Genomic DNA, 115,343 nt, shown 5'->3' on the forward strand with positions numbered 1-115,343 from the left:
CAGCGACAAAAATTAGCAGGGATTCGTTGTTTTTCGGGGCAGATATTGACCGTACTTGTGCGATGGTACGTGTGATAAACCTTAGTTTAAACGGTCTTTGGGGCGAAGTCTGCTGGATAGATACATTGATGAATCGTTTTTATACGGGTTGGCAAATCGAACTGCACCCGTAACGTGGGGTTCCTTACATCAGGGAGATTTCAGAGACAGAAAGTTTCGTGGTTTTGAAACTACTTGAGGAGAAGCAAGAAATCATTTCCAAACAGCAGCTTATAACTGGAGCATCTCAGCATTTGTTGTTTGAACTCTAGGGGTAGTGCCCCTTTTTTGTTCGTTTCAGTATTTTGAAAGGTAAAACCTGGTCAGTGCATAGACATGGCCGAATAGTTTAAGAAAAGTTTCACCCCTAAACCTCCCTCAGATCCATATCCGAAAATCAGGACAGACTGTAAACCTCTCAATCCATACGGCTCTTATCATGCAGTCAATTTTTCAGGTTGACTGACAACCTAAACCCCAGCGATAAAATTTTAGATGTCTTTTCCACACTCACTTCAACCATGGAACAGTTTTTACTTTGCTTCGGCTGAAATGTTTGTACTTGTAGAATATCCATTTTATCATTCAATGGGGGCAGGTGGTATAAGAAGGAGTCCAAACATAAGAGCATTTTTTTTTGAAAGTTTGTAACATTCGGTACAACCTAAGCGCAACGACTCCCGTATTTTTAACCAATAAACTATAATAAAAAAAACGAAGTCAGCTATGATCCGAAACCTTCACCCTCCGAAGATCTGGAGAATCCCTGTTATCATAGTCCTGGGAATATTTGCCGGTCTTTTTGTCCTGTCCGTTTACCTATCAAAAGCGCATTCCTATCTGTCCGACGATTCCAAAACCTGTGTCAACTGTCACATCATGGCGCCTCAGTATGCCACCTGGAATCACAGTTCGCACCGCGAAGTAACCAATTGCAATAGTTGCCATGTTCCACACGACAACTTTTTCAACACGTATTATTTCAAGGCGAAAGATGGGTTACGCCACGCCACGGTTTTCACCTTGCGAAACGAGCCCCAGGTTATTTTCATTAAGGAAGAAGGCGCCGAAGTGGTGCACCAAAACTGCGTTCGCTGCCACGAAAATCAACTGATGGATGCGCAGCATAGCAGCTACATTGCCAACTACGAAGCGCACCGGACTGACAGAAAGTGCTGGGAGTGTCATCGCGAAGTTCCGCACGGACGGGTTAATAGCTTATCGAGCACACCCTATGCTCGTGTTCCGCTGCCAGAAAGCCCTGTACCCGACTGGATTAAAAATTTAAATAACAACGATTAAAAAACCATATCACATGAAACCATTGAAGACGACCATTGAAAAAAAACCGATTTTAGGCTGGCTACTTTTTTTCGCCACCTTACTTGTTGTTTTTGTTTTGGGGCTGCTGGCCTCATCCATTATGGAACGCAGGGCCGAAGCCAGCTTTGTAAATGTTCCGAAAGTCAAGTTATCGGAGTTTGAACCGCGCAACGAAGTGTGGGGCGAAAACTTTCCCCGCGAGTTTCAGTCGTATTACCAAACCGCCGACAGCAATTTCCAAAGTAAATACAACGGTAACGCCATGATCGACATGCTGGAGGTTGACCCGCGCATGGTCGTGCTGTGGGCCGGCTACGGATTTTCGAAAGATTATAACCAAGGGCGCGGCCACTACTACGCCATTGAAGATATTCATAACACCTTGCGAACAGGAGCCCCAACCAACGAAAACGAAGGTCCCATGCCATCCACCTGCTGGACCTGTAAAAGCCCCGATGTTCCGCGCGTGATGCAGGAAGAAGGGGTTGCCGAGTTTTATAAAGGGAAATGGGCCAGGCTGGGTGCTGAGGTAGTCAACCCCATTGGCTGCGCCGATTGCCACGATCCAGAAACCATGAACCTAAGAGTAACCCGACCTGCCTTGGTGGAAGCCTTCGAAAACATGGGTAAGGATGTGAACAAAGCTTCGCACCAGGAAATGCGGTCGCTGGTTTGCGCCCAGTGCCATGTGGAATATTATTTCGACAAGGACAAAGTGGAAGGCGCACAATACCTGACCTTTCCCTGGCACAATGGGATGACTGTTGAAGGAGCCGAAGAATATTACGATGCCATCGACTTTAGCGACTGGACCCATTCAATAAGCAAAGCGCCCATGTTGAAAGCCCAACACCCGGGGTACGAAATCTACATGCAGGGCATCCATGCCGAACGCGGTGTATCATGTGCCGATTGCCACATGCCTTACAAGTCTGAAGGCGGACAGAAATTCACTGATCATCACATCCAATCGCCGTTAAACAATGTGGCCAACTCCTGCCAGGTTTGTCACCGCGAAGAAACAGCAAGCTTGATCAAAAACGTGTTTGACCGTCAGGATAAAGTCATTGAAAATCGCGACAAGCTGGAAGAACTGCTGGTCCGCGCTCACCTGGAAGCCCAAAAGGCTTGGCAACTGGGAGCTACAGAAGATGAAATGAAGGAAGTGCTGATGGGCATCCGTCATGCGCAATGGCGCTGGGATTATGCGGCGGCCAGCCACGGCGGCTCGTTCCACGCTCCGCTCGAAACCAGCCGGATCATTTCAACAGGAATCGACATTGCGCAGGAAACACGCATCAAGCTGTCGCGCATCCTGGCTTCGAAAGGATTCATCGAGGAACTGCCCTACCCCGACATTTCAACAAAAGCCAAAGCACAGGCATTTATTGGCCTCGACATGGCTACCTTAAACCAGGAGAAGGAAGAATTTCTGGAAACCGTTGTTCCCGAATGGCTCAAAAAAGCACAGGAACGTGAAGAGTCGTGGGATGTTGTTCGTCAATAAAAGCAGAACAAAATGAAGATACGTTTAACCGGCAGCTTGCTGCTACTTTTTATGTTGTCCACTACCTTAAGCTATGCCCAATTTTCGCTGAGCGGAGAATTCAGGCCACGCACCGAACTGAGCCACGGCTACAAAAGCCTGGCCGGAAGCGATCAGGATGCCTCCTTGTTTACGGCACAGCGCACCCGGCTCAATGCCTTGTATCAAACCGAGAAGGTCATCACCTTCTTATCGTTGCAGGATGTACGGACGTGGGGAAGCCAAGCCCAGTTGGTGGGCAATGAAGATTTTGCCACTTCGGTTCACCAGGCTTGGGCCGAAGTGTTCTTCTCACCCGAGTTCTCCTTAAAAGCCGGACGACAAGAGCTGGTGTACGACGACCACCGGATTTTTGGGAACGTTGGCTGGGCCCACCAGGCACGTTCGCACGATTTGGCTATTCTAAAATACCAAAGCGACGTCGACCTGCATGTTGGAATCGCCCACAACGAAAACAGCAATCCCGCTAACAACCTTTTTGATGGAGCCGATGCCTACAAAGACCTGCAATACGCCTGGTTTAGCAAACAATGGGACAAAGGCAGCTTGAGCTTACTGGTCCTTAACAATGGCATTCCTGAAAACACGCCTGACGGACAAGAGGTGAACTACAGTCAGACCATAGGCGGTCATGCCACCTATCCGCTGGGAAACTTCAAGCTGGCAGCCAACGCTTACCTGCAAACCGGAAAAACAGCCACCGGCGGCGACTTGAGCGCTTACAACCTGCTGCTGGAAGCCACCTGTCCGCGCGGCATTACCTGGGGTTACGAACGTCTGTCGGGAACAGGTTACGACGACGCGAAAAACAAATCGTTTAACCCGTTGTATGGCACCAACCACAAGTTTAACGGTTTCATGGATTATTTCTATGTGGGCAATCATTTCAACTCGGTTGGGTTGAACGACATCTACGCGAAATACAACTATTCCAAAGATAAACTGAGTTTGAATGCCCATTTGCATTACTTTTCTGCCGCGGCTGAAATTAACGCTGACGCATCCAACTACCTGGGAACGGAACTGGACTTGGGAGCCGGATGGAAAATCAGCCCCGAAGCGCAGATCAGCTGTGGTTTGTCGTGGCTTTTTGCAGGCGAAAGTATGGAAATCATCAAAGGAGGAGACCAATCGGCAAGCCACTACTGGAGTTGGCTCATGCTGAGCGTAACACCTAATTTTATTAAATGATTTCCACCTGTGTCCTATTGAGTCCGTCAATATTTGTCATTCATGGTCATTAGTTAATCATGAAGTTGTTTTGAACCGATCGTTGACAATAAAATGACCATGAATGACTTTTTAATGACATGACGTAAACTTGAAAATATTCAATATTTAATCACTGTTCTATGGAAAGAAATACCTGGCAAACGCCATGGTCGTATCGCGAGGGATGGATTATAGTTGGGGGATTGGCCATTTTAGGTGTCGTTTGGCAGGCGTTTCTGCCTGCGCTTGAAGCGCAAGTCCCACGCTGGCCCGGCAATCTGATCCTGGGCCTTGTTTTTATCATACTGCTGTTGGCCCTGCACTTCTTCTCTGCAAAGTCACTGATCAGTAAATGGTTGACATCGGTTCCTGCGGCGGTCACTTCGGCTGCCTTTTACTGTGGACTTGCCATCCTGATGGGCATCATACCTCAGGGACAAACGGGCGACTCAGCGCTCATCAACCTGCTGGGCTTGAACCGGCTGACGACATCCTGGATTTTTGTATTGGCCAATGTTTATTTTTTAAGCAGCCTGGGCTTGGCAACGCTAAAACGTTTGATTCCTTTCAAACTAAAAAACATGGGCTACATCCTGAACCACCTTGGACTTTGGATCGCACTGACATCAGCCGCCTTGGGAAGCAGCGACCTGCAACGTTTGTATATAAACTGCTATGAGGGACAGCCCGAGTGGCGCGCCACCAACCAGGCTGGACAGGTGGTTGAATTGCCGATAGCCATTGAGCTGACAGATTTCAAAATTGAAGAATATCCGCCCAAGCTCACCCTGATTGATAACACAACGGGCCGGGTGGTTGCCAAGGGGAAGAAAAACCAATATTTTTCGGTTGAAGATTCGCCGATCCAGTTGCTGGATTATCAGATTGACGTGGAGAAACTGCTCCAGTCGGCCGGGCTGATTGGCGAACGTTTTGAGCCGGTCAATGAGATGGGCTCGCCACCTGCCGCGAAAGTTATGGTGACGCATACACAATCCGGCGAGACGCAAACCGGCTGGGTGAGTTCGGGAAGTTTCATGCACCAGCCCTATGCCTTCAAACTGAACGAGCACTATTCGCTGGTTATGCTGCCCCCCGAACCTCAGAAGTTTCAATCCGACATCCGCATTGTGACTGAAGAAGGCCAGCAGATGCAAACCACCTTAGAGGTGAATCAACCCTTCAAATTAGGTGGCTGGAAACTTTATCAGCTGAGCTACGACAGCGAAAAAGGAAGATGGTCAACACTAAGTGTGATTGAACTGGTACGCGATCCCTGGATTCCGGTGGTTTACATGGGAATTTTCATGCTGCTGGCCGGCAGCCTGTTTTTATTTCGCGATGGGACAAACAAAAAGAAAGCACAACATGATGGGATGGATTAATTTCGAAATATTTGCGGCAATCAGCCTGCTTTGCTGGTTGGCCGGTGGCGGTTTTCTATTGCTGAAAACCACCAATCCGGCATTCAGAACTGTTGCTCCCACGATACTTGCACTGAGCGGCTTCATCAGCTTGCTGCTGTTTATCGTGTTGCTTTGGCTTAAAATTGACCGCCCACCCATGCGTACACTGGGTGAAACCCGCCTATGGTATGCTGCCTTGCTGGCATTGATTGGCATGGTCAGCTTCGTCCGATGGAAATACAAATGGTTGCTGGCTTACAGCCTATTTATGGGCGGCTTGTTTTTGGTGATCAACCTGCTTCACCCCGAAACCTACGACAAAAGCCTGATGCCTGCGCTGCAGAGTGTTTGGTTCATTCCGCACGTCATTGTTTACCTGTTTGCCTACGCCTTGCTGGCCGCCTCAAGCCTGGTCGCCATCAAAGCCATATACCAGGATCACCACGGTAGAAACTGGCAACATCTTCCTGATTTGGCCGACAACTTTGTTTACCTTGGCTTTTCATTTTTAACCATGGGACTGCTGTTTGGCGCGCTATGGGCCAAGGAAGCCTGGGGGCACTATTGGACCTGGGACCCGAAAGAAACCTGGGCGTTCATTAGCTGGACGGCTTATTTAATCTACATTCACTACCGGTACAAACACCTGAAAAAACACAAACCGGCTATGTGGATTTTAATTGTGGCTTTTGGCTTGTTGCTGATCTGCTGGTTCGGTGTCAACTACTTGCCAACCGCCCAAAACAGCGTGCATACGTATTCGGGCTAGATGGAAAATTGTCATTGGTTTATTGGCTATAGATCATTGGTGGTCATTTAATTGTCACTCATCCCCAGTGGTTGGACAACTTGAAATTTGAATATTGAAACTGGATGCTTGATAACTTTTGGCTGGCTTCTTGGGCTCGTAGCTTAGGGTTCGATTCCGGATACCAAATATTCGAAATTGAAGAGCTCTTTGAATGAATTAAAATTCATAACGACCATAATAGGCACATAGAACCTTTAGATTAGCAAAATAAAAGATGTCGATCAATGTTGGTTCCCTGTCTGCAGGGACTACGACTGAACACTTCTTCAGCCAGTAGTTGGACAACTTGGAATTTGAAATTTGGAATTTCCTTTTTGCAATTTGTAACATCCGGTACAACTTAAAAAGCCAGCTTTATTATCTTCGCAGTTTATAAAATCAGAATCAGATGCAAAACTCTGTATTGTTCCGTTTGCATCATTTTCAATACGCTGTTTCATGAAGAAAAAAAATAAATCCCTCAAAATCTTTCGGAAACTACACAAATGGCCCGGAATTGTGATTGCCTTTTTGGCCATTCTTTTTGCCTTGTCGGGAATTGTCATGAATCACCGCCCACTGTTTTCGACAGTGGATGTCAGCCGGAAACTGTTACCTTCGGACTATCACTATAAAAACTGGAACCTGGCAGCTGTTCGCGGTGGGTTGCCAATCGACTCAACCCACTTCCTCTTTTTTGGGAACATTGGCGTTTGGCAGAAAAATGGTGATGAGATCCGCGATTTCAACCAGGGGTTTCCAAAAGGGGTTGACCAGCGTAAGATCTACCAGATCCGCTCTTTTCAGAACAAACTGTATGCCGCCACTCATTTCGGCTTATACGAGCGGGAGCAAACCAACGGACAATGGCAGAAAGTGCCAATCCCGCTAAAAGAAGAACGCCTGACCGACCTGTTCATCAAACAGGACAGCTTGATGGTTTTGAGCCGCCACTACCTTCTAAAATCGGGTGATGGAAATCAATTTGAGGTCATTCAACTTCCAAAACCCGTGAACTATGAACGCAAAACGAGCCTGTTCACCACCCTCTGGCAGTTACACAGCGGTGAACTTTTTGGCTTGCCCGGCAAATTGTTTGTCGATTTACTCGGGCTGGTGACCATCCTGCTTTCGGTAACCGGCTTGCTGCATTTTTTCTTTCCAAAAATTGCCAAACGACGGCGGAAAAAGAAAAAGGACAACAGCAAACTGACGGCTACCCGGCGCCTCAACCTGCGCTGGCACAACGTCGTTGGTTATGTATTTATCCTTTTTTTGCTGATCAATACCACCGCCGGTATGTTTTTGCGTCCACCATTGTTGATCCCAATCGCCAATTCGAAAGTAGGGTTGATCCCGGGAACACACCTCGACAACCCGAATCCATGGTTCGACAAGCTGCGGCGCGCCACTTGGGACAACAACTTAAACAGCTACATCTTTTCAACATCCGATGGATTTTTCCTGGCTGATGAAAAGCTGGAAGAGCAGCTCATCCCGATGCCTGTTCAGCCACCGGTCAGTGTGATGGGCTGCAATGTGCTGGAACCAATTGGCCAGGGACAATACCTGGTTGGCTCTTTCAACGGGCTGTTCATTTGGGATATCCAGAAGCAAATTGTCTTGGACGCTTTTAGCCAACAACCTCCGCAAGCCAATAGCGGACGCCCCATTTCGGATCATATGGTGGCCGGCTATTTTGAGCTGAATAAGCAAGAGCACTACTGGTTCGACTACAGCCGGGGGATGCTCAACTTTGAAGGAAAGGCAAGCTGGACCATGCCACAGGAAGTCTTGGAGAAATCACCCCTGTCGCTTTGGAACACCGCTTTGGAAATACACACGGGGCGAATTTTTGAACACTTGCTTGGCCCATTCTACATTTTATACGTTCCCCTTTCGGGTTTATGTTTGATCATGGTACTGGTCAGCGGCTTCCTGATTTGGTGGAAAGCTTATCGCAAAACGAAAATGCAAAAAACAAGCTCCTAAGAAGCAGATCGCTCGGCCGACAAAACCAGGGGCAAATGATGCCCGCCAAAGGGCTTTTTATCAAAATTGGCATAGTACTTTATGCGTTCGAAGCCAAAATGCTGCAGGAGTGTATGCAAATCGTTTTTGCGTAAAGGCAATAGTCGTGAAGCATGAAAAAGTGATTCGCGGGTGCTTTTAATAACCAATTCAGTATTGAAAATAATCTTTTCGCCTTCAGATTCCGGTAAGTCATACTTCCGGATAAAACTAATTTTTGGCCCGTCAATCAACGGAAGTTCATCAATTTCCTGATCCAAAATATGATCATAGTTCAGGATTTGAACTAATAACTTGCCGCCAGGTTTCAGCACTTTAGCAACCACCTTAAAGAAACGGCCAATTTCATCAATCGAATCAAGATGAACCAGCGTATTCCCGAAGCACAAAACGGCATCCAACGAGGATTGATCACAATACGAATCGGCTTCGAGCATGTTGCCGGCAATAAACTGAAGATCCGGAAAATGATTTTCCTTTTGAGCCAAGGCAATCATCTTTTCATTTAAATCGAGTCCGGTCACCTGGCTTCCAAGCCCAGCCAGCTTTTTCGCCAATTGCCCGGTTGAACATCCAATATCCAGAATTTTCTTGCCATCCAACGCAGCCAGGCTGGACTGCACAAACTCAAGCTGCTTCTCATTCAATGGAAATATCTGGTTGTAATATTTGGCGATGGATGAGTAAAAAATTTCCTGATCAATTTTCATAGCGGACGGATTAATTTTATGATTCGCCTGTTCCTGATTCCAAGCGTTTGAAAATCTAAATATAGGCGTTTTTTCGCTCCGATCATGTTGCACGAAACTTTTAAATGGAATGGAACAACCGTCAATTTACTTATTTACCAGCCGGGCTTTTATCCCGGATTTCCCAAACAATTCTATTCAGAAGCCCCTGGCAAGCATCTTCCAAAATATCCAACACCAACTCAAAGCCGTCAGCTCCACCGTAATAAGGATCGGGAACCGACTGGTAACTTTTGGATTTTGCAAAGTCGGTCATTTTATGGATTTTCTTCAGATCATCGAGGTTACGCGCCATTTTCTTTAAATCCCATACATTGTTGTCATCCATGCCGACGATGTAATCAAAACGATCAAAATCAACCACCGGATCTACCGGACGCGAAACTGACGTCAGGCGATAGCCTCTTCGAATCGCATGGCTCTGCATACGGGCATCTGCAGGTTCTCCTTCGTGATACGCCGCGGTTCCAGCTGAGTCGCATTCAACCGCGCTTTCTAAGCCCTGATTTTCAAGCAGACTGTTGAAAACCGCCTCGGCGCTGGGTGACCGGCAAATATTTCCTAAACAAACAAAGAGTACCTTTTCTTTCATATCAAACCGCGTTTATCTACAAAATTAATCCATTCTGAAAATCATAAAAGTGAAGCGCGCAAAAAGTGTCCAATGTTATATTTTTTTAACAATGTACTGCGAAATCGACATTCGGCGGTGAAATCCCATCCAACAAACACGGATCGCGCTATTTAATCGGCATCTGCAACAATCATAAAAAACTTATTTTCAATATATTAAGAACAATGCAAGATATCAACAATTTTGAAATCAAAATTAAAATACTCAGATTTGCATTCTGTTTTTTAGAACATGAAAGATTTTACCGTCGGCAGTGAAGCAAAAATTATCCTGAACTTTTCGGTCCCATTGGTTATTGGCAATTTATTTCAGAACCTTTATAATATTGTTGACAGCATAATTGTAGGAAATTACCTGGGTAAAGAAGCCCTGGGAGCTGTCGGCGCCTCATTTCCCATTATTTTCACGCTCATCTCATTGGTTATTGGTGTTGGTTCGGGCGCATCGACTGTTGTTTCGCAATACTTTGGTGCCAAGCAAATGCACAATGTTGCCAAGACTATCGACACCATTTTCATCTTCTTTCTGGTCTCGTCGCTGATTGTTTCGGCACTCGGAATATATTACAGTGAGGAGATTTTCAAGCTTTTACAACTCCCCGACGAGATGATGCCTGAAGCCGTCAGCTACATGAATGTTTACCTTTTGGGTATGTTCTTCTTTTTCGGATTTAATGGCATTACTTCGATTCTTCGCGGGATGGGTGACGCAAAAACACCCCTTTATTTTATGGTGATCTCCACCTTCAACAACATTGTGCTGGACATTCTCTTCGTAGTGGTTTTTAAGTGGGGTATCGAAGGCGCCGCCTTTGCGACGGTTGTGGCCCAGGCCATAGCATTTTTTGCCGCGACTTGGTACCTCAACAAAAAACATCCGGTGATTAAGTTGACCCTTCGGAAATATGTTTTCGACCGGAACATTTTTAAAAGTTGCCTGCGCATTGGCTTGCCCACCGGCTTTCAGCAATCGTTCGTCGCTTTTGGTATGATGGCGATTATGGCTATCGTCAATGGTTTTGGAACCAACGCAGTGGCCGCCTATACCGCAGCCATCCGTATTGACTCGTTTGCCAAAATGCCGGCCATCACTTTTTCCTCGGCCTTGTCGAGCTTTACCGGGCAAAACCTGGGGGCATTGCGCGAGGACAGGGCCAAAAACGGACTGAAAATCACGCTTTATTTTTCGCTGATCTACTCGATCTTCATCTCCATCATTATTATCGTTTTCGGAAAGTACCTGATCAAGATGTTCACGCCCGACCCTGCTGTAATAGCAATCGGGCAGGATTACCTGGTGATTGTTTCTTCGTTTTACCTGCTGTTGTCTGTTATGTTTACGCTTACCGGATTTCTGCGGGGCGCCGGTGCAACCTTTATCCCGATGCTGACCACCTTGACTGCTCTTTATGCCATCCGGATTCCCTTGGCCTATTTCCTTTCCGATCATCTGGGGGTCAATGGAATTTGGTGGGCCGAACCCGCCGCCTGGCTTGCCGGAACCATTATCTTGGCGGTGTATTATTTCAGTGGGAAGTGGAAGGGCAAGGATGTTTTTCAGCGATCGAAAAAGCAGAACACCCTGTAAATCCCTCTTACTGTCCAGTATCTTTTAGACTTAAATCATCAAATTATAAGTTACTTCTTTAGAATGCCTACAAATTAAAGGCAATAACCACTTCTGACTTCCATTTTTTATTTTTCAGCTTATCTTTGTTAGCTTCAAAACTGAATCTGGCTGACTGTCATACAACATTAGGGTATCCAGCTCAGCCAACAACAATATTTATTATTTTCACGCCTGTTTTTAGGTAATAAAAAATCACTAACCGCAACATCGTTGCACTTAATTTTATAGCTTATGAGTAATGTTTTCCTTATTGTTCCAATAGCATCCATACTTGCATTGGTCTTTGCCTGGTTCTTCTTTAAATCGATGATGAAGAACTCCGAAGGCACTGACCGGATGAAAGAAATTGCACAATATGTCAGGGAAGGTGCAATGGCCTATTTAAGGAGGCAGTACAAAGTGGTGGCTATCGTTTTTGCCATTCTTTTCGTCCTGCTTACCGTCATGGCTTATTTTGGAGTTCAAAACCCATTTGTTCCCATCGCGTTCTTAACTGGAGGGTTCTTCTCTGGTTTGTGCGGCTTTTTGGGAATGAAAACTGCAACTTTTGCTTCGGCGCGTACTGCCCACGGAGCATCACAGTCGTTAAACAAAGGACTGCAGATTGCTTTCAGAAGTGGTGCTGTAATGGGTCTGGTTGTCGTTGGTTTTGCCCTGCTTGATATTGCAGCCTGGTACTGGTTATTGAGTGAGGTTATTTTTACGCCGGAACACCTGGCAAACGGCCTTGAATTCCTTGGGCTCCATTTCGTTCATGGAAGTGCTGATTATGTGGCTAATGGTATTATTACCGAGGCCGGCCAACGTGTTAAATTGATTGAAATTACCGTCACTATGCTTACCTTCGGAATGGGAGCTTCTACCCAAGCCTTATTTGCACGTGTAGGCGGTGGCATTTATACTAAAGCAGCCGATGTGGGTGCCGACCTGGTTGGTAAAGTTGAAGCTGGTATTCCTGAAGACGACCCGCGTAACCCGGCAACCATTGCCGACAACGTAGGCGATAACGTAGGCGATGTAGCTGGTATGGGCGCCGACCTTTACGAAAGTTATGCCGGTTCGATCCTGGCGACGGCTGCCTTGGGTGCTGCGCTTCCGGCAATTGTTTTATCTGATTTAAGTATCGACCCGGTAAAAGCGGTTACGGCACCAATGATCGTCGCTGCGATTGGTATTATCCTTTCTATCGTTGGAATATTTATGGTCCGTACCAAAGAATCAGCCACACAAAAAAACCTGTTGAATGCTCTTCTTATCGGTACAGGTGGAAGTTCGCTTTTAATTTTAATTGCCATGGCCGGAATGGCGTACTTTGGATGGGTAACCTGGGGCGTTTTTGGTGCTGTGGTTATCGGGTTGGCTGCCGGTGTAATTATTGGACAGGCAACTGAATTTTTCACTTCCGATGAATATAAACCCACAAAAGGCATTGCGGCACAAGCGCAACAAGGGCCTGCAACAACCATCATCGACGGCCTTGCCGTTGGAATGTATTCAACCTGGATTCCTGTAGTCACCATTGTATTGGGTATTATGGGATCGTTCTGGGCAGCTGGCGGTGCAAGTCATTTTGCCATGGGTGTTTATGGAATTGGTTTTGCAGCTGTTGGAATGCTTTCAACACTGGGAATTACCCTGGCAACCGATGCATTTGGCCCAATAGCCGACAACGCCGGTGGCAACGCCGAAATGGCCGAACTTCCCCCTGCAGTTCGTGAGCGTACCGATGCGCTGGATATGCTTGGAAACACAACTGCCGCTACGGGAAAAGGGTTCGCAATTGGTTCAGCAGCGTTGACAGCTATGGCGCTTATTTCGGCATACATGGAAGAAGTGCGTTTGTGGTTTGGCAAAATTGCAAAAGCTGGCGAAGGATTTATTATGAAAGGAGAGTTTGTTTTTTACAATGATGTGGCTCCTGCGGTTGAAGAAGGGATCAAAGCGGTGAAGATTTCTACGGCTTCGGTCAAGGATCTGGCCGCTGCTTACGATATAACCATTTTCAATCCATTGTTCTTAGGTGGCTTGTTCCTGGGATCGATGATGGCCTTTGTGTTTAGCGCCATGACCATGAAAGCTGTTGGTCGTGCTGCCGGGGCTATGGTTGATGAAGTTCGTCGCCAGTTTCGCGAAATTAAAGGGATTATGGAAGGCACCGCTGTGCCCGAATATGCAAAATGTGTGGAAATATCAACCAAAGGCGCTCAACGCGAAATGTTGCTCCCATCACTGGTAGCCATCATTGTTCCTGTGGTGGTTGGTGCATCAATGGGAGTTGCCGGTGTTATTGGGCTTCTCTCAGGCGGCCTAACTGCGGGATTTACACTGGCCGTGTTCATGAACAATGCCGGTGGAGCCTGGGATAACGCCAAAAAGTTCGTTGAAAAAGGAAACTATGGCGGAAAAGGCAGCGAAGCTCATAAAGCTGCTGTTGTTGGTGATACCGTTGGCGACCCGTTCAAAGATACTTCAGGACCGTCGTTAAATATCTTGATCAAACTAATGACAATGGTCTCAGTGGTGATGGCGGGTTTAACCGTGACCTTGAGCTTATTGTAATTATATAAACTATTGACGTAATAATATTAAAAAACCTGTGGGCCGACGCTCACAGGTTTTTTTGTGATTGAATTCCCGCCAACAAAATTGTCCGCTTACACACCTGCCTGCGGATTCCGTCGTGGCTGTCAATTCATGTCATTCCTAATCATTTTTATTGTCGTTAATCGTGTCAAAACAACTGAATAGCCACCTATTGACCACTGAATGTATTTTTAATGACATGAGGTAATCTCGCGGATATTCATTTTTCCTATCTTTAATGGAATCAATATAAACGCTAATCGACACCAACCATGAAACACTTTTTTTGGCTTCTTTTGTGTGTGCTCGCCACCACGACCCTTGCCCAGCAACCTATCGGGTCCTTTTCTTCGAGTCATGATATCGGCAATCCCAGACTTTCCGGCTCAGTTTCGTTCGACGATCAAACACAGGAATACACCCTTCGCGGATCCGGTTACAACATTTGGTTTGAACGCGATGAATTTCACTTTCTGAACAGCAAGATCAAAGGCGATTTCATTCTCACTGCCAACTTTGCGTTTATCGGAGAAGGTGTTGACCCGCATCGCAAAACCGGCTGGATGGTTCGTGCTTCGGATGAAGAAAATGCGGCGCATTGTTCCGCCGTTTTGCACGGTGACGGATTAACAGTGATGCAGTGGCGCCTGCTCAAAGGTGCTTTCATGCGCGATCCGGAAGATCAGCTCGTGGCTCCTAAACCCAACTACCAGATCCTGCAACTGGAACGTTCGGGCAAGACCATGATTTTTCGTGCGGCACATCCTGGAGAACCACTGCAAATCATCGGATGTCAGGTGATGGAAAACCTGCCTGATGAAGTGCTGGCCGGCCTTTTCATCAATTCGCATAATCCCGAAGTCATAGAACAAGCCAAAGTATGGAACGTACGAATCGACCAACCGGTTGCGGACGATTATCATCCCGGACAAGAGGGCTGGCTGGGCTGCCGGCTGGAAACCATGAACGTATTCAGTGGCAAACGAAAAGTGATTTACGAGCAAGACGACCGCTTTGAAGCGCCCAACTGGATGCCTGATGGCAAGAAACTATTATTCAACAGGGATGGTTTGCTCTATACCATTCCGGTTGGAGGCGGCGAATTGGAACAGCTCAACACCGGCTTTGCCAACCGCAACAATAACGACCACGGCATTTCCTTCGATGGAAAGCTACTGGCCATCAGCCACCACAGAGAAGGGATGAATGGCGGAGGATCAACGGTTTACGTATTGCCTCTTGAAGGTGGCACACCACAACTGGTAACCGAAGAAACACCGTCATACTGGCATGGCTGGGCGCCCAACCACAAAGAGGTGGTTTATGTGGCACAACGCGGTGAAAGCAGCGGGTACAACATCTATAAAAATTCCATCAAAGGCGGGAAAGAAGTGGCACTGACCAACTGCAAACCCGGCGAACATGTGGATGGCTGCGAATATTCGCCCGACGGACAATACATCTATTACAACGGCAGCCAGTCGGGAACCATGCAGCTCTGGCGCATGAAACCAGATGGCAGCGGAAAAGAGCAAATTACCTTTGACGAATACAACGACTGGTTTCCCCACATTTCTCCCGATGGTAAATGGATTGCTTTTATCTCGTTTCCCCCGGATATTGAATTCAACTCGCACCCGTCGTACAAGCGGGTCATGCTGCGGCTCATGTCTACATCGGGCGGAGCCCCGAAAGTGATCGCCTACCTGTATGGCGGACAAGGCACCATCAACGTTCCATCGTGGTCGCCCGACAGCCAGCAGATTTCCTTTGTCAGCAACTCAGGAAAATAGGATTGAATTGAATTCAGGATTGGTAAATCAGCAGGGGAAGAGAAGAGGACCTTGAATGATGCTAAAGCCCCTGTAAAAACAGCGCAGCATGAAGCCCGTCGGACAAATCCAGTCGCAATACCCTTTATGGCGCCTGACTGGCTGTTATATTGGTACGAATGCTTCCCTGCTTGCCAGCGGATCATTCGTACTAGTACGAAAGCTTCCCGACAAACAGGCGGAACGTTCGTAGGGGACTCAAGGGTTAATCGGTTGATTCGCTTGCGACGGGATTTTTGCCGCTTGCAGCCTTCTGCCTACTGGGACCGAAAACTGAACACTTATCCCTATAGTTTCTTGCGGCTGGACAACTTGAAACCCGAAACTTGGGATTTGAAACTTGAAACTTTCTAAGTAGATTATTCTTCAAACAACTGGTTCAGCGCGTCAAAATAATCTTCTTTCCAGCCCTCCACAATATTGTCGTACGCCTCATCCGGAATATTGGTATGCACGATTTCCATGCTTGTTCCAGCGCCATCTTTATGCAATTTGATGGTAACGATCGACGGTTCGTCCTGCTCTCCGAAATACCATTCCTGAACCAACTTAAAATCTTTGACAAATTCAAGGTTTTTGCCACAGATGCTTCCATCCCAAAGCGAAAATTCGGTATCGGGTTTTTCCTCCATCACCGCATCTTCTCCCGTCCAAATTTCGAGCATCACCTGGTTGGTCAACGCATTGTAAACATCAGCCGGATTGGCCGCCAGACGAAAGTATTTTTTATAGTTTTTCATTTGAGATTCTTAATTGATGATGTAACTACACCTGTTCATGTTCTCGTAAAATGAGCGTATCCCGAGAATCAAATCTTAATTCCAAAATGCCCAATAGCTTAATTTACTTTTTCTCGCCGAAAAATACGCTTATTTAATTTATAAGAAAAACCAATGGTAATAAATTCTTTCACCTGCCACCGGGGTTCCAAAATTGCGTTTCCTGCACTATCCTCTCCCACGTTAAACAAAACATTATCATCAAAAATGAAATGCACTTGCATGCGCATGTTCATAAAATCATTCAGCCTCATCACCACGTTGTTTTCCCAATCCACGTCGAAATTTGTGAATGGCGAATTGTAATTGATAAACATTTTATACTTCATTTGATAGGAGATATCTGGTGTGAGATCTTTCTTCAAGAAAATATCAGCGTTTAAACCGGGCTCCCAGTAACGTTTTTTACCTTCCTTGATTCCGTAATTTGTAGGATCAACTTCTGCCGTATCTCGTACCGAAACGGTTTTAGAGGTAAACGGCGAAAGGAATAACGAGAAGTTATTATTGGGTTTATAGTCCAAACCAAGCTTGATAAGTGTCTTGGCAGGCGACATAAATGCCGAAACTTTATTGTCGCGATCGGGATACTTATAACCATTAAAGATCTGTGTTTGAAAATCAAATTCCGCACTGTAATACCACTTTTTAAAAGCACTCAGCCCGAAACGCGAAATAAACTCAAACTTATCATCATTCTTCTGAATCTTGTCTTCAGAAGGTTTCATCCAGCCGTTACGGAGCTCGACCGAGTTTTCCCATTTCACTTTTCGGTAGGAATAGTTGGCATAGCCTTTCAAAATCATCAATGTTGACAGGGAACCAACCCCTTTCTTCCAATATTTGTTAACCGCCGTCTGTGTGAAACCAACCGTTCCGTCACCACCCAAGATCCAGGGCGTAGTGATTTGGTATCGTTTATCAATCTGTCGCAGGTTACTTTCTGGCTCGAACTGGTCAAAATTATAGTCTTTGGTGCGTTGCGAGGAAAAGCGTTTCAAAGTTACTGCATCATCAATAAAAATCTGCATGCTGTTTTTAGCGGTATTCTGAATTCGGATTCCAAGCGAATCATTTTGCTCATTCTTTAAAAACATCCGGCTGTAACGCTGAGCATCATTACGCAACCAAACCTGGGTTGAATCTCCTTCGCTGTTTTTTACCCACACTTCAACCGAATCTTTCTCCGCATAATCTGTTAAAACATCGATCATGCGGGCGATTGAATCGTTCACCGATTCCATAACCCAGTTGTTATACCTTTCCAAAACCAGATAATTTTGGGTTTTAACAGAATCCTTAAAATTGAATTTTGCCTGTTGTATATAATCCTGAACATATCGATTCTGATAGGCCTCCGACACTGAATCGACATAAGCTTGCAAGACGTTACTATTGTATTGCAGACGTGCAGTTTCAAGGAAAGCATGCTTCGCGCTATCGAGCCGCTGCAGGCGTCTGAAATCGGCCGGGCTGCGAACCAACGAATCCGGCAATGCATCAAAGTTCTTCAGACTATCGGGCAAAGAAACCAGCGAATCGCGTAGTAAAACATCCGTTTCTCCTGGCTCCAGGAGCTTCACCTTGTCGTTCATATTCACAAACAATTCCTCCGGCACAGCAATCTGGTCTTTGACAATGGTTGACTGAATGGCCCGCTCCAGCTGATTAAGTTGTTCCCTAACATTTGAATACGGAACATAGCCTTCGACATTTAAGCTATCGGCAACACGCGTAGGCAAGCGGTAAAAAAAATCTCCATCATGACTCTCACGGTAGGCTTTAAGTTTATACAAAATGGTATCAATCTTTTCATCTTCAACAAAATGAATCAAGCCCTTCAAGCTTTTCAGAAGTTCCTCATTCCGAGGTTTCCAATCGTTTTGTTGTTCTAAAAAAAACTTCAGATACTCCACACTTACTTCAACAGAGTCAACTGCTGAATCGTTCTTTCTCGGCAATTCATTAGCCTGAGAATTAAAGTAGCAAAATGTTATGATTAAAATAACAGTTCGTGTCAATCTGTTCTTCATGAATCCAACGGTTTATTTGGCTTAACTTACAAACGATACTTCAAATAAAATCTTGTGCAAGACTGCAAAAATTAAGCCATAATCCTATTTCCACTCCAAATAAGGATGCTGCGACAAATAGGAATTATGGTATTTCACCAAGCCGGTAACCTCGGTTTTTATCCAAGGTGGTAATTCAACCTGTTCATTTTCATCGGGCAACTCCAGCTCGGCCAACACCAGCCCTTGGTTGGCTCCGGCAAAAAAGTCAACTTCCCACTTTTTCCCGTCAACCCAAATCAGATGACGGACTTTTTCAATCGGCGGATAAATCGCCAAATCAAGCAGCTCTCTTGCATCTTCAAGAGGAATCGGATATTCGTACTCTTTTCGGGAAAAACCAACCAGCTTGCCCTTGATCGTCAAAAAGGCTGATCCATCCGCCAATCGCACCCGCACCGTTCGCTCGGGGTCTGCTTGCAGGTAAGCCTGAACCATCACTATTTTTTGTTCTGCTGCTGGCAGCAATTTTTCATTGACCAAAAATTTGCGCTCAATCTCAGTTGCCATGACCATTCAATTTTTAGCAAAATTAAAAGACCAAATGAGATAAGACCGTACGAAGCAGAAAAGATTTTCAAATCATTCAACTTTCACTAAATAAAAACTTGCTGTTTCCTATTTAGAATCAATCTAATCTGCAATAACCAAATTATGTTGGAAAACAGCAAAAAAAATCATCTTTCTGATAAAAGTCTTCTAGTTATCTCACCCAGCTTCCCTAATTTTATAACAAATTGAACAAATGATCTTCGAAAGAAAACCAGGAAGTTCAATTAGCGAGCTGATCTTGCCTCCAGCTGGGCGCTTACTGACAACAAATTACCTATTTAGTCATTTTACTAAACAACTAATTCTATTTTATATGAATCCAGTACAGGACCTAATTAAAAATCTGGCCGATGAGCACGGACGAACCCGGGCCAATTTGTTACCCATTCTTCAGGGGGTTGTAGAGCAAGAAAAATACCTGTCAGAATTTTCCATGATCGAAATTGCGAGGGAGCTCAACCTAAGCGCAGCCGATGTTTATGGAACTGCCACTTTCTATTCTTTTCTGGAACACAAAAAAATGGGGACATACCTTATTCGGGTGTGCAAGACCATCACCTGCGCCATGAAGGGAAAGAATCAGATTCTGCTGACCATCGAGGACATGTTGAAAATTGGGTTGGGTGAAACTACCTCAGATGGTAAATTCTCTTTACTGCAAACGAATTGTCTTGGGTGGTGCCACAAGGCTCCGGCTATGCTCATCAACGATGAAGTTTATACCGAACTGACCCCCGAGTCGGTGAGAGAAATTTTAAGTCATTACCTTAAAAAATAACTAACATGGTTGCTCATTCCTATCAATTAAAGCGCGCTGATTTCATTTTCAAAAATGAAAACGACTGGGAACGAATCCTGGATAAAACACTCAAGCGTCCCACCCAGGAATTAATCAACGAGCTCATGAGTTCGGAGTTAAAGGGCCGCGGAGGCGCAGGTTTTCCAACCGGTTTGAAATGGAAGCTGACCGCCGAAGATCCATCGGACGAGAAATTTGTGATTTGCAATGCCGATGAGGGCGAGCCGGGGACATTCAAAGACCGCGAAATCTTATCAAAAGTACCCTATAAAGTACTGATGGCCATGGCAGTATGTGGATACGTGATCGGTTCAAACAAGGGCTATATTTACCTTCGGGGCGAATACAAGTTTTTGGTACCCGAACTGAATAGGGTAATCCAGGAATTCGAATACTATTGTAAACAGATTGGGCACAACTTCTCGATAAAAATTTTTCTGGGCAGTGGGGCCTACATTTGTGGCGAAGAAACCGCCCTCTTTGAATCGATGGAAGGCAAACGGGGCGAACCACGAAACAAACCACCTTACCCCAGTTCCAACGGATATATGGGAAAAGCCACGGTGGTTAACAATGTCGAAACGCTGGCCCACACTTTTACCATTTTTAAATACGGCGCCAAAAAATTCTACGACCTCGGCGTGCAGTATTCGAGGGGTTCTAAGTTATTCTCTGTTTCGGGCGACACACCCAAACCCGGCATTTACGAACTTGAACTGGGCATGAGTTTGCAAGATTTTGTCAACGAATTTGGTGATGGCGATACCAAAGCCGTCCAGGTTGGAGGCGCGTCGGGCTTTTTGGTCCCCCGCAAACGATTCGAAAAAACAACCATTGGCTATCGTGGCAGACTAACGGGCATCTCTCTGCCCACCGGTGGTTCGATGATGCTTTTCAACAGTTCCCGATCCATGTACAATGTGCTCGACAATTATCTGGAATTTTTCCGCGAAGAAAGCTGTGGGCAATGTACGCCCTGCCGGGTAGGATGTCAGCAACTACACTTTGGCATTAAAGCGGTAAAACGGGGCGACAAACCAGCACAATACCTCGACAAACTGCTTAAACTGACAGAAACCATGCAACTCACAGCAAAATGCGGACTTGGCCAGTCGGTCGCCAACTCGTTTAGTTCCATTGTTGAAAATTTCAGAGAAGAAATGATCTACTAACCCACTAAGAAACATGCTATGAGCAACAAAATAAACGTCTCCATTAATGGAATCGGACTTGAGATGGAACCCGGAAAGACCATTCTCGATGCCGCGAATCAAGCGGGAATCATTATCCCAACCTTGTGTTTTCACAAAGATTTATGCATTGCCGGCAACTGCCGGGTATGTGTGGTTGAAGTTTCCGGACAGAAACGATTGGCAGCCGCCTGCGCCACCCCTTGCGAAGAGGAAATGGAAATTCAAACCAACAGTCTGAAAGTACGGAACTCCCGGAAACACATCATTGAGCTGCTGTTGTCGGAACACAATGCCGACTGCACCAAGTGCTATAAGAACGGAAACTGCGAATTGCAGGAACTGGCCTCGGAATATAAAATTATGACCCAGGATTTCCTTCGGCTGGCACCTCTGAAAAATTACACCATCGATCAATTTTCGCCATCTATCATCAAAGACGACAGCAAATGCATTCGCTGTCAACGCTGTGTTCGTACTTGCGCTGAATTGCAGGGAGTAAATGCCCTAACCGTGGCCTACAAGGGCGATGAGATGAAAGTAGCTGCATTCTTTGAAAAAGCCATGAACGATGTGGTTTGCACCAACTGCGGACAATGCGTCAACCACTGTCCTACCGGAGCATTGGTGGAGCGAAACTACATTGAAGAAGTGTGGGACGCTATTTCCGATCCGGAAAAGCATGTGGTGGTTCAAACAGCGCCGGCTGTAAGGGTCGGGCTAGGCGAAGAAATGGGAATGGAGGTAGGTTCCCGGGTAACTGGGAAAATGGTATCAGCCCTCAAACGCTTGGGATTCAACGCAGTGCTAGATACTGATTTTACTGCCGATCTCACTATTATAGAAGAAGGGACAGAATTGCTGAACCGACTTAAGAAAGTAATGAAGGACAAAGAGCCTAATGTTAAATTACCCATGGCAACCTCCTGCTCACCAGGCTGGATCAAATACATTGAACACATCTACCCTGATCTTCTGGAGCACCTATCCACCTGTAAATCACCTCAGCAAATGTTTGGAGCCCTGGTAAAAACCTATTACGCCAAAGCCCGGAAGATCGATCCGGAAAACATCGTTTCAGTTTCCATCATGCCATGCACGGCCAAAAAGTTTGAGGCGAACCGCCCGGAAATGCACGACAGTGGCTTCCGCGATGTTGATTATGTGCTCACCACCCGCGAATTGGCCATCATGATCAAACAAGCTGGCATCGATTTTAAAAAGCTTCCCGATGAAAAATTCGACCGGTTGATGGGCGAATCAACCGGAGCTGGGGTCATCTTTGGTGCAACTGGCGGTGTTATGGAAGCAGCGCTTCGAACAGCTTACGAGCTGGTGACCGGGCGCGACGTTCCTTTCGAAAACCTAAACATCACTCCGGTTCGTGGCATCGAAGGCGTTCGTGAAGCAACCATAAAAATTGAGAGTCCACTGGCTGAATGGGCCTTTCTGGATGGTGTAGAACTCAAATGCGCCGTTGCCCATGGCCTGGTGAATGCCCGCAAAGTGATGGAGGCTGTAAAAAACGGAACCAGCCAGTATCACTTCATCGAGATTATGGCTTGTCCGGGAGGTTGTCTGGGCGGCGGAGGACAGCCAATTCCCACAAATCCTGAAATCCGGGAAAAACGAATGGAAGCCATTTATGCTGAAGATAGTGACATGCCTTTGCGAAAATCACATGAAAACCCGGAAGTACTAAAAATCTACCAAGATTTTTTGGGCGAACCACTGGGCCCAAAATCACACCATCTCTTGCATACCAAATACATAGCGCGCGATCGCTACTAAATCCTTGCCAACAGAAGCCACTTCAAAAAAAGAAGTGGCTTTTTTATGTCCAAATCCTCCTCCCATTTATCAAAATTGCGTAAATTGTCCTGTCTAATAATTCATGAAGATCGCGTTTATGCTCAAGCTACTTAGATATATCACTGGCATTCTACTTTTTGTTGGCTGCACTTCCATCCCGAAAGAACGAAGCTTACCCTTAGAACAGGTTCCGCCCGTCCAAGCTGGTTTTTCAGAACAACGCCTGGCCTTGGCTGATAGCTTGATTAATCGATATATGAGAGACCGCCAGCTACCCGGAGGGGTTTTCTTAGTCGCCCGGCACGGAAAAATAGTCTATTACAAAAGCTTTGGGTATCGCTCATTAAATTTCTGGGAAGAATATCAGAACGATGATATTTTCCGGATTGCCTCGATGACCAAAGCGGTGACAACCGTCGGAATCATGCAGCTTTACGAACAAGGGAAATTGGGACTGGATGATCCGGTCCATCGCTATATTCTGCCATTCAAATCGATCGGCGTTTTAGATACGTTTAACCCGGCCGACTCAAGCTTCACCACCGTAGCCCCAAAAACGCCAATAACCATCCGTCATCTGCTCACCCACACTTCAGGCATCGTGTATGGCGATTTTGAAAGCAATGAAATCCGGGCGATCTACCAAAAACTAGATCTGCTTGGTGTGGGTCTTTCGCATAGTTCGTGGACAACCGAGCAGTTTATCGACAAGCTGGCCCAGGTTCCTTTGGCCTTTCATCCGGGCGACCGCTACAACTACGGGCTGAACGTGGATGTTTTGGGACGCGTTATTGAAGTGGTTTCAGGTTTGTCATTAAGGGATTATTTCCAACAGCATTTGTTTGATCCGCTTGGCATGGTGGACACCCATTTTTATCTTCCGGAAGAAAAACACAGCCGCTTGGTTCCCGTTTATGCCCAGACAGACGACGGAACCGTGATGAAGCAGGACGATGGATTGGTCCAGCTAATTGATTACCCAAAAAGAAAAGACCGGGGACACTATGCCGGCGGCGGCGGACTATCCTCAACAGCAATGGATTATGCTCGCTTCATCCAAGCGCTGGTTAATGACGGCGAATACAACGGACACCGAATTTTGGGGCGAAAAACAATTGAACTGATGACGGCTGACCAATTTGTGGCTTTGAACAAAAAAGGCGCAGGAATCAGCCAAATTCCGGGAAGTACGTTTTGCCTGGGTTTTGGCCTGATTACCGACGAAGCCAATGGACTGAATTCAAAATCTCCGGGGACCTACGAGTGGGGAGGTTATTTTAGTACTAAGTTTTTTATTGATCCTGAAGAAGATCTTATTTTCGTTGGAATGACCCAAATCAACCCCTTCAAACATGGTGAGTTTTACGACCGGCTGACAGCTGTTATTTATGGTGCGATTGAAGATTGACCGGAAAAGATGGATTAAATGAACCCGGACACCAACGCTTTTCACTGAACTTTTTACGTTAATTTTACGTTACCTTATTGTTAACAGATGAGAAAAAAGGCAACCATTGACCGAATCATACACATACCTTTCGCCGATCGGACTGATGCAATTCGACAGCAACGGCCAACAGCTCACCAGCATCCATTTTGTTGATCACGAGCATAATACCGACAAATTTGATCTGAAACTAAGGGAAACCATCACCCGCCAGTTGGACGACTATTTCGGCGGGCGCCTGCACCACTTTAACCTTCCAATTCAACCACAAGGAACCGATTTTCAAAAGCGGGTTTGGAAACAGTTGGAAACGATCGAATATGGACAGATCATCAGTTACCAGGAGTTGGCACTTAAGTTAGGCGATAAGAATCTGGTCCGGGCGGTTGGTGGGGCGAATTCAAAAAATCCGATGGCGATTGTGATTCCATGTCACCGGGTGATTGGCAGCAATAAAAAACTGGTGGGCTATGCCGGTGGGCTGTGGCGAAAAAAATGGCTTTTGCGCCATGAGCTGGAATTCAAAGAAAAGCGGGGCGAATTGTTTTAGCTGTTTTTTATTTTGAACTGATTTTCCTTCGCTTAAAAAAATGCCTTGAATCTCCCCACTCACCGTAGCCAATCTCTCCTCCAGCCAACTCAATACGGGCTTCCAGACAGTTACGGCACAAATCAGCATCTTCATCCAAGCATGGTTTATCCTCATAAAGCTGGTATTCTTTTCTGAAATCGCAGGGGGTCAGGTTAGGCATAATCACGTTGGCACCAATTTTCAATGCTTTCTCTCTCCCCGCAGGATCAATAGCCTGTAACGCAGTAGCCGCAGCAATGTTAATATCAGGCATCAGCAAACGCAGCGAGGCCACCATTTTCAAAGCCATATCAAACCGTTCGTACTTGCTTTTTAATTGATTCCGAAAATCATATAAGGGTGTATCTTCGTGTTCAATGTACGGCCCCATACCCACCATGTCCACGTCCATTTTTTTCAAGAAAAGTAAATCATCGGCTAAAAGCTCGATTGTTTGAAAAGGCAAGCCAATCATCACACCGGTTCCGGCCTGGTAGCCGCAGTCTTTTAATACTGTAAGGCAGTCCAGTCGCTTTTCGAATGAATGATGCGGGTTGTTTGGGTGAATTTTCGCATACAACTCGGGCGATGCGCTTTCAATGCGCAGCAGGTAACGATGCGCTCCACTTTCGAACCAACGGAGATAAGTGTCACGGCTTTGCTCACCACACGACAAAGTGATACCCAACTCATTGTTCGAAAGTTGCTTGATGGATTTCAGCAAGCGGTCAACGCGATTCACAAACGTTGGAGACGAAAGCTCACCCGATTGCAAGACCACCGAGCCAAAACGATTTTCCCAGGCGAATCGGCAGGCCGCCAAAATTTTCTCATCGCTGGCTTCGTAACGAACCACTTTTTCATTGCTCTTGCGAATACCACAATACAAGCAATCCTTCGAACAAATATTGGAAAATTCGACTAAGCCGCGAAAAAAGACCTTGTTACCAACGGCTTCCAGTTTTTTCGCATGAGCGGCGTCAAACAAGATTTGCCGATCGCTTCCCTCAGCCTGAAGCAAAGCGACCAGATCTTCCTTCCGGAAAGAATTTTGCGTTACGATGTCCTGCACTTTTTTCACGCTACGAAGATAAACAATTCCAAAAGGTCTCGGCGACAGTTTTTTCAATGAAGCATTAAAATCCAAAACCAGTGGGAGCTGCAGTTTGTTATGAATAAAAATTTGCGTTATGGCTGAATTAAAAACGAGACCCAGTAGTTTCCCGTTGAGCGATTTTCTCGAAACTATCGAATCGGAGCAGAAAAGAAAAGATAGCTTCCAGTTGCTTGAAATCATGCACCGGGTGACTGGCTTCGAACCCAAAATGTGGGGAAACGGTATGATCGGTTTTGGAACATACCATTATAAATACGCCAGCGGACGTGAAGGCGATTGGTTCCTGACCGGATTCTCACCCCGAAAACAAAACCTGGCCATTTATCTGATGTCCTGTGAAAATGATCAAAATCTGTCCGAACATTTCAGGAAACTGGGGAAACACAAAACCGGCAAATCCTGCCTTTACATCAAAAAACTGGCAGATGTCAACCTGGATGTATTGGAGCAAATAATCGTCGAATCGGTGCAAATCGTTCAATCCGATAATTGAGTCGAAATCTCCTGTCGCCTAGCCTTCAACCAATCAACAACATCTTCCAAAATCATATATAAACTGGGAACAATAATCAGGATGATGGATGTGGCAAAAATAATCCCAAACCCCAGCGAAATCGCCATCGGAATCAAAAAGGTCGCCTGCCGTGAGGTTTCCAGAATAATTGGAGTTAAACCCCCAAAAGTAGTGAAGGTAGTAAGCATAATGGGCCTGAAACGCCGTAAGCCTGCCTCATGGATAGCATCAAAAGCAGACTGATCTGAGCGTTTTCGGTTGGCATAGTCGATCATGATCAACGAATCGTTTACCACGACACCCGATAAGGCGATCACACCCATCAAACTTATCAGCGACAGATCGTAGCCCAGCAATATGTGCCCGATCACGGCACCAACAACTCCGAAAGGGATAGACATCATCACAATCAAGGGCTGGACATAGTTATTAAATGCAATCGCCAGCAAGGCATAGATGATTAACATGGCCAGTGAAAATCCACCCCACAATGCCTGGGTTGATTCCCGCATCTCCGCCTGGCTACCCTCAAAACTCCATGTTATTCCCGGAAAGTCTGCTCTCAGTTGCGGCAGTGTTTCCGAATTGATGGCTGCCAGCACGCGCGAAGTGGCACTGGAAGGTTCCACATCCATACCAACAGTGACGATCCGCCGCCCATTACGCCGGTTGATGCTGGTAAAAGCTTCTCCTGAGGTTAATTCAACCACGTCGTACAAAGGCACCTCCGTTCCATCCGGAGCCCGGATGATCAGGTCTTCCAAATGAAAAATATCCTTCCGTTCTTCGAGTGGCAACTTAACCCTGACTTCCACTTCGTTTGTTTCCCTAAGCAGCCGCATAGCCAGTGCTCCATAAAATGCATCGCGTACCTGCTGACCAACATCAGACGGCGTGAAGCCCAGACTTCTCCCTTCTGGCAACAACTTAAAATCATACTGCATCTTTCCTTTGTCATAATTATCGCTGATATCGCGGGTATTATCAAAGGCAGAAACCCGTTCGAAAAAGGCTTGACTGGCTTTTTCCAACACGTCAATGTCTGAATGGCTTAAATCCACGCTGATATCCTGTTGAAATCCTCCCGGTCCTCGTTCGGCTTCAAACGTAATTTGGTCCACACCTTCAATATCACCCAATTCATCGCGCCACAGAGCAATCACGTCACTTGCACTCATGTCACGCTCATCAGGCGGTAGCATCACAATTTCAACGTCGATGAAATTTTGTCCGCGCACGTTGGTTTTTATACCTTCAGCCACGCGGTATAAATCATGCTCGTCAAACATCTTTTGGGTCGATTGTGTAATTTCATTCGCTACTTTGGCTGCCTGGTCAGGCGTAGTGCCCACCGGCAGTCTCACACCTGCTTCTATTTCATCGGCTGAAACTTCGGGCATCATAATCATTCCCATGTGATCGCTGTATCCGTAGCCTCCTACAATCAACAGCAAAGCCAAAGCCACACTCAGAGTGATGTAACGATGCCGCAGACATAGCTCAAGAAATGGTCGGTAGCGCCGATCGACAAACCGATTGAAAGCCCCCGCGAACCTTTGTTGCCCAAATTCAATATACCGAATCGCTTTGAATGTTTTTTTATCTCTATGATTACTATGTCCTAAATGTGCCGGAAGAATAAATAAGGCCTCAAAGAGTGAAACGGCCAACACAATGATTACCACGGCAGGCAAAGGCCACCAGAACTTACCCGTTGTGCCAGGAATGAAAAGCAGCGGAATAAACGCAATAATATTGGTCAATATACTGAAAATGACCGGCCGTGCAATGTCTTTTGTCCCGGCAATGGCAGCCTGCATGTTTCCCATTCCATGCTGCCGTTTTTCATGTACATTTTCTCCTACCACAATGGCGTCGTCGACCACAATACCAAGTGCAACAAGAAAACCAAACATTGAAATCATATTCAGGCTAACCCCTGCCATCGGCAAAAACAAGATGCCACCAATGAAAGAAATGGCCATACCCATCATTACCCAAAAAGCCAGTTTAATTTCCAGAAAAAGTGAGAGGATGAGCAAAACAATCACGATGGCCAGAATCCCGTTTTCGGTGAGCAACGACAAGCGTTCCCGATAATCTTCAGCCCGATTGCTGTCAATTCGGTGTTTGACTCCCGGCGGAAGAGACCGTTCAAACTCGTGAAGCACCGATTCCACCGTTGAAGCAATCGTCAAGGGCGATTGATCTCCCACACGAAATATTTCTATTTCAACAGACTGTTGCTGGTTAAATTGACCATGAAAACCTGACTCTTCAAAGCCATCGGTAATCTCCGCCAGGTCGGCTAAAGCAACGACCGCCCCATTTCCAGAGCTGATTATCTCGATCTTTCCAAACTCCTCGGCCCACTGCTTCCGCTCTTTCATGCGCAACAGAATTTCGCCTGTTGCTGTTTCCACGGCACCCGCCGGGATATCTTCACTTGAGCGAACTAAAATATCAGCCACTTCTCCCAGGGTCAAGTTGTACTCCCGGAGCTTATGCCTAGGAATTTCCACATGGGTCATAAAATCAGGTACATTCCCTATTTCAACCTGGGTAATCCCTTCTGCGCTTAATAACCGTTCACGCAGCTGTTCGGCCAGTTTCCGAAGGGTCCAAATATCGACATCGCCATACAATCCGATCTCCATCACATCCTGTTGCTGAGATTGGAGCACGACTTCCGGCTCTTCAATATCATCGGGAAAAGTGCGAATCCGGTTCACCGCCTGGTCGATATCCTGAAAAGCTTTCATCCGCTCGGTTCCGGTTACCAGCTCAATCACCACGGTTCCGGATCCTTCACGAGCGGTCGACGTAATTTCCTCAATTCCGTCAACGCCCCGGATGGCTTCTTCTACCGGCATCAAGATTCCCATTTCCACCTCCGAAGGCGCAGCTCCCGGGTAAACGACACTAACTTCAACAATATCGAGCTGAAACTGTGGAAAGACTTCTTTTTGAATATAGATCATGGTGTAAATGCCACCGCCAATCAAAATCATCATCAGCAAGTTCGCTGCAATGGAGTTCCGGGCCATATATGAGATTAACCCTTTCCGATCCTTTTTCCTTATCTTTCCTGAAATTGAACGGCTCATCTACTGCCTCCTTCCGAATCATGATTTTCAGACTGATTCTGATTGCCTCCTGCCTGTGATGCATTGGCGGGCTCTTCCACACGAAGTGCGGCTCCATCGACAACGGTCGATAAATTCGTGGTAACCACCTGGTCATCTTCATACAGGCCACCAGTAATGTAGGCGTAATGCTCATCGCGAAAAATAATCTCCACATCACGGATACGTAGTTTTCCATCTTCCATCACCCAGACTGTTTCATTTTGACGAAGGTAATCTCGATTCAAACGAACGACATCTTCCAGTTTCTTCCCTTCTATTTCGGTTTTCAGAAAAGCTCCAATCATCAATGGAGGCAGGCCTTCAGATGCCGGCTGCTGTACCAATGGATCCTTTACTTCAACCAGCACGCGTGCCAAGCGGGTTTGACTCTCCAAAGCACCCACCAGTTTGTATAAATGCCCTGAGCGGAATTCGTCCGCCCCCCAGGCAGTCCTGCTCCGAATTTTGACCGGCGATCCTTTTTCTCCATCATCGCCTGGAAATGAAAGCCAGTGCAACTTGGCCAATGGAATGGTCACTTCCACCCAGTACACATCCATGCCCACCAAACGCCCAAGGCTTTCACCGAGCGAGACCTGCGAACCCAAGGCCACATCGCGGCTGAGAATATGCGCATCGAACGGTGCCCGAATAGTTGTCCGCTCCAGATCGAGCTCAGCCTGTTTTACGGCAGCCTCAGCCGACTCAACCCGCGATTTAGCTGCATTTAACTGAGGTTCGCGAAGAACCAGCGCCTTATTTTCACCGATTAGGCCTTCTTCTACCAGCTGATAGTCCTGCATGGCAACATGCTGCCTCCCCATTTCCATCTCCAGATCAGCTTTCGCCTGAAGCAGTTCGCTCTTTCGCATTTGAAGCCTGTTATTATAATCTGCCGGGTCAATCATCAGCAAGCTTTGTCCTTTGCTTACAAACCCGCCAGGAGTAAAAGCCTCCGAACGATGAACCACCTGCCCACTCACCCGCGGACTTACCACGACCTCTTGTGCCGGAATAACCACCCCTGTTGCAACGACCAAAGGTTGATAATCTCCGCGCTCAACACCGCTTACCTCAACCAGCATGGCGCTTTCGCGGGTTGCCCCTTCGCTGGTAGCTTTGGGTTCGGTTGAAAAAATAACCAAGGTAACTGCAACCGCAGCCAGTAAAATCACCAGGCTTATAAAAAGTGTCTTTTTAGGATTCATATGATTTGGATCTGGTTTGCAAATTTGATTGTCATCATCGGCTGTTGTCTATTTTTGGAACCTAATGTTAGCCCGGCAAATCGGTTTCGCGTTTTGTTTCGAATCCGCCGGCCAGTGCTCGATACAAAGCAATCCGATATTCCAGCAACTCCAAATTCGCTGCAAGAAGATCACGCTGCAATCGTTGCTGCTCATCCAAGGCCGTCAACACATCAAGGTAATTGCTCATCCCGTTAAAGTAAGCCAACTGCAGCTGCTCATAAGTTTGCTTCGATAAACGAACCTGTGACTCCAGGCTTTGAATGCTCTCCGCCTGTTTCTGCTCCTGAATCAGCGCATCTTCCACTTCGCGAAAAGCCATCAAAACTGCCTGCCCATATTGGTGCAGTCGTTGCTGTCTGACTGCTTCCGACCGATCAACCTCAGCATTGATCTGGCCCCCGTAAAAAAGCGGTGCCAGCAAACTCCCGGCAACAGAATAGGCCCAATCGTCGAACAACTTATCAGCGTTAATCGCCGCTGTAGAAATTGAAGCTGTCAAGTTCAGCCGCGGATACCGACTGCTGATGGCTGAAGCCAGTTCCCGATCGGCAGCCTGAAGCAAATGAAATGCGCTTTGCACATCCGGGCGTCGTTGTACCAACTCAACCGGCAACCCCGTTTCAGGCAAAGGTGGAAGCTCCGGTAAATGATCGGCAGCATCACTAAGTGCCTGCCGGGGCACTTGTCCCAACAACACTGCCAATTGATGCTTCAGCATTTGAACGCGCACTTCAGCTGCAATTTTTTGCCCGGTGGTACCCTCCAACAATTGCTCCTGACGTAAGATGTCTACCCCGCGTATCAAACCACTACCAAACCGCGCCTTAATAAGGCGCAACACTTGTTCATTAATTTCAACCTGCTCATTCGCAAGTTGCAACTGATTTCGGGCTTCGGTCAACTGATACCAAGTTCGGACAATCTCAGCCGTAAGCGACAATGCGGCGGTTTGATAATCGGCATAGGATGCCTTTGCACGGAAGCGTTCTGCATCAAGACCCGACTGGATTCGGCCCCACAAGTCAATTTCATATTCAGAGCTTAATCCAAGCTGAAGCACTTCGCTGTCGCGGAACTGTGATTGCGAGCGATTTCTTTCGGCATGCACCGAACCATCCAAACTTGGGAAAAGCGCTGACGCCTCCCTATCAGCCACTGCACTGGCGGCCCGTAGCCGTTCCCAAGCTGTTTTTAGATTGAAGTTGGAATTGAGCGCACTGTCAACCAAAGCATTGAGCTGTGGGTCTTCGAACACAGTCCACCATTGTTCAGGGACCGCCTGAACGCCGGACTCAACAAACCTCTCGGGACTATCAACAGGAATCGAAACGCTTGTCATCCTGGGTGAGCAGTTCAGCAGCATACCCGACAAAACCGCCAATGACAAAATGCGCCCAAACCGTTTCCATATTTGAGGCCAGGTTCTTTTTTCGTGTTCTAGCCAATACGCTGTATCACTAATCTGATTCATATTCAATCTTTTAAATTCCAGCTTATTAAAAATTAACAAGCTCCTGTTCAGGGAGGTTCATCGAAACCGGAATCAAAGAACTAACATTTGTTAATGGGCTCCCACATCCGACAGTGATTCCTGTATGAGCCAACAGTCAATCGCAAACCAATTACTTATCAAAAAATACAAAGAACACTCCCGGATCAATTCCGACGGACGGGTTTATTTTGTACCTTTCCCAAACCAAAAATCTGGCGCTTCTGCAACTCAATAATGGACTCAGAACCTTAAAAAATACAGGCAAATGAAAAAGTTACTTACTTATTTTATGCAAGGATTGGTGTTGGTTGCACCCATCGTTATTACCATTTATATTGTCTTTCTTATTTTTGATTTCATTGATGGAATTTTGCGAAACCAACTGGAAAGCTGGTTTGGTTATGCCATCCCCGGCCTGGGGTTGCTGATTATTGTGGGTCTGATTACCGTTCTTGGCTTTGTCGGGCAATCCATTGTTTCGAGCCCCTTTAAGGCCCTGGCAGACCAGTTACTCAAAAAAGCGCCGCTACTGCAGGTGATTTATAGCTCGCTGGTCGATTTGTTTTCCGCATTTGTTGGCAAGGAGAAAAAATTCAACCGGCCGGTTCTGGTTGAAATCAACAAAGAAAACAACCTGTGGAAGATTGGCTTCGTAACCCAGAAAAGCATGGCTGAAATGGGAATGGAAGGCTTGGTTGCTGTTTACTTCCCACACTCCTATAACTTTTCGGGTGAGTTGTACATGATTACGGCATCGGCCGTAAAACCACTGGAAATGCCTCCTTCCGAAGCGATGAAATTTGTTGTTTCAGGTGGAGTAACCAAAGTCAACTAACATCAAAGGAATTTCAGTCAGTTAATTTTGCAAAGGATGTGTTAGCAGGCCGAAACCACTCAGGGATTAAAATCGGCCATTCACCGAAAAAAGGCGTTGCTTTTTGTTATTTTACTTAAATTTGATACCTGCTACGAGCAAATCATGTGATAAAACGAGCTATACGTAAACGCAACCTAAAATTAGATTCATGGAAATTTTTAAAGCGACCAATGTCGTTAAAGATTATGCGGGACACCGGGCTTTGGATGAGGTCAGCCTTAGCGTCAAAGAGCAGAGTATCTTTGGCTTGCTGGGCCCCAACGGAGCCGGAAAAACGACCTTAATCCGGATCATCAACCAAATTACGGCACCCGACAAAGGAGAGATTGAGCTGTTTGGCCGGAAACTTAAAGCCAGCGACATTCAACACATTGGCTACTTGCCGGAAGAACGTGGCCTGTATAAAAAAATGAAAGTAGGCGAACAGGCCCTGTATCTGGCACAACTGAAAGGGCTAAGCAAGCAAGACGCGCTAAAAGGACTGAAGTACTGGTTCGAAAAGTTTGAAATTCAACCTTGGTGGAATAAGAAAGTGGAAGAGCTTTCGAAAGGGATGCAGCAAAAAATCCAGTTCGTCATTACGGTGGTTCACAAACCCAAGCTGCTGATTTTTGATGAGCCTTTCAGTGGTTTTGATCCCATTAACGCCAAGCTGCTGAAAAATGAAATCCTCAACCTGAAGGAACAGGGTGCCACCATTATTTTCTCCACCCACAACATGGGATCAGTGGAAGAAGTCTGCGACCATATTGCCCTGATCAACCAATCTAAAAAAATACTGGATGGACAGATTGATACCATCAAAGAGCGCTATAAACAAGACATCTATGAAGTAGAAACCAGTGCCGCCCACGATGTAACTGCTGAGTTTAGCCGCAATGGTTTTCAACTAATCGACTACCAACTGAAAGGACAAATTCAGCGTGTAAAGTTTCAGGTAGAACATGAAACACCGACGAACACCTTACTTCAAAACCTGATGGAAAAAATGGAAATTCGCTCTTTCCGTGAGGTGATCCCTTCGATGAATGAAGTGTTTATCCAAGTTGTAGAACAAGCAAACCCCAAAAAACAAGCTCATGCATAAGTCATTTTTAATCTTAAAGCGGGAATACCTTACGCGGGTACGGAAAAAATCGTTCATCATTTTGACATTGCTGGTTCCTTTCCTTTTTGCCGGATTTACCATTCTTCCGGCCTGGTTGGCCATGCAGGACGACGAAGAAGAGCGGACTATTGGGGTTTACGATGCCACCAGCCAGTTCGACCAACGATTGGAAAACACCGATTTTACGAATTTTGAACGCATCCAAAAAGCTGAATTTGAAAGCATTCAGCAAGATATCAAATCGAGCAAATATTATGCAGTGTTGTACATTCCGGAAGACATTCTCAACACCAACCGTGCCCGGCTACTCTCTGACAAGCAGGTTACCTTCGATATTAAAAACATGATAGGAGCCAAACTGGAAAACCTGATCGAGTCGGATAAAAAAGCGGTGATCATCGACCAGTCAGGCATTCCCGATTTGGAGGAGAAACTGGAGGCTGCCCGCACCCGAATCCAACTGGAAACCATTAAGGTTGACGAGAAAGGAGGCGCCGTGAAAAGCTCAACTGAAATTGCCATGGCCGTTGGCTACGCTGCAGGATTTATTATTTATATGTTTGTTTTTATTTATGGAGCCATGGTGATGCGTGGGGTAATGGAAGAAAAAACAAGCCGGATCGTCGAGGTGATTATTTCATCGGTAAGACCCACGCAACTGATGTTTGGAAAGATTGTCGGCATTGGGCTGGTTGGCCTTACCCAATTGGTTTTTTGGCTGATCCTCATATTCTTAATTGTGACCGGGCTACAAGTTTTTCTTAGTCCTGACCAAGCGGAACTCATGCAGCAATCACAAAGCATGATGGCAGCCAATCCTCAACTTCAGGGAGCTGCCCAGGAAAATGCGGTTCTTAATATTATCGATCTGGTTGGTAACCTGAACATTCCACTCATTCTGTTTTCGTTCCTGTTCTACTTTTTAGGCGGATTTCTCATCTATTCCTCGCTCATGGGTGCTGTTGGAGCTGCTGTTGACCATGAAGAAGAAGCGCAGCAACTGATGCTTCCGGTAACCATTCCACTTATTTTTTCGATCATCATTCTGTTTCCTGTGGTGAAAAATCCTGAGGGAGCCTTGGCGTTCTGGGCATCGATGGTGCCCTTTACCTCCCCCGTCATCATGATGGTCCGCGTGCCCTACGGTGTTCCTTTGTGGGAATTGCTGCTATCCATGGGAATTCTGATCGCCTCTATTTATGGAACGATTTGGGTTGCTGGAAAAATTTATCGCACGGGTATATTAATGTATGGCAAGAAAGTCAATCTTAAAGAAATCGTTAAATGGCTTTTTTATCACAATTAAATCAGAGTAAATTGTATTTTATTGGAATATTTTATTTATAATTGTTCCACATAAGCAAAACAACAAATCCTTATGAATTTCACCTTCTCAAACATGTGTATGTGCTGTTGTATGAATACAACACGGGGAAGGTATGTTTAAGATGCAAGATTTTAATTCGTCAGAGATATTAGCAGGCCTTCCAGTATTTGGAAGGCCTTTTTTAATTAAAATAACCCTTTAAAAACAGCAAATATGAAATTTAACAACATCCTTGAGACAATTGGGAACACGCCGAGCGTTCGAATTAACAACCTTTATCCTGAAGGTTACGAAGTGTACACCAAGTTGGAAAAAGCCAACCCTGGCGGTAGTATCAAAGACCGTATTGCCCTAAAAATGGTTGAAGATGCAGAAAGCAAAGGCATTCTGAAGCCAGACTCGTTGATTGTTGAGCCAACTTCGGGCAACACCGGAATTGGACTGGCTTTGGTTGCCGCAGTGAAAAAATATAAGTTGATTCTGGTTATGCCGGAGTCCATGTCCCTGGAACGTCGTCGGATTCTGACGGCTCATGGAGCCGAGTTGGTGCTTACTCCCAAAGAGAAAGGAATGAAAGGTGCCATTGCCAAGGCGGAAGAAATTGCCGCCGAGCATGCTAACGCATGGATCCCTTCGCAATTTGACAATGAAGCCAACATAGCCGCCCACCGCGACCATACCGCCCAGGAAATTTTGAATGATTTCCCTGAAGGATTTGACTACCTGATTACCGGGGTTGGTACCGGCGGACACATTTCGGGGGTGAGCGAGGTTTTGAAGAAGCGCTTTCCGAATTTGAAAACGTTTGCCGTAGAGCCCGAACTTTCACCTGTCATCAGCGGCGGAAACCCCGGACCACACCCCTTGCAGGGAATTGGAGCCGGCTTCATTCCCGAAAACCTGAAAACAAAGTTGCTCGACGGAACCATCCAGGTTTCAAAAGATGACGCTTTTGAATATGCCGTGCGCGCCGCCAAAGAAGAAGGCTTGTTTATCGGCATCTCATCGGGAGCTTCGCTGGCAGCGGTAGCCAAAAAAATTCAGGAACTTCCAAAGGGATCGAGAATCTTAACGTTTACTTACGATACCGGCGAACGCTACTTATCGGTGGACGGACTTTTTAAGTAAACCCGACTAATGATACTCTCTCACAACTGGCTTGTCTCTATTTGTCAGCTGTCAGCGATTAACGAGATTCAGCATTCATTCAAATGTCTGCTTCCACACAAAAAAGATCGGCTCTTCCGGTCTTTTTTTGTGCGATAACCCTTCACTATTTTCTTTCCAATCAATCAGAGGCTTGCAGCAAAACCGAAGGATTATTGCTATTTTTGCGAAACTAATTTTACAGATACTCGACAACTATGGGACCCTATAAATTGCAAATCATACAAACAGTAATTGTTGTGGTATTGCTGCTAACGATCCGGTTCATCATTAAACATTCCATCAACCGGACGCTCAAAAAATTTAATTTCACATTGCAGCGGCGGAAGATCACATTGAAGATTATGAACTTCTTCATCATCATCAGCGCCATTATTGCCTTAACCGGAATTTGGGGAATTGAGCGGGAAAAGCTCATGATCTTCATTTCATCGGTGCTCACCATTCTGGGTATCGCCTTTTTTGCGCAATGGTCAATTCTTTCGAACATTACTGCGGGCTTGATTCTTTATTTCAACCATCCGATGAAATTGGGCGATCACATCCGGGTACTGGAAAAAGATTTTATCATTGAAGGCGAAGTCCACGATGTGACCTTCTTTTTTGTACACATTATCTCGCCGGAAGGTGACCGAATTACGATCCCCAACTCCATCGTTTTGCAAAAAAACCTGTCGGTTGGTCACCCGGAAAAAAAGAAAAAGACACCCCGCAAAACCCTCTAGCATAGACGTGCCCATTGTTTAAATTATTCATGGCTGGAATACCGGAAAAAATCGTTTGAGCATGAAAAATAGTGTTGCAAATGAACTTCCGGACTCTTAAAATACAGCAAAAATCCGTCCGGACAGTGAAAAAAGCAGTTTGAACACAAAAGGGAGCGCCTGAAACGCAAAAAAAATGATCCGAATACAAAAAAACAGCTTTGAATGCTTACCCGAGCATAAACATTGCGTTTCAATTCCTTATTGTTTCCTGACTGCTCGGCGGAGTATACCGAATAAAAGCTTTAGCCGTTCACCTGTCATTTTTCAGACAACAATGCCAACAGCTTACAATTTTTTGCAACCTTTAAATGCAAAATGTGTTCTATTTGCAAAAATCGAATCAACAACTAAAAGCTTGACTCTTGAAGAACGATCATCAAACATGTATTCACTGCGGAGAGGACTGCGGCCCGGTTCCGATTATCTGGAATGCAAAGCCATTTTGTTGTCAGGGTTGTCAAACAGTTTACCAGTTGTTGAACGACAACAAGATGGATCAGTATTACAGCATCCAGAAGGCCCCCGGAATCAAACTGAAAACCGATCAAATCCCTTCGGATGAAAAGTTTGCTTACCTGGACCTGGAAGAGATCCGAAATGGTCTGCTCGATTTCTCTGACTCCGGTGTTTCCAAAATACGTTTTTTCATTCCGGCCATCCATTGCGCATCCTGCATCTGGCTGCTGGAGAATTTGCACACTCTGCATCCCGGGGTGATTCAGTCGTCGGTTAATTTTCCCAAAAAAGAAGTCAGCATCACCTTTCGCGACGACGAAATCACACTGCGACAGCTGGTTGAACTGCTGGCCTCCATTCATTATGTTCCGGAAATCAGCCAGCAATCGATGGAAAAGCCCGAAAAAGGAAAAACCAACAAAACCCTGCTGATCAAGATCGGGATTGCCGGATTCAGCTTTCTGAATGCCATGCTGTACCATTTTCCGCAGTACCTGCCCGGCAGCGAATCCCTTGAAGTCGAATTCCGCATTATCTTTGGCTGGCTGAGTTTTTTACTCAGCCTGCCGGTGTTGTTCTATTGTGCCAGTGACTACTTTCTGTCGGCCTGGAAAAGCTTGCGCAAAAAAATCATCAGCATTGATTTGCCCATTGCGCTTGGCCTGATCACCCTGTTTGTTCAAAGTTCAATTGAACTGATTGTTGACCAAGGAATTGGTTATTTCGACTCACTAACCGGTCTGGTTTTTTTCCTGTTGATTGGCAAGTGGTATCAAAGCATTACCTACGAGGCGCTCACTTTTGAACGCAACTATAAGTCCTACTTCCCGGTGGCAGTGACCAAAGTGACCTCAGAAGGCAACACGACCATCGCGCTGAATGAGCTGAAAGCCGGCGACCGGATTTTGGTTCGCAACCAGGAGTTGATTCCGACTGATGCGACCATAGAAAAGGGAAATGCCAGCATCGACTACAGTTTTGTTACCGGCGAGTCTATTCCGGTGGCAAAAAAACCCGGCGATTTCGTATTTGCGGGTGGGCGCCAAACCGGTAGTGCCATTGAACTTTTGGTGCAAAAGGAAGTGGAACAAAGCTACCTCACCCAACTTTGGAATCAGGACAACAAGAAGGCAGACGACGGCACTCCCATCTCTGGCATTATGGACAAAGTCAGCCAGTACTTCACCATCGTCATCATCACCGTTGCGCTATCGGCCGCCATCTACTGGAACTTTGCCGACGCAAGCAAGGCATTATTCGCGTTTACATCGGTACTGATTATTGCTTGCCCCTGTGCGCTGGCACTCACCATTCCGTTTACTTTTGGAACCACCATGCGCCAATTTGGGCGAAAAGGATTTTACCTGAAAAACACAGCGGTAATCGAAAAGCTATACCGCATTAAAACGGTTGTTTTCGATAAAACAGGAACCATCACCCATGCACAATCTTCCAAAATTGAATTTCGGGGCGAAAAGCTGACCGGCGAACAAATCCGACTGATCAAGTCGCTGGTTTTTCATTCCACCCATCCGTTGAGTAAAGCCATTTACGAATCCATCAAGGAACCGATCATCGATGAAGTTGCTGATTTCCAAGAGATCCCTTCAATGGGAATTACCGGTAAAGTAAAAGGAACAAAAATCAACATTGGCTCTCAATACTTTGTTACGGGTGATCAATCATCAGATAAAGAATTAAAAACGCAAGTGTGGGTTTTCATTGAAAACAAAACCTTGGGCTATTTTCAGTTTGAAAACAACTACCGCGAAGGACTTGCCGAAACCATCGCCAGTCTGCAAACGAGCTACGAGCTGCATTTAATTAGTGGCGACAACGAATCGGAGCGGCAAAACCTGCTGCCTTTATTCCACGACCATGCCCGTCTCAATTTCAACCAGTCGCCAACAGACAAGCTAAACTACATCAAGAATTTGCAGCGAAATCGGGAAGATGCCCTGATGATTGGTGACGGACTGAATGATGCCGGAGCACTAAACGAAAGTAAAGTTGGACTGGTGATTGCCGACAATATTTACAACTTTACACCAGCCTGCGACGCGATTTTGCAAGCCGAAAAGTTTGCCTCGCTCCATCGCTTCATCCAGTTTACCAAAACCAGTATGCGCATTGTTTGGCTGTCGTTTTTGATTTCATTTTTGTATAATATTGTTGGAATTTCATTTGCAGTACAGGGTAATTTATCGCCCATCATTGCGGCCATTCTCATGCCGCTAAGTTCCGTAACAGTCGTCGCATTTGCCACGTTTTCAGTTAATTTTATGACCAAGAAAAAACAGCTTTAAAAACTGGTTCAAAACTCTTCCAAAAAAATTGCTTATTTTGGGGAACAAAGTTTGAGCATGCTTGTTGTTTGATTCTGATTTGTGGATAAATGTTGTGACCCGCAGCAGTAAAGCAAAAGCAAAAAAACTAAAAGTGAACTAAAACCAAAGGTATGTCGGTTGTATTTGTATTGATTATTATTGGGATTTTAGTGGCATCCGTTTTTCTTATTGCATTTATCTGGGCTGTTCGAAACGGGCAGTTTGACGATTCTTACACCCCATCCGTCCGCATTTTATTTGATGATCCGGTTTCTTCGAAAGAAAACGATCGCGACCTGACAGAAGACAAGTCGCAGAAAAAGCAATCTATTAAATCATAGCTATATGGAATTACAGAAGTTCACCTATGACAACAGGATTACGCGGGATTTTGCCGTGGCAACGATTGTGTGGGGTGTCGTAGGCATGTTGGTCGGCTTATTGGTAGCCTTGCAGATTTTTATTCCTGAAATGAATTTCAACCTGGAATATACCACCTTTGGCAGAACCAGGCCCGTGCACACCAACGCGGTCATTTTTGCCTTTGTTGGAAATGCTATTTTCACTGCCGTGTATTACTCCTTGCCACGTTTGCTGAAAACAAGCATGTACAGCAGGCTGCTTGGCAAAATTCATTTCTGGGGTTGGCAGTTGATTATTGTTGCCGGTGCCATCACCTTGCTCATGGGCTACACCTCAGGCAAGGAATATGCCGAACTGGAATGGCCCATTGACATTGCCATTACGCTGGTTTGGGTCGTTTTCGGAATCAACATGTTTGGAACCATCCTTCAACGCCGGGTGAGCCACATCTACGTCGCCATTTGGTTTTACATTGCCACCTGGGTGACCGTTGCCGTCCTTCACATCGTCAATTCCATTGAAATTCCATACAGCCTGATGAAAAGTTACCCGGTGTATGCCGGAATCCAGGATGCGTTGGTCCAATGGTGGTATGGGCACAATGCCGTGGCTTTTTTCCTGACCACCCCTTTCCTCGGATTGATGTATTATTTTGTTCCAAAGGCAGCCAACCGGCCCATCTATTCTTATAAATTATCGATTGTCCACTTTTGGTCCTTGATCTTCATATACATCTGGGCAGGACCACACCACTTGCTTTACAGCTCGCTGCCCGACTGGCTTCAGGCTTTGGGAACTACTTTCTCCATCATGCTGATCGCACCAAGCTGGGGAGGCATGATTAACGGCTTGCTAACTCTGCGTGGCGCCTGGGACAAAGTCCGAAAAGATCCGGTTCTAAAAATGTTTGTGGTTGGAATAACCGCTTATGGCATGGCTACTTTCGAAGGGCCCATGATGTCGCTGAAAACGGTGAATGCCATTAGCCACTTCACCGACTGGACCGTTGGACACGTCCACATTGGCGCGCTGGGCTGGAACGGCATGTTAACCTTTGGTATGTTATACTGGCTTGTCCCACGACTATACAATACGAAACTTTACTCAGTCAAGCTGGCCAACGCGCATTTCTGGATCTCGACGCTTGCCATTATTTTCTATGCCGTCCCGCTTTACATTGGTGGAATTACCCAGGCACTGATGTGGAAAGAATTTACTCCGGAAGGCTTTCTGGCTTACCCAAACTTTCTGGAAACTGTGACCCAGCTCATCCCGATGTATGCCACCCGGGCCTTTGGAGGTTTTCTATATGTAGTTGGCATGCTCATGCTGGTATTTAACGTGATTAAAACTGCCAAACAAGGGCAATTGGTGGCCGTTGAAGAGGTGGAAGCCCCGGCACTGCATGCTCAACCTGCTGTGAAAACCAAGTCGGAAAGCTGGCACGGATTTTTGGAACGTAAACCCATTCGCTTCCTGATTTTTGCAACCATCGCCATCCTTATTGGAGGTGTGTTTGAAATCATCCCGACTTACCTGATCAACTCGAACGTTCCCATCATTTCGAGCGTACAGCCCTACACGCCCCTCGAACTACAGGGTCGCGATATTTATGTTCGCGAAGGATGTTACAATTGCCACTCGCAAATGATTCGGCCATTCAGGTCTGAAACTGAACGGTACGGAGAATATTCCAAAGCAGGCGAATTCATATACGATCATCCCTTCCAGTTTGGCTCCAAACGGACAGGCCCCGACTTGGCACGCGAGGGTGTAAAAACTGGCCGGTTATACAAGCCCAACGCCTGGCATTACAACCATTTTATTGATCCGCAAAAGATGAACGAAGGGTCCATTATGCCTAAGTATCCGTGGCTGGCCGAAAAAGATATCGATCTGAAATCGACTGCACCAAAGATCAGGGCGATGAAACGCCTGGGGGTTCCCTACCCTGACAACTACGAGCACAAGGCAAATGATGACCTGCAGAAGCAGGCCGAAGAGATTGCTCAAAACCTGCGCGAAGCTGGAATTGAGACGGAAAGCACCAAGGAAATTATTGCGCTAATTGCCTACATGCAACGCCTGGGTACAGATATTATGAAACCACAAATTGAAGAAGAGGAGGAATAAACCATGATGAAAGAACACTTGCAAAGCATCATTGGCGTGGAATTATATGCCATTATTGGCTTTTTGATTTTTTTTGTATTCTTCATTCTGGTCACCCTGCACACCATTCGGATGGATAAGAGCCGGGTCAGACGATTAAGCGAAATTCCGCTGGAAGATGAATTTAGAACGAACCAGGAGTAGCCTAAAATAGAAATCCTATGAGCACAACAGAAGATAAGCACCACGAAAAGCATCAGCCTCAAGCCGAAATCGACGAGGTAACCAATGACCAGTTACTTCAAGGACACGAATTTGATGGAATCCGGGAGTTGGATAACCAGCTTCCGCCCTGGCTGAAATACCTGTTTTATGCCAGCATTGTGTTTGCGGCTTCCTACCTCACGCTGGTTTTTGTTTTTGAAGACGATCGGGTGATTCAGGCCAAAGAATATCAAAAGGAAATGGCCGCTTATATTGAGGAAGAAGAAACTGCAGAAGAAGACGAACAAGCCACTCCGGTTGAACGAACCCAAGAGGAAATTATGGCTAGCGGAGAAGCGACTTTCTCAAAAATCTGCTCCGTTTGCCATGGCAAGTTTGGTGAAGGCCTTGTTGGCCCGAACTTCACCGATGAATACTGGATTCACGGAGGATCGCGCGAAGACATGCACGAAGTAATTGTTACCGGGGTAATTGAAAAGGGAATGATTTCCTACAAAAACCTACTCTCTGAAAGACAAATTCAGGATGTCATCACCTACATCAAGAGTTTGCAGGGCACCAATCCGCCAAATCAAAAAGCTCCTGAAGGAGAAAAATATGATCCAGAACCTCAAGAAGGAGCGCAAAGCTAACCGACTTTCATAAAGACAAACATGGACTCAGCAGCAAAAAACACCGCCAATCAACAAGATAGCTTTCGCGATCAAATGGCTACTGTTGACAACGAAGGAAAACGGGTATGGCTTTTTCCCAAGATGCCAAAAGGCAAGTTGTACAACTATCGGCGGGTTGTTGCTTACTCGCTGTTGCTGTTTTTCTATTTGGCTCCACACCTGAAGATGGGAGGAGAACCACTTCTTTTTCTGAATTTTGCTGGACGGAAATTTGTGTTCTTTGGAAATACGTTTTATCCGCAGGATTTTCACTTGCTGATTTTCCCGGTCATTGCCCTCTTGGTGTTCACCATCTTGTTCACCGTTGTTTACGGACGTATTTTCTGCGGATGGACCTGTCCACAAACAGTGTTCATGGAATTTTTGTATCGCCCCGTTGAATACCTGATTGACGGTGATCGTCGTAAACAACAAGTACTTGCACAGCAAGAAATGAATATGGAAAAGTTTTTGAAGCGGACCGTGAAGCATGCGCTTTTTCTATCCATTTCGTTTTGGACCATTCTTACGTTCTGGTCTTATCTCATTGGCTTTTCCGAAGTGCAGGTTTATCTGTCCACTTGGCCAAACGCCAATTTCTCCGCTCTGCTTGTCGTGCTGGCCTTTACTGGGGCACACTATTTTGTATTTGGCTGGTTTCGCGAGCAGGTTTGTACATTGGTTTGCCCCTACGGAAGACTACAAGGTGTGATGCTTGATAATGACTCCATTGTGGTGGCCTACGATTACGTTCGTGGCGAACCGCGCGGAAGAGGCAGAAATGAGGAAAAAGGGGACTGTATTGACTGCAAACGATGTGTGGATGTTTGTCCAACCGGAATTGACATCCGAAACGGTACGCAAATGGAGTGCATCAACTGCACGGCTTGCATCGATGCCTGCAATTCAGTCATGTACACCGTAAACAAACCCAAAGGGCTGATCCGATATGCCTCGGAAAACTCCATTATGAAAGGGACAAAACATGCTTTGAATGCCCGAGCAATTGCCTATTCTGTTGTGCTGGTGTTGCTGGTGGGGCTGGCCAGCTACTCATTCATTAACCGCGGTGATATTGAAACCACACTCATTCGAGCACAAGGAACCATGTTCCAGGAATACGGAGCCGACGCTTACAGCAACTTATACAATATGCAAATGGTGAATAAGACCAAAGAACCGATCACTGCAGAACTGAAATTAATTGCACCCGAAGGAAAAATAGTCGTTATGGGAGATGAGCTCAGCATTGAAGTTGGAAAAATTGCCAAGCGTAATTTACTAATCATCCTGAATAAAGATCAGCTAACAAAATCCAACACGCATTTACGCATTGGGGTTTATGAAAATGGAGAACTGGTAGAAGAAATCGGGACAAGTTTTGTTGGGCCAAATTCACTGGACTATTAGGTCCCGGAGCAGACCATTCTTTTTTTTTATTACGTTTTCCACAAGTACGCAACGATCAACAAAAGCGTTCGAAAAACTTAAAACAGCAGCTATGAAGATAAAAATAAATTGGGGAACAGGCATTGTTATCGCACTTCTAATTATGATGTCGGCCATGCTCTTCCTGGTCTCCATCGCTGTGAGGCAAGATTTTGATTTGGTTGAAAAGGATTATTACCAGAAATCGGTGAATTACCAAAACCAGATTGACAAGATCAACAATGTCAGCAAACTGGAAGTGCCCGTTAAATTAATTCAAACAGAGAAGGCCATTCAGATTGACTTTCCAGTACTGTTTCAAAACGAACTACTTGCAGGCACCATTCACATTTACAGTCCGGTGAGTGAAAAAAACGACCTGACTTTACCAATCAAGCTAAATGACGCATTAAGCCAATCCATCTCGGTAAAAGACTTGCCAAGCGGGCGCTACAAGGTAAAATTGGACTGGATTTCGAATGAGAAACCCTACTACCAGGAACTTGAAATACAACTACCATGATTTTCGATTTCATTGCACCATTAACCATCGGATTGGTCGGCAGTTTTCATTGCATCGGCATGTGTGGCCCCATTGCGGTGGCCCTGCCCTTGAAAAACCATAGCGCAGGAGCAAAAATTGCCGGCGGCTTACTCTACAACATTGGCCGTACACTAACTTACGCGGTGCTTGGCTTACTGTTTGGACTTCTGGGTGCTGGTATTCACTTGGCCGGTTTTCAGCAATGGACCTCCATTTTGCTTGGAGCAATCATGATTTTGAGTGTTCTCTTTCCGTATTTCTTTAAGCAGCGGATCAACCTGGGCACCTTGTTTACCGGCTATGCCGGACGGCTCATTTCGAATCTGCGTAAACAGTTTTCCAACCATTCTTATCAGTCACTTTTCAGTATTGGATTGCTGAACGGCCTGTTGCCCTGCGGACTGGTTTACGTGGCCATTGCAGGAGCAATCAATACGAATCATGTTTTGGCCGGTGCCTTATTCATGACTTTATTTGGTTTGGGAACCATTCCAATGATGTTGCTGATATCGCTATCAGGAAACATGATCAGCACACGGTTACGAGCCGGAATGCGCAAAGTGGTTCCTTACTTCATAGTCCTGTTGGGAATCTTGTTTATTTTGCGCGGATTGTCGCTTGGCATACCTTACATCAGCCCAAAATCAGAAAAATTAATCCCCATCGAACGGGCAATGGAAGATAGCTGCTGCCACTGATAATGAAAGGAAATAAAATTCTAATCCTTGAAGCAGAATAAATTAGAACCACAGCATGACAATCAAAAAGAATTGAAGAACAGGAGAACCGCATGGAATCTCAAAAAAATAATGGTTTAATTTCTTTTTTTTATAAACATTCGGTAGTGGTTTTGGGTTTCTTATGGTGATAAAGTAAGTAGGTCTTTCTATCTTGTGAAAATCAAAAACCAAGAGGCTAAAAATAATATGAGGCTATTTCCAAAACAATTGCTGTTTTTTCTTGCCATTATACTTCAAATCAACTCCTTTGGGCAGATCAATCCTGTCTCCGATGCGCCTGGTGATCCTGAGGTTGGTGTTGTTGAGCATTTGGATGAGTTTCTGCCGAATGACATCTACATTACCGGACTTGATTCGCAACGGGTTTTACTGACTGACTTGATTGACAAGCCAACGGTTTTAAACTTTGTTTATTATCGTTGCCCTGGCATTTGCAGCCCCTTAATGGAAGGACTTGCAGAGGTAATGGATCGATCAGATTTGAAACCAAATGAAGATTACCAGGTGCTGACCATCAGTTTTGATCCATCGGAAACACTGGACTTGGCCGAACGAAAAAAAACAAACTATCTGAATCTGGTCAATAAAAAAGAGGCCATTAGTGCCGGCTGGAAATTTTTTATTTCGGATAGCGCCAGCATTGACAAAGCGACAAAAGCAGTTGGTTTTCAATACAAAAAGACAGGCAATGATTTTTTACATGCCGCATCGGTCATGGTCATCAGTCCCGATGGAAAAATAACCCGCTACCTCAATGGAATTTATTTTTTACCTTTTGAATTTAAAATGGCCATTATTGAAGCTAATAAAGGACAATCGGGGCCAACAATTAATAAGATCTTACAATTTTGCTATTCATATGATCCTGTTGGGCAAACCTATGTTTTAAACGTAACGAAAGTTGCCGGCTCAATCATTCTGTTTTTTGCATTGGTTATTTTCCTGTATTTAGTATTTAAACCTAAACGAAGAGAAGTTTAACAAACGAACATTTATATGCAAGCAAGTTCTAAAATCCCCACTGATGTAAGTTATTTGGAATACGAAGGCAAGCATAAAGGGTTAAAGGCGTGGATTTTTTCTACCGACCATAAGCGTATTGGCCTGCTGTACCTGTATTCCATGATGACCTTGTTTTTAGTTGGAGTTATCCTGGGCCTTGCCATGAGGTTTGAGCTGATTGCTCCAGGTAAAACCATCATGGAAGCCAAAGATTACAATGCAGTTTTCACAGTTCACGGTGTCATCATGATCTTTATGATTGTGATCCCAGGACTGCCGGCTGTTTTTGGAAACTTTATGCTCCCGATTATGATTGGAGCCAAAGACGTGGCCTTCCCTAAATTAAATTTATTATCCTGGTGGGTATACATTGCCGGAGCATTTCTGGTGATCACATCCGTTCTTTTTGGTGATGGGTCGCCCGACACCGGCTGGACCTTTTATGCACCGTATAGCTTTAAAACCGGGGCCAATATGCTGCCTGCCATTTTCGGAGCTTTTGTGCTGGGTTTTTCATCCATCCTCACCGGGCTAAACTTTATTGTCACCATCCACCGTATGCGTGCCCCTGGCATGACATGGACCAAAATGCCACTGTTCCCCTGGTCACTGTACGGCACAGCATGGATTCAGCTGCTGGCTACTCCTATCGTTGGAATTACACTGGTCTTGGTGGCGTTAGAAAGGATTTTTGGTATTGGGGTGTTCGATCCGGCTCTTGGCGGCGATCCGATCCTGTACCAGCACCTTTTCTGGATCTATTCGCATCCAGCGGTCTACGTGATGATTCTGCCCGCCATGGGAGCTATTTCTGAAATTATTCCAACCTTCTCTCAAAAACATATTTTCGGTTATAAAGTCCTTGTGGTATCTACCCTTGCAATTGCCTTTATTGGATACTTTGTCTGGGGGCACCACATGTTTACATCCGGAATGAGCGGAACAGCTCAGTACACTTTTTCCATACTGACATTTCTGGTAGCTATTCCCAGCGCCATAAAAGTATTCAATTGGATTTCCACCATGTACAAAGGATCCATCAATGTACAAACCCCGTTTTACTGGGCAGCTTCTTTCATTTTTGTTTTTATGATTGGTGGTTTGTCAGGACTGGTTGTGGGAGCTTTGGCAACCAACGTTTACCTGCATGATACGGCGTTTGTCGTTGCCCACTTCCACTTTATTGTGTTTGGCGGTGTCGGGTTCTCCTTTTTTGGAGCCATTCACTACTGGTTTCCCAAAATGTTTGGGCGGATGTATGACGCCACCTGGGCAAACATTGGCTGGCTAATCTTCACGATCGGTTTCCTGGCCCTATACTCTCCCATGTTCTACCTGGGAATGCAAGGAATGCCACGCCGTTATTACGATTATCTGGAAGAATTTCACGCCGCAAATATTTTATCAACGTTGGGATCGTGGGTAATGACACTGGGATTGATTATTGTGATCATTAATCTGTTCCGTTCAGCTAAAAACGGGCCCATTGCTGAAGCAAACCCGTGGAATGGAAAAACGTTGGAATGGACCGTTCCATCACCGCCGCCGGTTGAAAACTTTGATGAAATTCCTGAGTACAAAGAAAACGACGGACCTTACGAATATCAATAAACGCTATACCTATGTCACAAGTTATTCAACATGATGAGCACTATGACCCGGAAGGATCGAAAATCGGGATGTGGCTTTTCATTTTTACTGAATTGCTTCTATTTGGAGGGCTTTTCATTGTCTACTCGGTTTACAGGTACATGAATGCCGACGCATTTCACCTGGCAGCCGAAGAATTGAATACGACCGTTGGCGCATTGAATACGGTCATTCTGCTGGTTAGCAGCATGACCATTGCCATGTCGACAACAGCCCTTCAGAAAAAGCAAAAAGCAACCACCATTGTTTTGTTGGAAATCACCTTCATGTTGGCGCTAATATTTTTGGTGAACAAATACTTTGAGTGGGGTGTAAAATTTGATCATGGAATTTTCCCCGGATCAGAGTTTATGAAGGCGGAAATGAGTCAGGGAGAGGTGTTATTCTTTGGGTTATACTTTGTCATGACCGGCTTGCACGCCCTGCATATTATCGCCGGATTAGTGATCATGGGATTTGCCCTGGCACGAATAAAAAAGGGTACCGTTCATGCCGACAGGCCATCCTTGTTGGAAAATGCCGGGTTATACTGGCACCTGGTTGACTTAATCTGGATCTTCCTGTTCCCATTGTTTTACTTAATCACCTAACAACTAAATTATGGAAAATGAAAAACATCATATCGTTCCATACGGCTTATATGCTATTATTCTGCTGTTGCTGCTTACTTTGACGTTTCTGTCAATAGCCATTACCAACATCGAATTAGGAGCTTATACTGTTGCCGGAGCTTTATTGCTTGCCTCAGTAAAATCAGGTTTAGTGCTGGTTTATTTCATGCACCTTAAATTTGACAAAGCCTATATTCAGATTATGGTCGGACTGGTTTTTCTATTATTTATTGCTATCGTTCTTGTTACGTTTTTTGACTACTATTTCAGATAAGAAACTATGTATATTTTAGCATCAACACAAGCCTCTAATTTTGTTGCCGGAGTCGACCGGGCATTCATTTTTATTCTTGCTGTAAGCTTTTTCTTTTTGATCAGCCTCACAGCAGTCATGATTTATTTTATTTTCAAATACAATAGAAAGCGACATCCAAAGGCTGTACAAATAAAGGGAAGCAACTTGTTGGAATTGATCTGGACCATCATTCCCACCATCTTAGTGCTTATCATGTTTTATTACGGATGGGCTGGATGGAAACCCATGAAAACAGCTCCGGAAGATAGTTTCGAAATCACCGTCGTTGGACGCATGTGGAACTTTACTTTCGAATATGACAATGGTCGGCGAACTGATACCTTATTTGTGCCAAAAGACCAGCCTGTCAAGCTGAACCTTCGATCAATGGATGTCATCCACTCCGTATTTATTCCTGCATTCAGAGTGAAGGAAGACGTAGTGCCTGGCAGTGAGAAGTTTTTGTGGTTTACCCCTACAAACGAAGGCATCTACGAGCTTTTTTGCACCGAGTATTGTGGACTGCAGCACTCGTACATGTATAACTGGGTAAAAGTGATGCCCGAGGAAGAGTTCAATAAATGGTATACCGACACCACACAACAAGTAGCCAGCGCAGAGATTGATTCGCCGGCGGCAGCAGGTAAGCGAATTATGACCAACATCGGGTGTTTTGCCTGCCATTCAGTTGATGGATCAAAAATTATTGGTCCTTCATTTAAAGGAATCTACGGCCATGACGTAACCGTAAAATCGGGGGGAAGCGAACGCACCATTACTGTTGATGACGCATACATCAAACGGTCTATTTATGAGCCTGACGCTGATGTTGTTGACGGATTTAACCGCGGCCTGATGCAAAGCTACCAAGGACAGCTAAGTGATTCGGACATTGAACAGATTATTGAATACCTGAAAACACTTGAATAGCATGAGCCGTCAAACCATTGGCTCCTATCTTAAACTTATTCTTCAACTGGGCAAAGCGCGTATCTCTTTGCCCGTTGCTTTATCAGCCCTAACCGGTTTTGCCCTTCACACAGGAACGATTGGACTGGAAGGCGTCTATCTGGGCGTCGGCGTATTTTTAATCTCGTGTAGCTCCGGTACCATCAACCATTGGCAGGAACACCGAATTGACGCATTAATGCCCCGCACACAAAATAGACCAATCCCTTCGGGGAAAATTTCGCCTTTATTCGCCACATGGGTGGCCTTACTTTATTTTATATCTGGTGCAGTAATTCTAACAATTCATTTCCCCCCGGCGGCACTTATCGCAAGCACAGTCACGCTTCTTTCATACAACGGCTTTTACACCCCTCTAAAAAAATACACTGCATTTGCTGTGGTACCCGGCTCACTGGTCGGAGCTTTGCCACCCTACATTGGATGGTTGGCTACAGGGGGCGATTTGTTTAGCCCAGTCATTTTCTGGGTCGCTGTTTTCTTTTTTATCGGCCAAATTCCCCATTTTTGGTTGCTACTGTTAATGTTCGGCAAAGAATACAAATTGGTTGGTTACCCCAGCTTAACGGACATCTTTACCGACAACCAGATCAAACGTCTAAGCTATACCTGGATTCTATCGACCATTGCAGCCGCTTTAATCATCGCATTCAAAATCATGATCAGCAAAATCATCATCGTCATTCTATTGGCGTACATTTTCTATGTGCTAATCTCCACCAGCTTACAACTTCTTATAAAAAACAACCTTCAGGTACGAAGCACCTTCTTCAAAATCAACTTTTTATATCTCCTTATGATGATTGCAATAATCATCGATAGCATTCTTCTTCGTTGATGAACAAACAAAAAAATCAGATGTTATACCAATATATCTAGATTTTTAAATATATTAGCCATGCGAAAAAAATCAACGATGTTTCTAACCGGATTTATCACTGGAATTCTATTGACATTTTTGCTCCTTCTTGTTTTGGCTCCCAGAATAATCTTCACCAAAACGGAAAGCAAGTACAATTTTGCCCAAACGGTTGATCTAATTGAGCAATCGACTAAAGACAACGGCTGGAGCATGCCCCACCAATATGACCTGCAGGCAACCCTAAACAAGCACGGGTTTGCTGTAAAACCAGTCAGAGTTTTTTCAATCTGCAAACCCGAGCTGGCTGCTCGGATCTTGGGAAGCGACGAGGACCGGCACATTTCGGCCATGATGCCTTGTCGTGTGGCTGTCTATGAAAATGAGAACGGTAAAACATACATTGCCCGCATGAATGCCATTTTGCTCTCAAAGCTGCTTGGAAACAACGCAGAAGCAGTAATGAGAGATGCAGGTCAGGAAAGTGAAAGAATACTTGAACCGCTCTTAAAATAAGCCAATAAAAGGACAACGTCCTAATTAACAGTTAATTTAAAACAATAAAATAAACTATATGCTCAAACTAAAGAGGTACATCAAAACAAGTCTGCTGTTGGTCGTAATCAGTCTTTTTACCCTAGCCTGTGACCAAAAAAACGCTACAACGACACCGAAACAGCCTGTTGCTGACGTTGAGCTGGTTTATTCTGTTGAAGGCATGACATGCGATCACTGCGAAATGTCAATTCAAAAAGGGGTAAATGAACTCGAAGGGATTGCAGAAGTTGAAGCCAACCATGAAGACTCAACCACACGCATTGTCTACAATCCTTCGAAAACAAACCCTGAAAAAATTACTGCTGCGATAGAGAAAAGAGGCTATCACGTCGTGAAATAAGATGGACTCGAAATGTTAAAAAAATCACTTTTAATGCCCATTCAGCGTCCGGCAGAATTAAGCGTCTAAAAAGAAACAAAATTTAATCTTTTTAACATCATCGAAGCAACCCTTTGGCAAGTTATTTGTCAGTAATAATAGAAACACAGAAACAAGCCAGGAAACAAACTTTAAAATTTCATTTAACAATTTTGAATTCAACAAAACAACGGAAGTGAAAACATTAAAGTGAGTTCCATACGTACCTTTAAAAATAATAACGTATGAAAACACCACTTATCTTATTCAGTTTACTAATGATTTCTTGCCTGATACCTACAGCAGGCAGTGCACAAACCGCCAATGTTTACGGAAAGGTTATGGACAAAGCGACAAACAAGCCACTCTACGGGGTCAATGTTTGTCTTGAAGATGATCCACTTGGTATTGGCACCATCACCAATGAAAATGGCGAATTTCGGCTGTGGAATCTCCCGGGAGACACCATCCATGTTTTGATTCGATGTGACGGTTACCAAACCTATGTTTTGAAAATTAGCTCCTCGTCAAGTCCATCGCAGGATGTACAGGAAATTTACCTCGAGGCAGAAACAGACCAAGATGAGAAACAAACCAGTTTCAGGTGGTTTTCCACGAAGAAAGACAACCACAAATAGATCTTCATCTTAAGCATAATTGTAGTTCAATATTTCATTCTTGCAGCAGGCTGATGCCGTGTTGCAGATCAAATTTGCATCATTGCAGTTGCTTACTGCATAAATGAAATAGCGAGAAAATAAACTACCCTTGCCGGGTTCTCAATAGTTGTTGATTTTTTACACAAGAAAGCGTCCGCGATAAGAAATGACAAAGTGTGCCCGAACGAAAAAAAACAGCCTAATCGGGAATTTCCTCGGGAAGTGCTTCCCGTACGCCAATAATTTTTCCTGAAAAAATCAGGTCTTTCCCGGCCATAGGGTGATTGAAATCCATGATCACCCGATTTTCTCCTCTTCTGACTATTTTGCCATACAGTTGGTTTCCCTTGTCATCTCCCATCGGAAAGACGTTTCCAACCTGCACCACTTCGTCGTCAATGCGACCATCTTCTTCAGCAAAAGTGGTCAGCGGCAAATCAACGATTGCCTTTGGATCAATAGGGCCGTATGCCTCGTGCTGCGAAGCATGGAAATGAAACGATTCTCCGGCTGATAATCCTTGCAGAGAGTGCTCGAACACCTCCAGAAGCAGTTGATTTCCGAACAGAAACTCCTGCATTTCCTCACCCGAAACCTGCTGTAGAATTTTCCCGTCCGACGCATCTGCGACAGAATACTGAACTGTAGCAACGGTATTTTTTTTTATTTTCATTTTGCTTACCACTTCAGAAATGTTTTTCGAGACTTGCCCATTTCATGTAAAAAAAAACACTATTCTGTCGCCAGTGAACGCACATAATGCACAATCTTCCAGCGGTTTTCGGGGCTGATCTGTCCTCCGTGAGGTCCCATCAACCCTGAAAAAGAACCGACAGTTATGACATGAAATATTTCACCATCCGGCTTACCTTTTAAATAATCATCAATCAATGATCGAGGTTTGGCCGGAAACATCCGACTCGTAAATAAATGCCCATTACCATCGCCAATGTCTCCGTGACAGCTGATACAGAATATTTCGTATTGACGTTTTCCCTCGTCCAATACTTCAGGGGTTGCCTCTACCGGATTGACCAGCTCCTGCCCCGCTCTTACCTGTTCATCCATCGACCGTCCTTCGTAAGGATAGGGCTTAAACCCGCGGGGAATGGTCCCCTCCGCAGGCAAACGCATCGTATTCCCGTCTTCAAATACTGGATTTTCCGTATAAGTTTTATAGGCCGGAGAATAAGCCATATCGGGGAAAAAAGTATGTCCTGGCCGGTTTTTATCGCGTGTACATGCCGCCGACAGAACCACGACAAAAAGCAACAGGTATAGTTTAACAGATCTTCTCATAATCAGTATTGCGTATGGTATTCAAGACTTTCTTTATAAAATGGATGATTTTTGGGAATCAGCGGAGCTTTGGCAAGTGAACGGGAGACAACGAACAGGAACAGTCCGACAAATCCGATGGTAATTCCAACTTCCGGTATTCCAATTCCAGACTCTTCGCCACCCACAGCCCCGGGCATGATTAACTGGTACAGATCGAGCCAATGGCCAATAAACACAATCAACGAAACAGGCAACAGGATTAAAGAGCCACGTTTTGAGTTCCGGGTCATCAAGGCAAAAAACGGAACCACAAAGTTCAGAATCAAATTGACGTAGAAAATCGTACTGAAGTTTTTATGTCGTTCGTAAAAATAAACGGTTTCTTCAGGAATGTTGGCATACCAAATCAACATGTACTGCGAGAACCATAAGTAGGCCCAAAAGATGCTAAAGCCAAACAGGTATTTCCCAAGATCGTGAATATGCTCGTTGTTCACATGTCCCATATAACCCATTCGCCTCAACACGATCAACAGGATGATCAATACCGCCGTGCCACTAGCGAGCATGCTCGAAAAGACATACCAGCCATAAAGGGTACTAAACCAATGCGCATCAATCGACATGAGCCAGTCCCACGACGAAGTGACACTGGTAATGGCAAGCGTAACGACGAAAACGGCTGAAAAAATCCGAAACTTTCGGTAGTATTTCAAATCGCCTGATTGATCGAGCAACAGCGAATATTTACGAATAAAATGAGCCAAAATAATCCAAATGGCAAAGTACACAGCAAATCGTACATAAAAGAAAGGTGCATTCAGATAGGCCACTTTCTTAAGTAGAATTTCATCCAAATGGTCTTCATGCGTCCACTCATAAAGCAGATGTAATCCGCCAAATACAAATAGCAATAACATGAGAACGCCAGCTACCGGGATAAAGGCACCCATGGCCTCCCCGATCCGTTGAATACTGGTGTGCCAACCCGATTCGGCAATAGTATGAACGGCAACCAGAAACAGGCCAATTAAGCCAAGGGCCAGAAAATAGTAGGTATTCAGCAATAGGTTGGCTGCAATACGCTCGCCCCCTGTACCAATGAAAAAGCTGACCGCCAGCGAAAGGATACCAATTCCGATCATCCCGTAAATCAGGGTTGACAGTTTTTTGGTCATTATAAATTTTTGATTCTCCATGACAATGCTATGCTTTTAATGTTATTCCTTCAGCACCGGCTTCAGCAAGCGCCAATTCAATTTCCTTGATATTCTCCTCCGAACGGCTATCATCAACTTTCACAACCACCAAAAACCGATCGTCTGTTATGCGTTCATCATGAATAATGGTCTTGGCTCCCGGTCCCAGCTTGTTGCTCACAAAAAAGGCTATCACCATGGCAAAGGCTGAAAAGAGAACCGTCAGCTCAAATGCAACGGGCATGAACGAAGGCACAGCAAAAAATGGTTTTCCACCAATATTCAATGGGTAATCGACGGTGAAAACCCAGGCCTGAAACCCAAAACCAATAATGGCGCCGACCGCTCCACCAATAAAAGCGACACGTGTCAACCTGGAACGTCGAATATTTAAAGCCTTATCAACACCATGCACCGGAAAAGGAGTCAACACATCCATAATTTCCAAACCCTTGGCTTTCATTTGCCCAATTCCTTTGAGCAAATCCTCCTCATCCAAATAATATGCTGTTATATATCTACTCATGATCGGCTATTTTATGTTTTTCACCCGAAGATTTCAATACACCTTTTACTTCTGCCACTGCAATGACCGGGAATACCCGGATGAACAACAAAAACAAAGTAAAGAATAAGCCCAGTGTTCCCACATATAAACCTACCTCAACAAGGGTGGGGCTGTACATGGTCCAGCTCGACGGCAGAAAATCGCGGTGCAACGAAGTAACCACAATGACAAATCGTTCGAACCACATGCCAATATTCACAAAGATGGAAATGATGAATGTTAACAGCACACTTCTGCGAATCTTTCGAAACCAAAAAAGCTGCGGAGTGATTACATTACAGGTCATCATAATCCAGTAAGCCCAGGCATATGGGCCGAAAGCACGGTTGAAAAATGCGTAGGTTTCAAATTCAACTCCGGAATACCAAGCCATAAAAAACTCAGTCAGATAGGCTACCCCAACAATCGATCCGGTCAGGATGATAATCTTGTTCATCGATTCGATGTGATTCAGCGTAATGTACTCCTCCAGGTTTAACGCTTTACGTGTCACAATCATCAGGGTAAGGACCATCGCAAATCCGGAAAAAATTGCGCCCGATACAAAGTAAGGGGGGAAAATAGTGGTGTGCCAACCCGGGATGACCGATGTGGCAAAGTCGAAACTTACAATGGTGTGAACCGACAGCACCAAAGGAGCGGCTAACCCTGCCAAAATCAAACTGACTGTTTCGTGGCGCGACCAATGTCTTGCTGATCCGGTCCATCCAAAACTTAGAAACCCATAGATTGCTTTTCTGATTTTCGTCGTGGCCCGGTCGCGTACCGTTCCCAAGTCTGGGATCAATCCAACATACCAAAACACTAATGAAACAGCAAAGTAGGTTGAAATTGCAAAAACGTCCCACAACAGGGGGGAGTTGAAGTTAACCCAAAGCGCGCGGGTGTTTGGATACGGGAAAATGTAAAACCCCAACAAAAGGCGCCCCATGTGAATCAGCGGAAAGAATCCGGCACACATCACGGCAATCAAAGTCATGGCTTCGGCTGACCGGTTAATACTGGTACGCCACTTTTGTCGGAAAAGCAATAGGATTGCGGAGATAAACGTACCGGCATGACCAATACCAACCCACCAAACAAAGTTGGTAATTCCCCATCCCCAGCCGATGGTTTTGTTGAGCCCCCATTCTCCAATGCCATAAAACACGGTTCTGAAGGTGGCCCATGCACCAAACATGAGTGCAATGCCTGCCAGGGTAATTCCGGCATACCAGTATTTGGAAGGTTTGCCTGCCATGGGTGACAAAATATCATCGGTCACCTGTTTGTAGTTCTTATTTCCCCGAATTAACGGTTCTCTGAGCGGAGATGTGTACATTCCTAATTCGTTTTAGTTATATGGTTTTATTTTTCACCTTCGTTAGGTAGCCGACCGATGGCAGCGTGTGCAATTCTTCCAGCAAATGGTAATTACGTTCATCAGCAAAGAACTTCGAAATCCGGCTTTCTGTATTATTCAAGTCTCCAAAAACGATGGCATCAGCAGGGCAAGCTTGCGCACAGGCAGGCACCACTTCTCCATCCTGCAAGGTTCTGTTTTCATTCTTGGCAACCAATTTCTTCTCCTGAATACGCTGAACGCAGAACGAACACTTCTCAATCACCCCTTTGGCCCGAACGGTAACATCCGGATTCAACACCAAACGACGCAAATCAGTCGTCATCTCCGTCGGATCCTTTCTATTTCCTGGCATAGCATCGGCTCCTGTATAGTCGTAGAAGTTGAAGCGCCGTACTTTATAGGGACAGTTGTTGTTGCAGTAACGTGTTCCAATACAGCGGTTGTAGGCCATTTGGTTGATCCCTTCATTGCTGTGGGTTGTAGCTGCAACGGGGCAAACGTTTTCGCATGGTGCGTTGTCGCAGTGTTGACACATTACGGGCTGGCGAACCAATTCCGGATTCTCCGGATCGCCCTTATAGTATCGGTCAATTCGGATCCAGTGCATTTCACGCGCGTTAATCACCTGTTCTTTCCCAACCACCGGAACATTATTTTCGGCCGAGCAAGCGACTACACAGGCATTACATCCGGTACAGGAATTCAAATCGATTGCCATTCCCCAGTGAAACCCTTCAAACTTGCGTTGCGCATAGAGCGATTTCATGTGGGCCTTGATTGTTTCGCGCACTTCATTGCCTGAGGCCGGATTCACCAAATAATCTTCAAGTGTTGTTTCACGCACCAGGCTACGTCCTTCCATTGAATGGTGGGATTGTGTGCGCGCCAGTTGATAATCGCCAGCTACTTTTTCAATCGTCACCTGCTCCAAATGGTATTGTTTCGCGCCATTTTTCGTTTGAATCAGCGGAAAGGCATTTTGCCCAACCGTACCATCAGGAATACCCATATTGAGCCTTCCATAGCCCAAGGCTACTGAAATTGTTTTATATTCTTGTCCGGGCTGAACGATCACCGGAATTGGACCGAAGTCATTGATTTTAACCAGCTGTTCATCTTCTAGCTCCAACTCAGCAGCCAGTTTGGGTGAAACCGCAGCATAATTATCCCAACATACTTTGGTAACCGGATCAGGAAGCTCTTGCAACCAAGGGTTGTTAGCCTGTTTTCCAGAACCGACACTCACATTCGTATAAAATGCCAGCTCAAGAGAATCACCACCAGATGAAAGTTTGATTTGAGCCAATGCGGCTTCTGCAGCATCAGCACGATAGGCGAGCGATTCCTTTTCAGTTAGCCCCGATTCCAGAATGCCATCGTGTAACTTGCTGTTCCAAAAATCATCGAACGAACTTTCGCCGGAACCTGCGAACAAGTTCTCTTCCCAGTATTTTTGAATGTAAGTATGATAATCGACCGGATTACCTGCCCATTTCAGAAGGCTTTCCTGTGCTGCCCGGGTTTTGAAAATTGGGCGAATGGTTGGTTGCGCCAGCGAATAGCTGCCTGTTTTAGCTTCCGCATCGTTCCAAGCCTCCAGGTAGTGGTGATCCGGACAAACATAGTGGACATATTGAGAAGTCTCTTCCCCCAAAATGGGCATCGCGATTTTCAGCTTGACATTTTTCAAGGCGCTGACGAACTTATCAGCCTCAGGATAATCGAAAGCAGGATTGACATCGTAAAGAATCAATCCTTCAACTTGTCCGCTTTCCATCTCGCTAACCAGCCGATCCATGTCTTCATCCATGCCCTGGCGTAATTTAAGGTGAATGTCAGTACGGATGGTTGTTCCATAATTTCCCAACAATTCATTGATCGCGTTGACCAGCAATTGGTTTTCCACGTCATTGCTTCCGCTTACAATCAGCGACTTTCCCTTTCTTGAAGACAATTCGACCGCGATTTTCGCCACATCGACTGGTGTTGCCGGAACTGATGAACCTGCTTGTCCGTTTAATTTTTTAAGTTCCTGAAGTAGGTTTGCCAAAACCAATTTTTCCTGCGAAGGTCGTATTTGGTAGCGTTCATCAGCATTGGATCCAGTCAACGACATGCCTCCTTCAAAATGAATATGGTGCGACATCGAGCGTTCACCATCAACCAACTTCCTGTTTTTCACATATTGCTTGGTATACTCTACCGGCGAAAGCCAGGTTCCGAGAAAGTCGGCATCAAAACCAACAATCATTTCTGCCTGGCTAAAATCATAGGCCGGTACAAAAGCTTGTCCGAACGTTTTCTCGTTGGCTTTCAGAATACCGGAAGCCGAAAGCACATCGTACTGAATATGCTCCGAACCCGGATGAGCATCCAAAAATTCCTGAATCGCTGCTTTGGTTGAAGGACTAATGATCGTGGAGCTCAAAACAACCACTTTACCTTGTCGCTTTTTTACCTCATCCAGAAACAGCATGATCTTGTCATCCGCCTCGTCCCAGCTTATCTTTTTTCCTTCGTAGGTCGGATTCTTGTGTCTTTTGTTGTCGTAAAGGCCCAAAACCGAAGCCTGTGTCCGGGCATTGGTTCCACCCATTGTTACCGGGGACAAGGTGTTTCCTTCAATCTTAATGGGGCGCCCGTCACGCACTTTGACCAAAATGCTACAGTAATCAATCCCATCAAAATAGGTTGAAGCAAAATAGCTCGCTTCGCCCGGGATAATTTTTTCAGGTTGAATCAGGAAAGGGATGGCTTTTTGAATCGGTTGCTCACAACTGGCAGCAATAGCAGCCGAAGCTACGGTAAAACCAAATAGCTTCAAAAAATCACGCCGGGAGCTTCCTGCCGATTTCGATTCCTGTTTCATTTGAAGAATGGACTTCCTGTCACCAGCATCGGTTTCGCTTGATGCCAGACGAGCATCATAAATCAAATCATCCAAACTTTTATAATATTGTTCCTTCATTCCGAATGGGTTTGTTGTTTATTAATAATGACACTTCATACAGTCGGTTCCGCCAATCATATCAACCGTAACCTTATCGATTTCCCCTTTTTTGATTTGCTCATGAAGCGTTTCGTATGATTCATAAAAACTGTTTTCGACAAATTGGACTTCTTTCGTCCGGTGGCAATCAATACACCATCCCATACTCAGATCTTCCACCTGCCTAATGACATCCATTTCGGCCACATCACCATGGCACTCAATACAATCTAATTTTCCGGCATTCACGTGTTGGGCATGACTGAAAAAGACATGATCGGGCAAATCATGAATTCTCACCCATTCAATTGGAACTTCATTTTCACTGGCCTCAATAACTTTAGCAATCTCAAACTTTCCAGAACGGGTTCCTTCGCGAACAAGCGAGTGGCAGTTCAAACAAAGATCAGTAGGCGGAATTCCCGCCGACTTACTCTGCTCAACCGTGAAGTGGCAGTACATACAGTCGATTTGATTTTGTCCGGCGTGGACTTTATGTGAAAATTTGATAGGTTGTGTGGGTTCATAACCAGGTGAACGCCCAAGCCTTACTCCTTCTTCGTATATCATCTTAACCTGGTAGCCAAAAACACCCAGAAAAATTAATAACGGGATGGCCTTGTATTTTATTTTCCGGAAAAAAATCATTTCAAGTAACGCCCAGGTAATGATCAACCCCAACAAAATGAAGAAAAGCAAACGTGTGATTGTTGGCTTGACAGGAGCGGGCCCACGCATTGAAAGATCGTCCAGATAGGCTTTGACCGTTTTAAGGTCAGTATCTTCAAAATCATAGTCATTATGAACCTCAGCCATTTTACCTCCAGAGGGCTCCATCACGACAGCCTTAAATTCAGCAAAATCTTTTTCTAGGTATTTATTGGCAATATCCATTGCCGAGGGGTTCCAATTCAGCGTATCCGAAGGCATGATGTTGTGACATGAGGCACACGATTCCTGTTGGTTGTTGTGCGGCAGTAATCCTCTGAAAAAGCGCTCCCCGCGCTTAATATCGTTCCGGTAGTGACTAAATTTTTCGACTCCGGCAGGTTCGCTCTCGGCTGAGCCCGCACCAGTGGAAGCAGTATCTGCTTTCGCTGCCTGACTAGTCGTATCAGCCTGGGCCCCCTTTTCTGCAACACGAGTCGTATCATCCGATGCCGAATCAGCACCGGATGGCTGCCCGGCAAGTTGAGTCGTTGCAGTATCGTTCGGCGAGGGCTGCTCGATAGCTGCGTTGTTTGTTGAATCTTGTTCACTTTGTTGCGTTTGTGTTCCAGCAAAAGCCGTTGCTGAAAAAACAAAAAATGACATGGAGAGAGTTAACAGAAAAACTTTGGGTGAAAACCCGAATTTCCGTAAAACTGGGGACTTTAATTTCATTCTACAAGCTTTAGTAAGTTTTTTTTCAAACCTTAGGATTTTGCAACTCATGAGAATTAACAAATTTTGTACTTTAAGGTTTTGCAGCTCAAGTTAAAAAAATATCCCCACAAATCATTTAATAGCTGCCGGCATAACCGGCAATTGGTCTGCTTTTATTAAGTATCTGAACCTGAACATCGTTTCATGCGAGAGGAGTGCAAGTAAAATAGATCAAGATTATTAAGAATAATTATTCGATAGATAATTTCGATGTATCTAATCCAAATTCTCGGTGAGCTTCCGTACGATCTTCAGGTTATCGAGAAACTCTTTAGCAATGACACGAACAATTGTATAGGCAGGAATAGCCAGAATCATACCCAGAATACCTGCCACACTTCCGGCAGCCATAATAACCAGAAAAATTTCCAAAGGATGTGCTTTCACGCTGCTTGAATAAATTAAAGGCTGAAAGAGTATGTTATCAATCACCTGTACCACAACAAAAACCAGTAACATCAACCCAAGCAATGGTAAAGTATACCCCATGAAATCAGCATTCAGGTTAATGGCTACTCCGATTAAAAGACCGACGATAGCTCCCATCCATGGGCCGAGATAGGGTATAACATTAAACAAGCCGCAAAACAGGCCTATCACGACGGCGTGGCTGAAATCGATTCCAACAATCGCCAGTCCCAAGGTAACCAAAAGACCAACCATCGTAATTTCAAACAACAACCCGACGAAATATCGCCGCAATAAATTATAGATGGAACTTAAAATCCGACTCACTTTATCTTCATAATCTGAAGGGATCACCAATAAGATACTGTCACGAAACATATTTTCTTCCTTCAAAAAAAAGAACGTGATAAAAGATACAGCGAAGAAGGTGATAAACACTTCCCCCAAGGTTCCGGCTACAAAGCCAAACACATCGGTTAACTGCGAAAAATTGAGCCGATCTCCAAACTGTGTTTTCAGCAAGGCCATCAGGCGGGCATCATTTTCAGGGGCAGTATCTTCACCAAAAAACTCCGTCCAGCGCCGGATAGGATTTTCAAAAACTTCAACGACCGCATTAAAATCAATGGTTGAGAGCTGTTCGAACTCATTAATCAATAAAGGGATTAAAAAGCGAAATGAGCCAATGAAAAATACCCAAAAGATAAACAGCGTTAGAAAGGCTGAGACAGAATTGGAGATGGAAAAGCGCCCCAGATTTGCGCTGTGAAAAAAACGAACAACCGGACGGCCCACCAACGATAAAACAGCGGAAATTAAAACATAGGTTACAATAGCACTAAAGTACCATACCAGAAATAGGACGACAAGAAAACCTGCTACCAGCAAAATATTTCTGGTTCTTCCCTGAACTTTTATCATCGTAAAGGTTTTTCACAAATATACCGGATAATTTCAAGTTATAAAGCGATTAGGCAGATTAGATACCGAGGATTAACCTTCCTAAACTATGATCAATCCACAAAACCGCCAATTCAAAGACTTCTAATTAACACAATGATGCCATCGATGCTGTATTTTTAATAAATTTGTAAACCAATGAAAAAAGTATGACTACCAGTAAGCTAAGAGCCCTAATTGTTGATGACGAGAAAGAAGCGCGGGATGTGCTAAAATACATGCTCAAGAAACATTCTGAAATTAAAGTTATTGACGAAGCTGAAAGCACCGAATCTGCTCTGTTCAAGTTCATGAAAGAAAAACCGGAAATTGTCTTTCTTGATTTGGTCATGCCCGGACAAAACGGCACAGAGTTTATCTCACTCATACGAAAAGAAAAACTGGACACAAACATTGTCATAGTCAGTTCGTATCGCGACATGGCCATCGATGCCATTAAACATGACGTGTATGATTTTCTGCTCAAACCAGTCAATGCGGCTAAACTCGCAACCATTATTGAAACCATCAAAAACAGAAAATCGGCTATCCCAAATGCTGAACTTGATGCCCTTTTAACCAACATGAGAAATGATCCAAAACTTAAGCTATCCTCCATAAATTCCCATATCGTTATCGACCCGAAAGAAATTTTGTACTGCGAAGCTCAAGGCTCGTACACACACATTCATTTGGACAATGGAAGCATTGAATTGGCGAACACTTACCTCGGAAAAATGGAAGATGTACTTGGCAACTATGACTTTTTCAGAATCGGACGCCAGTTCTTAATCAACCTTGATAAACTGAAAAGTGTGAGCCGATTTGACAATTCGTGCGTATTAACAGGCGGAAAAAAAGAGATCAAACTATATGGTTCAAAGAAACAAATTAAAGAACTTTGCAAAATTGAGACGAAAGAAGAAGATTAATGACAGAAAATAAGTCCATAACGGCAATGATCATTGAAGATGACGAGGAAGCAATCTCGTTGTTGGAAATTTACCTGAAAGCTTTCCGCGAACTGGAAGTTATCGATAAAACGACTAACCCACGGCACGGAATCAAATTATTAATACGAAAAATGCCCGACCTTGTGTTTTTGGATATTGACATGCCTGATACCAACGGGCTGGAAGTCGCCGAAGCCATTAAAGAGAATAAACTCCCTACTGAAATCGTTTTTACAACAGCACACAGCAAGTATGCATTTAAAAGTCTGGAAGTTAAACCACTGGACTATCTTGTAAAACCATTTGGCCCCGAGGAGCTGATTTCGGTGATCAACCGATATAAAGCTCGCGCAAAGCGTAAAGAAATGGAACGAAAAATGGACTTTTTCATTCGCAATAGCAAGCCAATTCAGAAACTAAAACTACCGACAGAAAGCGGAATTGTGTTTATCAATCCGGAAGAAGTAATGCTTCTCCAGGGACAGGAAAACTACACCTACATTTTTCTCTCAAATGGAACAGTCGAACTGGTAACCACAATTATTCACAAGATCATGGAACAGATTGATTCCCCGAGCTTTGTTCGGGCCAACCGCACATCCTTCATCAATCTGCAATACCTTCGACGGGTCGACCGCAAAAACAGGTTTTGTACTTTAACGCACCAAAACACAGTGATTGAAGAACCAATGAATCGGTCGAGCATTACTTTCTTCGAAAAGCTGAATTGCTTCCCAATTACCTAAAAAAAAGGCCAGAGTACTTTTTTTGTGTGACTCTGGTCTAATCTTGATTTGCTCTCTTTGCGGTATGCAAAAATTATCGAAAAAGTTGCTGTCTCCTAGCTCTTCAACAAAGCATAGTCCAGCACATCGCTGATCGTTTTTACAAAATGGAACTTCAGTCCTTTCAGGTAAACATCCTTAATTTCCTCCAAGTCCTTTTTATTATCGGCCGAAAGCAAAATTTCCTTAATGCCGGCCCGCTTGGCTGCCAATATCTTTTCTTTTATTCCACCAACCGGAAGCACTTTTCCTCTCAGCGTGATTTCACCCGTCATCGCAATATTCTTGCGTACTTTCCGCTTCGAAAGACTGGAGGCCAACGACGTAACCATGGTCACTCCAGCCGATGGCCCATCTTTCGGAATGGCTCCTTCCGGCACATGAACGTGAAAATTATTGTTGTCGAAAACTTTCTGATCAATGCCCAGCTCCTCGCGGTGTGATTTTAGATACTCAAGAGCCAGCATCGCCGACTCTTTCATGACTTCACCCAAATTCCCGGTTAGCGTCAAACCTCCTTTTCCGGTGCTTAAGCTAGATTCAACAAACAAAATTTCGCCACCGTGGGCTGTCCAGGCCAGACCGGTAACCACACCAGGGATTTCATTTCCTTGATAGCTTTCGCGCGTGTATTGCACCACGCCCAGGTATTCGCGGATGTCGTCTTTAGTCAATTTCCTGTTATAGGACTCTTCAAAAGCGATTTTTTTGGCAATCCGGCGAATCACCTTAGCCAACTTTTTATCCAGCTCGCGCACACCCGATTCGCGGGTGTAATTCTCAGCAATGTGCTCAAGCACTTCCTTCGAAAAGCTCACCTGGCTTTTCTCCACGCCATGATTTGCCAATTGTTTCGGAATCAAGTGCCGCTTGGCAATCTCAATCTTCTCCTCCACAATGTACCCGTTCACATCAATCAACTCCAGGCGGTCACGCAGGGGTGCCGCAATAGTATTGAGCGTGTTGGCTGTGGCTACAAACATCACTTTCGACAGGTCATAGTCCAGCTCCACATAATTATCGTGAAACTCGCCATTTTGTTCCGGGTCCAGCACTTCGAGCAAAGCCGAAGCCGGATCGCCATGAAAATCGCTCGAAACTTTATCAATTTCATCCAGAATAAAGACGGGATTCGATGTTTTAGCTTTCTTAATATTTTGAAGAATTCGTCCGGGCATGGCGCCAATGTAGGTTTTTCGATGCCCTCTAATTTCAGCTTCATCGTGCAATCCACCCAGGCTCATGCGAATGTATTTTCGATCAAGTGCCCGTGCGATCGACTTTCCAAGCGAAGTTTTTCCAACTCCCGGCGGCCCGTACAAACACAAAATCGGCGCCTTCATATCTTTCTTCAATTTCAGAACTGCCAAGTGTTCCAAAATACGCTCCTTTACTTTTTCCAATCCGTAGTGATCCTCATCCAGCACTCGCTCGGCATGTTTCAAATCGAAGTTGTCTTCGGTATATTCATTCCACGGCAGGTCCAGCAGCGTCTGGCAATAAGAAAATTGCACCGAGTATTCACCTGCGGCAGGATTTAGGCGATGCAGCTTATTGACTTCCTTCTCAAAAAATTTGGCAACCTCCTCGCTCCATTTTTTTCCTTTGGCAGCCTCTTTCATCTCGTTGATTTCCTGCTCAATCGGATTTCCGCCCAACTCATCCTGGATAGTCTTCATTTGCTGATTGAGCAAAAACTCACGCTGTTGCTGATCCAGATCCGTCTTCACCTTGGATTGGATGTCACGTTTCAACTCCAGCATCTGCACTTCCTTTACCAAATAGGAAATGGCCTGAATTCCACGTTCACGTACATCAGCAATCTCAAGCAAGGTTTGCTTCTCCTCCACCTCGAGATCCGTATTCGAACAAATGAAATTGATCAGGAACGTCGAGTTTTCAATATTTTTAACGGCAAAAGTGGCTTCGGGCGGCACATTGCTTGAATACTGGGCAACTTTGATTGACAAATCTTTCAGTGACCCGACAACTGCATTAAATTCAGCACTGTTTTCTTTGGGCAGAATTTCATCAAGCAAAGTAACCTGAGCACGGAAATAGGGAAACTCCTCAAGGTAATCCATCACTTCAAAACGTCGCTTTCCCTGAATAATAACCGAAGTGGAACCATCCGGCATTTCCAGGATTTTCAGGATTTGGGCAACCGTGCCCACCTGGTACAAATCGACTTGTTCCGGATCGTCAATACCCCCATCCTTTTGGGTGACGGTCCCCAGCAACTTGTCGCCACGAAAAACATCCTGAATCAGCTTCAGTGATTTTTGCCTTCCAACCGTAATTGGAATCACCACGCCAGGAAACAACACCGTGTTCCTCAACGGTAAAATTGGCAGTATTTCGGGCGCCTGAAAGTTTTTCAATTCTTCTTCGGTTCCGTCAGCAATGATTGGAATGATCTCTGTATCATCATCCCCCATTCCTGTAAATATCATATTTCCCAGAGATAGTTCTTTATTTTCTCCCATTACTTTTCTTTCTGTGATTGTTGTGACAAACTGGCGTAAAAATACCAAAAATAATTCAGGGCTAGTACAAGTCAATAGCTATGCCAAAAGACTTGATGTCAATTTAAAAACTGCGAAATGCAGCAGTTTGCTCCAAAACCGTAGCCAGTATTTCCTGATCCACCTCGGAAAGCAGCTGATTCCGGCGTTCCATCACCTTGGTAGCAGTCGCGAAAACGGTTTTCAACTGATGCAGCTTAAATCCACCAGGTCCGCCATCGGCAAACGAAGGTACAAACTGACGTGGAAAACCGGTGCCATGAATGTTACAAGCCACACCCACAACTGTTCCGGTGTTAAACATGCTATTGATTCCCGCCTTGGAATGATCACCCATAATCAGGCCGCCAAACTGTAACCCAGTTTTGACAAACCTTCCGGTAGCATAATTCCAACTCTTTACTTGCTCATAATTGTTTTTGAGATTGGACACGTTGGTTCCGGCCCCCAAGTTACACCACTCACCAAGCACCGAGTGGCCTAAAAAACCATCGTGCCCTTTGTTGGAGTAACCGGTAATAATCGATTGGCTGATCTCACCCCCACCTTTGGAATAAGGCCCGATGGTGGTTCCTCCGTAAATTTTGCTACCCATGTTCACGACTGAGTACTCTCCCAGGGCAAATGGGCCACGGATCAGTGAACCTTCCATAATTTCTGCATTGGCTCCAATATAAACCGGGCCGGATGATGCATTGATGGTGACAAACTCAAGTTTTGCTCCAGGCTCGGCAAAAATATTCTCCGGATGAATCAATTGGTTGGTGTGACTTATCGGCTCCGATTCGCGATTAGCCGTCAGCAAATCAAAATCAAGCTGAATTTGCCGGGCATTAACCTCGGTCAAATCCCAGGGATATCGAATCACATCCAGTGGCCCTGAAAACTCTTTCCATTCAATTACGCCTTCGGATTCAAAATACGAAGCCAATAAATTTTCATTCAACTTAACAGCCACCTTTTCACCTTGAAATAAAATCCCTTGACCAATCTCCAATGCCTGTACCTGCTCCACCAGTTCGTCGGTAGGACAAACATGCGCATAAATCACGCAGTTGTCAGAAGCAGTTTGCATCGGAAATTTTTGCTGCAAATAGGCCTCCGTTTTCCAGGAATAGATGCCCGGCAACCGACGCTCCCACTTTTCACCGATGGTGAGTATTCCGGTGCGCAAGCCGGCAACCGGTCGCGTAAAACACAAGGGTAAAAGATTCTCGCGGTTATCTCCGTCAACAAGGATATAATTCATCTTGAGGTTTTTACAAAAATAAGGCAAAAAAAAAGCTCCGCAAAAGCGAAGCCCATATATCTGTAATAATCAAAGATTATTTCTTCTTGCTATCCATGTGTTTTTTATAACGGTTCATGAATTTGTCAACACGTCCAGCGGTATCAACTAATTTCATCTTACCAGTATAAAACGGATGAGAACTACTTGAGATTTCCACTTTTATCAAGGGATACTCAACGCCGTCAACCACTTCAGTTTCTTTTGAGTTAACAGTTGATTTAGTCAAATAGATCTCGCCATTTGACATATCTTTAAACGCAACTACGCGATAATTTTCCGGATGTATTTCTTTTTTCATTGCTGATTCTTTTTCAACATTATTTCAATCGGGTTGCAAAGATAAATACACTTTCTTAATTTCCAAAGATTTTCTGTTTTTTATTCATCTTTTTCAGCCCCAATAATCGGAGCCCGCTCAAAGGGTTTATTCCGGTCGAAAAGGTAGCGCAAAGTGTAATGGGTTTTGACATGTTTTCCACCCACAGATTGGTACAAAGCGACAATTTTTGGATTGAAATCGCCGGCCCACGAAAGCTCCACTTCAGTGTACTGCGGCTTCTTCTTCATCAGCTTATCCTGATGCCAAAAAATAGCCGATTCAATACCCGAGCGCTGGTATTTAGGAATGACCCCCATGATCAGAATCCGGGTACGGTTGATCACCTTTTTCTTCTTGTAATACAAAAACTTTAGCATGTTGATGAAATTCAACTTACCATTCAGCTTTTGCAAGATCTGGTTGATGTCGGGCACCATCACAAACAGGGCGATAGGCTCTTCATCGTGATAGGCAAACCAGATCATCTCAGGGTCGAGCACGGCTTTCGAATCCTGAATAAAATCTCGTAAATCCTGTGGATCCAACGGATTGAAATGCTCATGAAAACGCCAGGCTTCATCATATATATAACAGAAATCCTGAATGAATTTTTCCGGGTCATTGTAGTCGAAATGCTTGAAACTGTAGCCTGGTTTTTGGGCTACCCATCCGGCAATTTTCCAAAATCGTTCAGGAAATGGTACGGAATAATCCAGGTGATAACTGAACTGCTTAAAGTACATCTGAAAGCCATAATTCTCGAACAATTTCAGGTAATAAGGTGCATTGTAGGGCATGCCATAACCCTGCGGCATAAAACCATCAACCAGCAGGCCCCAGTTCATGTAATTCTCGCCAAAATTGACCGGACCATCCATGGCTTCCATCCCGCGTTCGCTCAGCCATTTTCGGGAAGTATCAAACAACAGGTTAGCAACTTCTTGATCATCGATGCTCTCGAAAAAGCCGCACCCTCCTGTAGGCTGCTCAAAAGTTTTCGCTTTGTGATAATTGACAAAGGCGGCAATTCGCCCAATCGGCCGGCCGGCATCATCGACAACCACCCAGCGTTCGGCCTCGCCTTGTTTAAACGAAGGATTTTTATCGGGATTGAAGGTATTCTCGACCATTCCCTGGATAGGAGCCGCCCAGTTTTTATCGTTTTTATAAATGAGGTGGGGAAGCTGGTGAAACAACTTCCTATTTTCCGAATCATTAACTACTTGTAATTGCATGGTTTGATCAATTGTTTGGGTGAAAAGATACGACAAATAATATACGTAAATAATAACATTCAGCTAGTCTTCTATGATAGGTGAGCGCTTAAACTCTTTCTGTCGGTCAAATAAATACCGTAAAGTCAGGTGCGTTTTGTCTTTTTTCCCACCAACGGCTTCAAAAATCGAAATCATTTTTGGGTTAAAATCTCCGACCCAGCTAAGTTCCATATCATTATACCAGTGCTTCCGAAGCAACACCTGACGTAACTGGTAAAAAATAGCCGACTCAATTCCCGATTTTTGAAATTTGGGAACAACTCCCATGACAATCACGCGGCAATTAGTAATCACTTTTCTCCACTTCAGGTATAGCATGCGAAGAATTTTGAAAAAGTTTAGCTTTCCACTCGGAAAGTACTTAATCAACTGGTTCACATCCGGTATCATCATAAAAAAAGCAATGGGTTTCCCTTCGTGATAAACAAACCAAATGAATTCTTCCTCCAGAATAAGCTTCGAACTGTTAATCATATCATGTAAATCCTGGGATTCAATCAGCTTATAGTTATCATGTTTTCGCCAGGCTTCATCATAAATCTCAATAAAATCGGCGATGTATTTCGCACGATTTTTAAACTTGAAGTGTTCGTAATGATAGCCTGGTTTTTTGGCCATCCATGCAGCGATCTTCCAAAAGCGCTCCGGCAAATCGGGACTGGTAATATTCAAATGGTAGCTATACTGCTTGTAATAGGTTTGAAAACCATAACTTGTCCAAAGCCTATGGTAGTAATCCGGGTTATAGTTCATACCAAAGCATTGCTGTACAAATCCATCTACCAGGAGACCCCAGTTAAAAAAATTCTCTCCAATATTAATGGGGCCGTCCATTGCCTCCATCCCTTCCGCTATCAGCCAAGCCTTTGCGGTATCAAACAACTGATTGGCTACTTCCTGGTCATTGGTACACTCAAAAAAACCGACACCACCCGTTGGTTGCTCAAACTGCCCGGCGTAGCCAGGAGTATGGAAGGCCGCAATTCGTCCGACAAGTTTATCATTTTTATAAGCCAGCCAGCGACAAGCACTTCCTTTTCTCAGGGTGTTATTTTTAATGGGGTTGAAAATGTCTTCAACCATCATTCTCAGGGGTGCCACCCAGTTTTTGTCTTCTTTATAAATAAAATAAGGAAGCCGGTGAAACGCATCCACCTGCTTTTTGTTAGTCACCTCTACTAGCTGCATCGATCTTAAACTTGATTTGAAAACACCGAAAATACAACATATCGCCAGAAAATAAAAACAGGGACCGAAGTCCCTGCCCTAATTCTTTTTTACTTGTTCTTTTAATCGCGGCTGGCCAATTTTGAAAGCAGTCTTAAAATTTCGATGTATAACCACACCAACGTCACCATTAGCCCGAAAGCGCCGTACCACTCCATAATTTTGGGTGCACCTCCTTCAGCTCCGCGCTGAATAAAATCGAAATCCAGGATCAGGTTTAAAGCGGCAATGCCAACAACAACCAGACTAAAGCCAATGCTGAACAAGCTGTTGCCATGCAGGAATCCAATATTTACACCAAACATGCCCGCTATGAAGCTAACAAAATAGATCAGTGCAATCCCGCCGGTAGCGGCGATGATTGCCATTCGAAATTTACCTGTTGCCCGTATTTTGCCAGAGCGAAATAGAAATAGCATAATAAAAAATACACCAAAAGTCAAAGCCACGGCGCGCATGACCAATCCGGGATACTGTGCCTCAAAGAACGCCGAGATTCCACCCAGGAAAAGGCCTTCAAGAACCGCATAAATGGGAGCTGTAATATTGGAATAGCGAGGGCTAAACACGGTAATGATGGCCACAATAAAGCCTCCAATTCCGCCACCAATCAACCAGGGAGCGACAACCGAAAAAGCACTTTCGGGTGACCCATACTCGTATACCCCAAAAAACTTACGCCAGGTAAAAGCAGCGGCGAAAGCCAAGATCAGAAACATCAGGCCTGTTTTATTTACGGTTCCCTCTATTGTCATCACATCGGCCTGAGCGTCCGTTTGTACCCGGCTAAACACCGACTTGGATAACGCGGGATTTGAAGATTTTGTCAAATTCATAGTTCGTTCTTTTTAAAATTGTCCGTAGCCCTATCTATAAAAATCGTACCAATTCTCGGAACACTGACATTTTGTACTCGTTAAAGAAAACCAAAGCCAATACCAAAAGTCCAGGTCACTTTCGCAAACGCCTAATGCTGGTCCATCAAGGTGAAACGATAATCCCCCGATTCTATTTCAATCCGAATATCATCTTCTGTCCTCGCAACATTCTCAATACCTGAAACGCCGGACACAAAATGCCCGTTTTCCCATATCACAATATTTCCTTCAGTGATTTTTACCTGTTTAAAATTAAATGCCGGGATAGCCACTGTTGCACTGGTGTTTGCCGGAACACTGACGTTATAACGAAATGAATGTTCATCTTTCACCCAGTTCGATACAACGGTTCCGGCAACAGTTTCAATTGAAACATTTACCTGATTCAAACCATCCGGAACAGTTGGTTTTAAAAGGATATCCTGATAGCCTTTTGTCGTTTTGCCCTCCATTGGCGATTGAACTCCAGCCAGGTATTTATAGAAATACTCAACCACCGAACCAAACATCTGGTGATTGTGTGAATTTTCGCCCGACCATTCTTCCAGCAAAGTGGTTGAATTATTTGCAATCCAGTAGCCGTAGCTGGGATAGCTTTGTTTTGTTGCTGTGGCAAAAGCTAAATCACTAAATCCACCGGTAGTTAAAACAGGCCATAAATATTTGGTCCCAATGATGCCCGTATGCAAATGACCGTCGCGCCGGTTGATGTCATCAATAACGGTTTGCAGCACGCCTTGCCGATGCCCTGCCGGAACCAGGTTGCCATGAAGCGCCAATAGTTGGTAGGTCTGATAGGTTGAATCCGTTCCATAACGCAAGGTTTCCGGATTAAAAAACCGACTATTGAATGCCTCCCGAATGGTATCACGCAAGGTTGAAAACTGATGAGCATCATCTTGATGTCCCAATATTTCAGCGATTTCCGCCATCAGCTTTGCGTTGTAATAATAATAAAAGGAGTTCACCACCGCATGATTGGGGCCATCACTCTCGCCCGGAGCACACCACTCGCCCAACGAATACCAGTAACCATCAAAATCATTGATTATAAACGGCTCTTCAGGATTTGAATCTGTCTTGCCCAGGTTTTGCAAATACTGCAAATACCTTTTCATGGCGGGGTAATGCTCCTTCAGGATTCGGGTATCATCGTAGTAATAGTGCATCCAGTAGGGAATCAGGACATAGGCGCTCCCCCAGGCTACCCCACCGCCCATGCCACCAATCAGCGTGGGCGATGTATTTGGAATCCGTCCGTTGGGGTCCTGCGAATCCCGCATATCATTCAGCCACTTGTAATAAAACGGAGCCATTTGAAAATCATGCATCGATGTTTCGGCAATCACCTGTCCGTCTCCATTGTAGGCGCCCTTTTCGCGGTGTGGACAATCTGTCGGATATCCAACCAGGTTTCCTTTTTGCGACCACAAGCCAGCCCTGTGAATTTGATTCAAAAGCGAGTCGGACGACGCAAACCTTCCGTTCCGTTCGAGTGCGCTGCCAACTGCGCGACCTTCCACTTTCAAAATCTCCAAATCCTCCTGGTCACCGATGGCTACTTCAATATACCGGAAACCCGTGTAAAAAAATCGCGGTTCATACGTTTCAAGCTCGCCGCCTTTCATTGTATAGTCGGTCCAGGTTTGAGCGTGATAACGATGCTTTTCACTCAAGCGGTCGATTTCCTCCAATTTTTTTGGAAACAAGGAATCATTTAAGGTCTCGGCCCCACGAATGCGAATGGTCTGCCCCGCTTTTCCTTTCAGCTGAACCCGCCACCAACCAGCAATATTCTGTCCCAAATCGTAGAGATAGAGACCTTCAGCAGGATTTGTTTCCGCTATCGGCTCAAGCGTTTCGGTTACCTTAATTGCCGGCATCGACTGCGATTTTAACTGCCCGCCAGGCGACTCTGCCAAACGTGCCTTTCGCCAATTCTCATCTGAAAAAAAAGGCGAACTCCAACCATCCGCTTCTTTTCGGGCATCGTAATCTTCGCCACCATAAATATTGTTAAACGTAATCGGACCGTCTGCATATTTCCACGATTCATCGGTTGTGATCACCGTTTGACTACCGTCGTCATAAGCAATATGGACTTGCACAATAAAAGCGGGATTTCCCAGCTGGGTGCCGCCGTCACCCCAACTGTAGCGCCCTGCAGTTTGCCGCAGATTGTAAGCGCCATTTCCTAGCATCACGCCAAAGGCATTTTCCCCATTTTTCAAAAGCCCGGTTAGGTCGAATGTGGAATACAAAATTCGGCGTCGATAGTCGGTTACCGCAGGATCCAATACCTGGTCGCCTACTTTTTTGCCATTCAAATAAAATTCATAAAATCCACAAGCCGAGACAAAAGCGTAAGCCTGTTTAACTTTTTTGTCGATTGAGAACTCTTTTCGAAATAACGGACTGGCGTCAACAATCTCCTCCTTCGTTGTTATCCATTGGGATTTCCAATCAGATGAATCCAGGAAACCCGTATGGAAACTCGCGGGTTCGCTCCATACTTTCACATGCTCATCTATAGTTATCTCCACTCGCCAAAAATACTTCCTGTTGCTTTGTAACGGGGATCCGTCGTAGGCTATGTTGACCGTTTTTCTGGAATTGAATTCGCCAGAATCCCAGACCGAACCATTTTTATGGCTTACTTCCTGCAAGCTTTCGCCGACAATAATCCGCCAGGAAGCTTGATAAACACTCCGTTTATCAGACCTAATTTTCCACGAGAAATGAGGTTGTGGAGAATCCACGCCCAGTGGGTTGTACTGATAATCAACACGCAAATCTTCCACACGAAGATTCGACTCACAGCATGAAAAAAGAACGATTAAGCCGAGGCTGAACAATACGCTTAAACAAAGCGGAAGTAACCTGCCGCTGCTGTTGACCATTGTTGGTTTAATCATGACCTGTTCGTTTAGGTTTTATAAAGATGGGTCGGGAAGCCGAGGTCAGCTAGCGCTCTGCCAGATCTTCCAACAGCAGGCCGGCCATTTTTTGCGCCTGTTCTTCGTCCATGTCTTGCGCCAGGTCAAGAAATTCCATGCATTTTGCTTTGAGTTGCTCGCTGCGATTGGCCAAAATAAGCATGCTGCGATAAAAGATTTGTCCCAAATCCGGATCTTTCACCAAAGGAAAGATGACAACAAAGAATGGTTCAAACATCTCATCAATGGCTTTTTTATCAACCATGGCTAAACGGCCCATCAAATGCAAGCCGGTGTAACGAACCAGGTGTTTTTTGCCACGACACCATTCCAAGGCTTTAACATAGGCAAATTTTGTGTGTACAAACAGGTTGGCTACCGCCTGCTCAGCAATCTCGGTGGTTGTAAAGCTCTTGGTCCAAAAATCAAGCTGCTCTTCTGTCACCTTTTCGGGCTCATCAAGCAAAGTGGCCAAAATCATGGTTTCTCGCCATTGTTTATTCCAAAGTTTCAACGCCAGCAAGTGATTCCGCTCATAGCTTTTAGCCAACTCGCGCAGCGAAACAACCGAAGCCCCCCAATTGATTTTATACACCAAACCGTAGGCTTTCATTTGCGCAACGGTTTCGCCGTTTTTCAATCGCCTTATTTTTGCCAAAAGGTCTCGAAATTGTCCATCCACAACCGGATCATCAAGAAGTATATCCATATCAATAAATTACAAACTCAACAATAAAAAAGATTACCAACAAAAGTAATGAATAGAACAGGTTACTGAAACTATTTTGGTACTTTATTGGCGCAATATTTAAGCGACGATTGAGCACCGCGACTAAATAAATCTTCTCAACCAAATAGGCAATTACCGTGGCATAGGCTACGCCCGTAATTCCCCAGAACCGGACAAACATCAAGCTAAGTGATACATTAAGAACGAGTTCCAGAGTCGACGCACGCACAATGACAGCGGTTTGCTTCAATCCGATCAGGATGGTTTGTGGAAAAATGAGTCGGCTGATAATCAACAGCAAGTAAATATTGAAAATCGTAGCGCTTTCCGCAAAATCCGCATTAAAGAGAATGGGGAATAGTTTATGACTCGACACGATAAACAAAGCGGTTATCGGAAAAAGCAGGTTAGCCAAGCGTCCCGATTCTTTTTTGATGCGGGCAAGCGAAGCCTGCAACAAGGATTTGTTGGAGAATTCGGGCAACATGGCATTGCTAAAAGCATTGGCCAGCAAAATAACCAACGGTAACTCGCGGGCGCCGTAGCGAAAGATAGCAAATGTCGCTTCATCAAATCGTGACGTAATAATAAAGCCATCAACATACTGAGCCGATCCACTCAGCAAGGCTGAAACAACCAATGGTGCCGACAAGCCCAAGTGCTCACGAATAAAGTCCATCGAAAACCTGATTTCTTTTAGACGGACTATCAAGCTCAGCAAGAAAAGATAGCGCAAAAAAGCCACCAACAGCAATCCACACAAAACAAAGTGAAAATCCAGCGCAAACAGCACCGGAAGCACTACCAGCAAAAACATCGTGAAAAAACTGGCCGCTCCGTAATAGACAATTTTTCGCGGCTCATTCCGCAGTAAAAAAAAGTACTCAATCAGGTTGGCCGGAACACTAAAAAAAAGGTAACCCAACAGCAGGCCCAAATACGGAATTTCCTCACCACCCAGCAGGGTTTTACCAACCAAGTTGCCGGCAATTGCCAATAAGACTACAACCAGAAAGGTAAAAAGGCTAATCAGCAGAAAAGCGTTAAACACCGGTGATGCTCCTTCGTGTCGAGGTTCATTAGCCATGGGAAGCAACCCGCGGATTAACCCATTTAACCAGAAAAAGCTAACGCTACCCGCCAAAAACAAAAACTGCTCATATTCTCCAATCGACTGGATGCTTAAATTGGTTTTCGTAAACACAATTCCAATCAAAATGAAGGTTCCAAACCGCATCAATTGAAACAGCTGCAAGGACGAAACCGAAGTCAGTTTGAAATTCATAAACCAAATCTATAAATAAAAACCGGCTGACTGACACGCGATCGATCAATTTTATCCCATTGAAATTCTACCTCTAACACACCAATTAATTAATCATAAACAAAAGACAAAAAGATGCACAATTGCTCTTTTGAGTTGGATCATCCGGTAATTTAGAGCTATTATAAATTACAATTCAGGTCGCATAGAAATACCTTGTAAATAGATACTTAAGAAAATAAAATCAAGCAACTCCCCTTAAAACATGCAATAATCTAAACATACCGATACGTTTATTTATAAATATCAATATATTTGCATTTCAATATAGAATAGTTCACAAAATTGATTCACTCAAAAACCTACAAGAGATGAAAGTCATGTATAAAAACATACTTTTTACCATTATAGCCATAATTGTTGTTTTAATTTTGGTTAATGCTCTCCACGAAGCGCCTACGTACAATCTGAAGCTTGAAACATTAAAGCAGGAATATGCCATCAAACCAACGCCTTCGGTCGACCACAGCAAGCTGGACATCCTTCAGCAAAATTTCGAAACACCACAGGAGGTGACCGCAGCCTGCCTTTCGTGCCACACCGAGACCCACAAAGAAGTAATGGCTTCGTCCCACTGGAACTGGGAACGACTATCGTATGTTGAAGGCCGGGGAATTTCAGCTTCCGGGAAAAACACCTTGCTGAACAATTTCTGTATTGGCTCCAACTCAAATCAACAAGCTTGCGCGGCCTGTCACATCGGGTTCGGGATGAATGATGATCATTTTGATTACAACAATGCCCTGAATGTGGACTGCATGGTTTGTCACGACAACAGTGAAGAATACAAAAAAGGAACGTCCATGGCCGGCTATCCCGACCGGACGGTGAACCTTCAAAAAGTAGCCCAGTCGGTTGGCACGCCTCAGCGAAACAACTGCGGTTCCTGCCACTTCTTTAGTGGTGGCGGAAACAATGTGAAACATGGTGATCTGGAAGTTGCTCAACTGTCGACCACCCGCGACGTAGATGTGCACATGGCCGTCAATGGGATGAACATGAGCTGCGTGGATTGCCACACGGCTGAGAATCACCAAATCATCGGAAAACTCTACTCGGTATCGACAAACAATACCGACCGTGCGACTTGCGAACAGTGCCACACCAATACACCACACTTCAGCCACGTACTCAACCGGCATGGATCGAAAGTGTCGTGCCAGACATGTCACATTCCTGAATATGCCAAGGTTAATGCCACTAAAATGGCTTGGCATTGGTCCGAAGCCGGAAAAATGAAGGACGGACAACCCTATCATGAAGAAGACTCGATCGGCAACCACCGGTATTTGTCAATGAAAGGCTCATTTAAATGGGAAAAAAATGTAAAGCCCGACTACGTTTGGTTTAACGGCACTGCCGACCAATATCATTTGGGCGATAGCATTACCTCTGTCCCGGTACAGATCAATACGCTGAACGGAGCTTACAACGATCGCAACTCCAAAATCATTCCCGTGAAAATTCACGTGGGTGACCAGATTTACGATAAGGAGTTCAAGCGATTGATCCAACCCAAGCTTTATTCCGACAACAAAGGAGACAGCGCTTTCTGGAAAGACTTTGACTGGGAAAAAGCAGCCATTGCGGGGATGCGCGATGTAGGCTTACCTTTCAGCGGCAAGTACGGCTTTGTTGAAACAGAAATGTACTGGCCTGTCAATCACATGGTGGCTCCGAAGGAACAAGCGCTGAGCTGCGTTGAATGCCACTCGCGTGACGGACGACTGGCCAACCTAAGTGGTTTTTACATGCCCGGACGTGACCGCAACAAAACACTTGACACCGCGGGAACCTGGTTAATCGCTCTCGCACTGCTGGCAGTTGTGGGTCATGGACTGATGCGAATTATATCAAACATCGTCAAAGACAAATACGAAAAGCAGGTGATTGATTACAAACAGGAAGACTTAACCGATTAAATTAGCAAGTTTCGACCTTCAATTCAAACAAAACAAGCAAGTTATGCGAAAAGTATATATTTATAAAGGATTTGAACGCTTCTGGCACTGGACCCAGGCTTCGCTCATCTTATTTCTGGCCGCCACCGGCTTTGAAGTGCATGGATCTTTCGAAATATTCGGTTTCGAAAAAGCAGTCCAGTTTCACCGCGTAGCCTCATGGATGCTCATTGGGCTGATTGTTTTTGCCATCTTTTGGCACATTACCACCGGCGAATGGAAACAATACATTCCAACCACCAGAAAGCTGAAAGAGCAACTACTCTATTACGTGTCTGGAATTTTTAAGGGAGAAAAGCACCCGACCACCAAAACGGAACTCAGCAAGCTGAATCCGCTGCAACGCATGGTTTACCTGAGCTTCAAAATCATTCTGATTCCATTGACGATCATTTCCGGCATTTTTTACCTGCTCTACAAAACCATCGACCAAAACAACCTGGTGGTTGTAGAAGATTATCCGCTTGAAGGCATCGCTTTTTGGCACACGCTTGGGGCGATCCTACTGATGGTTTTTCTGATCGTTCATGTTTATATGACAACCACTGGAGAAACGCCAACTTCAAACATAAAAGCCATGTTGACCGGATATGAAGACCTGGAAGACACACACACGGAAAATGAACCATTAAAAAATACCAAATAAGATGAAACCAAAACCATACATGAATCCCTATTTAGCCGGCATCCTGCTGGGGCTGGTTTTACTGCTAACCATCTACATCACTGGGCGCGGACTGGGTGCCAGTGGCGGTGTCAAAAGCGTGGTGCTGGAAATGGTTTCGGACCTGGCTCCGGAACATACAGCGAACACTGCTTACCTGAAAAATTATGCTGAAACACATCCAGGCGGCCCGCTGAAAGACTGGCTGTTTTTCGAGATTGTTGGCGTGCTGATTGGAGCTTTCCTCTCGGGGGTGATCAGCAACCGGATGGGCTTAAAGCTGGAGCGCGGCCCAAGAATTACCAACAAAACGCGAATTGTCGCAGCCATCATCGGTGGATTTCTGTTCGGTCTGGGTTCGCAGCTGGGACGAGGCTGTACCAGTGGCTCAGCACTAAGTGGCATGGCAGTTATGTCATTTGGCGGAATCATCACCATGCTGGCCATTTTCGGAAGCGGCTACTTTTTTGCCTATTTCTTCCGAAAATTGTGGCTTTAATTTTTCCTTCAATTATTCAGAAATTTAATCAATCCATCGGTTATGGGACCATTAGTACCTTATATTATTAGCAACGAATTTAACCTGGTGATTGCCCTGCTTGTCGGCATCGGGTTTGGCTTTGTGCTGGAACAGGCCGGCTTTTCTTCAACCAAAAAACTGGCTGGATTATTCTACGGCTACGACTTTACGGTGTTGAAAGTGTTTTTCACAGCTGGCGTCACTGCCATGATTGGCGTGTTGCTTTTCGGACACTGGGGAATACTCGATTTGAGCTTAATATACATCAACCCAACATTTCTGTGGTCCGCTCTAATTGGTGGTGCCATCATGGGACTGGGCTTCATCATTGGCGGTTTTTGCCCCGGAACAAGTATTTGCGCGGCGGCCATTGGGAAACTCGATGCCATTGCTTTTGTATTTGGCTCGGCCCTCGGAGTCTTTGCTTTTGCTGAAAGCTACCCTTTTTGGGAAAACATCTATCTGGCTGAAAATTGGGGTCCGGTACTAATTAGTGAACAATTGGGCATGTCGAAAACCGTCTTTGCTATAGCGCTTACCGCGATAGCTATTTTGGCGTTTTATCTCACCCACTTAATTGAAAACAAAGTGACCAAGCGACAAACCGAAGTAACTACAAAGAGGCGAAACGTTTATGCGATTGCCGGTGCGCTGGCTTTTGTGTTGATCGCCCTGGTCGCTTTTTCTCCTTCTAAAGAAGCGATTATTGAAACACGGATCAGTTCGACGAAAAGACATCAGGAATATCCTTTCAAGGAAGTTACCTCTGATCAACTGGCGTTCGAAATTGCCCACAATTTTCACCGGATCAATGTGATCGATGTCCGATCGCCCGAAGCATTCGAAAGCTACCATTTGCCGCTGGCAATCAACATTCCGTTGGAAGAAATTGACGACCGGAAATGGGAAAAGATTTTTAAACAGAAAATTAAGACCAATTATTTTTATGCCGACCACGACAGCATAGCCAAAAAGGCCTATTTGCTATCGAACTATGCCGGCAAATCGGCCAATTACTTACTGAAGGAATCTTCATCCGACTTCAGAAACTTGTATTCGAACATCGAAACGCCGGTGCCCAACGCATCCAAAGAGGTGATTAATACCTACAATTACCGGCAAAAGCTGGCGAATGACCTGGAGAAACTGGTTGAAGCCATGAGCAACATGAATAAGCCCGTACCGGTACAAACCGCAGCGATCAAAGGCGGGTGCTAAAATAATTTCTGGTGTTCTATTTGAAAAAAATCAGGAACACACAAATATAACAAGAACAGCTGGCCTACTCGTCGGCTGTTCTTGTTTCTGCTCGGTTTGTCAAAATCAAATCAACCCACGGTTACTTCTTAAAAATAAAATAGACTGCAAGGACCAGGAATACAAAACCAATCAGGTGGTTCCACCTGAAAGTTTCATTCCGGAACACCACCACGGCGAACACTGAAAAAACCAGCAGGGTAATCACCTCCTGGATCACTTTCAACTGGATGAGTGAAAACGGGCCGCCATGATCTCGAAACCCAATTCGGTTGGCAGGTACTTGAAAAGCGTATTCGAACAAAGCAATTCCCCAACTAATCAATACAATAGACAACAAACCCCATCTATTGAACCACTTCATCTCGCCAAACTTCAGGTGACCATACCAGGCAAAGGTCATGAAGGTATTTGACAAAATCAATAAACCAATGGTAAGCAATGCTTTCATGTTTTCCAATCTGGGTTAAGAAATACTGAGACGAAAAAGCGCAGCAAATCTATGAAAATCCAACCCACAAAATTCACTTGGATAAGAATTAATCATCCAGAAAACAAAATAAAAAAACCGTTACTTTTTCGACCAGGCACGTCTTAATAAAAAGCGAACAAATTATGGCAAAAGTTGAAAATTCACAAAAAGCAGGAAATATCATCGCCTTTGGAGTCGCCATCGTGCTAATCCTTATGCTGACCCTGATTTACCTCTTGTAAAGGAACTTGAACAGGTATCTGCCAAAGTTTTCATGCAAACGACAAAAACCAGATCTGCTAACGCCGATGCTGGTTTTTTTATTCTAGAACCGGAAAGCTACGAACGGCTTTTCGGGTAATGCCCGGAAAATCGTTTTGGCATCGCGATCAGTTAGCACCAAGGTTATTTCGGGATAATAATCAGGCAATTTCAAAGCTGAAGCTTGCTTGATGGTTCTCGCAATTTTTTTCAAATCCTGAGAGATCCAAAATAGCTCACGATGCCAGTTTCTGTCAGGAAAATCCGTCCCAATCCCTTCAATATTGATCCGCACACCATTGTCCAACCAGCTGATCCAATGGACTGCTTCCATAATTTTAATGGTATCGGGAGATTCGCTCAATATTTGCGCATTGATGTTCGTGATCTTTTTAATTGTTACCGGCCCCTTCCCAATTGTTGAAAAAGTGGAATCGACCTGAGTTTGGGTGGCAAACAAATGGTGATAGGTTCCGGGGCTTAATACGTCAAAAAACCTGTCGTATTCAAAATCAATTAGCTTGATTTGAGTCAGAACAACCCCTTTCATCTCGAGTTGCAAAAGGCTGTCTTTCAAATGAACCGACAGGTAGATAGAATCCGATTTCGACAGAATTAGTCTGGTTTCCAGCCAATTTTTCTCCCTGAACAACTCCATGTAGGCTGAATCAACCAACAAGGGATCAAAATTCAACAATTGCGCATCGGATTGTTCGTTCAATAGTTTCATTTTTTGCCTGACTCCTGCAACCGAAAACACCGCATAGGTTAGCATGCCAACCATCGACAAAAAGGCAACAACCAAGGCCAGAAGACGTATAATAACCCACTTTCTCATTCGAAATGATATTCTCAGATTCAATTCAATAAATAAATACTTTGGCACCTTGCGGAAGCGTTTGATAAACCATTTCCAAATCTTCATCATTCATGCGGACACAACCATGGGTTACAGGCAATCCTAAAAACCGTTTATACAGGGTCCCATGAATGAGATACCCGTCACCCAAATTCAAGGCGTAATCGCCCAAGACACCATATTCGAACCTGGAATGATGATCGACCGGAGGAACAGGCAAGCCCTCTTCCAAAAAAGCCCAGTCGGGTTTGCGCCAAACCGGATTGACCAACTTCCCTTTAACAGTGAAGACGCCTTTCGGAGTTTTAAATGTCCAGGAAGTTTGGTGATCCAACTCAAGTTTCACATAGCTTCCGGTAGAGCAAATCCCTTCTCTGATGAGCTGCCTACCCTGGTAGAGTGCAAATGTATTTTCGGTGGTATTGATCACCAGATAGCTTCCTCCCGGAGTCAACCGTTTCAATTTTGAGTTCAGCCGATCAAGATCATCGATTATTTTTTGTAAGGATAGATTTCCTGCCTCCTCTGTATGCATACTCACCTGTTGCTTCTCAAAAGCCAACGAGCTGTTCATCATCCAGGGAACAACAAGAAAAAACCAGGAAACAATCAAGATGACCAATCCTACTGCTGCCGTCAAACCGAGTACCCAGCGAATGAATTTTCGCCGGATTGTATGTACCAGTTCATTTCCGTCAACATGCTGCTCTATACGAATCATTTTATAACCCATTCTTTTCAATGATGAATTTCCTTCAGTGATTTCAGCGAGCCAACAATGATAACCGGGACTCCTACCTCAACCAGACGAAAAAGAACTTCCATATCCTGATCTTTCAGCGCAATACAGCCATCGGTCCAATTGACACCTTTACCGCCATGCCCATGAATTTCAATTAGCCCGCCAGGCAGGGCAAGCCGGGCCAGTGTTCCATTTCTCTTTTCCGCTTCAATTCGCCGCTTATCCTCGTCGTTTGGATAATTAATTAATAATGCCCGATGAAACCGGGTATGCTGATGATCCTTTTTCTGAATCACCCTGTAAACTCCTTCGGGTGTCGCTTTGTCTCCTTTTAGCCGCTTGTCTCCTATCCAGTTAATCCCAAGCTCGGCCTCAAACGTTTTAATTGCCTGACCGTTTCGATAGACCACACAGCGGTGAGCATACTTATCGACTAAAATCACCGTTTTTCCTCCACGAGATAAACTGATCGCCTTGCCGCCATTTTCTTTCCACTGTGGATAACTGGCAAACCAACGACTCAGCAATTGTGCAGCATGTTTTCCGGAGCTCTCAATCAATTCCACTGCTTTCTCGTAACTCTTTCCGGCTTCGGTAATCCGACCGGCCTCATATGCGACTCTGCATTCGGCCAGTTTCATTTTACCTCGGTTATGTGCTTTCACCACTGCAGTTGGCAAAGGCATCTTTTTGTATACCTGTTCATACACGGCTATTTTCTGGTCCAGCGACATCATTCCCTGTATCAAAAGACCCTCGGTTTGTTTTTTTTGCTCAATGCCTCGACCGGAGGCCTCATTTGCTTTTTGAATGGCTTTGTCAACCTGCTCTTTTACCTTGCTATATTCCCGGTTCAAAAAAAAACGTTCATTTTGAGCAGCCCAGTTTATCATCGCTGAATCGTACCATTGTTGTGCTTCTTCGTACAACTTTGAAGCGTAAACATCGGCCTCTGAATTTTGAGCTTCAACCAGTTTCTCTCTGGCTGACTTAAGCTCAGCCAACGGCGGCTCGGGCACTTGCAAAACCAAGGCAACAGACAATAAAAGCAACACAACAATCATTGCCCCAAGCCCTATTTTTTTTATTTCGTTTTTCACCCTTATCATCCGCTTTTTATAAAAATCCCCGGAGAACAACCCCCAGGGACATTTATTGAATTATGCCTAATAAACCAGGCACTATCTCTTTGATGCCAGACTGTATTTGGCAATCACTTCGTTCAATTCGGTATTAATAGCCAGGGATTTTTCCCGGGCAGCTTTTGCTTTATCCAAAGCTGTCAGCAAATCATTGCTGGCAACCAAAGTTTCCACTTCCGCTACAGACGTTTCGATCAGGCTATTCTCGCTTCTAATGGCTTCCTGAGCAGCTACTCCTTCTTTTCCTTTTGGTGCTTGTGCTAGCAGTTCGGCGTTCTGTGCAAGAATTGAAGCTACTTCGGCTTGCACCGTTTCAATTTCCAGTTTAACTTCCTGCTTTCTTGATTCCGCTTTTTCTTGCGTTGCCGCAGCCATCCCGGTAATTTCTACCAATTGGTTTTTTTCGGTTCCGTAGCTGGCAAAAAGCTTACCCTTTTTAACTTCAACATGCTCCGTCACCGCACGCATCGAATCTTGGAGTGCCACGAAATCGGCCGGCACATAAACATCAGCGCCAATAGCTTTGGCTTGCTCAATCGCAGCGTTAGCTGCTTCCAATTCTGATTGTGGAACTTTTCCACAACCTGAAAATAAGACAGCCAAACTCACAGCTGTCAAGACCAAGGTGATTTTTGTTTTCATTTTTAATTCACAATTTTTATATTTCAGTTTCAATTCCAATCCCATTCATTACTTTAGTTTCCGTTTTTCATGGTCGAGATTTACATTTAGACGAGGAAACAGGACAAAGTAACGCAAAGGCAGAAAAATGTCAGAAAATTACAGTTAGCTAAAAGAACCAACAATGTGGGAAGCAAATGTTAAACAATTGAAAGACGAAGAGATTATCGGCCTGATTCTAACGGAAGGCAAAAGCCAGCTATTTCAAGAACTATACAACCGTTACCACCGCAAGGTGTTCGAAAAATGCTACAGCTTCATCAAGGATCGAAATCAAGCCAATGATTTTGCCAACGACATTTTATCCAAAGCGTATGAAAAACTTCCGGGTTTTAAGGGCAACGCATCGTTTTCATCCTGGCTTTACGCCATCGCTTATAATTATTGTATCGATTATCTGAGGCTGAAAAAGAAAATGCATTACCCAAATTGGAACAATCAGAATGAATTGCCCGACATCATTGATGAGTCGGAGACCGACCTGCAGGAAATGACCTATGAAAACCTGATGAAAATACTGGAAATGATTCACCCCGAAGAAAAAGCATTGCTGCTGATGAAATATATGGATGGCTTGTCTGGAAAGCAAATTGCCCAGACGTTGCGAATCAGCGAAGATGCAGTAAAAATGCGACTTAAACGAGCACGAACACGGGTTATTTATCTTTACAACGATCTATATCAAAAAGAAGTATAAGCAACAAACGTCACTATTCGTAAAATTTTCGTCATAAGATCACGAATAGGTCGTCAAACCCATTAAAAATATGGACGCAAAAAATTTTCTTTCCAAAATATTAGCCGGAACAAAAGTGTCGGGCACTCCGAAAGCGGTAAAGCAAGCTTTTGCCAAAACATTTAACCGCCCGCTTAACACCGAATGGAATCAGATCGGAGACGAGTGGGAAGCTATTTTCTATGTCGATGAGATGGAAAATATTGCACGGTTTCAATCTTCGGGCGAACTGCTAAGCCTAAAAACAAATCTGCCCCTGACACAGGCTCCCGACGACATCAAAAAGGCGATCCAAAATGTTGGAGAACTGATGAATGTGATCGTCATCAAGAGGAAGCAAACGCTGATGTACCAACTCATTGTTCGCAATGAAAAGCTTGAACGTTTTTTTATGCTGTTAAATTCGGAGGGAGAAGTTCTTGAAAAAGAAAAGCTTTGAATTTTTAGTCAAAAAAATTCACCTTAACTTCGACAAATGCTTGGATTGATCTGAAATAAAATATTATATTTGCACCCGCTTGCAAGTAGCAATGCAACATGGTGGTTGTAGCTCAGTTGGTTAGAGCACTGGATTGTGGTTCCAGGGGTCGTGGGTTCAAATCCCATCTTCCACCCGAGAAGATTAAAAGCTTCGTCAGAAATGATGGAGCTTTTTTTATAGGCGAAACTCTGATCTCTTGTCTTTTTCTGAAATAGCTTGAGCGTAAAAAATCCGGTCCTCTTCCAAAAAAAGACCGGATCCTTTCTCTTTGATCGTATAATTTGATTGGTGCTGCTACCAGCTCCCACCGGCACCACCTCCGCCAAAGCTTCCGCCGCCAAATCCGCCGAAACCTCCTCCGCCACCGAAGCTTCCGCCTCCGCTGGAAAAATTACCAAACGAGCCACCGTGACTGCGCCCCGAGCCCATCATGCCGCCCATCAGCAACCAGAAAGGCAAGCTGCTTCCACGTCCTCTCCCTCCAGCATTGTAATACCGACTTCGTCCGCGCAAAATTGGGATGATCACAAAAAAGAGCAGGAAGAAAAGGAGGATAAAAGGAAAACCACCTTTGCCGCCGCTGGCTTTTTCGTGGTACTCCTGGGCCGAAAATTCGCCCCGGGCCAGCGACATAATCACCTGGGTTCCGTTGTACAATCCACCAAAGGTATCACCTTCCTTAAAGCGCGGAATCATTTCGTAATCCACAATGTCGCGATTAGCAATGGCATCCGGAATCACAGCTTCGAGACCATAACCAACGGCCACAAAAACCTGCCCACGCTCATTGCCAACTTTTGGTTTGAACAGCACCACCACCCCATTGTCTTTATCTCCTTGTCCAATTCCCCACTCCTCACCTATTCGAAAAGCAAAATCAGAAGCGTCGTAACCGTTCAGGCTGGGCACCGTAACGATCGCGATTTGGTTGGATGTTTCGCGGGCAAACTGCGCCAGCTCCATCTCCATGCGCTGCTCTTCAGTGTCAGAAAGCACATCGGCCAGGTCGTTCACCAATTGCGGCGGATTGGGCCGTTCGGGAATATCCTGGGCAAAGGAGGAAGATGAAATTAATAGAATCAGTAAAAATGAAAGTTTTTTGAACATGCTGTTTTATTTTTTTCCGAATGAAATTTCGTCGGATAATTCGTTGACATCGTCGGTTTGGTAGGGAAAGTGGGCCTTCAGCTGTTCGCCGGCCATTCGAATACCTTCGGACAAACCATCGGCAAACCGCCCTCCCTTGAACTTCGAAAGCATGTGCGCCTTGATGTTTTCCCAAAAATCGGCAGGAACTTTGGCATTGATTCCGGCATCGCCCAAAATGGCAAATTTATGGTCATCAACCGCCAGGTAAAACAACACCCCGTTGCGCAGCTCCGTTTTATGCATCGCCAGGGTTTCAAACCAATGAGCGGCGCGGTCCAACACATCTTCCGGACATTTTCCTTCGACATGCACCCGCACCTCGCCCGAGGTATTCAGCTCGGCTGTTTTCACCGCATCGGTTATTTGTTTCTTCTCGTCGTCTGTAAAAAAGTTTTGTACTGACATGGTTCTCCTTTTTTAGTCGAAACTTACTTCCGGCGCCCGTTCTGCCCCTTGATCAGCTTCAAAATAAGCTTTCTTGTCAAAGCCAAACAAGTTGGCGTAAATGTTTTTGGGGAAGGTACGAATGTAGGTATTAAATGACTGCGCACTTTCATTAAACTTCCGACGCTCTACCGTTATCCGATTCTCCGTACCCTCAAGCTGTGCCTGCAAATCCAGGAAACTCTGGTTAGCTTTGAGGTCGGGATAACGCTCCACCACAACCATCAGTCTGCTCAGCGCTGAGCTCAGCCCGGCTTGTGCCTGCTGAAACTGCTGCAGCGACTCTTCATTCAGATTCTCCGGGTTCACATTCACCGAAGTAGCTTTCGAGCGCGCTTCAATGACACCCTCAAGCGTTTCGCGCTCATGCGAGGCATAACCTTTAACCGTATTCACCAGGTTAGGAATCAAATCGGCCCGACGCTGGTAAACATTCTCCACCTGAGCCCAACTGGCATCCACCGCCTCGTCGCGCGAAACCATTGTATTGTAGGTTCCCTTTACCGAGGAGTACATAATGAGTATAACTACTGCTACAACAGCTAAAATAATCCAGGTCTTTTTCATTGTTATCTTCTTTTTTTAATGTTTTGCAAATGTTATAAAACCGAACGAAAATCACTGTTTCTTTTCGGGGAATGTCGCAATTTTGTCGTTAGGCCTATGATCTCAAAAGGTGAACCAAAAATTCAGGGATATGACAAAAGAAGAATTTCAGGAACTAATAAGAGCAGGCATTCCCCAACAACTTCCACCCATAAAAGCCTATCAGCCGGAGATTAACCACGCTCCAAAGCGCAAAGACATCCTCTCGACTCCCGAAAAAATTCAAGCTGTAAGAAATGCCCTGCGTTATTTTCCTCCGCATCAACATGCCATTTTGGCACCGGAGTTTGGCGATGAGCTGAACACTTATGGCCGGATTTACATGTACCGGCTGCGTCCTGACTACGAAATGAAGGCTCGGCCCATTGCCGATTACCCGGCCCAATCAATACAGGCAGCAAGTATCATGCTGATGATCCAGAATAACCTCGACCATGCTGTGGCCCAGCATCCGCACGAATTAATTACTTACGGCGGCAATGGTTCGGTTTTTCAAAACTGGGCACAATACCGGCTGTGCATGAAGTATCTTTCGGAGATCACTGACGAGCAGACCTTGGTACTTTACTCAGGCCACCCGATGGGCCTGTTCCCTTCGCATCCGGAGGCTCCACGGGTCGTGATAACCAACGGGATGGTAATCCCCAATTATTCCAGCCGTGATGATTACGAAAAAATGAACGCCATGGGCGTCACCCAGTACGGACAAATGACTGCCGGCTCGTTCATGTACATCGGCCCACAGGGCATTGTGCACGGCACAACCATTACCTTGATGAACGCCGCACGCTTGCGGGGAGCCGCAGCCATGGCGGGAACAGTGTTTGTCTCTTCCGGACTGGGAGGTATGTCGGGCGCTCAACCAAAAGCCGCCAAAATTGCCGGCATGATTGGTGTGGTAGCAGAAGTAAATCCGAAAGCCACTCAAACCAGGTACGAGCAAGGCTGGGTGGATGAAGTCTACGCTGATTTGGAAGTATTAATCCGGCGGATAAACAATGCGCGGCAAAACAAGGAAGCCATTTCACTAGCCTACCAGGGAAACATTGTTGACTTGTGGGAAAAACTGGCCCAGGAAAAAATTCCGGTCGATTTGGGATCTGACCAAACTTCGTTACACAACCCATTTGGCGGAGGCTATTATCCTGTTGGGTTGAGTTTTGACGAGTCCACCCGCATGCTGGCCGAAGAGCCGGAACGCTTCAGAAATGAAGTATATAAAAGCTTACGTCGTCACGTCGCGGCCATAAATCAAATGACAGCCAATGGATTGTATTTCTGGGACTATGGCAATGCTTTTCTGCTGGAAGCCAGCCGGGCCGGGGCCGATATGTACAGCAAAGATGGTGAATTTCGCTATCCGTCGTATGTGCAAGACATCATGGGCCCGCTGTTTTTTGATTATGGTTTTGGACCGTTCCGGTGGGTTTGCACCTCCTGTAAGCCGTCAGATCTGGAAAAAACGGACGCGATTGCCGCATCCGTTCTAAAAGAAATTTACAGTCACTCGCCTGCCGAAATTCAGCCGCAAATGCAGGATAATATCCATTGGATTGAGGAAGCCGGAAAAAATCAATTGGTGGTCGGTTCACAGGCGCGGATTCTTTATGCCGATGCCGAAGGACGAATTAAAATTGCACTGGCATTTAACGAAGCTATCAGGAATGGCCACATTGCAGAACCGATTGTACTGGGCCGTGATCACCACGATGTGTCGGGCACCGATTCGCCTTACCGCGAAACCTCAAACATTTACGATGGCTCGTCGCTGACTGCCGATATGGCCATTCAAAATGTGATTGGTGATTCCTTCCGGGGTGCCAGTTGGGTTTCCATCCACAATGGCGGCGGCGTGGGCTGGGGCGAATCGATTAACGGGGGATTTGGATTGACTATTGACGGCTCGGAAGAAGCTGACCGGCGTATCAAACTTATGTTGCACTGGGATGTGAACAATGGCATTGCCCGCAGAAACTGGGCCGGAAACCCGTCGGCAAACTTTGCCATCAAACGGGCTATGGAAAGCGATCCGCAACTCAAAGTAACACTGCCAGAATCCACCTCAGATAAACTACTGGAAGATTTGTTTTAGACTTTTTGAGGGCGGTATTTATTCAGGGTAAACGAAAAGGTGCTGCCTTGTCCGGGTTTGGAATCAACACAGATGGTTCCGCCATTCATTTCAACAAACTCACGACATAAAATCAGACCAAGGCCTGAGCCCTTTTCATTATCGGTTCCATAGGTCGACAAGTGATCGTTCTCGTCAAAAAGCCGGGACAGGTCTTTTTCATCGATTCCTACGCCAGTGTCTTTCACGCTCACTTCATACTTATTGTCGTCAACTTCCCTCACCTTAAGCCTCACTTTCCCATTTTCGGGTGTGAATTTGATGGCATTGGAAAGCAGGTTTCGAATAATCAGATCAACCATATTGTGATCGGCATAAACCAAAACATCAGGCGCAATGTTCGTCTTCAATTTAATGTTCTTACGTTCGGCCAGTCGCGTATGTAAAATAATATTATTTTTTACAACCAAATTTAACTTGAGTTTATCAGGCTTAAACTGGATACTGTTTTTCTGCGTTTTTGCCCATAACAAAAGGTTGTCAAGCAAGAAATAGGTGTTCTCAGCCTCGTCGCGCAATTCAGTTAAAATTTGATTCCGAAGCTCTTCGGTAAACATTTCAGGAAATTCAGCCAACTGGCTAACCACATCTTTAAATGCACCAATCGGGTTACGCAGGTCGTGCCCGATGATTGACAGGAACTTGTCCTTGGTTTGATTGACCCGAATCAACTCCTCATGCTGCTCAAGGATTTGCTTATTTTTTTTGTGCAACAGGTCATTTGCCTTTTTGCGGGCTTTGTTGTAACTCAGCGAGAGCGCAACGACAACCACCAATAAAGCGATGGTAATAATCATAGTTCGCGACTGATTTTTTTGCTTCACGAGTTGCAAGTCTTTAATTTCATTGTTCTTCTGAAGAAGTCCAATTTCATTTTCTTTTTCTGAAATGTCCATCTCGGCACGATGAAGCGCAAGCTGATGCAATTGCTTTTCCTCATATAGCGAATCAGTGATTTCGACATATTTTTTATAGTTTGCGAGCGATTCTTGGTAGTTCCTGCTTTTCTCAAGAATTTCAGACTTCAACAAATAGCCTTTTATGGTCAACTCCTTCAACTCAATGGTAGTCGACTGATCCAGACATTCATCAACAAGCTGGGTGGCAAGGTGCAGCTTCCCTTCATTCAAATTGACCTGAGCCAGAATCAAATTGGCGTTTATTTCTCCTTCCTGCATGTTCGTTTGTTCAAACACTTCCAAAGCCTGCTGAGCATATTGACGAGCCAGTTTATCATTCCCTATTTTCATGTACGTTTCCGCAAGGCCAACCCAGCCAATGGCCAGATAAAAATCACTTACTTGATGCTTTTCAGCCAAGCCAAAAATCTGGTTAAAATACTGAAGAGCCATTTCGTACTGCTCCTTATCCTTATAGATTTCGCCAATATTATTCAACACGACTACTTTTCCCAAAATATCACCATTCAGTTCGTACGCCTGAAGCGTTTTCCGGTAATACTCCAATGCGAGATCATAATCGTTCCATGAATGATAATTAACAGCAATATTATTCATGATCCGCGAAGCAATGATACTATTACCCGAAGCTTCGAAGTATCGTAAGGCATCGGTCATATACCGCAGTCCACCGGCCCGGTCGCCTTTGTTAGTCAAGATTGATCCAATATTGAGTTTAGCCCGAGCGTCCCAGTCTGCCAATCCGGCATTCGTGGCTTCTCTCCGCGTTTCTTCGAGCAACTCCAGTGCCTTGTCGTAATTCCCGGTATTCATATGGTAAGCGGCCAGTGCACTCAACCCAATACTAATGTACCTGGCATTGTTGAGTTGGCGGGCCTGAGCGAGTCCTTGTACGACATACTTTTCACCTTGAGCAAACTCTCCGGTTGAAATCAGACCGGTTCCGATGAGTAAATTGGCATGACAAATCCGATCTGACCATTCGGTCGCAGCCACCAGTTTCATGGCTCGTTCTGCATATTCAATGGTTTTGACTGGCGTAACATAGAGGTAATTCTCTGATAAATCCAGATAAGCATCTATCAATTTCACCCCTTCCAAGCCTGGCAAAAGAGCCAATAGACTATCGATTTCAGAAGTTTTGTTTTGACCATGAGCCGACACCATGGAAAAAAGCGCGAGGACTAAAATAGTTATTACTAATCGTCTCAATGCAAAGGCTTTAAAATGACAAGTAAAAGTAAGCTTATTTATTTGTTTGCCAAACGAATTTACGAGAACATCATTTGATACGGCCGATCAATTGCATTTCGAAGTTCATCCATACCAAAATTCCTGCTTTTTCGAATGTACTCGCGTCCGTCAAAAATGACCTGGATTGTTGGCACCGTAAAGATTCGGTTTTGAGCGGCAATTTCGGGTGACTGATTGAGATTGATATAAATCAGTTTGATTTTTGGGAAGCTTTCAGTTAACATCTCCCCCACCTTGGGTTTCAAAACCTTGCAAACGTTGCATTCATCGGTTGAAAAATAAATCAACATGGCGGGCTCAGTGACCACCAATTCATTGTATTCGTGCAATGTATGAATGGTTGTATACATATTTAATAAGCGCCTATGCCCAACAGTACGAGTGTGCAAGCTTCCTCGGTTTCAATACCACTGGCTTTCAACCGGTCGGCAAAAGCTTTATTTTCCGTTCCTGGATTAAAAATTACCCGGCGGGGTTTGATCTTTTCCACATAATCGTAGAAATCGGATTGGTTTTGTGGCCCGACATATAAAGTGACTGTGTCGATCCCTGAATAACTTTTCTTCTCCGTATCAAACGCTACATCTTCCACTCGGCCCGTTCGGAGAGCAATGGCAACCACCTGATGACCATATTTACGCAACGCTTTTATGGCTTTGTTTGAGTACCGCTCCGGCTTTTCGCTGGCGCCGATGACCAATGTCTTTTTACTCATGATTCCTTCTTCATTAATAACACAACGGCATGTGCCGATATGCCCTCTTCACGCCCCTCAAAACCAAGCTCTTCCGTAGTGGTCGCTTTAATCGAAATGGCATCAACATGCGCTTGAAGTACTTCTGTCAATTTCTCTTCCATCAACGGAATGTGATCTTTCAGCTTTGGTTTTTGCGCGGCAACTGTTATGTCAGCATTTCCTAAAGTGTACCCTTTGGCTTCTATTAGCTCATTCACTTTCAACAATAGAATTTTGCTGTCGATATTCTTAAAATCAGCCGAATTATCGGGGAAATGGTAGCCAATATCCCGAAGTTTCAGTGCTCCCAACATTGCATCGCACAACGCATGAATGAGTACATCACCATCGGAATGCGCCACTGTTCCCTTATCATGCTGAATGAGAACTCCGCCCAGCCAAAGGCTCTCGCCCACTGCTAAACGGTGTACATCGTATCCGTATCCAATTCGAAATGGCATCATCTCCGCTGACTACTAAACGATTCGAAATCGAAGGAGAGTGAAAACCGCAGGGTGTTTTCTAAAGGATGATTGCGCTGGGTTGGGATCAGGTACGAAAAGTCCAACGCAAAAACATTCAACTTTAAACCGGCACCCGCTGTAATGAATTTCCGGTTACCTTTATTTTCGTGCTCGTGAAAATAACCCGCACGTAAAGCAAATTGCTCATTATACCAATATTCAGCGCCAAACGACAAGGTAATTTCCTGCAATTCTTCCTTCATGCCCCCTGGAGCATCGCCAAAGGAGCTAAACATACCGGCAATCACCGACTTATCATCACTAAAGCCGCCACCAACGATGTCTACGCTATCTGAATTTGGTGTTGGAACCAGTAGCTTGTTGATATCAAAATAAAATCCAATGGTATTGTACTGATCCATTTCGGTTTCGTAACCAACCCCCAATTTCAGATTGGTAGGAATAAAATCCTTGGTTTCGCCATCGGTGTATGAAATTTTGGCTCCAATATTCTGAATATTGATCCCCGCAGAGAAAGTCGATTCTTTCCGATTAACCCGCATTTCGTTCTGATAATAAAAAGCAATATCGGCAGCAAAGGATTGCCCGGCAGTTGACGGCACTCCGTTAACTAATTGCCCTCCCGTCAAGTCGGAACGAATGTATCGCATGGCGACAGAGCCTGAAAATTCTTCAGACAACAGGCGGGTATAGCCGACATCAAAGGCAAATTCGTTTGGACTCTGTTGTCCCTGGAAATCGCCAAACTCACTCATGAACGAGATATCGCCCAGAGAAAAGTAACGTAACGAAGCACTCACAGTTTGCAGGTCGTCCAGTCGTTTGTAACCAACCAGGTAGGCCAGATTAATATCGTCGACCAGGTTGCGCAACCACGGTGTATAGGAGAGCCCAATCCCCATTTCGCTTCCAATAAAAGCATATTTGGCCGGGTTCCAGTGCTGTGAGTTCATATCGGGCGAAGAAGCAACACCAGCGTCGCCCATGGCTCCTGCACGCGAGTCAGGTGCAATCGTTAAGAATGGCACCCCCGTTAAAATTGTGTTAGCTCCAGTTGTTGAAGATGTAGCTTGTGCAAACGCTTTGTTTGAGATAAAACCAAGGCCAATTAAAACTACAAGAACTGCAAATCGTCTTTTCATTATAACTGTTTCAAAAAATTAAATTGCAAATATAGATATTGTTACAGAGTTCCCAAGCTGGAATACAAAATTGAAAACGCATAAAGAATTGAAAAAGTATGTTTTCAAAGATACTAATAGCGTGAAATAATTATTTTCCCTGTTTTACTGGCTGAATATCCATCCTCAGCCGTAATGGTCACCCGATACAAATAAGCACCATCGCGTATTAGCATCTGGCTTTCATTGATTTGCCATACCAAAGGTAAACTTCTGGTTCCATTCGAGCCCAAACGCTGGCTTAAAATATCGACCAAACTTCCGGAGAAATTAAAAATTTCCAGCTGGGTGTCGAATGAAACACCCGGCCGGTTGTGAGAAAAAACAATGTTGGTGAAGTCACGAGCCGGATTAGGATACGCTTCAACTTCAATAATCTCGAGGCTTGCATCAACAACAAAACGAATCTCAACTTCCGTCGAGTTATTTAACACATCCCACACCTTGAATTTCAGCGTATGTTCGCCAACACTCAAATTGTTGAGCGGAAAGATAACCTGCCCTTTTTTATAGCTATCCTTTTCACTCAGGTAATAGTCATTCAGAATAAAAACATTGGCGTAATCGTTATCCAATACGGCCGTGATGTCGTGTCCAATTCCCACCCCGATGGTGTTGATTCCATTTTCATCTTCGATATCAGCAATTAGCACCGCGTTTTTTCCGACCTCATCACCTGAACGGAAGTCCTGATCATTTAAGAACAAATCAACCAGTGGACCTTCGGTGTCGTTGATCGAACCATTGGCCGCGCCGCCAATCTTGAAGTTCTCAAAAACGCCATGCGCATCGGTGGTTCCATTGTTGGCATAATAGCTGATTTTACCCTCGCCAACCGCATAGGAAATATCTTTCGGCACAATAAACGAGAACTCAAATCGCCCGTTCGTGACTGTTGTCACGCCTTTATGGATAATGTGATCCTGCATTTCAAAACTAAACGGTGCCTGTTCTCCATTACCTAAGGTTTCCAAACCATACTTTTTATCGTAGACTACAGAAATTAGTTCACCATTAAAACTTTCCAGCAGACTTCCAGCATGATCGGCAATTCTTCCGGCAACGGTAACAATTGCTAAGGCTCCAATCGTGTCCGTCACCTCCACAACGGGCTCGCCATTAATGGTTTCCGTTTCGACCCGGTATTTCGGGAAAGCCAAGCTCAAAGCAGGATCAGCCAGCAAAGTGAAATTTCGCTTATTAATACCTGTGCTGATCCCGTTTTTTGAACGCTTCAACACATCGCCCATTCTTAATTTATTTCCGTTTACGTCCTGGCTAAACACGTGCTCATAAAATTCTTTGTTCAGAATGAAATTTGGAGTTGAGTAAACAACTCGCGTCGTACTGAAAAGCCCGATTCCACCGCCATTGGGATTAAACAGAATGTGCTCCCCGCCCGATTTTTCATCCGCATCGAAGCGGCTGATTTCGCAAGTTGCGGTTACAAAAATGGGCAGCTTGTCGTAATTCGACCAGTTGTCAATTTCATTGGTTCCCAGCACTTTTTCATGGGCCAGCGCTGTTTCGTTCGCATGCCCGGTGTAATTTAGAATCAGAACACCTTCTTTTACCCGATTATTAATTGCTTCGGTCACCTCGGGATAGCGATCACCACTGGTTGTTGATTTTTCTTCGTAGGCATCGAAGTAAATTTTATCGGTATAAAAAGCCGGATTTGTTTCATTTACAGTCGTTGCCAAATTCTCGGCCTGACTCATGTGTGTATTGGCATCTTCATCATCGCCAATGAAAGTGATCACATTTCGCCATTCGCCAAGCGAATTTGCACTGGCGTAACCCTTGATTTTATCAACAGCAATTTTTGCTTCCTCAGTTGTATTTGCAGGAATCCTCCCAATACCCAAATCAATCATACCAGTATATTCTCCTTCGCCATCATCGAGCAGAACAAAAAAATCGTCGGTTACAAACGACGAGGTTGGCAACAGCGAATTGGGCGACTGATAAGTCAAAATGTAGTTGGTGGCCTGCCCGCCAATGTTTTTATTGTCATAACTTCCATCTCCAAACAGCAACACGTATTTCAGCGAAGAATTGGTCTGATCATACAACATTTTCAGGAAATTCCGAATCCCGGCAACATCAGGTGCCCCGCCCGAAAATTCGTTGTAAATTTTTGCTGGTGTCACCACCTCAACGGCAAGTTGATCGTTCTGTTCGTGAAATTGAGCCAGGCTGTTCGCTTCATTTAAAAAGTCGGGATGAACAATGATTACCATGTCTATACCTGAAAGCTGGTGCAGGTTTTGACTGCCGACATCACCCACCCATTCGGGTTCGGGCAAAGCCGCACTGGTTCGAAAAGCAGCAAACTCGCGTAATTTGTCAGTTGCAACTTTAAAACTTGCCTGAATGTTTTCGGTTGAAAATGGAACCGCTTCAGGCGAAGCAAAATTCGTGACATCCCAAATTTTCAGATCAGTTTCGGAAACCGTCAGTTGAAATTCGGTGATATTTCCCGGGCCAACACTTGCCAGATCCCGGAATAACAGTTGGTCATCCACCTCTAACTTTCGCTTGTAATTAACTGTAACAAAATCCAGCCAGGCATAGGAAGTGCTGTTCGAAGCCGCAAATCTCAGCCCCACATCAATCAAATTTCCCGGATTGCCCACTTCGTAGGACTGGCCTTCCAAATCAGCATACAATGCAATAGCATCACCTGTATTGACCGGAGAAAAGTTGATCGACTTAACACCAGAGCCATTGATAGTCACATCGAGCTTTGAATTGCTGCCAGACCTGCCGGCCGCCTCAACAAACACTTTTGCAGATTCGCCATTTGCAGGATTGCTCAGTGCAACCGTGATGATTCTGCTTTGTCCGTTTGAAAATTTTTCGCCAAACCAACGTCGTCCTGAGTGGATTAAATTTTCAAGCTCCATTTCACGAAAAATTCGCTCATCGAAAGTTGCGGTCTGATGAGTAATTTCGCCAGCTTCTTGTTGCGAAAGTCCAATGTTCTTTACACTTCCCTGATCTGACAAAAAATAATAAGCGTGATCCGAATAATCATTCAACTCGTGAGAAAATAAGCCCGTTTCCGGATTTAGCTGCCATTGGACAGTCCCTGTTGAGTAGAAGAAAATACAATCATTGCCTTGTCCATCTTTCGCATGAAGAACTGCATTTTGCTTTAAATCATCAATATAAGACGCATCATTCATTTTAGGCAACATGTAACCTCCGTTGCCGTACAGACCAACAGAAGCCGGATTGGAAAAACCCCAGCTCTGCAGCTGCGCATAGCTTATTTTGTGAACGCCCTCCCCTGAGGTTCTAATTTTGACCCACTTCCCAGCCGATAGCACCGAACTTGATTTCCAGTCTTTCGTTTGAACGGATGAAGATTTTGCTGTTGTTGAAGTGATTTGAATATCGAAAGAAATCAGCCTTTTAAGGTTTTGACCTTCGCGAATCAACGGAACAAATTCAATGATAGCCTGGTATTTTCCTTTAGAGCGAGTGTAGATTGGAACGATCGCTAATTGTTCATGAAGTGTGGAGTAGCTTTTATTCAAGCTTGATGGCAACAGTTCAAAAACCGGATTGATAATTTCAACCCGCTGATTCGAAGCATCCAGCTTGAATGTCTCCTGATAAACCGGCAGCCCTTCGGTGTTAACATAGGCACCTGGAAGCTTTGTAAGAGTCTCCAAAGGGACTCCCTCTGCTGCTTCATGCCAGCTGATATTCCTATTGATATTCTGTGCCCAGACAGAACCCGACAAAAGGACCAAAAGGCCAAAATAAAGGTACTTTTTCATCAAAGCAAACTCCCCGGTATAAATTAGAAATAGAGCAAATTTACATTATTGTAAACAACGGCCAAACGAGGATGGTCTCAAATTTTGGTTAATCGAATTGCAAAATCGCAAAAATACAAAGAGCAATCAACAATTTCTCACTAAAAAGTTATCTCACCCAAACAATAAGAATAGAACAATTTAGTTATATTTGTGCATAATAAAATCAAACTGAGAATACAGATGATGAAATTTAGGGCCTTATTATTTTTAGGTTTGGCTGTCTTAGTGGCAGGCTGCGGGTTGTTGGGGAAAGGTGGAAAAGCTAAGAAAACATCAAGTACAACCGGATGGGAATACAACAACCCAGACAATGGGGGTTTTCAATCTGACGGTGATTACAATCAAGTCACCGGACCTGGATTAACGTTTATTGAGGGTGGAACTTTCACCATGGGACGTGTAGAACAAGATGTCATGTACGATTGGAACAATGTGCCTCGCCGCGTAACCGTCGCATCGTTCTATATGGATGAAACAGAAGTTTCGAACCTGGACTACCGCGAATTTATATTCTGGCTGGAAAGGGTTTACCCGGAAAATCCGGAAAAAACGAATATGGCCCTACCCGACACTTTGGTTTGGCGAAAGGAATTAGGTTACAATGATCCATACATACAAAATTATTTCAGACATCCGGCCTACAGCGATTATCCGGTTGTTGGAGTGAGTTGGTTACAAGCGGATGCCTACTGTAAGTGGAGAACTGATCGCGTCAATGAAAAAATTCTGGTTGACCGTGGCATCTTGCAACACGACAATACTCAAGGAGGACAAAACGTTTACACCACTGACAGTTATCTGGCTGGTCTTTATCAAGGCACAGAAGGTGAAGACCCGATGGAGGATGCCGCGGGTAATGCACGTAAGCTAAAGTGGGAAGATGGTGTACTACTTCCAAACTACCGCCTCCCAACCGAAGCCGAGTGGGAATATGCAGCTTACGGTTTGATCGGAAACGCTGAAGGTGAATTGCTGACCGAAAGAAAACTGTACCCTTGGAATGGGAGTTATCTCAGGGACGATTCGAAAAAGAACCGGGGTGACCTGATGGCAAACTTCGTCCGGGGCCGGGGTGACATGATGGGTATGGCTGGTTCATTGAATGACAATGCGGACATTACCGCACCCGTAAATTCTTACAACCCGAACGATTATGGCCTGTACTGCATGGCTGGAAATGTAAACGAATGGGTTGCTGATGTTTACCGCCCTCTCAACCAACAAGATGTGGAAGAATTTCAACCCTTCCGTGGTAATGTATTTACCCAGTACCGTCGCGATGCCGATGGCAACCTCATACGAAACGAATATGGTGAATTGGTTCAGGACACCATTGCTGACTACCGTAATTTTGAAGATGGCGACTATCGTTCTCAAATCATTGAAGGACCGGACTGGCAAGCAATGCAGGATCAACTGTCCACTGAAGATATGTATTTGAAATCGGAAGAAGCTGGTCAGTTTACCTCGCTGATTTCAGACAATGTACGCGTATATAAAGGTGGATCGTGGAAAGACCGGGCCTATTGGTTAATTCCTGGAACCAGAAGATATTTGGTACAAGATCAGGCAACCAACGACATTGGTTTCCGATGTGCCATGACAAGAGTAGGAAGTCCGCAAGGATTCTAAAAAAGATAGAATTTCACAATTTAAACCTCATCCGGCAGCTGCCGGATGAGGCTTATTTTTGGAAAAAGAATGATTATAGAACAACTCTATCAGCGGTTTCTGGAACACCCAATCGTTTCAACCGATAGCCGAAACATTGTCCCGGGCTGCATCTTCTTCGCTTTGAAAGGACCGAACTTTGATGGCAACCAATATGCAGCAGATGCTCTCAGCAAGGGAGCAGCCTGGTCGGTGGTGGATGATCAAAGTCTTCCAGAAAATGAAAAATTCATCGTTGTTTGCGATGTACTTCAGGCTTTGCAACAACTGGCCTCGTTCCACCGGAAACAGCTAGCCATTCCAGTGTTAGGCATTACCGGGTCGAACGGTAAAACCACCACAAAAGAATTGATCGTTGCCGTACTTCAGCAGAAATATCGGGTAAGTTCGACTCAGGGCAACCTGAACAACCACATTGGGGTTCCGTTGACTTTATTGAAAATGAATGATCACACCGAAATTGGAATCGTTGAAATGGGTGCCAACCATCCGGGCGAGATTGCGGAACTTTGTCAAATTGCTGATCCCGACCTTGGAATAATCACCAACATTGGGAAAGCACACCTCGAAGGTTTTGGTTCATTTGAAGGCGTGGTCCGCACCAAATCCGAATTGTACGATTACCTGCGGGAGAAAAAAGAAGCTTGCTTTATCAATATTGACAATGCGCTCTTAATGAAACAGGCCGAGGGACTGAAAAAAATGACCTACGGCAGTTCAGAGCAGGCACAACTTCGTGGTGAGTTGCAGGATTCAGCCTATTATTTAACCGTCAAGGCACTGTTCCCAAAAGGATGGCTCTACCTGAAATCAAAACTGATTGGCGCATACAATTTTGAAAACCTGCTGGCTGCCGCACGTATCGGCTTGCATTTCGAGGTTGACCCCCTGAAGATCCAAAAAGCCATTGAGCAATACACTCCAACGAATAACCGCTCGCAACTCATCACAAAAGGAAGTAACAAAATCATCATGGATGCCTATAATGCCAACCCCACGAGCATGATGGCAGCCCTGAAAAACTTTGAAGCCATCAATCAACCCAACAAGATCGTTATTTTGGGTGACATGCTTGAATTGGGGAACGATTCAAAGGAGGAACATCAGAAGATTGCAGACTATCTCAGCGAACAAAATTTCGATTCCATCCTCTTGGTCGGCAAGGAATTTTCGGCAGCCCGAACAGGTACAAAAACAAAGAAGTTCGAACACGTCGAACTTCTTACTAACTACCTATATGAATTAAACCCAATGGAAAACAGACTAATCCTGATCAAAGGGTCTCGTGGAATTAAGCTCGAACGAGCTCTTGACCAAATCTAGTTTACCTTCCTTTCAAATGGAAAATTAATGAACTGGTTTTTCAACTTTCAATACTTCCGAAATGGCCTGCTCCAAAGTTGCCTTGGGTAAGGCTCCCTGAGCCATTTGTGGCTGGCTGTCTTTTGGAACAAACAGCAAGGAAGGAATACTCTGAATTCCGAACATGGCCGACAGCTCCCGCTGATCTTCCGTATCCACTTTATAAATCTTGATGGCTTCACCGTATTCCTTTTGAAGTTCTTCCAAAACAGGAGCTACCATCTTACAAGGTCCACACCAATCAGCATAAAAATCAATTAAGCAGGGTGCATCACCTTCATATTTCCAATCTTTATTTTGCTCAAAATTGAAAACTTTCTCTTTAAATGTCTCTTTCGTTAAATGTTCTAACATGATTATCTGTTTTTATTATACAAATATATAAACTTTTAGATATTTCGATATCAAGAATTATTCCGTTTGTTTTTATCTGCCGGAATTCCCCATAAGGTAGAGAAATAATTGTAATTTTGGCACAGTTTTAAACAATTTGTCACACTTATTTCTTGTAATCAAGTTTAAAACCCGTATTTATTCATGAAGAAACACCTGAAACACCCTATATTTTCTATCATTTCGAAAGAAGCTGACCAACTGCAACAACCTTGCTTTGTGATCGGCGGTTTTGTCAGAGATTTGCTTTTGAAGCGAAATTCACCCGATATTGACGTGGTCACTTTAGGCAGCGGAATTGAATTAGCAAAAAGAGTTGCCCGCGAAATTGGCCCGAAAACACCGGTGAGTGTCTTTAAGAACTTTGGTACGGCCATGCTAAAGTACCAGAATCTCGAAGTCGAATTTGTGGGCGCCCGAAAAGAATCGTACCAACACGACTCGAGAAAACCCATTGTGGAGGACGGCACGCTTGAGGATGACCAGAGACGACGCGATTTCACCATCAACGCCTTAGCCATTTGTCTCAACCAAGACCGATTTGGCGAGTTGATTGATCCTTTTGGTGGCATCGAAGACCTGAAGAACAAGATCCTCCGCACCCCGCTCGAACCTGGCATTACCTTTTCGGATGACCCGCTGCGGATGATGCGGGCGATTCGCTTTTCAACCCAGCTAAACTTCACCATTGAAGAGGAAACCCTAAAGTCGATTGCAGCCAATAAAGACCGAATCCGGATTGTCTCGAACGAGCGGATCATCGAAGAACTGAACAAGATTATCCTGGCCGGCAAACCGTCAAAAGGGTTTAAGCTATTGGAAAAAACAGGTTTACTAAAGCTGATTTTCCCGGAACTTGACCAGATGAAAGGCCGGGAAGAAGTGAATGGCATTGGTCACAAGGACAACTTTTACCACACCTTGGAAGTGTTGGACCGCATTGTTCCGAATACGGATAATTTGTGGCTGCGCTGGTCGGCCCTGCTGCACGACATTGCCAAACCCCGCACCAAAAAGTTTGTGCCGGGCATTGGATGGACATTCTATGCCCATAATTTCATGGGCGCCAAAATGATTCCCGGTATTTTTCGGAGGATGAAGCTTCCCATGAACGAAAAAATGAAGTACATCCAGAAGATGGTCTCCTTGCACATGCGCCCAATTGTGCTTTCGGAAGAAGAAGTGACCGATTCGGCCATCCGGCGCTTGCTGTTTGAAGCCGGCGACGATATCGATGATCTGATGACGCTTTGCGAGGCTGACATCACCTCTAAAAATGAAGCGAAAGTCAAACGCTACCTGAAAAATTTCCAACTGGTCCGGCAAAAACTGAAAGACCTGGAAGAACGCGATCATATTCGCAATTTTCAGCCGCCAGTCTCAGGGGAAGAAATTATGGAAGTCTTTAACCTGAAACCATCGCGCGAAGTTGGCGATATCAAAAACGCCATTAAGGAAGCGATTTTGGAAGGTGAAATTCATAACGACCACGACGAAGCCTTTCAGTATATGATGAAAGTAGCGGAGAAAATGGGGCTGAAGCCGACAGCAGAATAAATCCACACAATGCCACATCAGCAAGCTTTCAAATCCGCATTTGCGATAGCCGACTAACGGCCCTGACCTTTAGCCAATTTTTTCTTCCTCTTAAAGTTTGTCAATCCTACACCTTGTCGAATATCATGCTTTTGATGTTCCGAAAAAACGCGTAAACTTTGGCAATAGCACTTTTGCATTGACCAGATGATCTTGTCCGGCAATTATCTCAAAAGCCGCGGCGGGTATTGCCTTTGCTATTTCTTCACCTACAGCGCGAACACTTTCAGGGCTTTTGCTCCCAACAAGTACCAAGGTAGGTATTTTAATTTCTTTGAATCGGTTTAGTGGAGGAAAGTCTTTTGTGAGCTCGATATCATATGCCAGTGTTGGCGCAAGCGTGTGCATTTCCCTCCACCCGGGAAATAATGGCAAAAACAACACAAAGAACTTCGGCATACCGATGCCGCTTAAAAATGTCTTCATGGCACGTTTATTATTTTTCTGCGAAAGTTGCTTCATTACCTCCGCTGCCAATGCTTGGTACTTTGCCCGATCACTTTTTGTATGGACATAGGGAGGGTCATAAACAATTACTTGATCTATTTTTTCATCCAGCCGCAAAGCTGCCTCAAGCGCCAAGACAGCACCTGATGAATGACCATACAAAAGCGCTTTACCTCCGCAAGCGTCTATTAGAACTTCCAGGTCATCAACTTCTTTGGAAATACTGTATGGTGCTGTATCCGAACTATCTCCGCGGCCACGACGATCATAGTTATAAACCGTAAAATGCTTTGATAAGACTTTGACAACTTTCAAGATCGGGGGAAAATTTCGAAAGCAACTTGCCCCTGTTATACAAATTAAAGGTGGACCTGAACCAGTTACATCGTACGCAAGCTTAGTGCCATCTTTGGATGTTACATATTTCATTTTAGCCTCCATATTACTGCCGTTTGGGTTACAAGGCAAATCTCGCCAATAAATTCTTCGCTCTCGCAGTGTAAATGCGACAATCTTAGTGACTAAATGCGACAAGCCGAGTTGTTGCTCTTGCCTGAACGGTAACGAGCACTTGGAAGTTGTTATTGCGGACTTCGAAAGGGCCGAGCGGTCCTGAGGTTGCAACATAAAACGATTCGTACCGAATGCTCCGATCATCGGTCGAATCTTTGTGGACAATGGCATACGCATGGCCTTTTATGGGAGTAGCTGCGAGCAGCTTTTCGAAGACAAAGCGATTTTCAGTTTCGCAAAGACCGATAACTCCGGGCCATTCAAAATCAGCGCTGCTTAAAATGACCTTGCTCAGTTGCTTCAACTTCTTGTAAAACCGGTAGTCGTTCCATCGCCCGTCGCCACCGGGTAAAAAATCATCATTAAGGATTGTTGGATCATCTTATGTGTCGAACAGGTTTTCGACATTAAAAAAGTACCAGCAGTTGATCGTGCGCTTTCGGCTGCCAGAACAGATTGCTTTGTATGAAAACCAGGATTAAAAAGACGGTGCCCAATTTCGTAGGGAGGCCATCTACTTCAAAGCCTTTTCAATGCGCTCATAGGCACCCAAGTCAGGCCCGGAATCGCCAATGCGGCTCTGATTCAGCAAGTCGAATGGAAATTGCTGGCCAATCATCTTCAGGCCGGCATCTTTAGCAGGACTTAAGGTATCCAGTTCGAAATTCATCTTCTCAAACGGATCTTTAAATTGGGGATCTGCACTACGAATAATTCCCGTATAATAATCGGGATCTGAAATATCGAAGGTATCCGACAGTTGCATCAAACAGTGGTTGAAGCTGTAATTAAAAACGGCTTCCTCGGAAATGCCCAGCTCCAGTTCATTCTTAGTCCTGATATTTCCGGTGATGATGCTGTTTGAGAAATTGGCATTCTCCATATCCCCCACATAACTCACACTTCCGCCCGATGCCTGATCGATTATAAGCAGGTTGGAGAGCACCAGCGAAGCCGTCGACCTGGAGCTGCTTGAAAAACCGCCCCAATAGTTGGCGATGGTGGTGTGATAAAAATCATAGTCGCCCCCAACCAACAGCGCAGCGGCATAAAACCCGCAGTTGGCGATCAAGCAGTTATAAGCCTTAATTTTTGATTTCAAAGAGAAAATCCCGGCATAGGCATGGTTATAAATCTTGGTGTTGGATAGTTCAACCGTGGCGTGACCTTCATCTTCGATGTTGCCAACCTGCAAACCGATGTTGGCATTTTTAATTTCAGCGTAGTTGAAAATATTGTTGTGGCTACCCGAGAACAGCAACAAGCCATTCCACTGGTCCGGCACATCTTCGTAAACATCTTCGAGCCGGTCGCCCTGAAAAACAATTGGCTGCCCAAATTCGCCCATGGCTTTAATCCGGCCCCGAACATACATGCCGGCCTTACTGTGAAAGTAAATCCGGGCTCCGGGTTCAATTGTCAGCACTTCGCCACTGTCAACATAGGCATAATTGTACACCAGGTAAGGTTTGTCAGCCGTCCAAGTCGTTGTCTTCAGGCGCGCTTCCTTTATCAGGTGAAAATCTTGTCCCCAGGCCACCAAATCGACATCCTGAAACGAAGCGTTGGTCGAAAATTCAATGGAGTCCTGAACCACCATCGCCATATTATTCCCGGTAGGATCTACGGTAACCTCAACAAAAATGTAGATACTGTCCTTGGGAGGAATTTCCAGATCAAAAACTTCATTTGCAGCGATTCCATTAACGTTTAGCCTGAAATTTGACGCATCGCCTTTAGCCAGACGAACAGACGAGATGAGGACTTTTTGCTCGTAAGGGTTGTAAACTTTCAAATGTTGGGTGGTTGAACCAAAGGCAGTAAATATCGTGTCAAACATCACCGTATCAGCTGAAAAACTGAGCTGCACTTCGTTGGAAGAAACATACTTCTCATCTTCGCATGAAATAACCATCACAATGAGGAGAAGAGCAATAATTATGTGCACTATTTTTTTCACAAGCGGTTTTAGGTTTAACGCCACAAAGCTTCGATATCGTATTTCAAAAGTACAAAATGATTTTTACAAATTTTAACAATTTTAACGATCCGATGGCTCAATTCTTTCCAGAAATCAAAAAAAGACCAATAAGCATTGCTAAACCATTCAATATCAACAACTCAAAGCCAAATTCGTAACCGTTAAATAATTGTTTCGAAAATACGGAGATTATAAATGTGAGCAAGGGCGCTCCCAAAGCGATGAATGGCACCAGCCGATCGCGCACTTTTCTTCGGAATAAAATCGCAAAAACAAAGAGCCCCAAGATGGGTCCGTAGGTATAGCCTGCCGCCTTAAACAGCGCAATCACAACATTCTCGTCATTAATAATATGAAAGACAATAATAACACCAGCCAGCAGCGCCGCAAAACCCAAATGAATCCATTTCCGGTATTTCATTTTCATTGTATTCTTAAGCTCATCCAAACGAAGAAAATCGATGGAAAACGCTGTGGTCATAGAAGTGAGCGCTGAATCGGCACTGGAAAACGAGGCCGCAGTAATACCCAGCAAAAAAGCAATGGCGACCGCTCCTCCTAAATGATTCAGGGCCAACAGCGGATACAAATCATCTCCGGCATCGGCTACTTCAATCCCGGCATGTTGCGCGTACTGGTGCAACATGCCTCCCAAACTCATAAAAAGGATCACCACAAATACAAAAAGAACACTAAACACCAGCATGTTCTTTTGGGCTTCCCCTTTCGACTTGCAGGTCAGGTTCTTTTGCATCAGGTCCTGATCCATTCCATTGATCGCCACGGTCATGAAAATACCCGCAATAAATTGTTTCCAAAAGAAATTCGGAGAACGCCAGTCCCAGAAAAAAACCTGCGACAAATCGCTGTTGTAAACCCGCTGAAAAACCCCAAAAGAATCACTGGTTACAAACACTTTGCTGATGGTGTAAACAGTTAGCAGCACCGCCATGACCAAAAAAGTCGTTTGCAGCGTGTCCGTCCAAACAATCGTTTTAATGCCTGCCCGATACGTGTAAATCCAAATCAGAAAAACGGTGATACACACATTGGCCCAAAAGGGAATACCAAAGGCACTGAAAAACGCATACTGCAAAACAACGGCCACCAAATACAAACGAAAGGCTGCTCCAATCAGTTTCGAAATCAGGAAAAAGAACGAAGCCGTTCGATGACTAAATGTCCCCATTCGCTCCTCTAAAAAAGAATAAATGGAAATCAGCTTCAACCGGTAGTAAAAAGGCAACAACAGAAAAGCAACCAGCCAGTAGCCCACCAAATTGCCAAAAACAAACTGCAAATACGAAAAGGCTGAGTTCCCAACTTCGGCCGGAACCGAAATAAACGTGACTCCCGATAAAGTAGCGCCCAGCATGCCATAAGCCACCAAATACCAGGGTGACGACCGGTTGGCATTAAAAAAGGTGAAGCTGTCGGAATTTCGAGAAGTCAGCCAGGAGACCAACATTAACAAAGCGAAATAACCAACAACAATTCCCAGTGCGAGGAATGAATTCATACCAATTAGTTAAAGTCAGGGTATAACAAATATTTTTTTCGGATGGATTGGTAAGCATTGAGCTCTTTCTGCCAACTGGCCTCAATCTCTTCGAGGCTTTTCCCGGCTCGAACATCCTGAAGCAGCGCATCTGTTCCGGCCAGCAAATTAAACCAGCGTTCCCGGGTCAGAAAATCTGCTTCATGCTCGAACTGCTTGTAAAAATCAAGAAAATACGACAAGGTAAATGGCTCATCACAGCACGGTGTCCGAAGGTCAACACCATAGCAAACCTGCCCAAGTTGCTCCGGATTTTTAGCCATTCCCTCAATGCTTTCCGGCGTAAACTGAAAATCGCCAAATCGTGGATCCGGATAACCGATCACTTGAAAAGGGAAATGAGTTCCTCTTCCAATGCTGGCGCTGGTGGCTTCAAAAAAACAAAGCGACGGATAAAGCCGGATTGCGCGGTCGTTGGGCAAATTGGGCGAGGGTTTTACCGGCAACGAATAGACCATTTTGTGCGTGTAATTTCCTACCGGAATCACGTTGAGCTCACATTGGATTTGATCCTTCAACCAAGCTTCGCCATTGATCATTTGTGCCAACTCGCCCACGGTGCAGCCATGCACGACAGGAATAGGATGCATTCCGACAAAAGACTGAAATTTTGGGTCCAACACCGGACCAGCCACATAGTCACCGTTTGGATTCGGGCGATCAAAAATCAGCAAAGGTTTGCGGTGTTCAGCGCAGGCTTCCATCACGTAATGCATGGTGCTGATGTAGGTGTAAAACCGAACACCAACATCCTGGATATCGAAGATCAAAACATCCAGGTCAGCCAAATCATCCGCCTGGGGTTTCTTATTATCTCCGTAGAGTGAAACCACGCGAATTCCGGTTTTCGGATCCCGCTCATCAGCGACTTGTTCGCCCGCATCAGCATCGCCACGAAATCCGTGTTCCGGACTAAACACGCGCTCCACAGCAAGCTCATGCTCTAACAAAAAGTCGAGTAAATGATCGTCACCAACCCTGGAGGTATGGTTGACCACCAAGCCTATTTTCTTTCCTTGCAACAAGGGCAAATACAAATCCGTGCGTTCAGCTCCGGGCTGAATTTCCTGTGCCGAAACCGGACCTGCAAGCAGTAAAAAAAAGATCAATACAATACGCATAAAAAATGGTCGTTCTATTCATCACGAAGGTAAGAAAACATCGGTTAAAGCATCACCTAAGTTTTAGCTTTAATCAATCTTTGCTAATTTTACCCGTTGAAAAAATGGAACTATGTACATCCTGAACCGACTACTGTTTTCGGTGGTTTTGTGCCTTTTCGTGCTGCAAGGCAAAACGCAAGACCAACCGGAATTTTTAAACTATCTGAATGACCCGTGGGTGGACTCCACGCTGATGCAAATGACGCTGGACCAAAAAATCGGACAGCTGTTTATTGCCCAGGTTTACTCAAAAGAAAAACTACCCGAGAACCACGCGATTTTTGAAAAAATTTCGCGCTACCACATTGGCGGCTTAATCTTTATGCAAGGAACACCCGCCAACCAACTCGCCATCACCAACCAGCTTCAGAAACTAAGCTCGATTCCTTTGCTCGTTACCATGGATGCGGAATGGGGGCCAGGATTTCGGCTGACAGGAGCACCAAAGTACCCCGTACAAATGGCGCTGGGAGCCATTCAAAAAGACAGCTTGATTTACCAGATGGGCTACGAAGTGGGAACCCAACTAAAACGCATTGGCGTTCATGTCAATTACGCGCCGGTAGCCGATGTGAACAGCAACCCGGGCAACCCGGTCATTAATTACCGTTCGTTTGGAGAAGAACCAGAAAAGGTAGCCCATAAAAGCTGGATGTACGCGCAGGGAATGCAAGATGCCGGCGTACTGGCGGTAGCCAAACATTTTCCCGGCCATGGCGACACTGAAACGGATTCACACCTGGGTCTACCGGTTATCAGGCACGATTTTGGTCGATTGGAACATGTCGAGATGTATCCTTTTAAGCATTTGATCGGCCAAGGAATTGGTGGTGTGATGACCGCCCATTTGCATGTTGAAGCTTATGATCCTGACTCAGGCATTCCTGCCTCGCTTTCACCCAACATGATTCAAAATAAACTCATTGACGATTTGGGCTTTAAAGGACTGGTTATATCTGATGCCATGAACATGCATGGTGTCAGCAAGCAATTTTCGGATGGCGAAGCGACAGTGAGGGCCTTGCAAGCTGGAAACGACATGCTGGAAATTGTACCCAACCTTCCCGTCAGAATTGCTGCCGTTAAAGCCGCCTTGAAAAACGGCCAGATAACGGAAGACCTGCTGGAGAAAAAATGCCGGAAAATTCTGGCGCTGAAAAAGTGGCTTCATCTGGATTGTTACATCCCTGCTCTACCCGGGGGTCTGGAGGCTGATTATCAAAAACCCGAATATGAACTGACCAAACGCTTGCTGCACGAGCAATCGCTAACCCTCTTGAAAAACGAAGGAAAACTTCTTCCTTTGCAACGATTGGATACTTTAAAAATTGCTGCCCTCTCCATCGGCGCGGAACAGGAAACCGCTTTTCAGCGCATGCTGGCCAACTACACAAATGTTGACTTTTACAAACTGCCAAAAAACGCCACCAAAGAAGCCATTCAAAAGCTGATGCTTGATCTGAACGCTTACAACCTGCTAATTAGCGGAATCCACGACATGCGACTGAACGTATCAGGGAACTACGGCTTGACACCTGTTATCAACGATGTTATTAAAGCACTGGCAAGCAAACCCCAAATTGTCGTTTTGTTTGGCAATCCCTATGCACTCAATTACTTGCGAAATGCTGAAAAAGCTTCCGGACTTCTGGTTACGTATCAAGAAAACCAAGTCACACAGGAGCTCGCGGCTCAGGCTATCTTTGGCGCTATTCCTGTTGATGGCCGACTCCCGGTGAATGTCAACGATACCTTCTTCTTAAATCAGGGTATCACGCTTCCCAAAAATGGCCGGCTAAAATATTCCATCCCGGAAGAAGTTGGTATTTCTTCGTTTAGATTAAACTCGAAAATAGACAGCATTGCTGAACTGGGATTAAAAGAGCGGGCTTATCCGGGTTGCCAGGTTCTAGTCGCCAAAGACGGAAAAGTCATTTTTCATAAAAGTTACGGGCATTTCACCTACGACAACAAAAGACCTGTACAAAAATCGGACATTTACGACTGGGCCTCCTTAACAAAAATTACAGGCCCACTCCCGGCCTTAATCAAACTTCATGGTGAAAAAAAAATTAACCTCGATCTTCCTTTTTCCTTTTACTGGCCCGACTTTCGCAACACTGACAAGGAAAAAATAACCGTTCGTGAAATTCTGGCTCATCAGGCCGGACTGCCTTCCTGGATCCCATTTTACCAGGAAGCACTCCGAAAGAACGGGCAATTAAAATCATCTGTTTTCAGCGACCACCCCACCGCTGGCTTTAACTTGCGTGTCGCCTCTTCGCTTTACATGAACGAACACTACATCGATCATATTTATTCTGAAATTCGCGATTCCAAATTATTACCACACCGAAAATATACCTATTCCGACTTAGGGTTCCACATCTTTCCCCGAATTATTGAGGATCTCACGGGCAGCAACTACGAAGACTATTTGCTTACGCAGTTCTATACTCCGCTGGGAGCCAGAACGGTTTTCTACAATGCTTACAAACATTTTTCACGCGATATGATCGTACCTACCGAACAGGATAATATCTTCAGAAAAGAATTGCTTCAAGGATTCGTGCACGATGAAGGAGCCTCCATGCTGGGGGGTGTTTCGGGCAACGCCGGATTATTCGGAACAGCCAACGACCTGGCAAAAATTATGCAGATGTATTTGCAAAACGGGTATTACGGAGGCCAGCAGTTTTTGGATTCGGCCAGTGTATGTGAGTTCACCCGCATCCAATATCCAGAGAACGAAAATCGGCGTGGACTGGGTTTCGACAAACCCTTTATCGATAACCACGAAAATAAACTCAAAGACGCTTATCCTGCCGTAGACGCTAGCCCTGAAAGTTTTGGACACAGTGGATACACAGGAACATTTACCTGGGCTGACCCAAAAAACAACCTCTTGTTTATTTTCTTTTCAAACCGGGTCTACCCCACCCGCGAAAACTCCAAACTCTTCAAATTGAATATCCGACCGGAAATGCATCAGGCAATTTACGACAGTCTGAAATAAGCGGTCGCTGAAAAGTGCGGAACTCAATCACCTAAAATCACTGCCTTAACATTCATCAAATTGCTAAAAATTGTTAAAATGTTTTTTAACATCAAGGCAGGCAATTACCACATCCAGCTGCTCAAAAACCGCTTCAGCCAATGCATCTCATTCAGTTGAAACATTTCTTCAAACTGAAAATTCAGAAAATTGAGCGAGTCAATAATGTGACCTAATTCATATCCTTATATTATTAGATTATTAATTTTAACTTTAAGGGGTGTTTTAAAAGAATCTAGTTAATAACCCATAAAATTTTACTGCCATGGATAAGAAAATCACATTTAATGAATTGCGTAAAATTAAAGACAGCTTGCCTGATGGTTCAATTCGCCAAATTGCGCAGGAGTTTGACCTTGAAGTTGAAACCGTCAGGAATTATTTTGGAGGCGCAAATTATGACCGTGGAAAATCCGTAGGGCTACATATCGAACCAGGGCCAAATGGTGGCGTAGTTTTGATTGATGACACAAAAATATTAGAACGTGCCCAGCAACTTATTGCCGAGCAAGTTCATTAATTCGTTTAAAGTATTATTTTTGAAACTGCCTTATTTGAAATAAGGCAGTTTTTTTTTATCAATTAAACCCAGAAATCATGACCCGTAATCTTACATTGATCCTTATCCTGGCCGTAACCATCGGCCTCCTATCCTGTCAGCCAAAAGCAGAAGCTTTATTTAATGGTGAAGATCTTTCCAATTGGGATATCTCCATTGGAACCGCCTTAACCGGCTTCGACGATTTGAAAGACGCTGCCACCGCGGAATCAATTTTCTCAATTGTGGAGCAAGATGGCGAAAAGCTACTGCGGATCTCAGGCGATGTGAATGCCTCGATTGCTACAAAAGAAGCCTACGAAAATTATCACTTCCGCCTGGAGTTTAAACACGGCGAAGAAGTTTATACCAAACGTAACAGCGGTTTACTGTACCATAGCTTTGGCCCATTTGGTGCGGGACTTGGTACGTGGATGAGCTCCATCGAGCTCCAGTTGATGCACGAAAACCTGGGCGACGCTTACATGATGGGGGATTCTTATGCCGAAATCCCCATTCGTAAACAGGGAAACAATCCTGTTTATGCAACCGATGGCGACCTGCTTTCGTTTGGCGAAAACCAAAACGGAGGTAAAATTG

The 115,343-nt window shown here is 44.9% G+C and carries 99 protein-coding genes and 1 tRNA gene (1 of these 100 running past the window's edge); 54 read left to right on the plus strand and 46 right to left on the minus strand.

Features of this window, described 5'->3' with window-relative positions; all coding sequences use genetic code 11:
- The first annotated feature begins 765 nt into the window (after positions 1–765).
- From nrfH to AAC033_RS00030, 6 genes are all read left to right on the plus strand, one after another.
- Positions 766–1,341: a cytochrome c nitrite reductase small subunit gene (gene nrfH / locus AAC033_RS00005; RefSeq protein WP_339734020.1), complete on the plus strand. Its 576-nt coding sequence runs from the start codon at positions 766–768 to the stop codon at positions 1,339–1,341.
- A 13-nt stretch (positions 1,342–1,354) separates the two neighbouring features.
- Entirely contained in the window at positions 1,355–2,869 is a 1,515-nt protein-coding gene (gene nrfA / locus AAC033_RS00010; RefSeq protein WP_339734022.1) for an ammonia-forming cytochrome c nitrite reductase, read from the plus strand.
- A 12-nt stretch (positions 2,870–2,881) separates the two neighbouring features.
- Positions 2,882–4,099, plus strand: coding sequence for a hypothetical protein (locus AAC033_RS00015; protein ID WP_339734024.1), 1,218 nt, complete (start codon positions 2,882–2,884; stop codon positions 4,097–4,099).
- 161 nt (positions 4,100–4,260) lie between these two features.
- The gene (locus AAC033_RS00020; RefSeq protein WP_339734026.1) at positions 4,261–5,505 is read left to right on the plus strand and encodes a cytochrome c biogenesis protein ResB; all 1,245 of its coding nucleotides are present in this window, start codon (positions 4,261–4,263) and stop codon (positions 5,503–5,505) included.
- Complete coding sequence (gene ccsA / locus AAC033_RS00025) at positions 5,489–6,295, plus strand: cytochrome c biogenesis protein CcsA (RefSeq protein ID WP_339734028.1); 807 nt, start codon at positions 5,489–5,491, stop codon at positions 6,293–6,295. The genes AAC033_RS00020 and ccsA overlap by 17 nt, the downstream gene beginning before the upstream one ends.
- A 480-nt stretch (positions 6,296–6,775) precedes the next feature.
- Entirely contained in the window at positions 6,776–8,308 is a 1,533-nt protein-coding gene (locus tag AAC033_RS00030; RefSeq protein WP_339734031.1) for a PepSY-associated TM helix domain-containing protein, read from the plus strand.
- On the opposite strand, the gene AAC033_RS00035 is transcribed toward AAC033_RS00030, so the two are convergent.
- Together AAC033_RS00035 and AAC033_RS00040 are read right to left on the minus strand one after the other, a co-directional pair.
- Positions 8,305–9,057: a class I SAM-dependent methyltransferase gene (locus AAC033_RS00035; RefSeq protein WP_339734033.1), complete on the minus strand. Its 753-nt coding sequence runs from the start codon at positions 9,055–9,057 to the stop codon at positions 8,305–8,307. The two genes, AAC033_RS00030 and AAC033_RS00035, sit on opposite strands and share 4 nt — an antisense overlap.
- 130 nt (positions 9,058–9,187) lie before the next feature.
- The gene (locus AAC033_RS00040; protein WP_339734035.1) at positions 9,188–9,688 is read right to left on the minus strand and encodes a low molecular weight protein-tyrosine-phosphatase; all 501 of its coding nucleotides are present in this window, start codon (positions 9,686–9,688) and stop codon (positions 9,188–9,190) included.
- Between the two features lie 273 nt (positions 9,689–9,961).
- Between AAC033_RS00040 and AAC033_RS00045 the strand changes: the two genes are divergently transcribed.
- The 4 genes from AAC033_RS00045 (at position 9,962) to AAC033_RS00060 (ending at position 15,967) form a co-directional block, all read left to right on the plus strand.
- Positions 9,962–11,317 (plus strand): MATE family efflux transporter, encoded by a 1,356-nt coding sequence (locus AAC033_RS00045; RefSeq protein WP_339734037.1) that lies wholly within the window; start codon positions 9,962–9,964, stop codon positions 11,315–11,317.
- 273 nt (positions 11,318–11,590) lie between these two features.
- Positions 11,591–13,918, plus strand: a complete 2,328-nt coding sequence (locus AAC033_RS00050; protein ID WP_339734039.1) for a sodium-translocating pyrophosphatase — start codon at positions 11,591–11,593, stop codon at positions 13,916–13,918.
- A gap of 296 nt (positions 13,919–14,214) precedes the next feature.
- Positions 14,215–15,735, plus strand: coding sequence for a biopolymer transporter TolR (locus AAC033_RS00055; protein WP_339734042.1), 1,521 nt, complete (start codon positions 14,215–14,217; stop codon positions 15,733–15,735).
- An 88-nt stretch (positions 15,736–15,823) separates the two neighbouring features.
- On the plus strand, positions 15,824–15,967 hold the full coding sequence (locus AAC033_RS00060; protein ID WP_339734044.1) for a hypothetical protein: 144 nt from the start codon (positions 15,824–15,826) through the stop codon (positions 15,965–15,967).
- A gap of 166 nt (positions 15,968–16,133) precedes the next feature.
- Here the strand turns inward: AAC033_RS00060 and AAC033_RS00065 are convergent, their stop codons facing one another.
- The 3 genes from AAC033_RS00065 to AAC033_RS00075 form a co-directional block, all read right to left on the minus strand.
- Positions 16,134–16,514 (minus strand): SRPBCC domain-containing protein, encoded by a 381-nt coding sequence (locus AAC033_RS00065; RefSeq protein WP_339734046.1) that lies wholly within the window; start codon positions 16,512–16,514, stop codon positions 16,134–16,136.
- Positions 16,515–16,612: 98 nt separating this feature from the next.
- Positions 16,613–18,586 carry a DUF3078 domain-containing protein gene (locus tag AAC033_RS00070; RefSeq protein ID WP_339734048.1) on the minus strand — a complete coding sequence of 658 codons (1,974 nt, stop codon included), beginning with the start codon at positions 18,584–18,586 and terminating at the stop codon, positions 16,613–16,615.
- A gap of 84 nt (positions 18,587–18,670) precedes the next feature.
- The gene (locus tag AAC033_RS00075) at positions 18,671–19,135 is read right to left on the minus strand and encodes a CYTH domain-containing protein (protein WP_339734050.1); all 465 of its coding nucleotides are present in this window, start codon (positions 19,133–19,135) and stop codon (positions 18,671–18,673) included.
- A 355-nt stretch (positions 19,136–19,490) separates the two neighbouring features.
- Between AAC033_RS00075 and AAC033_RS00080 the strand changes: the two genes are divergently transcribed.
- The 5 genes from AAC033_RS00080 (at position 19,491) to AAC033_RS00100 (ending at position 24,975) form a co-directional block, all read left to right on the plus strand.
- Positions 19,491–19,955 carry an NAD(P)H-dependent oxidoreductase subunit E gene (locus AAC033_RS00080; protein WP_339734052.1) on the plus strand — a complete coding sequence of 155 codons (465 nt, stop codon included), beginning with the start codon at positions 19,491–19,493 and terminating at the stop codon, positions 19,953–19,955.
- Between the two features lie 5 nt (positions 19,956–19,960).
- On the plus strand, positions 19,961–21,148 hold the full coding sequence (locus tag AAC033_RS00085; RefSeq protein WP_339734054.1) for an NADH-ubiquinone oxidoreductase-F iron-sulfur binding region domain-containing protein: 1,188 nt from the start codon (positions 19,961–19,963) through the stop codon (positions 21,146–21,148).
- 18 nt (positions 21,149–21,166) lie between these two features.
- The gene (locus AAC033_RS00090) at positions 21,167–22,957 is read left to right on the plus strand and encodes an NADH-dependent [FeFe] hydrogenase, group A6 (RefSeq protein WP_339734056.1); all 1,791 of its coding nucleotides are present in this window, start codon (positions 21,167–21,169) and stop codon (positions 22,955–22,957) included.
- 118 nt (positions 22,958–23,075) lie between these two features.
- Positions 23,076–24,386 carry a serine hydrolase domain-containing protein gene (locus AAC033_RS00095; RefSeq protein ID WP_339734058.1) on the plus strand — a complete coding sequence of 437 codons (1,311 nt, stop codon included), beginning with the start codon at positions 23,076–23,078 and terminating at the stop codon, positions 24,384–24,386.
- Between the two features lie 106 nt (positions 24,387–24,492).
- Positions 24,493–24,975: a methylated-DNA--[protein]-cysteine S-methyltransferase gene (locus tag AAC033_RS00100; protein ID WP_339734060.1), complete on the plus strand. Its 483-nt coding sequence runs from the start codon at positions 24,493–24,495 to the stop codon at positions 24,973–24,975.
- Positions 24,976–24,982: 7 nt separating this feature from the next.
- Here AAC033_RS00100 and hydE read toward each other — a convergent pair whose 3' ends face one another.
- Positions 24,983–26,077 (minus strand): [FeFe] hydrogenase H-cluster radical SAM maturase HydE, encoded by a 1,095-nt coding sequence (hydE, locus tag AAC033_RS00105; protein WP_339734062.1) that lies wholly within the window; start codon positions 26,075–26,077, stop codon positions 24,983–24,985.
- A 109-nt stretch (positions 26,078–26,186) separates the two neighbouring features.
- On the opposite strand from hydE, the gene AAC033_RS00110 reads away from it, so the two are divergent.
- Positions 26,187–26,606, plus strand: a complete 420-nt coding sequence (locus AAC033_RS00110; RefSeq protein ID WP_339734064.1) for a DUF1801 domain-containing protein — start codon at positions 26,187–26,189, stop codon at positions 26,604–26,606.
- Here the strand turns inward: AAC033_RS00110 and AAC033_RS00115 are convergent.
- The 3 genes from AAC033_RS00115 to AAC033_RS00125 all read right to left on the minus strand — a co-directional run bounded on the left by AAC033_RS00115 (position 26,591) and on the right by AAC033_RS00125 (position 32,476).
- Positions 26,591–29,734 (minus strand): efflux RND transporter permease subunit, encoded by a 3,144-nt coding sequence (locus AAC033_RS00115; protein WP_339734066.1) that lies wholly within the window; start codon positions 29,732–29,734, stop codon positions 26,591–26,593. The genes AAC033_RS00110 and AAC033_RS00115 overlap by 16 nt on opposite strands.
- Positions 29,731–30,963 (minus strand): efflux RND transporter periplasmic adaptor subunit, encoded by a 1,233-nt coding sequence (locus tag AAC033_RS00120; protein WP_339734068.1) that lies wholly within the window; start codon positions 30,961–30,963, stop codon positions 29,731–29,733. Before AAC033_RS00120 ends, AAC033_RS00115 begins: the two co-directional genes overlap by 4 nt.
- Positions 30,964–31,030: 67 nt before the next feature.
- On the minus strand, positions 31,031–32,476 hold the full coding sequence (locus AAC033_RS00125; protein WP_339734070.1) for an efflux transporter outer membrane subunit: 1,446 nt from the start codon (positions 32,474–32,476) through the stop codon (positions 31,031–31,033).
- 286 nt (positions 32,477–32,762) lie between these two features.
- On the opposite strand from AAC033_RS00125, the gene AAC033_RS00130 reads away from it, so the two are divergent.
- From AAC033_RS00130 to AAC033_RS00235, 22 genes are all read left to right on the plus strand, one after another.
- Positions 32,763–33,332, plus strand: a complete 570-nt coding sequence (locus AAC033_RS00130) for a DUF502 domain-containing protein (RefSeq protein ID WP_339734072.1) — start codon at positions 32,763–32,765, stop codon at positions 33,330–33,332.
- 190 nt (positions 33,333–33,522) lie between these two features.
- On the plus strand, positions 33,523–34,461 hold the full coding sequence (locus tag AAC033_RS00135) for an ATP-binding cassette domain-containing protein (protein WP_339734074.1): 939 nt from the start codon (positions 33,523–33,525) through the stop codon (positions 34,459–34,461).
- Entirely contained in the window at positions 34,454–35,788 is a 1,335-nt protein-coding gene (locus AAC033_RS00140) for an ABC transporter permease (RefSeq protein WP_339734076.1), read from the plus strand. Before AAC033_RS00135 ends, AAC033_RS00140 begins: the two co-directional genes overlap by 8 nt.
- A gap of 234 nt (positions 35,789–36,022) precedes the next feature.
- Positions 36,023–36,937, plus strand: a complete 915-nt coding sequence (gene cysK / locus AAC033_RS00145; protein ID WP_339734078.1) for a cysteine synthase A — start codon at positions 36,023–36,025, stop codon at positions 36,935–36,937.
- 236 nt (positions 36,938–37,173) lie between these two features.
- Positions 37,174–37,701, plus strand: a complete 528-nt coding sequence (locus AAC033_RS00150; RefSeq protein WP_339734080.1) for a mechanosensitive ion channel domain-containing protein — start codon at positions 37,174–37,176, stop codon at positions 37,699–37,701.
- 404 nt (positions 37,702–38,105) lie between these two features.
- Entirely contained in the window at positions 38,106–40,505 is a 2,400-nt protein-coding gene (locus AAC033_RS00155; RefSeq protein WP_339734082.1) for a heavy metal translocating P-type ATPase metal-binding domain-containing protein, read from the plus strand.
- 152 nt (positions 40,506–40,657) lie between these two features.
- On the plus strand, positions 40,658–40,867 hold the full coding sequence (gene ccoS, locus AAC033_RS00160) for a cbb3-type cytochrome oxidase assembly protein CcoS (RefSeq protein WP_339734084.1): 210 nt from the start codon (positions 40,658–40,660) through the stop codon (positions 40,865–40,867).
- Between the two features lie 4 nt (positions 40,868–40,871).
- Complete coding sequence (ccoN, locus tag AAC033_RS00165; protein ID WP_339734087.1) at positions 40,872–43,022, plus strand: cytochrome-c oxidase, cbb3-type subunit I; 2,151 nt, start codon at positions 40,872–40,874, stop codon at positions 43,020–43,022.
- 3 nt (positions 43,023–43,025) lie between these two features.
- A complete protein-coding gene (locus AAC033_RS00170) occupies positions 43,026–43,205 on the plus strand; it encodes a cbb3-type cytochrome c oxidase subunit 3 (RefSeq protein ID WP_339734089.1) in 180 nt (59 codons plus the stop codon).
- A gap of 17 nt (positions 43,206–43,222) precedes the next feature.
- Positions 43,223–43,858 carry a cbb3-type cytochrome c oxidase N-terminal domain-containing protein gene (locus AAC033_RS00175; RefSeq protein ID WP_339734091.1) on the plus strand — a complete coding sequence of 212 codons (636 nt, stop codon included), beginning with the start codon at positions 43,223–43,225 and terminating at the stop codon, positions 43,856–43,858.
- A 21-nt stretch (positions 43,859–43,879) separates the two neighbouring features.
- The gene (gene ccoG, locus AAC033_RS00180) at positions 43,880–45,289 is read left to right on the plus strand and encodes a cytochrome c oxidase accessory protein CcoG (RefSeq protein ID WP_339734093.1); all 1,410 of its coding nucleotides are present in this window, start codon (positions 43,880–43,882) and stop codon (positions 45,287–45,289) included.
- Between the two features lie 91 nt (positions 45,290–45,380).
- Positions 45,381–45,830, plus strand: a complete 450-nt coding sequence (locus AAC033_RS00185; RefSeq protein ID WP_339734095.1) for a FixH family protein — start codon at positions 45,381–45,383, stop codon at positions 45,828–45,830.
- Positions 45,827–46,549, plus strand: coding sequence for a sulfite exporter TauE/SafE family protein (locus tag AAC033_RS00190; protein ID WP_339734097.1), 723 nt, complete (start codon positions 45,827–45,829; stop codon positions 46,547–46,549). Before AAC033_RS00185 ends, AAC033_RS00190 begins: the two co-directional genes overlap by 4 nt.
- 228 nt (positions 46,550–46,777) lie before the next feature.
- Positions 46,778–47,572, plus strand: coding sequence for an SCO family protein (locus AAC033_RS00195; protein WP_339734099.1), 795 nt, complete (start codon positions 46,778–46,780; stop codon positions 47,570–47,572).
- Between the two features lie 15 nt (positions 47,573–47,587).
- Entirely contained in the window at positions 47,588–49,204 is a 1,617-nt protein-coding gene (locus AAC033_RS00200; RefSeq protein ID WP_339734101.1) for a cbb3-type cytochrome c oxidase subunit I, read from the plus strand.
- Positions 49,205–49,215: 11 nt separating this feature from the next.
- Positions 49,216–49,833, plus strand: coding sequence for a cytochrome c oxidase subunit 3 family protein (locus AAC033_RS00205; protein WP_339734103.1), 618 nt, complete (start codon positions 49,216–49,218; stop codon positions 49,831–49,833).
- A gap of 10 nt (positions 49,834–49,843) precedes the next feature.
- Positions 49,844–50,128 carry a cytochrome C oxidase subunit IV family protein gene (locus AAC033_RS00210; RefSeq protein ID WP_339734105.1) on the plus strand — a complete coding sequence of 95 codons (285 nt, stop codon included), beginning with the start codon at positions 49,844–49,846 and terminating at the stop codon, positions 50,126–50,128.
- Between the two features lie 6 nt (positions 50,129–50,134).
- On the plus strand, positions 50,135–51,079 hold the full coding sequence (coxB, locus tag AAC033_RS00215; protein WP_339734107.1) for a cytochrome c oxidase subunit II: 945 nt from the start codon (positions 50,135–50,137) through the stop codon (positions 51,077–51,079).
- Between the two features lies 1 nt (position 51,080).
- The gene (locus AAC033_RS00220; RefSeq protein ID WP_339734109.1) at positions 51,081–51,956 is read left to right on the plus strand and encodes a protoheme IX farnesyltransferase; all 876 of its coding nucleotides are present in this window, start codon (positions 51,081–51,083) and stop codon (positions 51,954–51,956) included.
- A 60-nt stretch (positions 51,957–52,016) separates the two neighbouring features.
- The gene (locus AAC033_RS00225; protein ID WP_339734111.1) at positions 52,017–52,493 is read left to right on the plus strand and encodes a DUF302 domain-containing protein; all 477 of its coding nucleotides are present in this window, start codon (positions 52,017–52,019) and stop codon (positions 52,491–52,493) included.
- A gap of 58 nt (positions 52,494–52,551) precedes the next feature.
- Complete coding sequence (locus tag AAC033_RS00230) at positions 52,552–52,875, plus strand: cation transporter (protein ID WP_339734113.1); 324 nt, start codon at positions 52,552–52,554, stop codon at positions 52,873–52,875.
- A 263-nt stretch (positions 52,876–53,138) separates the two neighbouring features.
- Positions 53,139–53,531, plus strand: coding sequence for a carboxypeptidase-like regulatory domain-containing protein (locus AAC033_RS00235; protein ID WP_339734115.1), 393 nt, complete (start codon positions 53,139–53,141; stop codon positions 53,529–53,531).
- A 220-nt stretch (positions 53,532–53,751) separates the two neighbouring features.
- On the opposite strand, the gene AAC033_RS00240 is transcribed toward AAC033_RS00235, so the two are convergent.
- The 8 genes from AAC033_RS00240 to AAC033_RS00275 form a co-directional block, all read right to left on the minus strand.
- Positions 53,752–54,225 (minus strand): FKBP-type peptidyl-prolyl cis-trans isomerase, encoded by a 474-nt coding sequence (locus AAC033_RS00240; RefSeq protein ID WP_339734117.1) that lies wholly within the window; start codon positions 54,223–54,225, stop codon positions 53,752–53,754.
- A 59-nt stretch (positions 54,226–54,284) separates the two neighbouring features.
- Positions 54,285–54,851: a c-type cytochrome gene (locus AAC033_RS00245; protein ID WP_339734119.1), complete on the minus strand. Its 567-nt coding sequence runs from the start codon at positions 54,849–54,851 to the stop codon at positions 54,285–54,287.
- Between the two features lie 2 nt (positions 54,852–54,853).
- Positions 54,854–56,011 (minus strand): quinol:cytochrome C oxidoreductase, encoded by a 1,158-nt coding sequence (locus AAC033_RS00250; RefSeq protein WP_339734121.1) that lies wholly within the window; start codon positions 56,009–56,011, stop codon positions 54,854–54,856.
- Between the two features lie 28 nt (positions 56,012–56,039).
- On the minus strand, positions 56,040–56,558 hold the full coding sequence (locus AAC033_RS00255; RefSeq protein WP_339734123.1) for a DUF3341 domain-containing protein: 519 nt from the start codon (positions 56,556–56,558) through the stop codon (positions 56,040–56,042).
- Positions 56,551–57,921 carry an NrfD/PsrC family molybdoenzyme membrane anchor subunit gene (nrfD, locus tag AAC033_RS00260; RefSeq protein ID WP_339734125.1) on the minus strand — a complete coding sequence of 457 codons (1,371 nt, stop codon included), beginning with the start codon at positions 57,919–57,921 and terminating at the stop codon, positions 56,551–56,553. Before nrfD ends, AAC033_RS00255 begins: the two co-directional genes overlap by 8 nt.
- Positions 57,922–57,937: 16 nt before the next feature.
- Positions 57,938–60,913 carry a 4Fe-4S dicluster domain-containing protein gene (locus AAC033_RS00265; protein WP_339734127.1) on the minus strand — a complete coding sequence of 992 codons (2,976 nt, stop codon included), beginning with the start codon at positions 60,911–60,913 and terminating at the stop codon, positions 57,938–57,940.
- Between the two features lie 21 nt (positions 60,914–60,934).
- Positions 60,935–62,248 (minus strand): cytochrome c3 family protein, encoded by a 1,314-nt coding sequence (locus AAC033_RS00270; protein ID WP_339734129.1) that lies wholly within the window; start codon positions 62,246–62,248, stop codon positions 60,935–60,937.
- Positions 62,249–62,575: 327 nt separating this feature from the next.
- Positions 62,576–63,688 carry an AI-2E family transporter gene (locus AAC033_RS00275; protein WP_339734131.1) on the minus strand — a complete coding sequence of 371 codons (1,113 nt, stop codon included), beginning with the start codon at positions 63,686–63,688 and terminating at the stop codon, positions 62,576–62,578.
- Positions 63,689–63,876: 188 nt separating this feature from the next.
- Between AAC033_RS00275 and AAC033_RS00280 the strand changes: the two genes are divergently transcribed.
- Both AAC033_RS00280 and AAC033_RS00285 read left to right on the plus strand, forming a co-directional pair.
- Positions 63,877–64,638: a LytTR family DNA-binding domain-containing protein gene (locus tag AAC033_RS00280; RefSeq protein ID WP_339734133.1), complete on the plus strand. Its 762-nt coding sequence runs from the start codon at positions 63,877–63,879 to the stop codon at positions 64,636–64,638.
- Positions 64,638–65,405 carry a LytTR family DNA-binding domain-containing protein gene (locus AAC033_RS00285; RefSeq protein ID WP_339734135.1) on the plus strand — a complete coding sequence of 256 codons (768 nt, stop codon included), beginning with the start codon at positions 64,638–64,640 and terminating at the stop codon, positions 65,403–65,405. Before AAC033_RS00280 ends, AAC033_RS00285 begins: the two co-directional genes overlap by 1 nt.
- Before the next feature lie 95 nt (positions 65,406–65,500).
- Here AAC033_RS00285 and lon read toward each other — a convergent pair whose 3' ends face one another.
- From lon to AAC033_RS00330, 9 genes are all read right to left on the minus strand, one after another.
- Positions 65,501–67,930: an endopeptidase La gene (lon, locus tag AAC033_RS00290; protein ID WP_339734137.1), complete on the minus strand. Its 2,430-nt coding sequence runs from the start codon at positions 67,928–67,930 to the stop codon at positions 65,501–65,503.
- A gap of 103 nt (positions 67,931–68,033) precedes the next feature.
- Positions 68,034–69,218, minus strand: a complete 1,185-nt coding sequence (locus AAC033_RS00295) for a GlmU family protein (RefSeq protein ID WP_339734139.1) — start codon at positions 69,216–69,218, stop codon at positions 68,034–68,036.
- A 76-nt stretch (positions 69,219–69,294) separates the two neighbouring features.
- Positions 69,295–69,558, minus strand: coding sequence for a type B 50S ribosomal protein L31 (locus AAC033_RS00300; protein ID WP_339734141.1), 264 nt, complete (start codon positions 69,556–69,558; stop codon positions 69,295–69,297).
- An 80-nt stretch (positions 69,559–69,638) separates the two neighbouring features.
- Positions 69,639–70,814 (minus strand): GNAT family N-acetyltransferase, encoded by a 1,176-nt coding sequence (locus AAC033_RS00305; RefSeq protein WP_339734143.1) that lies wholly within the window; start codon positions 70,812–70,814, stop codon positions 69,639–69,641.
- Positions 70,815–70,877: 63 nt separating this feature from the next.
- Positions 70,878–72,044, minus strand: coding sequence for a GNAT family N-acetyltransferase (locus tag AAC033_RS00310; RefSeq protein WP_339734144.1), 1,167 nt, complete (start codon positions 72,042–72,044; stop codon positions 70,878–70,880).
- Positions 72,045–72,145: 101 nt separating this feature from the next.
- Complete coding sequence (locus AAC033_RS00315) at positions 72,146–72,919, minus strand: Bax inhibitor-1/YccA family protein (RefSeq protein WP_339734146.1); 774 nt, start codon at positions 72,917–72,919, stop codon at positions 72,146–72,148.
- Between the two features lie 131 nt (positions 72,920–73,050).
- Positions 73,051–75,876, minus strand: coding sequence for a family 78 glycoside hydrolase catalytic domain (locus AAC033_RS00320; RefSeq protein WP_339734148.1), 2,826 nt, complete (start codon positions 75,874–75,876; stop codon positions 73,051–73,053).
- A gap of 49 nt (positions 75,877–75,925) precedes the next feature.
- Positions 75,926–76,606: a DNA alkylation repair protein gene (locus AAC033_RS00325; RefSeq protein WP_339734150.1), complete on the minus strand. Its 681-nt coding sequence runs from the start codon at positions 76,604–76,606 to the stop codon at positions 75,926–75,928.
- 1 nt (position 76,607) lies between these two features.
- Positions 76,608–77,912, minus strand: coding sequence for a polysaccharide biosynthesis C-terminal domain-containing protein (locus tag AAC033_RS00330; protein ID WP_339734152.1), 1,305 nt, complete (start codon positions 77,910–77,912; stop codon positions 76,608–76,610).
- Between the two features lie 350 nt (positions 77,913–78,262).
- Between AAC033_RS00330 and AAC033_RS00335 the strand changes: the two genes are divergently transcribed.
- Genes AAC033_RS00335 through AAC033_RS00350 form a run of 4 tightly spaced genes read left to right on the plus strand, consistent with a single transcriptional unit; the run spans position 78,263 to position 82,314 of the window.
- The gene (locus AAC033_RS00335; protein ID WP_339734154.1) at positions 78,263–79,873 is read left to right on the plus strand and encodes a tetrathionate reductase family octaheme c-type cytochrome; all 1,611 of its coding nucleotides are present in this window, start codon (positions 78,263–78,265) and stop codon (positions 79,871–79,873) included.
- A gap of 43 nt (positions 79,874–79,916) precedes the next feature.
- On the plus strand, positions 79,917–80,558 hold the full coding sequence (locus AAC033_RS00340; RefSeq protein ID WP_339734156.1) for a cytochrome b/b6 domain-containing protein: 642 nt from the start codon (positions 79,917–79,919) through the stop codon (positions 80,556–80,558).
- 1 nt (position 80,559) lies between these two features.
- Complete coding sequence (locus tag AAC033_RS00345; protein WP_339734158.1) at positions 80,560–81,075, plus strand: YeeE/YedE thiosulfate transporter family protein; 516 nt, start codon at positions 80,560–80,562, stop codon at positions 81,073–81,075.
- Between the two features lie 42 nt (positions 81,076–81,117).
- Positions 81,118–82,314, plus strand: a complete 1,197-nt coding sequence (locus AAC033_RS00350; RefSeq protein WP_339734160.1) for a YeeE/YedE thiosulfate transporter family protein — start codon at positions 81,118–81,120, stop codon at positions 82,312–82,314.
- Between the two features lie 121 nt (positions 82,315–82,435).
- On the opposite strand, the gene AAC033_RS00355 is transcribed toward AAC033_RS00350, so the two are convergent.
- From AAC033_RS00355 to AAC033_RS00375, 5 genes are all read right to left on the minus strand, one after another.
- Positions 82,436–82,804: a DMT family protein gene (locus AAC033_RS00355; RefSeq protein ID WP_339734162.1), complete on the minus strand. Its 369-nt coding sequence runs from the start codon at positions 82,802–82,804 to the stop codon at positions 82,436–82,438.
- A 346-nt stretch (positions 82,805–83,150) separates the two neighbouring features.
- On the minus strand, positions 83,151–83,924 hold the full coding sequence (locus tag AAC033_RS00360) for a hypothetical protein (protein WP_339734164.1): 774 nt from the start codon (positions 83,922–83,924) through the stop codon (positions 83,151–83,153).
- A gap of 25 nt (positions 83,925–83,949) precedes the next feature.
- Entirely contained in the window at positions 83,950–84,666 is a 717-nt protein-coding gene (locus AAC033_RS00365) for a L,D-transpeptidase (protein ID WP_339734166.1), read from the minus strand.
- A gap of 17 nt (positions 84,667–84,683) precedes the next feature.
- Complete coding sequence (locus AAC033_RS00370) at positions 84,684–85,787, minus strand: L,D-transpeptidase (protein WP_339734168.1); 1,104 nt, start codon at positions 85,785–85,787, stop codon at positions 84,684–84,686.
- A gap of 81 nt (positions 85,788–85,868) precedes the next feature.
- Positions 85,869–86,471, minus strand: a complete 603-nt coding sequence (locus tag AAC033_RS00375; RefSeq protein WP_339734170.1) for a hypothetical protein — start codon at positions 86,469–86,471, stop codon at positions 85,869–85,871.
- A 163-nt stretch (positions 86,472–86,634) separates the two neighbouring features.
- Between AAC033_RS00375 and AAC033_RS00380 the strand changes: the two genes are divergently transcribed.
- The 3 genes from AAC033_RS00380 (at position 86,635) to AAC033_RS00390 (ending at position 87,861) form a co-directional block, all read left to right on the plus strand.
- On the plus strand, positions 86,635–87,207 hold the full coding sequence (locus AAC033_RS00380) for an RNA polymerase sigma factor (protein WP_339734172.1): 573 nt from the start codon (positions 86,635–86,637) through the stop codon (positions 87,205–87,207).
- Between the two features lie 70 nt (positions 87,208–87,277).
- Positions 87,278–87,685 carry a hypothetical protein gene (locus AAC033_RS00385; protein WP_339734175.1) on the plus strand — a complete coding sequence of 136 codons (408 nt, stop codon included), beginning with the start codon at positions 87,278–87,280 and terminating at the stop codon, positions 87,683–87,685.
- A 100-nt stretch (positions 87,686–87,785) separates the two neighbouring features.
- A tRNA-His gene (locus tag AAC033_RS00390) sits at positions 87,786–87,861 on the plus strand.
- A 160-nt stretch (positions 87,862–88,021) separates the two neighbouring features.
- Here AAC033_RS00390 and AAC033_RS00395 read toward each other — a convergent pair.
- From AAC033_RS00395 to AAC033_RS00405, 3 genes are read right to left on the minus strand one after another with little or no spacing between them, the layout of a single operon-like run.
- Complete coding sequence (locus AAC033_RS00395; protein WP_339734177.1) at positions 88,022–88,834, minus strand: TPM domain-containing protein; 813 nt, start codon at positions 88,832–88,834, stop codon at positions 88,022–88,024.
- Between the two features lie 6 nt (positions 88,835–88,840).
- Entirely contained in the window at positions 88,841–89,281 is a 441-nt protein-coding gene (locus tag AAC033_RS00400; RefSeq protein WP_339734179.1) for a TPM domain-containing protein, read from the minus strand.
- Between the two features lie 12 nt (positions 89,282–89,293).
- The gene (locus AAC033_RS00405; RefSeq protein WP_339734181.1) at positions 89,294–89,887 is read right to left on the minus strand and encodes a LemA family protein; all 594 of its coding nucleotides are present in this window, start codon (positions 89,885–89,887) and stop codon (positions 89,294–89,296) included.
- Between the two features lie 130 nt (positions 89,888–90,017).
- On the opposite strand from AAC033_RS00405, the gene AAC033_RS00410 reads away from it, so the two are divergent.
- Positions 90,018–92,018, plus strand: coding sequence for a urocanate hydratase (locus AAC033_RS00410; RefSeq protein WP_339734183.1), 2,001 nt, complete (start codon positions 90,018–90,020; stop codon positions 92,016–92,018).
- On the opposite strand, the gene AAC033_RS00415 is transcribed toward AAC033_RS00410, so the two are convergent.
- The 6 genes from AAC033_RS00415 to porU form a co-directional block, all read right to left on the minus strand.
- Positions 92,015–94,189, minus strand: coding sequence for an ATP-binding protein (locus AAC033_RS00415; protein ID WP_339734185.1), 2,175 nt, complete (start codon positions 94,187–94,189; stop codon positions 92,015–92,017). The two genes, AAC033_RS00410 and AAC033_RS00415, sit on opposite strands and share 4 nt — an antisense overlap.
- A gap of 59 nt (positions 94,190–94,248) precedes the next feature.
- Positions 94,249–94,581, minus strand: coding sequence for a thioredoxin family protein (locus tag AAC033_RS00420; protein ID WP_339734187.1), 333 nt, complete (start codon positions 94,579–94,581; stop codon positions 94,249–94,251).
- A 2-nt stretch (positions 94,582–94,583) separates the two neighbouring features.
- Positions 94,584–94,946, minus strand: coding sequence for a CoA-binding protein (locus AAC033_RS00425; protein WP_339734189.1), 363 nt, complete (start codon positions 94,944–94,946; stop codon positions 94,584–94,586).
- Complete coding sequence (gene ispF, locus AAC033_RS00430; RefSeq protein ID WP_339734191.1) at positions 94,943–95,431, minus strand: 2-C-methyl-D-erythritol 2,4-cyclodiphosphate synthase; 489 nt, start codon at positions 95,429–95,431, stop codon at positions 94,943–94,945. Before ispF ends, AAC033_RS00425 begins: the two co-directional genes overlap by 4 nt.
- On the minus strand, positions 95,428–96,594 hold the full coding sequence (gene porV, locus AAC033_RS00435; protein WP_339734193.1) for a type IX secretion system outer membrane channel protein PorV: 1,167 nt from the start codon (positions 96,592–96,594) through the stop codon (positions 95,428–95,430). The genes ispF and porV overlap by 4 nt, the downstream gene beginning before the upstream one ends.
- A 113-nt stretch (positions 96,595–96,707) precedes the next feature.
- A complete protein-coding gene (porU, locus tag AAC033_RS00440) occupies positions 96,708–100,424 on the minus strand; it encodes a type IX secretion system sortase PorU (protein ID WP_339734195.1) in 3,717 nt (1,238 codons plus the stop codon).
- A gap of 222 nt (positions 100,425–100,646) precedes the next feature.
- Here porU and AAC033_RS00445 point away from each other — a divergent pair, with 222 nt between their 5' ends.
- Positions 100,647–102,098: an SUMF1/EgtB/PvdO family nonheme iron enzyme gene (locus AAC033_RS00445; protein WP_339734197.1), complete on the plus strand. Its 1,452-nt coding sequence runs from the start codon at positions 100,647–100,649 to the stop codon at positions 102,096–102,098.
- A 69-nt stretch (positions 102,099–102,167) separates the two neighbouring features.
- Positions 102,168–103,460 carry a UDP-N-acetylmuramoyl-tripeptide--D-alanyl-D-alanine ligase gene (gene murF, locus AAC033_RS00450; RefSeq protein ID WP_339734199.1) on the plus strand — a complete coding sequence of 431 codons (1,293 nt, stop codon included), beginning with the start codon at positions 102,168–102,170 and terminating at the stop codon, positions 103,458–103,460.
- Between the two features lie 24 nt (positions 103,461–103,484).
- On the opposite strand, the gene trxA is transcribed toward murF, so the two are convergent.
- Entirely contained in the window at positions 103,485–103,853 is a 369-nt protein-coding gene (trxA, locus tag AAC033_RS00455) for a thioredoxin (protein ID WP_339734201.1), read from the minus strand.
- 183 nt (positions 103,854–104,036) lie between these two features.
- Here trxA and AAC033_RS00460 point away from each other — a divergent pair, with 183 nt between their 5' ends.
- Entirely contained in the window at positions 104,037–105,449 is a 1,413-nt protein-coding gene (locus AAC033_RS00460; RefSeq protein ID WP_339734203.1) for an HD domain-containing protein, read from the plus strand.
- A gap of 123 nt (positions 105,450–105,572) precedes the next feature.
- Here AAC033_RS00460 and AAC033_RS00465 read toward each other — a convergent pair whose 3' ends face one another.
- The 5 genes from AAC033_RS00465 to AAC033_RS00485 form a co-directional block, all read right to left on the minus strand.
- Entirely contained in the window at positions 105,573–106,376 is an 804-nt protein-coding gene (locus AAC033_RS00465; RefSeq protein ID WP_339734205.1) for an alpha/beta hydrolase, read from the minus strand.
- Between the two features lie 73 nt (positions 106,377–106,449).
- Positions 106,450–106,818: a hypothetical protein gene (locus AAC033_RS00470; RefSeq protein WP_339734307.1), complete on the minus strand. Its 369-nt coding sequence runs from the start codon at positions 106,816–106,818 to the stop codon at positions 106,450–106,452.
- Positions 106,819–106,962: 144 nt separating this feature from the next.
- A complete protein-coding gene (locus AAC033_RS00475; RefSeq protein WP_339734207.1) occupies positions 106,963–108,408 on the minus strand; it encodes a hypothetical protein in 1,446 nt (481 codons plus the stop codon).
- 97 nt (positions 108,409–108,505) lie between these two features.
- Entirely contained in the window at positions 108,506–109,948 is a 1,443-nt protein-coding gene (locus tag AAC033_RS00480) for a sodium:solute symporter (protein WP_339734209.1), read from the minus strand.
- Between the two features lie 5 nt (positions 109,949–109,953).
- Positions 109,954–111,108, minus strand: a complete 1,155-nt coding sequence (locus AAC033_RS00485) for a DUF1343 domain-containing protein (RefSeq protein WP_339734211.1) — start codon at positions 111,106–111,108, stop codon at positions 109,954–109,956.
- A gap of 112 nt (positions 111,109–111,220) precedes the next feature.
- On the opposite strand from AAC033_RS00485, the gene AAC033_RS00490 reads away from it, so the two are divergent.
- The 3 genes from AAC033_RS00490 to AAC033_RS00500 all read left to right on the plus strand — a co-directional run.
- The gene (locus tag AAC033_RS00490; protein ID WP_339734214.1) at positions 111,221–114,166 is read left to right on the plus strand and encodes a glycoside hydrolase family 3 N-terminal domain-containing protein; all 2,946 of its coding nucleotides are present in this window, start codon (positions 111,221–111,223) and stop codon (positions 114,164–114,166) included.
- A 304-nt stretch (positions 114,167–114,470) separates the two neighbouring features.
- The gene (locus AAC033_RS00495) at positions 114,471–114,725 is read left to right on the plus strand and encodes a DNA-binding protein (protein ID WP_339734216.1); all 255 of its coding nucleotides are present in this window, start codon (positions 114,471–114,473) and stop codon (positions 114,723–114,725) included.
- Between the two features lie 77 nt (positions 114,726–114,802).
- Positions 114,803–115,343, plus strand: the 5' portion of a protein-coding gene (locus tag AAC033_RS00500; RefSeq protein WP_339734218.1) for a DUF1080 domain-containing protein. It continues 251 nt past the right edge of the window; 541 of the gene's 792 nt are visible here — the first part of the coding sequence; it begins with the start codon at positions 114,803–114,805; its stop codon lies beyond the right edge, outside the window.

It is taken from the genome of uncultured Sunxiuqinia sp. (genome assembly GCF_963974515.1).
In the GTDB taxonomy this organism is placed as follows: domain Bacteria; phylum Bacteroidota; class Bacteroidia; order Bacteroidales; family Prolixibacteraceae; genus Sunxiuqinia.

Bases quoted from the DNA above. Each gene is read 5' to 3' on its own strand.
- nrfH (WP_339734020.1), top strand. From the start codon at position 766: ATGATCCGAAACCTTCACCCTCCGAAGATCTGGAGAATCCCTGTTATC.
- nrfA (WP_339734022.1), top strand. From the start codon at position 1,355: ATGAAACCATTGAAGACGACCATTGAAAAAAAACCGATTTTAGGCTGG.
- AAC033_RS00015 (WP_339734024.1), top strand. From the start codon at position 2,882: ATGAAGATACGTTTAACCGGCAGCTTGCTGCTACTTTTTATGTTGTCC.
- AAC033_RS00020 (WP_339734026.1), top strand. From the start codon at position 4,261: ATGGAAAGAAATACCTGGCAAACGCCATGGTCGTATCGCGAGGGATGG.
- ccsA (WP_339734028.1), top strand. From the start codon at position 5,489: ATGATGGGATGGATTAATTTCGAAATATTTGCGGCAATCAGCCTGCTT.
- AAC033_RS00030 (WP_339734031.1), top strand. From the start codon at position 6,776: ATGAAGAAAAAAAATAAATCCCTCAAAATCTTTCGGAAACTACACAAA.
- AAC033_RS00035 (WP_339734033.1), bottom strand. From the start codon at position 9,057: ATGAAAATTGATCAGGAAATTTTTTACTCATCCATCGCCAAATATTAC.
- AAC033_RS00040 (WP_339734035.1), bottom strand. From the start codon at position 9,688: ATGAAAGAAAAGGTACTCTTTGTTTGTTTAGGAAATATTTGCCGGTCA.
- AAC033_RS00045 (WP_339734037.1), top strand. From the start codon at position 9,962: ATGAAAGATTTTACCGTCGGCAGTGAAGCAAAAATTATCCTGAACTTT.
- AAC033_RS00050 (WP_339734039.1), top strand. From the start codon at position 11,591: ATGAGTAATGTTTTCCTTATTGTTCCAATAGCATCCATACTTGCATTG.
- AAC033_RS00055 (WP_339734042.1), top strand. From the start codon at position 14,215: ATGAAACACTTTTTTTGGCTTCTTTTGTGTGTGCTCGCCACCACGACC.
- AAC033_RS00060 (WP_339734044.1), top strand. From the start codon at position 15,824: ATGAAGCCCGTCGGACAAATCCAGTCGCAATACCCTTTATGGCGCCTG.
- AAC033_RS00065 (WP_339734046.1), bottom strand. From the start codon at position 16,514: ATGAAAAACTATAAAAAATACTTTCGTCTGGCGGCCAATCCGGCTGAT.
- AAC033_RS00070 (WP_339734048.1), bottom strand. From the start codon at position 18,586: ATGAAGAACAGATTGACACGAACTGTTATTTTAATCATAACATTTTGC.
- AAC033_RS00075 (WP_339734050.1), bottom strand. From the start codon at position 19,135: ATGGCAACTGAGATTGAGCGCAAATTTTTGGTCAATGAAAAATTGCTG.
- AAC033_RS00080 (WP_339734052.1), top strand. From the start codon at position 19,491: ATGAATCCAGTACAGGACCTAATTAAAAATCTGGCCGATGAGCACGGA.
- AAC033_RS00085 (WP_339734054.1), top strand. From the start codon at position 19,961: ATGGTTGCTCATTCCTATCAATTAAAGCGCGCTGATTTCATTTTCAAA.
- AAC033_RS00090 (WP_339734056.1), top strand. From the start codon at position 21,167: ATGAGCAACAAAATAAACGTCTCCATTAATGGAATCGGACTTGAGATG.
- AAC033_RS00095 (WP_339734058.1), top strand. From the start codon at position 23,076: ATGCTCAAGCTACTTAGATATATCACTGGCATTCTACTTTTTGTTGGC.
- AAC033_RS00110 (WP_339734064.1), top strand. From the start codon at position 26,187: ATGGCTGAATTAAAAACGAGACCCAGTAGTTTCCCGTTGAGCGATTTT.
- AAC033_RS00115 (WP_339734066.1), bottom strand. From the start codon at position 29,734: ATGAGCCGTTCAATTTCAGGAAAGATAAGGAAAAAGGATCGGAAAGGG.
- AAC033_RS00120 (WP_339734068.1), bottom strand. From the start codon at position 30,963: ATGAATCCTAAAAAGACACTTTTTATAAGCCTGGTGATTTTACTGGCT.
- AAC033_RS00125 (WP_339734070.1), bottom strand. From the start codon at position 32,476: ATGAATCAGATTAGTGATACAGCGTATTGGCTAGAACACGAAAAAAGA.
- AAC033_RS00130 (WP_339734072.1), top strand. From the start codon at position 32,763: ATGAAAAAGTTACTTACTTATTTTATGCAAGGATTGGTGTTGGTTGCA.
- AAC033_RS00135 (WP_339734074.1), top strand. From the start codon at position 33,523: ATGGAAATTTTTAAAGCGACCAATGTCGTTAAAGATTATGCGGGACAC.
- AAC033_RS00140 (WP_339734076.1), top strand. From the start codon at position 34,454: ATGCATAAGTCATTTTTAATCTTAAAGCGGGAATACCTTACGCGGGTA.
- cysK (WP_339734078.1), top strand. From the start codon at position 36,023: ATGAAATTTAACAACATCCTTGAGACAATTGGGAACACGCCGAGCGTT.
- AAC033_RS00150 (WP_339734080.1), top strand. From the start codon at position 37,174: ATGGGACCCTATAAATTGCAAATCATACAAACAGTAATTGTTGTGGTA.
- ccoS (WP_339734084.1), top strand. From the start codon at position 40,658: ATGTCGGTTGTATTTGTATTGATTATTATTGGGATTTTAGTGGCATCC.
- ccoN (WP_339734087.1), top strand. From the start codon at position 40,872: ATGGAATTACAGAAGTTCACCTATGACAACAGGATTACGCGGGATTTT.
- AAC033_RS00170 (WP_339734089.1), top strand. From the start codon at position 43,026: ATGATGAAAGAACACTTGCAAAGCATCATTGGCGTGGAATTATATGCC.
- AAC033_RS00175 (WP_339734091.1), top strand. From the start codon at position 43,223: ATGAGCACAACAGAAGATAAGCACCACGAAAAGCATCAGCCTCAAGCC.
- ccoG (WP_339734093.1), top strand. From the start codon at position 43,880: ATGGACTCAGCAGCAAAAAACACCGCCAATCAACAAGATAGCTTTCGC.
- AAC033_RS00185 (WP_339734095.1), top strand. From the start codon at position 45,381: ATGAAGATAAAAATAAATTGGGGAACAGGCATTGTTATCGCACTTCTA.
- AAC033_RS00190 (WP_339734097.1), top strand. From the start codon at position 45,827: ATGATTTTCGATTTCATTGCACCATTAACCATCGGATTGGTCGGCAGT.
- AAC033_RS00195 (WP_339734099.1), top strand. From the start codon at position 46,778: ATGAGGCTATTTCCAAAACAATTGCTGTTTTTTCTTGCCATTATACTT.
- AAC033_RS00200 (WP_339734101.1), top strand. From the start codon at position 47,588: ATGCAAGCAAGTTCTAAAATCCCCACTGATGTAAGTTATTTGGAATAC.
- AAC033_RS00205 (WP_339734103.1), top strand. From the start codon at position 49,216: ATGTCACAAGTTATTCAACATGATGAGCACTATGACCCGGAAGGATCG.
- AAC033_RS00210 (WP_339734105.1), top strand. From the start codon at position 49,844: ATGGAAAATGAAAAACATCATATCGTTCCATACGGCTTATATGCTATT.
- coxB (WP_339734107.1), top strand. From the start codon at position 50,135: ATGTATATTTTAGCATCAACACAAGCCTCTAATTTTGTTGCCGGAGTC.
- AAC033_RS00220 (WP_339734109.1), top strand. From the start codon at position 51,081: ATGAGCCGTCAAACCATTGGCTCCTATCTTAAACTTATTCTTCAACTG.
- AAC033_RS00225 (WP_339734111.1), top strand. From the start codon at position 52,017: ATGCGAAAAAAATCAACGATGTTTCTAACCGGATTTATCACTGGAATT.
- AAC033_RS00230 (WP_339734113.1), top strand. From the start codon at position 52,552: ATGCTCAAACTAAAGAGGTACATCAAAACAAGTCTGCTGTTGGTCGTA.
- AAC033_RS00235 (WP_339734115.1), top strand. From the start codon at position 53,139: ATGAAAACACCACTTATCTTATTCAGTTTACTAATGATTTCTTGCCTG.
- AAC033_RS00240 (WP_339734117.1), bottom strand. From the start codon at position 54,225: ATGAAAATAAAAAAAAATACCGTTGCTACAGTTCAGTATTCTGTCGCA.
- AAC033_RS00245 (WP_339734119.1), bottom strand. From the start codon at position 54,851: ATGAGAAGATCTGTTAAACTATACCTGTTGCTTTTTGTCGTGGTTCTG.
- AAC033_RS00250 (WP_339734121.1), bottom strand. From the start codon at position 56,011: ATGACCAAAAAACTGTCAACCCTGATTTACGGGATGATCGGAATTGGT.
- AAC033_RS00255 (WP_339734123.1), bottom strand. From the start codon at position 56,558: ATGAGTAGATATATAACAGCATATTATTTGGATGAGGAGGATTTGCTC.
- nrfD (WP_339734125.1), bottom strand. From the start codon at position 57,921: ATGTACACATCTCCGCTCAGAGAACCGTTAATTCGGGGAAATAAGAAC.
- AAC033_RS00265 (WP_339734127.1), bottom strand. From the start codon at position 60,913: ATGAAGGAACAATATTATAAAAGTTTGGATGATTTGATTTATGATGCT.
- AAC033_RS00270 (WP_339734129.1), bottom strand. From the start codon at position 62,248: ATGTCATTTTTTGTTTTTTCAGCAACGGCTTTTGCTGGAACACAAACG.
- AAC033_RS00275 (WP_339734131.1), bottom strand. From the start codon at position 63,688: ATGATAAAAGTTCAGGGAAGAACCAGAAATATTTTGCTGGTAGCAGGT.
- AAC033_RS00280 (WP_339734133.1), top strand. From the start codon at position 63,877: ATGACTACCAGTAAGCTAAGAGCCCTAATTGTTGATGACGAGAAAGAA.
- AAC033_RS00285 (WP_339734135.1), top strand. From the start codon at position 64,638: ATGACAGAAAATAAGTCCATAACGGCAATGATCATTGAAGATGACGAG.
- lon (WP_339734137.1), bottom strand. From the start codon at position 67,930: ATGGGAGAAAATAAAGAACTATCTCTGGGAAATATGATATTTACAGGA.
- AAC033_RS00295 (WP_339734139.1), bottom strand. From the start codon at position 69,218: ATGAATTATATCCTTGTTGACGGAGATAACCGCGAGAATCTTTTACCC.
- AAC033_RS00300 (WP_339734141.1), bottom strand. From the start codon at position 69,558: ATGAAAAAAGAAATACATCCGGAAAATTATCGCGTAGTTGCGTTTAAA.
- AAC033_RS00305 (WP_339734143.1), bottom strand. From the start codon at position 70,814: ATGCAATTACAAGTAGTTAATGATTCGGAAAATAGGAAGTTGTTTCAC.
- AAC033_RS00310 (WP_339734144.1), bottom strand. From the start codon at position 72,044: ATGCAGCTAGTAGAGGTGACTAACAAAAAGCAGGTGGATGCGTTTCAC.
- AAC033_RS00315 (WP_339734146.1), bottom strand. From the start codon at position 72,919: ATGAATTTGACAAAATCTTCAAATCCCGCGTTATCCAAGTCGGTGTTT.
- AAC033_RS00320 (WP_339734148.1), bottom strand. From the start codon at position 75,876: ATGATTAAACCAACAATGGTCAACAGCAGCGGCAGGTTACTTCCGCTT.
- AAC033_RS00325 (WP_339734150.1), bottom strand. From the start codon at position 76,606: ATGGATATACTTCTTGATGATCCGGTTGTGGATGGACAATTTCGAGAC.
- AAC033_RS00330 (WP_339734152.1), bottom strand. From the start codon at position 77,912: ATGAATTTCAAACTGACTTCGGTTTCGTCCTTGCAGCTGTTTCAATTG.
- AAC033_RS00335 (WP_339734154.1), top strand. From the start codon at position 78,263: ATGAAAGTCATGTATAAAAACATACTTTTTACCATTATAGCCATAATT.
- AAC033_RS00340 (WP_339734156.1), top strand. From the start codon at position 79,917: ATGCGAAAAGTATATATTTATAAAGGATTTGAACGCTTCTGGCACTGG.
- AAC033_RS00345 (WP_339734158.1), top strand. From the start codon at position 80,560: ATGAAACCAAAACCATACATGAATCCCTATTTAGCCGGCATCCTGCTG.
- AAC033_RS00350 (WP_339734160.1), top strand. From the start codon at position 81,118: ATGGGACCATTAGTACCTTATATTATTAGCAACGAATTTAACCTGGTG.
- AAC033_RS00355 (WP_339734162.1), bottom strand. From the start codon at position 82,804: ATGAAAGCATTGCTTACCATTGGTTTATTGATTTTGTCAAATACCTTC.
- AAC033_RS00360 (WP_339734164.1), bottom strand. From the start codon at position 83,924: ATGAGAAAGTGGGTTATTATACGTCTTCTGGCCTTGGTTGTTGCCTTT.
- AAC033_RS00365 (WP_339734166.1), bottom strand. From the start codon at position 84,666: ATGATTCGTATAGAGCAGCATGTTGACGGAAATGAACTGGTACATACA.
- AAC033_RS00375 (WP_339734170.1), bottom strand. From the start codon at position 86,471: ATGAAAACAAAAATCACCTTGGTCTTGACAGCTGTGAGTTTGGCTGTC.
- AAC033_RS00380 (WP_339734172.1), top strand. From the start codon at position 86,635: ATGTGGGAAGCAAATGTTAAACAATTGAAAGACGAAGAGATTATCGGC.
- AAC033_RS00385 (WP_339734175.1), top strand. From the start codon at position 87,278: ATGGACGCAAAAAATTTTCTTTCCAAAATATTAGCCGGAACAAAAGTG.
- AAC033_RS00395 (WP_339734177.1), bottom strand. From the start codon at position 88,834: ATGTTCAAAAAACTTTCATTTTTACTGATTCTATTAATTTCATCTTCC.
- AAC033_RS00400 (WP_339734179.1), bottom strand. From the start codon at position 89,281: ATGTCAGTACAAAACTTTTTTACAGACGACGAGAAGAAACAAATAACC.
- AAC033_RS00405 (WP_339734181.1), bottom strand. From the start codon at position 89,887: ATGAAAAAGACCTGGATTATTTTAGCTGTTGTAGCAGTAGTTATACTC.
- AAC033_RS00410 (WP_339734183.1), top strand. From the start codon at position 90,018: ATGACAAAAGAAGAATTTCAGGAACTAATAAGAGCAGGCATTCCCCAA.
- AAC033_RS00420 (WP_339734187.1), bottom strand. From the start codon at position 94,581: ATGTATACAACCATTCATACATTGCACGAATACAATGAATTGGTGGTC.
- AAC033_RS00425 (WP_339734189.1), bottom strand. From the start codon at position 94,946: ATGAGTAAAAAGACATTGGTCATCGGCGCCAGCGAAAAGCCGGAGCGG.
- ispF (WP_339734191.1), bottom strand. From the start codon at position 95,431: ATGATGCCATTTCGAATTGGATACGGATACGATGTACACCGTTTAGCA.
- porV (WP_339734193.1), bottom strand. From the start codon at position 96,594: ATGAAAAGACGATTTGCAGTTCTTGTAGTTTTAATTGGCCTTGGTTTT.
- porU (WP_339734195.1), bottom strand. From the start codon at position 100,424: ATGAAAAAGTACCTTTATTTTGGCCTTTTGGTCCTTTTGTCGGGTTCT.
- AAC033_RS00445 (WP_339734197.1), top strand. From the start codon at position 100,647: ATGATGAAATTTAGGGCCTTATTATTTTTAGGTTTGGCTGTCTTAGTG.
- murF (WP_339734199.1), top strand. From the start codon at position 102,168: ATGATTATAGAACAACTCTATCAGCGGTTTCTGGAACACCCAATCGTT.
- trxA (WP_339734201.1), bottom strand. From the start codon at position 103,853: ATGTTAGAACATTTAACGAAAGAGACATTTAAAGAGAAAGTTTTCAAT.
- AAC033_RS00460 (WP_339734203.1), top strand. From the start codon at position 104,037: ATGAAGAAACACCTGAAACACCCTATATTTTCTATCATTTCGAAAGAA.
- AAC033_RS00465 (WP_339734205.1), bottom strand. From the start codon at position 106,376: ATGGAGGCTAAAATGAAATATGTAACATCCAAAGATGGCACTAAGCTT.
- AAC033_RS00480 (WP_339734209.1), bottom strand. From the start codon at position 109,948: ATGAATTCATTCCTCGCACTGGGAATTGTTGTTGGTTATTTCGCTTTG.
- AAC033_RS00485 (WP_339734211.1), bottom strand. From the start codon at position 111,108: ATGCGTATTGTATTGATCTTTTTTTTACTGCTTGCAGGTCCGGTTTCG.
- AAC033_RS00490 (WP_339734214.1), top strand. From the start codon at position 111,221: ATGTACATCCTGAACCGACTACTGTTTTCGGTGGTTTTGTGCCTTTTC.
- AAC033_RS00495 (WP_339734216.1), top strand. From the start codon at position 114,471: ATGGATAAGAAAATCACATTTAATGAATTGCGTAAAATTAAAGACAGC.